The organism is Rhodopirellula islandica (assembly GCF_001027925.1).
Classification (GTDB): domain Bacteria; phylum Planctomycetota; class Planctomycetia; order Pirellulales; family Pirellulaceae; genus Rhodopirellula; species Rhodopirellula islandica.
The window spans coordinates 230,686-346,028 of sequence record NZ_LECT01000007.1 but is presented as its reverse complement, the minus strand read 5'-3'; the positions used below and the strand labels follow the sequence as shown (position 1 = coordinate 346,028).

Genomic DNA, 115,343 nt, shown 5'->3' with positions numbered 1-115,343 from the left:
GCCGCCAGGAAAGAACGCGACCAACCATTTTCAAAAGACAAGGTGCACCCCAACGAGGAAGGGCATTGGTTGATGGCGCAAACCATCGCATCGGCATTGGGGTCCCCCGACACAACCACGACGCTGGCGGAAGCGAAAGCGGATCCCGTGTTCGCATCGATCGATGCGATCCGCAACCTTCGCTGGAAAGCCTGGATGAACCACATCGGCTACACGCGAGAAAAGACCTACCCGCCCCAACCACTCGGTGAAACGGAAGCACTTGCCAAGAAACAACAAGGCATGCTTTTCCAGCTTCTCCGGCAATGAAACCTTGCGCACAAAATCGCGGAGCGACGATGGACGCCCCGAATCGCAAACACCTGTCGCCGCTCCGCGGCTTGTCCGGTTCAGTGCCGCCACATCGAACTCGGGTTGAAACCCGAGCCTATCAACTGTCACCGCTCCGCGGTTGGATGATCGACACCACCCCACAAACCAGTCGCGGAGCGACGGAAGCCGTCAGCCTTGGGTTTCAACCCAAGGTCACCAACGCTCCCAACACGCGCCCAGTCGCGGAGCGACGACATCCGGCCGCGCGCCCGCAAACGCTTGAAACCAACGTGCTACTTGGGGACGTCGACGAAAACCCCGCGTGGTCCAGCGTTCAAGATCGGCGTCGATCCCAACGTCACCTGGCGTTCCCAATCGCTGTGAATGTGACCACAAACAGCGAACCGTGGCTTCTTCGCCAGGATCGCGTCGCGAATGGCTTGGCTTCCGCGGACACGTCCCGCAGTGTCGTGATCAACGGTGTCCAGGGCTGGTGAATGCGTGATCAAGATCGCTCCCTCGGGACACCCCGCCAGCATCTCCGTGGCTTGTTCTTCATCGAAGTCGTAGCTCCAGTCACCAAACGGAGTCACGGGGATGCCCCCGCCCACGCCCCACACCGGGACGGAACCCGTCTGCAGTTCGATCTCACATCCTTCTCCGTGCAGCACCATCGCGGACTTCCAATTCACGGTTGCCTCGCGCAGCTCTTCGACCGTCTCCCCGTTGCCGGGAACCAGCACCGTGGGTTGTGTGATTGATTGCAGGAGAGCGAGCGTATCAGACAAACCTTCGTGCCGGTTGGCAAAGTCACCGGCACCCAACACCAAGTCCGCTTGATCGGCAAGTTCCACCAGTCGCTTGGCGGCATCCTGGTCACGATGCAGGTCACTGAAACAAAGCACGCGGATGGTCATCGGTTGGTCTTGTTGGGAAATACTGGAAGAAAGAGACAGGTGAACGCCACACCCCGCAGCATTGCGGGGTGTGACTTGCCTGGACACGGCCAATTGCTGTCGTAATGGGCGAGGCCACGAATCCTTTGGCAGGACTCATCGCTTCGTCCACTACGACAACCCGACGCGCATTGATCGAACGTTGCTACGTCGCGTTGGCCATGTCGGTCAACTGAACGGTGGCACGAGACTGTTCTTTTTCGAGGTAAGCACGCCCGAACTTCACGTTGACGTGATCCCAGGGGAGCTTGTCCATCATCTCGTACTTCTGATGCACCTGTTGATCGATATCAATGCCAGCGTCCTGGATCGATTGCCACCAACGATCGGCATCCAGGTGTTCGGTCCAGCCATCCATGCGAGCCCCGCGTTCCCAAGCCAGCCGAATGGCCTTTCCGGTTCGCCGGTCGCCGCGGCTGATCACGCCTTCCAACAAGCTTGTTTCGATGTCGTGACACTTGATGTTCACGCTGCGAATTTTGCGGCGTTTCCAAAGGTAGCTGTGTGCCCACTGGAAGTATTCGCGAGACTGCATCCCGTTCCATTGATACGGTGTGTGCGATTTCGGGACGAAATTTGAGACGCTGGCCGTGACTCGGGCGTACCGACCATTGACCTCTTTGCCGACCGTGGAAATCGTTTCCGCCAAGTCCACGATGCCGTCCAAATCGACCGGACGTTCCCCCGGCAAACCGCACATGAAGTACAGCTTCACGCTTTCGAAACCGTTCTGGAATGCCGCCCGGCATCCCTCGATCAAATCGCTGTTCTTGATCTTCTTGCGAATCTGCTGCCGCATGTCATCCCGAGCCACTTCGGGTGCCAACGTCAGCGATTTCCGCCGGGTGCTTCCCAGCAATTCCGGCAGCGTTCGCAGTTGGTCGTTGACTCGCAAACTCGGCACACTGATGTTCACATCCAGCGGCACAAAGACTTCATGCAGCCGCTTCACAAGCTCCGCAAAGTGCGGGTAGTCACTGCTGGAGAGCGACAGAATGCTGATCTCGTTGAAGCCTGTGCTGCGGTAGCTCTCCAGCGCGGCGTCGACGATCGTGTCGACCTCCCGAATTCGCAGCGGGCGTTTGATGACCGTGCTCTGACAGAACCGGCACAGGTGCGGGCAACCACGCATGATCTCGATCGCGATTCGGTCGTGCACGCAGTTGACATATGGAACAATGGGCTCGGTTGGCAACGGCATGCCATCCAAGTCACTGATCACGCTGGGTGCGATCGTTTCTGGCACGTCGTCTCGCGTTCGGACAATCGATCCAATTCGGTTGTTGTCCGAATACTGGGGCTCGTAGAACCGGGGCACATAGGCGTACGGCAATTGTTGGGCGACGCGGGCCAAGGCTTCTTCGCGTTGTTTCCGGCCCTCTTCGCCGGTCGCATACGTTCCATCGGGCAAGCGAACCTCTTCGCGAAGACTGATCCACAAGTCACAGATTTCAGGCAGTGCCGGTTCACCATCGCCAGTCACCATCACATCGAAGACGTCGGCCATCGGTTCGGGATTCTGACAACACGGCCCTCCCGCGACCAACAACGGATCCGCCATCGTTCGATCAACCGCGTCCAGCGGCAGGCCGCCCAGGTCGACCATCGTCAACACATTCGGCGAACTGATTTCGTACTGCAGCGACAACCCGATCACGTCAAACTCGTTCAGCGGCGTGAACGTTTCCAGCGTGTACAGCGGCAAGTGATGCTCACGCAGTTTCGCTTCCATGTCCGGCCAAGGCATGAAGACTCGCTCCGCACACCAATCGTCCCGCCGATTGATCATCGAATAGAGCACTTGCAACCCGTGGTGGCTCATCCCGATCGTGTACGCGTCAGGGAACCCAACGGCGATTTTCCCGCGAAGTTTGCGATGGTCTTTGACAACGATATTGCGTTCCCCACCGACGTACTGAGCCGGCGTTTGCACGTGCGGCAAAACGCGTGATTCGAGTTTTCGTCGGAGTTCGTGATGAATCATAAAAAACTGGCACCAAAGACGGATCGAGTGGTCAAGCGACGACCAGATGTCCATTAAAGCGAATCTGGCCGCCCGAGTCATCCTCAGCCTCATTGGGGAATCGGCTGGGGTGCGATAAAACGGGGGATCAGAACGCTGAGCGGCGAGAACGAAGTCCACACCAAACAGAGAATCAAGACATGAGCGAATACGAAAGCGTTGGGAAGGTTTCCGATTTTGAAGACAACGTCGGCAAAGCGGTCCCCGTCGACGGCCGAATGGTCGCGGTTTTCCGCAAAGGCGACGAATGGTACGCGATCGACGATCTGTGCCCCCACATGGGTGCGTCGCTGGCCGAAGGTCACGTCGAAGAAAACACCGTGACTTGCCCTTGGCACGCGTGGCGATTCTGCATCAAGGACGGCACCTGGGAAGACAACCCGCGAACCAAAGTCGATTGCTTCGACATCAAAATTGAGAACGACGAGGTTTGGGTGCGAGAAAAGCCGGACGCGGAATAGCACCGCGTTTCCGCCGCATTCGACTCTGCGTTCCCCGCTCGCCCCCCACCGCGAATCCCCAATTTGAACCGAATGACGCAAACAATCTTTCTGGGATGGAACCAACCACTGCTGATCTCGAGTCTGCAGTGGCTGAAAGAAACCAACGGGCCAAAATCCCAAACCAAAGGCGACTGGGATTTGTCGCACTTGGATTTGGTGTTCCCGTCCCGCCGCGCGATTGATCGCATGAAGGAACTTCTGCTTGCAGAGGCCAACGCGGCGGAGCAAACCCTGCACTCCCCGCGAATGCTGACGGTCGGCGACCTGCCATCTCGCCTGTACGAATCCGACACCGCAGCACTCGATTTCGAACAGACCCTGGCTTGGGCCCGGGTCCTGGCGGCCGCCAACCAAGACGACTTGAGCGTCTTGATCTCCAGCCCGCCGGCGCCCGATGCCGCCGACGCTTGGCTGGAACTGGGCGGCACGATGCGGCGGTTGCACAATTCCATCGCTGCCGAAGGATTGACCTACGCTGATGTCCTTGAGATGTGCGACTCGGCCGGTGAGCGTCGTCGTTGGCAATTCTTTGTCGACTTGATGAAAGCCTACTTGGCAGAGTTGGCAGCCGCGGGAAAGGCCGATCCCAACGAAGCTCAACTCGATGCGATTCGTCAGAACGCTTGTCGCGCGACGCGGCCGATGGTGTTGATCGGAACCACCGACATTTCCAAACTGCTGGTTTCGATGCTGCACCAAGTCGAATCGTCCAAGAAGTCCGCCGCGATCACGGCTTTGGTGGCGGCTCCCGAAAGTCTGGCGAAACGTTTCGATTCGTTTGGAAACCTGATCTCAAATCGTTGGCAATCGCACAGCTTGCCTCTGCAAGACGGTCAACTGATTCCCGCGGGAGAGATCTCGGATCAAACCGCCGCCGTGATGGAAACGCTGGCCGAGTTTGGCCAGAAGTACCGCGTCGATCAAATCACGATTGGCGTCACCGATGAATCGCAAGTCGAACCGATCGAGAACCGCTGCGATTTGCTAGGCGTTGCCACGCACCGACACTTGGGCCACCGAGTCGGACAAACCGCCGTCGGGCGTTTGATGCACTTGGTCGTGACGTACCTGCAACGACGCACCTGGCGATCGTTGGCGGCGCTCGTGCGTCACGCCGACGTGGCTCGTTACGTCAGCGAGCGGTGCCCCGACGATCCCAACTCGGAAAAGTGGTTGCGAGAGCTGGATCAGCTGCTCTCGTCCGCGTTCCCTCGGTCCGTCGATGAACCGCTGCCCGAAGAAGTCCAACAGTCCCTAACCGCCAATCAAATTCGCGATGTGCTGGATCAGTGGTTGTCGCCCTTGATCGAAGACTCGCAGCAACAACCGATTCGGCAATGGAGCGAAACGCTGCAGGCGATTTTGATCGAGCTGTATGGTGATGTCGCTCCTTCGCTCGTGCCTGTGGATGACGAAGGTTCGAAAGAGAACGACGACACCGAACCCGATGCCTCCCTTTCCCGAACACAGCAAGCCATTCACGCTGTCTTCCGGTTGCTTCACCGGTTCGGCGACCTCAGCCCGTCGCTCGACGAGCCGGTGGACGGTGCCGTCGCAGTCGAGATGCTGTCCTCGCGGATGAGCGAAGTGCGCTGGGTCGATGATCCTTCGCCCACCGAAATCGAGTTGCTGGGTTGGTTGGACCTTGCCCTCGATGATTCGCCTGCTCTCATCGTTTGCGGCTTGAACCATCCGTTTGTTCCCGAAGCTCAATCGGGTGACCCGTTCTTGCCTCAGTCACTGCGATCGACGCTGCATCAATCCGCCAACGATCGCCGCTACGCTCGGGACGTGCATGCGATGCAGCAATTGCTGACCTCTCGCGAAACGGTTCGCTTCCTGGTCGGCTCGCACTCCGCCGACGGATCCCCCACACCGCCATCACGCCTGCTCGCCGCGGCGACTCCCGAAGAAGCGGCGAAACGTGTTTGCGATCTGCTAACCATCCCGCGTCCCAAGGTCGAGATTCAACCGATCCAGCCTCCACCTGTGGTCAGCGTTGATTCCAAAGCGTATTTCGCGCCTCCGCCGCCCGAACCGGGACGGACGATCCACACACTCAGTGTCACTGCATTCTCCGCCTACCTCGCCTGCCCCTACCGGTTTTACCTGCGACATGTTTTGAGACTGCGACCGCTGGACGATTCGCCCTTGGAACTGGCCGCCAACCAGTTTGGCGACTTGGTTCACGGTGCGCTCGAAGAGTTCGGCGACAGCGACTACAAAAACGAAACGGATCCGAAACGCATCGAAGAGGCCTTGATTGAGGAACTGCACCGATACGCGGCCAAACACTTTGGCGACAACACGTCCACGACCGTGAAGCTGCAAGTTCGCCAAGCCCAGCGGCGACTGAAAACGGTCGCCCTTCGACAAGCCGAGCGAGCCGCCGCCGGATGGCAAATTCACGCGGTGGAAGACGCCGTCGATGAAAAAGAAATTCATCCGATCACCGGCAAACCGAAGAAGCCAACCGGCATCGTTCTCGATGGAGAATTCACGGGCCTTCGGGGACGCTTTGACCGCATCGACTTTCATCCTGAAACCGGACGCTGGGCGATCCTGGACTACAAAACACACGGTCACAAACCGGAAAAGAAGCACTTGAAGAAATTGCCCGATGGCTCCACCCAGTGGGTGGATCTGCAGTTGCCGCTGTATCGTCGCTTCATTCCCGATCTGGGGATCGATGCCGACCCGGTGGATGTGGAACTGGGATACTTCAACGTCGCCGAAAAGGACACCGAAACGCAAATCAATCTCGCCGAGTTCACGCCGTCCCAATTTGCCGCGGCAGACGAATTGATTCACCACTGCGTTCGCGAAATTCGTGCGTGCCACTTCGATCCGAATCCCAATGGCGTCGAATACGACGATTACGAAATGCTGATGAACGAAAGCGTGTTCATTCCCATGGACGACGAGACGGAGGCCTTCGAATGAGCCCCCCATCCGAACACCCGCTGTTTGACGACAACCCGTTCTTCGACGAAGACGTCCAACCTTCCGAAGCAGACCTGCTGCACGAGGACGAATGGCTTCCCGATGAGCTGGACTACGTTGTTGAGTCACCGGCGACGCTGCGAGAAGCCTTCGAGCCGACGCTGGTGCGTGCCTCCGCCGGCACGGGCAAGACCTACCAACTCACCGCTCGGTTGCTGAAGATTCTGCTGACCGGTGCGCCACCGGAAACGATTCTCGCAACCACATTCACTCGCAAAGCAGCGGGCGAAATCCTGGAACGGGTGCTGATCACGCTTGGCAAAGCCGCGATCGATCCGAGCGAAAAAGCGATCGCGGAATTACGGCAACAAGTCGGCATTGAAGGCTTGCCGCGTCACGTCTGCGGTCAACTCTTCCATCGCTTGCTGCGCAACATTCACCGGTTGCGCATTTGCACGCTGGACAGTCTGTTCTCGCAACTCGCCCGGGCACTGCCGTTTGAATTGGATCTGCCGCCCGGCTGGCGTTTGACGGACGAGGTCGAGGAGATCTGGTTGCGCCAAGTCGCGATTGGAAACTTGATCGAGTCCCTGCAGCCCGCCGAAACCGAAACGCTGATCTCCATGCTCAGCCGCGGCGATGTCAAACGCAATATCGCTCGCGAATTGATCGATGTGGTGGAGAACACCTATCACTTGGCTCGCCAAGCCGACGTCGAACGCTGGGACCAATTGAAAGTCCCCGAGCTGCCTGAGTCGGCCGACATCACCCGCACAGCGGGGATGCTCCGATCCGCCAAAGTGCCACAAAAGTCGCTCGTCAAAGCACTCGAATCCGCAGCCAACAGCCTCGAAATTCGCGAGTTCGGACCGCTGGTCGAAGCCACGCTGACCAAGAACATTGCGAAGGCGCGGTTGCATGGCGAAGAAGTCAAATTTGGACGCAGCAAGTTCCCGCCCGGTTTGGATCCCGAGTTCGACTTGATCTATGAAGTCGCCCGGCACGAGTCCCTATCGTTGCTGCGGGCTCAAAACCAAGCCACCGGCACCTTGGTCGATCACTACGACACGTTGATTCAATTGGTCAAGCAAGCCCAACGGGCCCTGGCGTTTGATGACATCGCCGTCCGCTTGGCCGGCGTGTTCACGCAGCTTGACAATCACACGCTGCAAGACCGACTCGATGCCTCGATCGATCACCTGCTGCTGGACGAGTTCCAAGACACCTCCCCGGTGCAGTGGCAAGTCCTTCGTTTGCTGGCTCAATCGGTCACGAGTGATTCGGCGGATTCCGCGTCCAACGTCCTCGATCCCAAACGCTCCAAGTCATTTTTCTGTGTCGGCGATACCAAGCAAGCCATCTACGGTTGGCGAGGGGGCGTGGCGGAGATCTTCGATGCCGTCGACAAACAGATTCCAGGTATCATCGCCAAGCAACAAGACGAAAGCTATCGCAGCAGCAGCGTGGTGCTCGACGCGGTCACCAACGCGTTCCAGCATTTGCCTCGTCACCCGATGGCAGAGGGCACCGACCCACCCAATCCCGCTGACAAAGCTTACTACGAAGCCAAGTCGCTGAAGCGGTTCGCCAAGCGATTCCCCAAGCACACAGCAGCGAAGGAGCTGCCCGGTTTCGTTCAATTTCGGACCGCGGAACTGAACCTGAAACTGCCAGCGGATGCGGATGAAAAAACGAAGAGCAAACCATCTGCCGCTGACATTCAGAAAGGGTTGCTGGACGACGTTGCGAAACAAATTGCCGAATTACATCACCGGTCCCCGCACCTGACGATTGGCGTGTTGACTCGCACCAACAGCACCGTCGGCGGCCTGATCAACCGTTTGGAACACCTCGATGTCGACGTCAGTGCCGAGGGCGGCAACCCGTTGGTCGATTCCGTCGCGGTGCGATGGATTTTGTCAGCGTTGATGATGTCCGAACATCCCGGTGACGGCCGCTGGCGATTGCACATCGCCAACAGCCCCCTGCAGTTTGTCTTGCCACTTTCGGACAGCGAAGACAAAGGTGAAGCCGCCGATCAACTTCGCGCTCAAATCGAAGACCTGGGGCTCGCGAAAACCATTTTGTTCCTAGCGAAAGCGTTGATGCCACACTGCGACAGTCGTGAGAACGTGCGGTTAGAACAACTGATCGAGCTGGCAACGCTGTACCAACACACCGCCGACAGTCGCCTGCGAGATTTCGTCGAACTGGTTCATGAGAAACGTGTCCAGCGCCCACGTGCCGCGGTCGTTCGTGTGATGACCGTTCACCAATCCAAAGGGCTGGAATTTGACGCGGTCTTCTTGCCTGAGATCCACAAAGCGTTGTTGGGCCAATCACCGCAATGCTTGGCCGACATCCCCGAGATTGGGCAACCAGCTCGCGGACTCAGTCGGTCCGTCGGGGAAGCCCAGTGGCACTTCCTTCCCAAGCGTTGGCAAGCTGTGTTTGGCGGTTCCGTTGCCGCTCGATTGACCGAGGCGATGTGCTTGCTGTACGTCGCCATGACACGAGCTCGCCAAGGTTTGTACTTGGTGATCCCACCGGCAGGCAAACAGGATTTCAACAACAAAACCGCCGCGTCGCTGCTGTACCACGCTTGGAAGTGCGAGGCGGACCCAACCGCCGAAGGCGAGGTGTTGTTCGAGAGCGGCGACGCGAATTGGTTTGGCGATTCGAAGATTGAACCGGTGGAACCATCAACAAATGAAAAGGAAGACGTGCCAAGCCGCCGGTTGTCATTCGCGTGATCGAAGGCAATAGCGTCATCGGAACATGAAATTCAAACGTCCCGAATGAGGGCGTTGCATCATGCAAACCAACGACGGCCCCATCCGGGGCGATGTTCATGTTGGCCATCAACGTTCTCGGGGCTTCCGCCCCGAGCTACCAACGAGGACTCCTCCGGAGTCAACCACGAATCCGCCCCGGAGGGGCCGCCGTCGTTAGCTCGGGGTGGAAGCCCCGAGGACCGAGGAACGAGAAACGTGAGCCAAACCCAACATCCAACGCCCCGGATGGGGCCGGCGAACGATGTGGGTTTTCGTTCGAAATTCGTGGCCCGATCGTGCCCCTCATCGCATCAACGTCGGCCCCATCCGGGGCGATGTTCATGGTGGCCATCAACGATTCTCGGGGCTTCTGCCCCGAGCTACCAACGCGGACTCCTCCGGAGTCAACCACGAATCCGCCCCGGATGGGGCCGTCGTCGTTAGCTCGGGGTGGAAGCCCCGAGAAACGAGGAACGAGAAACGTGAACCAAACCCAACATCCAACGCCCCGGACGGGGCCGGCGTATCGCTACACTTGAATGTTCTTTCCAACATTCATCCGAGGTGACTAACCATGGCGTACACCAATTTGCGTGTCCATCTGATCTGGAGCACCAAGGATCGAAAACCATTGATTGCCGACGAGTTCCAGGAAGACCTTTACGCTTACATCGGTGGCATTCTTCGCAAGCGAAAACATGTCCTTCTGGCGGCCGGCGGAATCGCAGATCACATTCATTTGTTGGTCGGCATGCATCCGACACAAACAATTGCCGATTGCGTGCGTGATCTGAAATCCAACTCAAGCGTTTGGGTGCACGAGCATTTCCCGAAACTGAAAATGTTCCAGTGGCAGACGAAGTACGGAGCCTTCTCCGTCAGCGAATCGTCTGTGGATTCCGTCATGGCCTACATCGCAAACCAAAAGGAGCATCACAAGAAGTTGACCTTCCAAGAGGAGTTCTTGGCGATATTGCGCAAACATGGCATCCAGTTCGATCCACGTTACGTGTTCGAATGAACCGGGCTTGGTCAACCAACGACGGCCCCATCCGGGGCGATGTTCATGGTGGCCGGCAATGTTCTCGGGGTTCACACCCCGAGCTACCAACGCGGACTCCTCCGGAGCCATGCACGAAATCGCCCCGGAGGGGCCGTCATCGTTAGCTCGGGGTGGAAGCCCCGAGAAACATGAACACAAACGCAACACACCAAACGCCCCGGATGGGGCCGGCGTGCCGTTGCGACTTCCAAACCGACACGAATCGCGGGCAACCAACGTCGGCCCCATCCGGGGCGATGTTCATGGTGGCCGGCAATGTTCTCGGGGCTTCCGCCCCGAGCTACCAACGAGGACTCCTCCGGAGCCATGCTTGATCTCGCCCCGGCGGGGCCGCCGTCGTTAGCTCGGGGTGGAAGCCCCGAGAAACATGAACACAAACGCAACACACCATGCCGCCCCGGAGGGGCCGTCGTGAATCAACCATCTCGATCGTCGCAAAATCATGCGTGGCGCGACGTCTTCGTGTACGTCCATGCGGCAGGTCGCCGCCTTGGATTCTGGACGTTGGTGATTGTCCTCAAGGCTGGGCTTGTTTACCATTCTCAGCGTGAGGAGCGAGCCAGATTTGGCGCGCAGTCAGGCATTGAGCCCGTTTTGTTTTTCTTTCGACCGTTTCGATCTTCCCTGCTACGACGCGGCGTCAGCCTGACGCTGCTGTTGGTGCTGGGGTGTGGCATGATCGGACTGCCCCTCACCGCTCCTCAGCCCGAAAAGGTTGGCCGATTCCCTTGCGAATCCTGCCCGTGCGGCTGTTCCTCCGCCGACTACTGCTGGGACAAGTGCTGCTGTCACAGCGATTTAGAAAAACTCCAATGGGCCGCCGAAAACAACGTCACCCCGCCAGCGTTCCTGGTCGCTCGCGTTGACCTGACGCTCGGCGAGATCGCTGACCGAACTTCCCCGGAAGCACCGTCGACCTGCGTTGCGGGAAGCTGCTGTGGCCCCGATTCTCCTGGGCCGCCCCCCGGATTCGCCGCGATGATGCGTCAGCGTTCCTTGACGTGCCAGACCGCGACGGGCCAATCCGCGGATACGTCCACTTGCTCGCAGGCAAAGACTGGCAAGGCTTCCTGTTGTGACGATGCCAGCGATGACAAACCCGTCCGCTGGGTTCGCCTGCAAGACGCCGCCAAATGCCATGGCATCGAGATGGTTTGGAGCCTGTTCTCCAGCGTCGTCGTTGACTTCCAAGCGTTTCAGTGGAACGTCTCTCCCCCGCCGTTGCTATTTCGCTTGAGTCTTCAAGACGATCAATCGGACGCAATGAGCCTCTGCCCCGAGCCGCCGGTTCCCTAGCCTGCGGTCTCGCTCGCTCCTGAATTCCGCAAGGAAGATTCGTGAGCGGGTGACTTCTTCACGCATTGCAATCCGGTTCATTGCTGCGCTCACGGCATCGTCGCTCATGGAGTGAAGGTGCGGACGCAGAAATCACCGCTGCCGCGTTGGTGGTTGAAGGCTCGCTCCTCACACCAGTGTGGTCTTCGTCGCTGACGCGGGAGCGTCCTCGCACTGCCGAGGATCAGTGACCCAACGTCGGATTGCACCGATTCGAATCGGCTTTTAACCGCCACTCAACTCTCGAACGAACTGAGCTCAAAACAGCTCGGTTCGCTTCCCCGGAGAAGGTGCGCGCACTCTGCGGGCTGAACCTGCATGCCGACACCGATCCAAACACCCAACAACGTTTCTCTCAACACCAAACCATTCACCTCCCATGAACATCTATCGACACAATTCTCCGCAACGCGGTTTCACCTTGGTGGAACTGCTGGTTGTGATCGCGATCATCGGCGTCCTGGTTGGACTGCTGCTTCCCGCGGTCCAAGCTGCTCGCGAGGCCGCTCGACGCATGCAGTGCAGCAACAATCTGAAGCAGATCACGCTGGCCATGCACAACTATGAAAGCACGCACCGGAAGCTCCCGTCCAACTACACGACCGGGTCCGGAACATCCGGCAACTTTTCAGTCTTCGCCCAGATGGCTCCCTTCTATGAACAGGGCAACATGCTGGACCTGATTCACTTTGACCAACCGCTGCATGTGGGTTGCTGCCCAGGCCAACTTGTCACCCCACACGACATCGCCGCGAAAACCGTGATGCCGACGCTGACCTGTCCCAGCGAAGACCATGACCGGACCTACTATGTCACCACGCTATCTGGGAGCGGTCCAACCCAGGCTTACTCCGCCACCAACTACGGCATGAATTTTGGCACGGGCGTCGGAACGCTGTACGACTCTCGCACCACCACCGATGGAATCCTTTGGATCAATTCCAAGGTCGGCTTTGAAGCGATCACGGACGGCCTGAGCAACACCGCGGCTTTCGCGGAGCACTTGCTCGGCATGTCGGAACAAGATCCGGCGGAACCCACTGAACCGCACCTGCGAAAGCGAGTGATGATGAATGTGACCTGTGCCTTCATCAGCCGTTCGATGCCACCCACCACACCAGGGTTTGCAGGATTCTTTCTTCCGGAAGATCCCAACGAAATGGAAGCCTATGTTCGTGGCAGCGGACTGCACCGCGGATGGGCTGGCCATCGTGGCGCGGGTTGGATCAACGGCCGAGAGTATTGGACCGGCTACTCGCACTATCACCCACCACAAAGCCTGATCCCCGACATGGGCAGTTGTGGCTGGGGCGTTTTTGGAACACGGAGCAACCACCCCGGAGGTGTCCACGTCGCTCGTTGCGACGGCAGCGTTGGCTTCGTCACCGAAAGTGTGGACCTGGAAACGTGGCGTGCCCTCGGCACCCGCAACGGCCGCGAAGTCTTGGAGGCATTTTGAGATGAAATTGCAACCATACACAAACTGTCCCAAGCGGTCTCTCAATCAGACGATCGCAATGGCGACATTGGCTTGGGCACTGTGCACACCGCTCTGCACTCCACTGACATCCGCCTCGGCACAAGCCGTCTGGCCCGCGTTTTTGGGTCAGGGAAGCAGCGAATCATTGGAGGCTGAGAAGCTTCCACTGAACTGGTCGCCCGGGAAAAACGTTCGTTGGAAACAATCCATCGTCGGCAAAGGTCAATCCAGCCCCGTGGTTTGGGGCGACACCGCTTATGTCACCAGCATCCAAGGTGACATGAAAGAAACGTGCGTGGTGATGGCGATTGCACTGGCCGATGGGCAAGTGAAGTGGACTCGCGAAATCGAGTCTGCCACACCAGTGCGATCCAACTACTTCCAAAGTCGGTCGGCACCCACCCCGGTCGTCGACCAGAACCACGTGGTCGCTTTCTTCGAAACAGGCAACTTGGTTGGGATCGATCGCCACTCCGGCGAGCCTCTCTGGGAACGATCCTTGGCCGACGAAACCGGCGTCTTCCAATCCGATATCGGGTTGGCAAGCTCTCTGGCACAACACGGCCCCAACGCGTTTGTTTTGATTGATCACGAGGGAGACTCGTATTTGATGGCGGTCAACAAAGCCACTGGCGAAACCGCTTGGAAGACCGAACGCTTCAGTCGCAAAAGCTACGCCTCCCCGACCATTCTCCAAATCGGTGGCAAAGCACAAATCGTTTGCAGCAGCGACGGGTCCGTTGACGGGTACTCCCCCGAAACCGGCGAACAACTCTGGACATTCGAAGACATCGGCGCGAACACTTCCAACACGCCACCCGCCATGCTCGAAAACATGGTGTTGGTCGGTGCATCCAACGGAATGCAAGACGCTCGCGCGGTCGAAGCTCGCGAATCCAATCTTTGCCTGCGGATTGATGGCGATGGTTCTCAGTTCCAACCCGAGGTCGCTTGGAAAACAACGAAGGCGACAACCACCTTCGCTTCGCCCATCGCACACCAAGGACTGGCGTACTGGATCACCACCGCTGGGGTTCTGTACTGCTTCGACTTGGAATCAGGCGATCTGGTTTATCGCAAACGAGCCGGCGAGCAATGCTGGGTGACTCCCGTTGGAATCGGCGATCGCATCTACCTGTTCGGGAAAGGCGGTGAGACGACGGTGATCGCCGCCGGACCTGAATTCAACGTCCTCGCGGAAAATGAGTTGTGGGACATCGATTCCATCCCCGCGACGAGCTCGGGACAATTCGCGGGTCCGCGATCGGGGAAAGGCGGCCGACCTGGCTCGGGGCAAGGTGGCGGCTCTCGGCCAACCGAATCCACCAGCGCTGAAGCAGCATCCACCGAGGATGCCGAAGGCGAACAGAAGTCGGAAAATTCCGAGGCCCGGAAACCGATGAGCGACGATGCGATTGAGGCCGCACGCCAGCGTGGTGAAAACCAATTCGCCGACCCGGTTCAATACGGAGTTGCGTTCACTCACGACGCGATCCTGATTCGCACCGGCAGCGAACTGCACTGCATCGCAACGGGCGAAGAATCCCCGACCAACGAGGAGGCCTCGCCATGAGCTGTTTCCGTGCGTGCATGGTTTGGGTCCTGCTTCCATTCGGCACTTCGTTGCCAGCCCAAGCGGTCAACTGGGAAGCGGCGCCGATTCAGTACAGCGATTCAAAAGCGACTCGCAATGGCGTCGCCAAACTGAAAGCCGACTTGGAATCGGGCCAACGAGAACTCTCAGGCGAGGACGAACTGTCTCGGTTGCGATCCTTGCTGGAACAACTGAACGTTCCTGTCTCATCGCAAACGCTCGTGTTTTCAAAGACCAGTCTGCAGAAACCACATATTTCGCCGGAGACACCTCGGGCGATCTATTTCAATGACGAGATCTTCGTCGGCTACGTCCAGGGCGGCGAGATTGAAATCGCGGCGGCAGACCCCGATTTAGGAACCGTGTTTTACACCATGGAACTTGCCTTCGATCAGCCACCAAGATTGCAACGGCAAGCCAATCGATGCTTGAGTTGCCACGGTGGTTCGCGAACCGGAGGCATTCCTGGTTTCCAAGTTCGCTCGGTGTACCCCAATGCGAAGGGCGTTCCGGTGATCCGCGCCGGCAGCCACCTGACCAACCAACGCAGCCCACTCGCAGAACGCTGGGGTGGATGGTACGTCACTGGCACTCATGGTGACCAACATCACCTGGGCGGATTCATCCTCGAGGGAAAACGCCGTCCCGAGATCATCGAAAATGCTGGCGGCGAAAACCAACCTTCGCTTCCGCCAAGAGTGGACCAGCAGCAGTACTTGGTCGCGACCAGTGACATCACCGCCTTGATGGTGATGGAACATCAAATCGAAGCTTACAACCTGCTGACCAAAGCCAACTTTGCCGCCCAACATGCGGAGTGGGAAGCCGGCGACGATCCGGTCAGCGAATCACATCGCGAGCGAATTGCCAAAGCCACCCGGCCGCTGGTGGCGTGTTTGTGCTTCGACAACGAATTCGAGATTCAAGCTCCCATCCGTGGAACCAGCCACTTTGCCTCTGAATTTGAAGCACGCAAGGTGGCAGATCCGAACGCCCCATCGCTTCGCAAGCTGAATCTGCAATCGAGGCTGTTCAATTCACCGCTGAGCTTCCTGGTCACGACGCAAACCTTTGCGGAGTCACCGGACGCGCTGCACGACGAACTGGCGAAGCAAATCTGGCACCGATTCGCGAACGACCAGCCCTTCACGGCAACGCTTCGCGAGATCGGTCCCGCCTGGCTCACGGAGCGATACGAATCTCCCCAGACGCTGCTCTCAACTTCCTCTTCAAGTCATTGAAACCGTCCTTTCGACAACCCAACATCCTCTTTCCCCTTGCAACCAATTCATGAACACAACTTATCGAAACCTGACCTTCGCATTGGCTCTCTTTCTTCCCGCACTGGCGTCCGCCCACGACACGTGGATCCAAACCAACTCACCGATTGTTCGAACCGGCGAGGTCGTGCATGTCGACCTGCGTCTTGGGAACCACGGCAATCAACATCGTGATTTCAAACTGGCGGGTTTACTGACACTGGACTGGACTTCGCTGGATCAAATTCGACCGGATGGGACACGTTCTGATTTGAAGCCCAACCTCATCACCTCCGCGTCGGCCGAGAAGCAAGGCTACTGGACGACGCCCGTCACACTGAAACAACCCGGCGTGCATCAGTTCGTTCAAACGCTCGATCGAGTCATGAACCATGGCAAATCGATCCGCAGCATCCGAACCGCGAAAAGCTATGTGCTTGCCAGCGATTCATTGGACGCACCCAAGGTCGGCGGTCATGCACATGAAACGGCGGTCGGACTGCCATTCGAAATGGTTCTCGACACTTGCCCGCTCAGCGAAGTTCGCGTGGGCCAAGCGATCACGGTCACCGTCTTGCATCACGGCAAACCACTCCAAGACGCCATCGTCAGTTTCATCCCCGAAGGAGAAACCCTGCAGGGTGAGATGGACCCCAGCCACGAGTTCACGACCGATGCGTCTGGCATGGCCACCTTCGTTCCCAAGAAGGCGACACGCCACTTGATCGCAGCCCACCACAACGCGATGGACGAGAAGACCGAGGAGTTCGACTTCACCAGCTACGCCACGACCATCATGCTCCATGTGCCCAACCAACCGGTGGCAGCACCGAGTCGCTGAGCTTGCTCGCTAAACTGGATGGGCGGCAGCACGGCCCACATCAAAGACTTCACTCAGCGACCGGGACAGATCTCTCGGCCGCTGAGACGCGATTCCTGATGGCAGGTGAGACGGGCACCACTGTCCGGGGCGACCGCTCTCACCGGCGAACCGGACCTGCCCAGGGTCCCGACTCGCCCCAATCCCATGCGTTGCAACGCCTGCCCAGGCAGCAACGCCAGGACTACTAGGCGAAATCATCTTGCGTTAGACTGCTGCAACGCGAAACCAGACCTCGCTGCGAGCGAGATCGAGATCACCGCCCAAATTGCTCGATGATGCAAGGGTGACTGACCTCTCTCAAGGCTGGTCGCTCTCACCAGTCAAAACCTTGTTTGCAATCGCCAATGCCCAAAGTCCTGATTCTCTATCATTCGAACACTCAAAATACGCAGCGGATGGCGGAGCTGGTCGCAGAGGGCGCTCGGCAACTGGATGAAGCCGATGTCCGGCTCAGGAACATTGACGACGCCGACCACACGGACCTGGATTGGTGCGACGGCCTTGCGCTGGGCTCACCAACGAACTACGGCTCGGTCAGCTGGCAAATGAAACGTTGGTGGGACGAGCAACCGATCGAAAACTGGGGCAAACGCGATGGAAAGATCGGCTGCGTGTTTACATCAGCCGGTGCCTGGGGAGGGGGTCAAGAATGGACCTGCATGGCACTGATGTCCATTCTGATCAACTACGGATTCCTTGTGTTCGGTTTGACTGACTACACCGGAATCAAGTTTTCTGCCCACTATGGCGCGATCTCCGCCGGCGGCCCCGACGAAGAACGAGTCCAAGAAGCTTGCCGCCGTTTGGGCAGACGATTGTCCGAATGGACCGCCAGCATGATTGACGGTCAAAAAGAAGCTCACCCACTGAACCAAACGTACGAACGTTTCAAAGATTTGGGCAAATAACGTTTTCGCCCCCAATCGAAGTCCTTTCCGACTAACTTTTTCAGTTCCCCCTTCGACGATTTTGTCGCACTTTCCCACGAGGTTTCCAATGTCAGCCCGTCAAAAACTCAATCGGCGTCACTTCCTGCAAACCACTGGCGCTGCCACCGCAGCGGGCTACTTTGCAGGCACGAGCAGCCTCGGGAACGCGCAAGAGTCGCCCAACGAACGCCCCGTGTTCGCGACCATCGGCCTTCGCAACCAAGGCTGGACGATCACCAACAAGTCGTTCAAGTACGCTGACTTCGCCGCCATGGCGGACGTGGATGCAAACGTCTTGGGTGACAACGTTGCCAAGGCCAAAGAACAACAGGGCAAGGCTCCCGAGGGCTACGCCGACTACCGCAAGGTCCTCGAACGAAAAGACATCGACGCGGTCATGATCGCCGCCCCCGATCACTGGCACACCAAGATCTCCGTCGAAGCGATGCTCGCAGGCAAAGACGTGTACTGCGAAAAACCGCTGACGCTGACCATCGACGAAGGCAAGTTGATCGAAAAGATCGTCAAGCAAACCGGACGTGTCTTCCAAGTCGGAACGATGCAGCGGACAGAAAACGGAAAACGCTTCCTTCAAGCCATTGCCATGATCCGCGACGGCCGGATCGGCGAGATCCAAAAAGTCACCTGCGGCATCGGCGGGGCAACCGGCTCACCAGAGATTCCTGCCATCGATGTCCCCAAGGGCCTCGACTGGGACATGTGGCTCGGCCCCACTCCCAAGGTCCCCTACCGCGCCCTGCCACAAATGCGAAAGGGATACGGCGGCGGCGTGCCGCTCTACACCAATTGCCACTACGCTTGGCGGAACTGGTACGAGTATTCCGGTGGCCAGATGAACGACTGGGGAGCTCACCACGTCGACATCGCCACCTGGGCGTTGGGCGCCGATCAATCCGGCCCCAACAAGATCACCCCCGTCAGCTACTCGCTGCCGGTCGAATACAAGGATGGCTACCCGACGGTCAGCGACCAGTACAATTCGCCGACCAAGTTTGAGATCCTCGCCAACATGCCTGGCGACATCCCCATGGTCGTCACCAGCGAAGGAGACAACGGGATCCTGTTCGAAGGCACCAAGGGCCGCTTCTTCGTCAACCGTGGCAAGATCGTTGGCAAGCCCGTCGAAGACCTGGAATCCAACCCGCTTCCTGAAGGCGCCATTGAACAAGTTTACGGCGGCCCCGTTGCAGCCAATCACACAGACAACTTCGTGCAAGCCATGCGAACTCGGAAACAACCGATCTCCGACGTTTGGACCCACAACCGAATGCTCGAAACCTGTCACTTGGCCAACATCTCCATCCGCCTCGGTCGTGAATTGAACTGGGACCCAACCAAGCGTGAAATCGTCGGCGACGACGAAGCCAACTCGTTCCTCTCGCGTGAAAGCCGCAAGGGATACGAAATCGACATGTGATCGATTGCCTGATGGCCCGATCAGTCGGGCGACGGAACCGATCCCAATGCCGGACCGCCCTCAAGCGGCCCGGCATTTTTTTTGCGACTAGCGACTAGCGACTAGCGACTAGCGACTAGCGACTAGCGACTAGCGACTAGCGACTAGCGACTAGCGACTAGCAACTAGCAACTAGCAACTAGCAACTAGCAACTAGCAACTAGCAACTAGCAACTAGCAACCAGCAACCAGCAACYAGCAACCAGCAACCAGCAACCAGCAACCAGCAACCAGCAACCAGCAACCAGCAACCAGCAACCAGCAACCAGCAACCAGCCATCAGCCATCAGCCATCAGCTAAGCAGGTACGCAGGTGTCATCGGGTAGGTGAGCCGCTGGCGTTAGCCACGGTTTTCACGCACAACCGGGGCGAACGCCCAAACGGCTCACATGGTTGTGCTTGATCACTCCTGCCGACCTGCTTCTCAGCTCTCAGCTCTCAGCTCTCAGCTCTCAGCTCTCAGCTCTCAGCTCTCAGCTCTCAGCTCTCAGCTCTCAGCTCTCAGCTAGAAGCTAGAAGCTAGAAGCTAGAAGCTAGAAGCTAGAAGCTAGAAGCTAGAAGCTAGAAGCTAGAAGCTAGAACGCCCTTCTGCGACCGCGCGAGCGTCGTCGCTCAAAGACACTTCGAACTCGAACTCACCGGGCTCGAAATTCATTGGAACTTGGCAGTCCTTGGCCACGATGCGATTGATTTTCCAATCCAGCCATCGCCACCACGATAGCGAGCGTTCCCAGTCTCGAAGACAGGTTCGCAACTCAATCGCACGTGGATGATCCGGTTCGCCAGACTGGTTGAGCGCATCCAACGCGCCACCCACCAACCCGTTGACAAGCAGCGCGGTCGCGAAGTTGCGTTTGCAAGCACTGGAAACTTCCGACCGCTCCAGCACGCCGTCGGAAGACAGGACGAATTGCCGAAAAACCGACAAGGCTTCTTCCTTCCGCCCTGATCGCAGAAGGCAGACGCCCAACGTGTTTCGAATCGCGGGCGTTCTTCCTGCGGAATGCAAGCGACGGACGACACCTTCATAGTCACGCTGGGACAAAAGATTGGAAACGGACCGCAGCGCTGCCGGCAATTCAGGCGTTCGATTTGGCGGGGAAGACGGTGGCGAAAAGGCAGGGATGGAAGAAGCAGAATGGGATGTGCGCACAGACATCGACAAAACTCTCAGGAAGAACATTGCAAAAGAAAATCAGATAGAAGACCAACCCGAAGGCGTCTTAGATCTGCAATCTCACATGCAAGTTCACGAGAGAATCCCCTGTCCCAACGCTTGCCCACGCTCGCGATTCCAGCGCACAGGCAAACAGCAAACGAGCTGCTTGTCCGCAACGATCCGGCACGCTTGAGTCCAAGGACCCCGACCATTCGCGGGCGTCCTTGAACGCCTGAGCAAGCGAAGCGGCGCTGCGCTCCGAGTCCACCGCAATGGGACGTTCGACCGAGACATTCTCAAGCGTCGAGACGGCGGCGGAAAGCGAATCCGACTTGGCAACGGAAACAGGAGGAAACGCCGGTGGCAGGAATTGCAACCAAGCGACCAACCAAACAGCGGTCATCAAGCACACCCGTCCAAACACGCTGGTGCGCTTCGGCAACGAGGCCGGGAACGCGAAATCGTTTGGAGGGCAAGGAAGAACCATGAGTTGGAATGTCGAGATCGCTTTCGCGACCACCATCGAAAAAAATTGCCGATCGATCGGACAGAATCACATGAGCCGTGGAGGCGTTCGCCTGGACCGCTAAGCAGGTCGGCTGGAATGATCGGGCACAACCATGTGAGCCGTTTGGGCGTCAGCCCCGGTTGCGAGTGAAAACCGTGGCTAACGCCAACGGCTCACATACCCGATGACACCTGCGTACCTGCGTACCTGCTTAACGCTTGGCTGCCTTGCGTTCCGCTTTCTCCATCGCCTTCGCTTCGCTGGCCGGATCGTGATTCGGGTTGGGCTCTGTCGGCACAGGAGCCCCCATTTGCTTTCGCCACGCCACCAGTTTGCTATGCAGTGCTTGGGTCTTGATCGGATTGGTGGTTGCCAAGTTGTTGGACTCACCTGGGTCCGCCACCAGATCGTACAACTCCAACCCACCGTCCTCGAAGTACTCATGAAGCTTCCAACGACCGTCTCGAATGATCCCGCACGGGCGGCTTCGGTACAGCAGGTCTCGTTGACCGTCGGTGACTGCGTAGCTTTGCAGGTACGCAGGGAAATGCCAAAACAGATCGCGTTCAGCGAGGCTTCCGTCTTGCTTCAACAACGGCATCAAACTCAGGCCATCGAGTGGCTGGTCCGCCGGACGTTTGGCTCCCGTCATCTCAACAAAGGTGGGGTACAAATCGGCAGCGATGATCGGAACGTCGCACTTCGTTCCTGGCTCCACGACGCCCGGCCAAGTCACGAAGAACGGTTCGCGAATTCCACCTTCGTAGTAGGTTCCCTTGTAACCACGCAGCGGTTTCATCGAGGTCGCAGGTCCGAAACCACCGTTGTCACTGGTGAAGACGATCGCAGTGCTCTCTTCCAACCCAAGTTTGCGAAGTGTCTCGACCATCCGCCCGACTCCCTCATCGACGCTCTCGATCATGGCCGCCATCACCGCGTGATCGTGCAACGTGCCGGGCTGCTTCGCCTTGTACTTGGCGACGAGATCCGGCTTGGCTTGCAAAGGCGTGTGAACGGCAAAGTGAGACAGGTACAAGAACCAAGAACGTTTCTGATTGTCTTCGATGAACCGGATGGCCTCGTCCGTGAGTCGATCCGTCAGGTACTCTTCATCGGTTGCGTCTTGCAATCCCGGCGCCTTGGGATGCGGCGGGAAGTATCCCTTGGGTGGACTGCCGCTGTGCGTGCCGGCGACATTGACGTCAAAGCCATAGGGCAGCGGGTCGTCACTCAGATGCCACTTGCCAATGATGCCGGTTCGATACTCAGCCTCATGAACTTGATGAGCCCACGTTTGAATGTCCGTTGAGAGCACGTCCGTGCCAGGAATGTGCTGCAACGTTCCGTGCTTCGGGTGGCCCCGACGCTCGGTTCCGACGTTGTAGATCTCGTGACGCGGCGAATATTGACCTGACAATAAACTGGCCCGCGCCGGGGCACAGTTCGCGGCACACGAATAAGCATTCGTGAACACCATGCCTTGCTCCGCCAACGCATCCAAGTTCGGCGTTTCGTAGAAATCGGATCCCATGAAGCTGGCGTCACGCCAACCGTAGTCGTCCAAGTAAATGAACAAGACGTTTGGATGTTGCTTGCTTGGCGTTTCCGCAAAGCCGGCGGGTGACAACACGATGGCAAACAGAAACACAGGCAGAGCCCATCGCAGGCGAGAGATCGTGTTCATGAACTTGACTCAAAAATCAGCGTGCAAAGCAAGGTAGGATGGCCACTCTTGGCCGTCAGAGTGGTGGATGTCGGCCAAGAGTGGCCAACCTACAACAAAATCACAACCCGACGCGTGAGCGAGGGACCTGAGATTGCTGCCCCCTCCCTGCTTCGAAACTCAAAGACCTTCCGTGATTTTAACCAAGCGTTCTTTTCGCGAGCCACCTTCACCGAAGCCAATTCGCAGCAGCAACGAATCCGCCAAGACCGCGGGGCTGGCGTAACAATCCGATCCGAGACGATTCTTTGAAATCAGTTGGTAGTCGTCCCCCGTGGCGGCGAAAACATAGTGGTTGCCTGACAGGTCCGACACATACACATTGCCCCCCGCCAACACCGGCGATCCACTGAAATTGCCGCCCAAGCGTTCCTTCCACTGAACACTTCCATCGTCGTTGGACCAACACATCGCGACACCATTGTCGGTGACTCCGAACAGACTGGTGCCGTTGGTCACCACCGAAGGTTCATAAAGAGCCGTGCGGTCCGACCAAATCTCTTCGCCCTCCGCAGAAAAGCACGCCGTTTGTTTGTCGGGGTAACCGCCCGATGCAAAGATCCGATCGCCCGCCGTCACGATCGTGCCGCAGGTGGCTTCGGCGATCCCGGGCGTTTCCCAGCGAGGCTCGCCGGTCGCCGGGTCGTAGCTGGCAACTCGGTCGCCTCCAGTGATCAACAACTGATCCATCCCGCCAACGTTGGCAATCATCGGACTGGAATAGCTGCTGGCGTCCCCTCGAGACCGGCGCCAAGCGATCTCGCCCGATTCCAGATCCAACGCCACCAAGTACCCGCCACCAAAGTTGTCCGCCGCAATGATCACAAAGGATTGATACAACACGGGGGAGGGAGCGTAGCCGAACTTCGATCCAAAGGCCCCCACATCGGTCTGCCAAACCACTTCGCCGTTCAGGTCGACCGCTGTGACGAAGATGCGTTCTTGATTCAGGAACGCGGTGACGATGAGTTCGCCGTCCGAGGCGGGCGTGCCGTTGGCGTTGGTGGCTTTGTTGTGAACTTCTCTCGCGGACGGGAAGTTGCCTTCATGGATCACACGTCGCCACTTTTCCTCCCCCGTTTCCAAGTCAAACGAAACCAGCATCTGTTGTTGCTTCGCGTCGTCCGCCGTCCCCAGAACAACTTGGTCGCCGATGACGATCGGGCTGCTGTGACCGCGGCCGGGAACGTTGGCTTGCCAAGCGATGTTGGTCGACTCATCCCAAGTTGTGGGCGGCGCCGCGTCATCGGCTCGCCCGTCCATCGTTGGGCCACGCCACTGCGGCCAAGGCAAATCAACCGCGGGCGTCTCGCGAATTTGCAAAGCCACTCCGCTGTCGCTGATCGAAACCTCCTCGACCGGCGTGGACTTCCTGCAAGCAGAGAAACCGAGGAACACGACCGCCAACCCGAAGGTCCAACTCAGGTGGATGGATTGGCGTGAGATCGATCGTTTCATCGGGACTTCTCCTGCGAGTTCATTTCTTGGGCTTCGGCGCGGCCGGTTGCTTCTTTTTCTTACCAGGGCCAACTGGTTCCACAAACATACCGTGCTCGAAAATCACCGGTTCGCTCATCCGCGGGTCGCCGGTCCGCTTCAGCTCGCCAATCAATCGGTCATGGAGCTGCTTCTCCGTTTCCGCATGGTCGGAGTGCCCCGCCAGGTTGTTCAAACAATCCGGATCGGACTTCAGGTCATACATTTCGATCCGCGGACGGCGTCCCACCATGAAATCAAACGCTTCGGGATACTTTTCCCGGTTCAGCGCAACGAAGGCCTTGGTCGGACTCGCGTCGAGGTCCGGATACGCGGCAAAGGTGATCTCACGCAATTCTTCCTCCGATGGGAATTCACTGGCGTCGGCATCCAACTCGGGACCGTCACCCATCGGCGTACGCTCCGGTTCGAAATTGACGATGTACAACCAATCATCCGACTGGATGGCTCGCTGCGGATAAGGCTTCGCGCCTTCGCGAGCCGTTGCGACATGGCGTTCTCGACCGGTGAAGACCGCGTCCCGCGACGGATCGATCCTGCCCGATTTGTCGCTGGTCAGAAGCGGGGTGATGGGACGAGCGATCATGCTCGCAGGAGCTTCGACGCTGGCCACTTCCAAGAACGTCGTTGCCAATTCGGGAAGCGAAACAAAATCGGTCACCACACGGTTGGAATGTCCCACCCCGTTTGGCCAACGAACCGCAAGCGGCACGTGCGTCCCAAAGTCGTACAAATTGCACTTCCCACGCGACACGCCGGGAACCCCGTGGTCACCGCTGACAACCAACAACGTGTCGTCGGCAATGCCCAGCCGCTGCAGTTCTTCGTCCAACACCACCAGTGCGGCATCAAACGCCATCGCCTCGCCCAGGTAGTCCGCAAAGTCTTCACGAATTTCGGGCACATCGGGCAGGTAGGCGGGCAGTTTGCCTTTCAAGTCATCGGGGTTGATTCCCCAGAGTTCATGTCCGCTCTTGGCCACCCATTTTCGGTGTGTGTTGGTGGGACCAAACCAGTAGCAGATCGGCGAATCGCCATCGAGCGTTCCGTCGTTGTCAGCGTCGAGGAAGTTGCGAATGTTCTGGCGAACTTCATCGAACAGTTTCGCTTTCGCTGCGTCACGATCCTCGGCCTTCATCACGAACTGCGAAAACCCGTTGAACTTCGATCCGGCTTTGTTGGACGCTGTGCGTGTTCCACCGTACGGCGCGTTGCCGGGACGCCCGGGACTCCAGACTTTGTAAGTGTGACCGATCCGGTACCCGGATTCTTCCAACAACAACGGGTAAGCGGGCAACGAAAAATCCCAGACCGCGCCAAGCAAGATCGATGCCTTGTCACATCGCCAAAACGGTTGCCCAGACATCAACGAACTTCGGCAGGGCGTGCACGACGGTGCGCTCACAAACGCGTTGGTGAACAACACCCCGTCGCGAGCGATCGAATCGAACTTGGGAGTCGAGATCACTTCGCTGGCGGTGCCTGGAAAATGCTTCGCATAGGCACTCGCGTAGCAGCCCCAGTCGTCCGCGAACGCCATCACGATGTGTGGCCGTGACTTCGTTGGTTCAGATGGCTTTGCATCAGCCAGTGCCGGTGAGGCAACGAACAGCAACAAAGCGACAGGTAGAAAACGGGAACATTGCCGATTCGACATGGCATTCTCCGACGGAAGAGATCAGGTGGGATATTGGGGTGGGGATCGAGACGGGTGGCAATCAAGGTCCCCGCGCGTCGCGAGGAATCATCCTAGCCAACATCCCGCGCGATCGTTGAACTTCCCACGAAAATGAGCCCCAATCGGCCGAAAAACCGTCCCCGTCGCCGAGCCGGCTCAGCCACTCGTAGCGAAACTCGTCAAGAGTTTCGTTCTCCCCCTGAATCGCCAAAAGTCTTGACGACTTTCGCTACGAACGGAGGGGGTAGCGAAACTCGTCAAGAGTTTCGTCCTCCAACCTGAATCAGCGAAAGTTTTGACGACGTTCGCGACGAATGGCGAGCCATCATCTGAGGGCGTCCGATCAGACCAACTCCGGTCGTGGCGTGTCCTCCAAAAACGTCAGATTGCCACCGATGGGAACCGCGGGGGTTGTGCGGTATTCTTCTGCTCTCTCGCATTCAGCAGCATCTCCAGTCTCGGGTAGCGAAACTCGTCAAGAGTTTCGTTCTCCCCCCAGACTCGCCGAAAGTCTTGACGACTTTCGCTACGAATGGCGAGTGATCCACAGCAAACGCCCTTTGGCCTCCATCGAATCCAGCCCCATGCCCGAGCCCTCCTGCCGATCCGTTGCGATCATCGGTTTGGGGTTGTTGGGTGGAAGTGTGGCGTTTGCGATTCGCAGACGCTGGCCGTCGGTTCGCCTGACTGCGTGCGCTCGTTCGCCTGAAACGCGGGAATTTGCGTTGGATCGGTCCATTGTTGACGAGGTCTTCGAGACCCCCGCCGCCGCCGCGGAAGGCTGTGATTTGGCGGTCATCGCGACGCCGGTCAACCGAATCGCATCGCTGGCCCAGGCACTGGCAGGACAATTCCCGGAGCTGACCCTGACCGACGTCGGCAGCACCAAAGGGGGACTGGTCCGCGAATTGGCGGGGACCGCGTCGGCCAAGCAGTTCGTTCCGGCTCACCCGATCGCGGGAAGCGAAAAGAGCGGCGCGGAGCACGCCCGAGCGGACCTTTTCGACGACAAACCCATCGTGATCACGCCCAGCGGCGAAGAACTGCCGCAACACATCACCGCCGCGACCGAATTTTGGCGAGCCACTGGCGGACGAATTGTCACGATGCCGGCCGAACAACACGATGCCACCTTGGCATTGACGTCTCATTTGCCACACTTGCTGTCGTCGCTGGCCGCACGTCAAATCACTCGCGAAATGCTCGCCTTGGTTGGCAATGGCTGGCTCGACACCACTCGCGTGGCGGCGGGGGATGCGGACCTTTGGACCGCCATCGTTTCCGAAAACCGCGACGCGATCCTGAGTGCGATCGAACAATCCCGGTCGGACTTGGACACCCTGCAAACCATCGTGCACCAGGGCGACGACGCTGCCCTGCGAACCTGGCTCGACACCGCCAAACAAATTCGACAGTCCGCTCAAACCTAGCCACGACCGCCCGCGGCCCAGGTTGCTTGACCTTTTCCCGACTCCATCCTCATTCCCCGATTTCGCATCATGCCGCTTTGGCAAATCGACATTCATCCTGCTCCCGGTCAGATCGATCGACTCGGCGAACAAACGGCTCGTGAAATCCATGAACTTGGATTGGGCGACGACCTGCTGATCGCGGCCGCACGGGGATACTTGATCCAAGCTGACATCGACCAAGCTTCCGCCAACGAAATTGCATCGACGTTGCTGGCCGATTCCATCACGGAATCGGTCGCCGTCGGGCACCCCGGCAAAGACGCTTCGCAGGTCGAAGCGGACCTGTCCGAAGCTCCCGAATCGTTGATGGAATTGCTGGCAGAACGCGGCATCGAATCCGAACCGCACCTGGTGCATGTGATGCCCAAGCCCGGTGTGATGGACCCGGTCGCGGCCAGCACCCAGGGCGCGCTCGCCGACAGCGGTGTCGAAGGCAGCACGGTCAAGACGTTCCGCAAATTCTGGATCGCCGGCGTCGACGAAGCTCAACTCGAAACGATCTGCCGCCGCGCCCTGTCGAACGATTCCATCGAAGCGTTTGTGATCGGGCCGTTGATGATGGACCGTTTGGATGTCGGATCCGAAGGCGAATTTGAATTGGTGCACGTGCCAATTCGAGAACTGGACGACGCCGGACTGGAAAAGCTTTCCAAGGAAGGCCAGCTCTACCTGACGCTGGTCGAGATGCAAACCATTCGCGATCACTTCGTCGAACTGGGACGCGACCCAACCGACATCGAACTCGAATCGGTCGCTCAGACTTGGTCGGAACACTGCAGCCACAAAACATTGGCCGGCCGAATCCACTACAAGGGCCCTGGTGCCGATGGCACGCCCGGCGGCGACGAACGCCAGTACAACAACATGCTCAAAGAAACGATCTTTGAAGCGACCCAAACCATTCGTCGCTCGCTGGGCGATGACGATTGGTGCGTCAGCGTGTTCAAGGACAACGCGGGCATCGTGACGTTCGACGAACAAGACCACGTGTGCTTCAAAGTCGAAACGCACAATCACCCGTCGGCACTGGAACCTTACGGCGGAGCCAACACCGGAATCGGTGGCGTCATCCGTGACCCGATGGGCACGGGCATGGGAGCCAAACCGATCTGCAACACGGACGTGTTCTGCTTCGCTCCACCGGACGTCTCGCCTGAAGAATTGCCACCTGGCGTGCTGCACCCCCGCCGCGTCATCCAAGGCGTCGTGTCCGGCGTTCGAGATTATGGCAACCGAATGGGAATCCCCACGGTCAACGGCGCGGTCTACTTTGACGAGCGTTATCTCGGCAACCCGCTGGTTTACTGCGGCAACGTCGGCATCATTCCCGTTGGCATGGAAGACAAGGAAGTCAAACCCAATGACTTGATCGTCGCGGTTGGCGGACGCACCGGACGAGACGGGATCCACGGGGCAACATTCAGCAGTGCCGAACTGACCAGCGAATCCGAATCGCTGTCCGGTGGTGCCGTGCAAATCGGCAACGCGATCACCGAAAAAATGGTCCTCGACGTGCTGATGCAGGCTCGCGATCGCGGCTTGTACAACGCGGTCACGGACTGCGGTGCAGGTGGCTTCAGCAGCGCCGTTGGCGAGATGGGCGAAGAACTCGGCGCCGAAGTCTGGCTCGACAAAGCCCCGCTCAAATACGACGGTCTGACTTACACCGAGATTTGGATTTCCGAAGCTCAAGAACGAATGGTGTTGGCCGTTCCCCAAGAACGCTGGGACGAACTGCGAGAACTGTGCGAAAGCGAAGGCGTCGAAGCCGCCGCGATCGGTCGCTTTGTTCCAACCGGCCGACTGCAATTGAACTTCCACGGCCAAACGGTCGGCGACGTCGCCATGTCGTTCCTGCACGACGGACGTCCGCCCGTGATTCGCGATGCGATCTACGAACCACCTCAAGCCAAGCCGTTGTCAATCGGCGATCGCAACGCCGCAGCCAACTCCGAGACGCTGCTCAAGATCCTGGGCAGCTACAACGTCGCCAGCAAGCACTGGGTGATCCGCCAATACGATCACGAAGTCCAAGCGGGCAGCGTCGTCAAACCCTTGGTCGGCCCGCAATGTGACGGCCCCGGCGACGCTGCCGTCGTGCGTCCCAAACTGACCAGCCGTCGTGGGTTGGTGATCAGTTGCGGCATGAACCCGCACTATGGTGATTTCGACACGTATCACATGGCCGCTTCGGCGATCGACGAAGCCATGCGGAACGCGGTCGCGGTCGGTGCCGATCCTTCCAAGATCGCGATCCTGGACAACTTCTGCTGGGGATACACCGATCGAGCCGAAACGCTGGGGTCGCTCGTCCGAGCAGCGATCGCTTGCCAAGACCTCGCGGTCACGCTGGGCACGCCCTTCGTCAGTGGCAAGGACAGCTTGAACAACGAGTTCAGCTTCTTCGATGACAAGAACGAAAAGCAAACCATCGCGATTCCGCCCAGCCTGCTGATCAGCGCGATGGGGCAAATTGACGACGTCAGCAAATCAGTCACGATGGACGCGAAGGAAGCCGGCAACGTGATCTTCCTGGTCGGCGACACGCATCGTGAACTCGGCGGCTCGCACTACGGTTTGGTCGAAAACGAACCTGGCGGTGCGGTCCCAGAAGTCGACGCGAACTTGTCCAAGAAGACTTTCGCCACGGTCCACCAAGCGATCCAGGCTCGACTGGTCCGCTCCTGCCACGACCTCTGCGAAGGTGGCCTGGCGGTCGCCGCGGTCGAAATGGCTCTGGCCGGCGGATTGGGAATGGAGCTCGATCTGGCGTCTGTCCCTCGTGAACAACCCTCCAACGACGGCGTGCAAACCGCCGCGGCATTGTCGGCCGCGGAAGTGCTGTTCAGTGAATCCAACACGCGATTCCTGATCGAATGTGCACCCGAATCAGCCGAGGCACTCGCCAAGATTTTCGCGGACTCTGGGATCAGCCTGACCCAACTAGGCGAAGTCACCGAATCCGACCAATTCACCGTCCGAGACGGGAGCACCGTGGTGCTGGAAACCGACATTGCGAGCGCAAAATCAGCCTGGCAAGCCCCCCTGGACTGGTGAACGGAAGTCGAATCCTTCGCAAACTTCGCGAGAAGCTTGCGAAATTCGCATTGAACCGCGAGCTGGTTTACTCTGTAATTGCTACAGAATGCATCCGTTCGGCGAAAAAATCGCCAACAAAGACGAACAACTTCAACCATTTGGAACCGCGTGGAACTCTGGGTCCGTCGAATCGCTTTGATCGCTTATGTGGTCGGTGGCTGGCTTTTGCCGGCCGCCCACCATCATGTGGCGACGTGCGATTCCACCCATTCCCACGTCGGCGTGCACGACGAATGCTCCCACACGCATTCGCCTGAGAATGTCACTGAATGTTGCTCGCATTCGAGCTCTGCAGACGCAGTGCAGCACGCACCGCTGCCGCCAGGTTGCTCGGAAGAATTGCTGGTTTGGGAGACGAGCCTGCCGTCCGCAGAGATCGTCTCGGATCACCAGCACGCTCATCAATGCAGTGACCTATGTGCGTTGTGCAACGCTCGCACGATGGCTGAAAGCCCGATCGCGGTCTCTGTCCACCGCGAAACAGTTCGGTGCACAGCCAATCACCGGATCGAATCAACCACCTTGGAAGACTCGGCAGATTGCTGGCGTCCGTACACACGCGGCCCCCCTTCTTTGACCTGAGAACTGCCGTTCTGGGTTGCAGCGAACACCAGTTTCACTGTAACGCAAACTCACTGTCTTCTATCGAGAGCCACTGCGTTCTCATTTTCAGGTCTCATTCCATGCCGAACTTCTCCGCCCCCGTTGCACGCGTGCACGCGAAACCAAGCCGTCGCTTGACTGCCGGACCCTCGCTCCGAAACGCATTCACACTCGTTGAATTGCTGGTTGTCATCGCCATCATTGGCGTCCTCGTTGGCCTGCTGCTTCCCGCCGTTCAAGCCGCCCGCGAAGCGGCCCGCCGGATGTCGTGCCAAAACAACTTGCACCAAATGGGCATCGCCCTGCACAACTACCACGGCATCTTCAATCAATTGCCCAGTGGCTGGTTGGCGGATGACACCGATCACCATGAACCCGGCTGGGGCTGGGCCGCCGCGATCACCCCGCAAATCGAAGCCAGCAACGTCTACGAAACCATTCGCTTTGGGATGGCGATCGAAGAAGACGAGAACCAACAAGCTCGCGAATCGTCGATCCCCAGCTACATGTGCCCGAGCGACCCGCTCGAAACTCTGTTCTTCATCGCCGAAGCGCACGGCGACGGCGATGGTCACGAGCATGCTCACTCAAGCTCGCTGGACGACGATCACGATGATGACGACCACGACGATGAACACGAGAGCGGGCACAACGTGGACGATGGGGATGAGTTTCTCTTCCAAATCGCCAAGAGCAACTACGCCGGCGTGTTCGGCACGTTTGATATCCACGAAGACATGTACCACGGCGACGGGCTGTTCTACGGCAACAGCCGCCACCGTTTTCGCGACGTCTTGGATGGGCTGAGCCAGACCGTGATGGTCGGCGAACGCAACAGTCGCCTGGGTGGCTCGATTTGGCAAGGGCTGATCCCCGAGGCCAACGCCGCCGCGTCTCGGATCGTGGGCGCTGCTGACCACACGCCCAACAGCGACGTCGGGCACTTCGAAGATTTCAGCAGCTATCACGCTGCCGGTGCCCAGTTCATCCTCAGCGACGGTTCGGTCCGGATGCTTTCGCAGTTCATTGACCTCGAGGTCTACCACGCGTTGGTGACCCGAGCCAATTACGAAGTCATCCAAGCCGACACCTTCTGATCAACCTGCCCCCGATCAGGCGGCTGATTTCCTGGCCGCTTGGGTTGGTGCCAACCAGCCCCGAATCCCACCAAGATCGGTCGACCAAGCTTCACTGGTTCGACGATCACAGAACGTGTGGAACAACCCGTCGATCGTGTCGCTGAGCGTTCGCACGGCTTCGATTCGGTCTTCCGGTCCGAAGTCGTTGTCGTCTTCGTCCAAATGAATTCGAGCGCCGCTGATCCCAAACGTTTCGGCTTGCAAAGTTAAGTCGAACTGCTGGCCTTCGCGAATCAGCGTCATGCCTGTCTTGCGAGGCAACTTTCCACTCTGGATCGCTCGCATCGCCTCGGGCAACTTCGTCGGGCACTCAGCCGAAATCGATTCTTTACCGGAGTCGCCCAGCGGGCATTCCAAGGACAGCGTTTTGGCCAACATCAACGTGACTTCGGTTCCGTCAAACGTCTCGATCGTGTCGGTTTCCGTTTCCAACATCCACCACAACCACAGCAAGAATTCGTTGCCGAGGAAGTCCGGTGACTGAGAATGTTCATTGGCCCAAGCGACGCCGCTGAACCCTTCGCCGGCAACGAAACTGGCCGGCATCACATCGTCCATCTCTGCATAGCGATCGTTGTCACGCGCCCAATCCTGAGCGACGACGCCGGCACCGATGTGACCACACTCGATCCCGAACACACGCTCGAGCAGATCGATGCAGTGACCGCTGCCGGTGCCTGCGGTTCCGCCGTAATACAGCAAATCGCGGCTGCAATCCCACAACAATGCGTGCTGCTGGAACTTGCGGTACTTGCCCGTCGCCGCTTCGTTCTCGCAGCGTTGCTCGACCGCTTCCTTGGCTTCTTTGCGTTGCGACTTAGTCGGTTTCCCGCCCGGATTTTCGCGGCTCAATGCCGCGAGCTCCATCGACAACCAAGCTTTCTTGATCACCGAAGGAACCTGGTTGGTGTCCACACGCACGCCGAAGTGAACGGCATCGTCGATGATGTTTTTCGCGAGATCGAAATCTTGATCGAAAAGGTGATCTCCGCCCAAAAAACCCAGGTGCACGTTTTCTTCGTTGGCGGTTTCCGTTCGCCCGGCGACATTCTCCGCCATCCGTTCGATGTGCTCTTGTCCGAAGGGGCCGTCTTCAAATTGGTTGACGCGAAAACGTTCAAAGGAAAGGCTACCGGAGAGAAACGGCATGGAAGAGAATCCCATTCGATGAGCGGAAGAAGCCAGCCACCCCGAGTCGGCTGTGTCGTTGGCTTATCGTCCAACCAGGTCTTGAAAATTGCCGTCCCATCCACAGACCATCGCAACACCGCAAACCGCACATCCGGAACAACCGGCCTGCGATACGGCACAGCTTCTTCCGAGGCGGGGTTCGGAACGTCACGGCCGAGCAGAACATTTGCCCTCAAACGCTTGCGTGGTTGGTTGACGCCCTGGAACTGCGTGACCGGAACGACTGGAAGTGAACTTGGTTGCGATGTGGCCCGGCGGTGGAAGGCTGCCCGACGGAACAGTTGAGGACAACTGTTCTACTCTGATGCTTGCCTCTCCCCCCTGGAACGCCGATTCAATCAACGACGACTTCACCCTCCCCCTGGGAGGGTCGAGCGAAGCGAGGGGAGGGGCGTCTCCCTCGCTGCTCACCGCGAACGAATCTCGGAGCCTCGCAGTGAGCGGCCCACTCCTTGGTAAAGCTGCTTCTCCGTGACAACCATGTCCATGTAAACGTCATGAGGCTGCACTGGGATCGTGTCGAACAACTGGCACTCGAACGCCAACGCGATCAGACGCGAATCCGACCGGACATTCCCGAGCAGTTTGTCGTAGTAGCCTTTGCCGTGCCCGATCCGGCCACCACGCCGGTCAAAGCCAACTCCAGGAACCAAGACCAAATCCAGATCCTTCACGGCAACTCGCTTCGATTCCACGCCGCGCAGTTCCTCGCGAGGCTCCAAAATCCTGTACGCTCCTTCGGAAAGTTCTTCCATCGACTCCAGATGAAACAGCTCCAACTCGCCCTCGACACAGTACGGAACGATGACCTGCTTGCCGCTTTCGATGGCCGCGGGCAAAGCGTGCCGAGTTCGAACTTCTGCTCGCACATCGATGTACCACATCACACACTTCGCCGATTGATACGCAGGCAACTGCATCACGGCGTCGGTAATCGCATGACTGCAACCGTCCTTGTCGGCCTGCTCTCGACGAGCCGCGAGGGCCGCAATTCGGATCGCTTGCTTGAGACCAGCGAGCTTTTCTTGCTCCTCGCTCATCGGATCGAAAGCGGACATCGGCTTCTCATTCGAAGAAAGTCGCGAACTTCGCAGCGGGCTCATCCCAGCGATCCGTTTGCTGAGGCTCGTAGGTTTGCGTCGGGAAACTATGACGCACCAACTGGCGAGCTTCATCGATCGAATGCAGCGAGCCACTTCCAATCATCTGCATCAAAATGTTCCCAATCGCCGTGGCCTCGACTGGACCAGCAACCACCCGGCGTCCACAAGCATCGGCGGTCATCTGGCACAGCAACGCATTGAGCGAACCGCCACCGACGATATGAATGGTCTGGATGTGCGACTGAGTCAGTGACTCCAAGTGTTGCAAACACATTCGGTATCGAAGCGCGAGCCCTTCCAAGGCACCTCGGAACAGAACCCCATTGTTCGTCGGAACCCGCTGCCCCGTCCGACCGGCCAACCCGCAAATCGCGTCGATCATGTTGTCGGGTGCGACCAGTGCAGGATCATCCGGATTGACCAACAACTCAAACGGCTCCGCACCGGCAGCGGCCTGGGTCATCTCCGCCCAAGACGGCGTGTTGCCTTGGCGATCAAGTGCCGCACGAATCTGCTGGTAGATCCAAAGCCCGCCGATGTTCTGCAGCAACCGCGTGCTTCCGCGGACACCACCTTCGTTGGTGAAGTTCAATTCCGCACACAGCGGCGACACATTCGGCTGAGGGATCTCGACTCCCATCAACGACCAAGTCCCCGAGCTGATGTAGCACCAATCCGGTGACGCCGGCGCGAAACCTTCCGCAGGAACCGCCAACACCGCCGACGCCGTGTCATGGGTGGCGGGCAGGATCACTGGTACGTCGTGCAGCCCGGTTTCCATCGCGACGCTGGACTGGACGGTGCCGATCGTCGTCCCAGCAGGGGTGGGCTCCGCAAACCAACTGCGAGGCAAACCAAAGCCGTCCAACAACTTGGTGGACCAAGTTTGCGTGGCAGGATTCAGCAACTGGGTCGTCGATGCGTTGCTGGCTTCGATCGACCGTTCCCCGGACAGCAACCAGTGAAACAAGTCCCCCATCATCAGGAACGATTCCGCGGTCTCAAACACGGAATCCCCGTTTTGCTTCGCCGCAATCAGTTGGCACAGGGAATTGATGTCCATGAACTGCATGCCGGTTTCCTGAAAGATCGTTTCCCTCGGAACGATCTCGCAGATCTTTTCAACCATCCCGCGGTGCCGGGCGTCGCGGTAGTGCCAAACTGGGCCAGCAATCTGATCGCGAGGATCCACAAACCCGAAGCTCACCCCCCATGTGTCCACCCCCACCGACGCGATGGTGGCCTGTGCCCAATCCGATTGAGCCCGCCCTGCGGCATCCCGCAAGCCATCCTGGATGTCCTGCCACAACTGCAGGTGATTCCAAAGCATCGCGTCCTGGACCTTCACAGGCCGATTGACGAACCGTCCCGTCTCGACCAACTCCAACCGCCCCTCCTCCATCCCGCCGGCGATCACACGTCCACTGGACGCCCCCAGATCAACCGCGAGATGAACGGGCCCAGCAAACTGAACTTCGCGAGAGGATGCTTCAGGGGATGACATCTTGGCTCCAAACAGAAAATCGAATGAGAGAGTGCGGAGGTTTTGACGCGGGCAAGGGACTGCTGCAACCGCGCCAGTCGGGCGGAAAAGGGCCCAATCAGGCAACCCTGCATCGCCGCCCCACCACCTGGGAGGTCGTGCGGCTTTTAAATACCTTGCTCGTAACTTCTTGCGAACCCCGCCCGTTGGCAACGGGAGGGGCCGGAAAACGAGCGTTCAGCGAGATTTCTGGGGGAGGGCATCACGCCGCTTTCCATTGTTTCGAGCCCCTCCCCTCGCGTACGCCCGAACGCCGTCGCTCGACCTCCACGAAACTCCTCGAAAACTTCGCTTTGAGGGAGGTGCACCGTGCGAAAACCGACTCAAAAATGGGATTCAAAAGCCGCACGACCTCGTGGCGGGGGGGACGCTGCTGCGGGCCCAGCCCGACAGACAATCTAGCGTGACTGGGAAAGGCGGGCGAGAAGTCGATCGACACTTCACGAAGACTTTTTTTGGCCCCCAGTAGCTTTTGCTAGCAACGCAGTCTCGGCAGCCTGGGTGACTTAACCCGAACTAGCAACGCCGGTTAGCCAAGTGTCGTCATCACGAGCACACTTCATTCTTTCCAGCATTCAGGCTGGGGAGGCGGTCAAAATTGAAGAATCAGATGTTGACCGGCCCACCAATGCACGTAGGCTTATCCAGACCTCCGCGAGTTCGCCTAGCGTGGAGCCGGACGCGGTCAGCTTGCGGCCACGGGCTGACATCGTTGATGAATTGCCCCAGAACCTTTGTTTTTCGCGACATTTTCGTGCAAATCAGGTTTTGGATCGATTGTTCACGACGGCTTCACGGGCCGGGTACAGGACGTGCCCGGCCGCGGACGCTCGCCCCTCTTTTCTGCCGCCAAGTCCGCTCTGAGCATAAACCAGACCAAAATTCGTTTGGTTGCCCTTTGCGGATGCAAGATCAATCGTTAAAGTTTCGAAAGTGATCTTCGGCCCGGTGTTGCGTGACGCGTCTGTATTCGTTCTGTCTTTCTGTTTTCGGCAATGACTTTTACCTCACGAAGTCCTTTGTGAGATAAGAGTTACGTTCCCTCCATTCTACTCGCGATTGTGATTCGCGAAGCCAATTCCCTCGAACGGATTCGTTTGTTGGCAATGGGTTTCACGATTTGAATTTCGTTCTCAGAGTGCGTTTTGGAGCGAGTGCCGCGATTGAAACTTCGATTCCATCGAATTTTTGATTGGCAAAAGAAGGCGGAACTTTCTAGCGAACGGCGTTGCACCCTCGGAGTTCTCTCGAACCAATTTCGTCATCTCATCGATGCAGTTTCGAAGAATCAAGCTCCAAACAATGTGTGGGCGGATTCCGGGCTGTGTTGGTGCTTTTGTTCTTCCCCGCGAAGGAGCTCCCACTCACGATGGCAACTACGACTCAGCGTCGCCTCGAACCCACCTCGATTCGCAAATTCGGCACCGGCTTGGGCCAGTTCGATTTGCCCGACCTGACCGCCCTGCAAACAGTGTCCTACGCGGCATTTTTGCAAGAAGATGCGGCCAGCAACGCTCGCAAAGATCACGGGCTGGAGTCCGTCTTGAGGGAAATCTTCCCGATCGCCAGTTACGACGGGAACACGACGCTGGAGTACCTGTATTACGAGCTGGGGAAACCTCGTTACACGATTCAGGAATGCCGTCAGCTGCGTTTGACCTATGGTCGACCGCTGCGAATTTGGTTGCGTCTGAACCGCGAAGAACCCATCGAAGAGGAAGTCTACCTGGGCGACCTGCCGATCATGCTGGGCGGTGGTGAGTTCATCATCAACGGTGCCGAGCGTGTCGTCGTTTCGCAGCTGCACCGCAGCCCTGGTGTCGACTTCGTGCTGGAACAAGACACGACGACCGATCGCAAATTGCCATCGTGCCGCGTGATCCCCGAACGTGGGTCTTGGATCGAAGTCAACGTCACCAAGAAAGACGCGTTGACCGTCCGCATTGACCAAAGCGGCAAGTTTGCCGCCACCATGTTGCTGCGTGCGATGGATCCCAAGTACAGCACCGATGCGGATCTGCTGTCGGCGTTCTACGAAACCGGCACCATCAAGGTGAACGGTGGCAAGGACGCGCCCAAGATCGAAAACAAGATCGCCGTCGACGATGTCGTTTACCCCAGCGGCCACGAGCGTGCTGGCGAAATCATCGTGGAAGCCGGCTACAAGATCACCACCGAATTGTCGGAAACGATCTGCAACGCGGGCGTGACCTCCGTCGAAGCGATGGACCTGCCGAAGGTTCCGTTGATCTTCAACACCCTGGCCGACGACAACACGGCCAGCCACGAAGAAGCGTTGCTGCGGATCTACCAGCGTTTGCGCCCAGGCAACCCGCCTCAATTGGAAAAAGCACGCACGCTCTTCCAAGAGAAGTTCTACGACGACAATCGTTATCGGTTGGGCAAAGTCGGTCGTTTCCGCCTCAATCGCAAACTCGATTTGGGCGTCGAAGAGACCGTCATGACCTTGCGTCCGGACGACATGATCGCCGCGATCCGCTACCTGATCGACTTGTTCGATGCGGACAGCGGTGCCGAGATCGACGACATTGACCACCTGGGCAACCGTCGTTTGCGTACGATCGACGAACTGGCCAGCGAAGAGCTCCGCAAGGGTTTCTTGAAACTGCGTCGCACGGTTCAAGAACGCATGAGTGTCAAAGACGCTCAAGACATGACACCGCGTTCGTTGATCAATCCCAAGAGCGTTTCCGCAGCGATCGATTTCTTCTTCGGTCGTGGCGAACTCTCGCAGGTCGTTGACCAGACGAACCCACTGTCGCAACTGGCACACGAACGCCGCTTGTCAGCTCTCGGCCCTGGTGGTCTGAACCGCAAACGGGCTGGCTTTGAAGTCCGTGACGTTCACATTTCTCACTACGGGCGAATCTGTCCGATTGAAACGCCCGAAGGCACGAACATCGGCCTGATCAGCTCGCTGGCCATCTACGCCGGCGTTGACGATTACGGATTCCTCTGCACGCCTTATCGCAAAGTGGTTGACGGCAAAGTCAGCGACGAAGTCGTTTGGTTGCGTGCCGACGAAGAAGGCGAGTCGTACGTCGCACCTGCCGACACCGAAGTCAAAGACGGTGCCCTGGTTCCTGGCCCCAACATGATCGCTCGCTTCCGTAGCGACTTCGAGATCGTGATGCCGGAACAGGTTTCCTTCATGGACGTGGCTCCTGCTCAGATGGTGGGTGTCTCGGCTGGCTTGATTCCTTTCCTCGAGCACGATGATGCCAACCGTGCTTTGATGGGATCCAACATGCAGCGGCAAGCCGTTCCTTTGCTGGTCACCGAACCACCGATTGTCGGGACCGGAATGGAGCGAGAAGTCGCGAAGAACAGTGCCATGGTTGTGCGTGCTCGACGCGCCGGCAAAGTGACCTACTGCGATGCGACTCGCATCGAAATCGGCAGCGATCACTACGCAATGAAGAAGTACCAAGGGCTCAACGAACGAACCTGCCAAAACCAAAAGCCACTCGTCATGGTGGGTGACAAGGTCGAAAAGGGCCAGATCATCGCTGACGGGGCCGCCACTCAAAAAGGTGAATTGGCACTCGGACGAAACGTTCTGGTCGGCTTCATGTCGTTCGACGGATTCAACTACGAGGATGCGATCATCATCAGCGAAGAGCTGGTGCGGAACGACACGTACACCTCGATCCACATCGAAGATTTCGACGTTGAAATTCGCGAAACCAAATTGGGCCGCGAAGAATTCACCCGAGACATCCCGAACGTCTCCGAAAAAGCTCTTCGGAACTTGGACGACACCGGAATCGTTCAGGTCGGTACTTACGTGAAGCCTGGCGACATCTTGGTCGGCAAGGTTTCACCAAAGAGCAAGACCGAGCTGACCCCAGAAGAAAAACTTCTGCACGCCATCTTCGGCCGTGCTGGAGAAGACGTGAAGAACGATTCGCTGGAAGTGCCATCGGGCATCGAAGGCATCGTGATCGACACGCATAAATTCAGCCGCCGAATGAGCCTGGGCGAAGACGAGCGGAAGGAGTTCGAACGCGAACTGAAACAACACGAAACGGAAGGCAACGAAGAAATTGCCAGCACGTTTGAGTCGTTGATTCGCGACCTGGAAGAAGCCGCCGAAACCAAACTGAAGGATTCGACTGGCACTCCCCTGGCCGACGGACAAGATCCGAAGTTCGTTGCCGAGCGAGCCACCAGCTTCCGCTTGGAACTCGTCCTCGAACAAATCGAAGACGAAGAAAAACGCAAGGCTGCTGAGAAGGTTCACCAAACTCAATGGCAAAACGTCGAACAAGCCATCGACGAACGCGATCGCCGATTGAACAGCATGAAGCGAGGCGATGAACTTCGCTCGGGCGTGCTGCAGATGGTCAAGATTTACATCGCGACCAAGCGAACAATCAGCGTCGGTGACAAGATGGCGGGTCGGCACGGGAACAAGGGTGTGATCGCGAAGATCCTTCCGATTGAAGACATGCCGTTCTTGCCAGATGGAACACCGATTCAAATCATGCTCAACCCGCTGGGAGTTCCCAGTCGGATGAACGTGGGTCAGATTTTGGAAACGCACTTGGGTTGGGCGGGAGCCAAGCTTGGCTTCCAAGCACTCACACCGATTTTTGACGGTGCCAGCGAATCGGAAATCAACGACTGCTTGGCCGAAGCCGGTTTGCCTGCTCACGGAAAGATTCGTTTGACCGATGGTCGAACGGGTGAGGCGATGGAGCAAGAAACCACGGTTGGCTACATCTACATGTTGAAGCTTCACCACTTGGTCGACGACAAAGTCCACGCACGCAGCACCGGACCTTACTCGTTGATCACTCAGCAACCACTCGGCGGCAAGGCTCGCTTCGGCGGCCAACGCTTCGGCGAGATGGAAGTTTGGGCGTTGGAGGCATACGGTGCCGCTTACATCCTGCAAGAACTGCTGACGGTGAAATCCGATGATGTGGAAGGTCGAACCAAGATCTACGAATCGATGGTCAAGGGAGAAAACACCCTGGAGGCAGGCACACCAGCCAGCTTCGACGTGTTGACCAACGAAATCCGCGGCTTGGCCCTGAACATGCAACTCGAGAAACGACCGATCTAAGGAAGCCATTTGCCACTGGCCTTGAGCCAGTGGCTTTGGTTGTTCGGGCCAGCATCACGCTGGCCTGAACGGGCGAACCCGAGACACGGCTGTTTCTCGAACTCGCCCGGTTTTCGAACTCAAGCGTCAGAAGAATGACTCACCCCCGTCTTCCGACCTTCTTCCCAACATCCATTGCACCAGCAAAAGAGCTAGCAGCGAACTGCTAATAGCTAGGAGCTTCTCAGAATGTCCATTGGCGAAACCAGCAACTACGATCGCATCAACGATTACGCCTCCGTCCGTATCTCGTTGGCACGACCACAAGACATCAAGGCCTGGTCGTTCGGTGAGGTTAAAAAACCCGAAACGATCAACTACCGAACCTACCGTCCCGAAAAAGACGGTCTGTTCTGCGAACGCATCTTTGGCCCTGAAAAGGACTGGGAATGTGCCTGCGGCAAATACCGTGGGATGAAGTACAAAGGAATGATCTGCGACCGTTGCGGCGTGAAGGTCACTCACAGCCGCGTGCGTCGGAAACGCATGGGGCACATCGAACTGGCCGCTCCCGTCGTTCACATTTGGTTCTTCAAAGCCATGCCGTCGCGATTGGGCAACCTGCTCGCGATGAAAACCAGCTCGCTGGAAAAGGTCATCTACTTCCAGGATTACGTGGTCACGGATCCCAAGGACACCGACCTGGAAATCCTGCAGCTCCTCACGGAAGAAGAGTACCGTGCCGCCCGTCAACAATACGGCACCGGCAGCTTCCAAGCCGACATGGGCGCCGAAGCGGTTCGCGACCTGCTGAACAAGCTGGACCTGGTCACGCTGTCCGATCAACTGCGAGTTGATTTGGCTGAAACCGGCAGCAAGCAAAAGAAGAAGGACCTGATCAACCGCCTGAAGATCGTGGAGTCGATCCGTGACAGCGACAACCGCCCCGAGTGGATGGTGCTCGACGTCATTCCTGTCATTCCTCCCGACTTGCGTCCCTTGGTGCTGCTGGACAGCGGCAACTTTGCAACGTCGGACCTCAATGACCTGTATCGTCGGATCATCAACCGCAACAACCGGTTGCGAAAACTGGTCGATCTGAACGCTCCCGAAGTCATCATTCGCAACGAAAAGCGAATGCTGCAACAATCGGTCGATGCGTTGTTTGACAACAACCGCTGCAAGCGTCCCGTCCTGGGGTCGTCCAACCGACCGCTGAAATCCTTGACCGACATGATCAAGGGGAAACAAGGTCGTTTCCGTGAAAACCTGCTGGGCAAACGAGTCGATTACTCCGCTCGTTCGGTCATCGTGGTCGGTCCTCGCTTGAAGCTGCACCAATGCGGTTTGCCCAAGAAGATCGCGCTCGAACTGTACCAACCCTTCATCATTCGTCGCCTCAAAGAGCTCGGCCACGCTGACACGATCAAGTCGGCCAAGAAGATGCTCGAACGAAAAGACGAAGAGGTTTGGGATATCCTCGAGCAAGTCATCACGAACCACCCCGTGTTGCTCAACCGAGCTCCCACGCTGCACCGGATGGGTATCCAAGCCTTCGAACCAACCCTGGTCGAAGGCAACGCCATCCACCTGCACCCGCTGGTTTGCAAAGGCTTCAACGCTGACTTCGACGGTGACCAAATGGCCGTTCACTTGCCGCTTTCGATCGAAGCGCAAGTCGAAGCCCACACGTTGATGATGAGCACCAACAACGTGTTCGCTCCTTCGAACGGGAAGCCCATCATGAGTCCTTCGCAGGACATCGTCATGGGTTGCTACTTCATGACCGTTGAAATGCCCGACCAAAAGGGCGAGGGCATGACGTTCAGCACCTACGAAGAAGTCGACTACGCGTTGGCTCAAGGCGTCGTGAAATTGCACACGCGAATCAAATTGCGTTTGCCGAAGTACCAAAAATTGAAAACCGATGACGAAACCGGCGAATACGGTGCCGTCATCGACACCACTCCCGGCCGCGTTCGCTTCAACGAAATGCTGCCGGTGGGGATGGATTTCTACAACCGTGCCATGCGTAGCGGTGACTTGGCGAAATCGATCAGTGACTGCTATCAACGTCTCGGTCGAAAAGCGACGATTCACTTGCTCGATGACATGATGCAAACCGGTTTCCGGGAATCCACCCGCAGTGGTCTGTCGTTCGCGACCGATGACTTGGTGACCCCCGACACCAAATTGCAGTTCATCAAGGAAGCTGAAAAAGAGGTCATGAAGCACAAGAAAGCTTATGACCGTGGTTTGATGACCGGCAAAGAACGTTACAACCAGGTTCTTGATGCTTGGACCCACGCTCGGGAAGCCATCACGGCAGACATGATGACGGCGATGGAAAACGACATTCGCCCAGGCGGTTGGTACATCAACCCTGTGTTCTTGATGTCGCACTCGGGTGCACGGGGCGGTATCGAGCAGATTCGTCAGCTCGCTGGTATGCGTGGTCTGATGGCCAAGCCAACCGGTGAAATCATCGAAACGCCCATCAAGGCAAACTTCCGTGAAGGCTTGTCCGTGCTCGAGTACTTCTCGTCCACGCACGGTGCCCGCAAGGGTCTGGCCGACACGGCGTTGAAAACAGCTGACTCCGGTTACCTCACGCGGAAACTCGCCGACGTGGCCCAAAACGTTGTGGTCACCATGCATGACTGCGGCACCACACAGGGCATCACCAAGGGTGTCGTTTACCGTGGTGAGAAGGTCGAAGTCTCGCTGGCAGAATCAATCAATGGTCGTGTCAGCTTGAAATCGATCGTCAACCCGGTCACCGATGAAGTGATCGTGGAAGCGGATCAAATGATCACCCCCGAAATCGCTCGCAACATCGAAGCGATGGGACTGGAAAAGATCCAGGTCCGCACACCCATGTCTTGCGACGCACCGCTGGGTGTTTGCCGCTGCTGCTACGGAATGGACATGTCGACCGGATCCATGGTCGAAGAAGGCATGGCCGTCGGCATCATCGCCGCTCAGTCCATCGGTGAGCCAGGTACACAGCTGACCATGCGGACGTTCCACATCGGTGGTTCGGTGAGCAAGCAGGTCGAAGAGTCGGACATCAAAACGAATCGTGATGGTGAAGTTCGCCTGACACGAATGAAAGCCGTGACGAACGCCGAAGGTCGCGACATCGTTCTGACGCGGAACGGCCAGATCATGCTGGTCGACGATCGCGGCCGAGAAGTCGAATCGTATGACATCCCAACCGGTGCCATGCTGATGGTCAAAGAAGGTGACAAGGTCACCGCCGGCCAAGTTCTCTGCGAATGGAACCCGTACTCGATTCCGATTTTGTCGGAAGTGACCGGTAAGATTCGCTTCGAGGATGTGGTCGAAGGCGAAACGATGCGACTGGATCGGGAAGCCAGCGGTAACACCCGGATGACGATCATCGATCACAAGGGTGATTTGCACCCTCAGTTGGTCATCGAAGATGAATCCGGTCGCCCACTTCACGCTCAGTACTTGCCTGAACGGGCAACGATCTCGGTCAAAGAAGGCGACGAAGTCATTCCCGGGAAGGTCCTGGCCGAAATGCCTCGTGAAACGGGCGGCGTCTCGGACATCACCGGTGGTCTGCCTCGTGTGACCGAGATCTTCGAAGCTCGCAAGCCAAAGGATCCGGCTGTGATCGCAGAAGTCGACGGCGAAGTCGAAATCCTCAGCGAACGCAAACGGGGCAAGCGAACGATCATCGTCCGCAGCGAATCCGGCATCGAACGTGAGCACCTGGTGCCTCACGGGAAGCACTTCTTGGTGCACACAGGCGACATCGTGAAGGCCGGTCAAGCACTGGTCGACGGGGCCTTGGTTCCTCACGACATCCTGCGTGTGACCGGGGAAGAAGCCGTTCAGCAATACCTGCTGCACGAAATCCAACAGGTCTATCGCAGCCAGCGTGTGGAAATCAACGACAAGCACGGCGAAATCATCATCGCCCGCATGCTTCGCAAGGTGAAGATCGAGAACGCCGGGGACACGAACCTGTTGCCAGGTAGCGTGATGGACCGATTCCACTTCCGCAAAGCCAACCAGGACTTGCAGAAGTGCATCAAGATCGCCAACCCAGGTGACACGGACTACACCGAAGGCACCATCGTGCCCAAGGAAGCGTTCGAGCAAACCAACGCCGAAGTCGAAGCGATGGGCGGCACGCCTGCCAAGGGCAAACGTTGCAAGAGCGCAACGGCCAGCACCCAGTTGCTCGGGATCACCAAGGCGGCTGTGCAGTCGAACTCGTTCATCTCAGCAGCGTCGTTCCAAGAAACCACCAAGGTGCTCACTGAAGCCGCCTTGGCGGGCAAGGTCGACAAGTTGGTCGGTCTGAAAGAGAACGTCATCCTGGGACACTTGATTCCCGCCGGTACCGGTTTCCGAATCTTCCAAGAGTCGGAAGTCAACTACCGCCGCGAAGCACTCGAAGAACTGTCGCAGGCACCTGTCTCGGCACTCGAAGAATCGTTCCCACTGCTGGGCGGCGACGGCGAAACCGCCTCGACCACGTCGAGCACCAACGAAGGCGAGTGATCGCAGCTTCGAATTGCTAAACACACGAACCGGGCGTCCCCCAGACGCCCGGTTTTTTCATGCGCCGACCATCCTGAGTCCTGAGTCCTGAGTCCTGAGTCCCTGAGTCCCTGAGTCCCTGTGGCCCTGTGGCCCTGATAAACTAAAACTCCCCCACCCAGCCCTCTGACCCAGCCTCTTCATGCTACCGTTGCCCCCAAACTCCATTGTCGGTCGAGTTGCAGCCGGTGTGATTCTGGCAAGCTTCTTGTCGTGGATGCAAAACCCTGCGAAGGCCTCCCCACCCAATCTGGTCGTGATCATCGCCGACGACCTGGGCTATGGTGAAACTGGAATGATGGGTGACGATGAAATCCCCACACCTGCGATCGACGCGTTGGCGCGATCGGGCGTTCGTTGCACGAGCGGGTATGTGACGTCGTCGTACTGCAGTCCTTCGCGTGCTGGTTTCCTCTCAGGACGCTATCAATCGCGTTTCGGGTACGACCTCAACCCAACCGGCGATCGCAACAGTCACCCCAACGCGGGTTTGCCACCTGAACAATCCACCTTTGTTCAGCAGCTCCAGGCGGCAGGCTATCGAACTTCGTTGATCGGCAAATGGCACCTTGGCACCCGTCCATCCCAAGTCCCAACATCAAAAGGCTTTGACCGCTTCTTCGGCTTCTTGCACGAAGGTCACTACTATGTGCCAGGGCCTCCCTTTGAAAATGTCCGGACGATGCTTCGCGACACGTCGCTTGCCGCAGGACAGTTTCAAACAAACGGCGAAACGATTCGCGGAAACTACGCTCGAATCAACGAACCCGCGTATGACGCCGGCAATCCAGTGCTCGATGGCAGCGAACCGATCGACGATTGGAAGTACCTGACCGACACAATCACCAACGAAGCCGTCGAAATCATCTCTCAATCCGCTTCGTCCCCCTTTGCAACGGTGGTCTCTTACAACGCAGTGCATTCTCCCATGCAAGCGACCCTGGAAGACCATGAGTCGATGCGACACATCCAAGATCCCCAGCGACGAATCTTTGCCGGCATGTTGATCGCACTGGATCGCGGTGTTGGCCGAATCCTGGAGACACTCGATCATCTCAACCTCCGCCAGGAAACGCTGGTGGTCTTCTTCAGCGACAACGGTGGCCCAACCGCGGAATTGACCAGCAGCAACGCACCGCTTCGAGGGGGCAAAGGCAGTCTTTACGAAGGTGGCGTGCGGATCCCAATGGTGTGGAGCATGCCTGGAACGATCCCCGCGGGAGCGGAAGAAAACGCTCCTATCCTGAGCCTCGATATCGCCGCTTCGTTCCTGCCGTTGGCTATCGGCGAATCCTCCCGGCTCGAAACGGATGGCACAAATGTTTTGCCGTGGATCGGCAGAGACACCTTCAAGAGCGATCGCACGATTTGGTGGAGAATGCCTCGCGGCGCTCGCGCACTTCGCCACGGCAAATGGAAATTTGTCCAGGCTCGCTCAAACCAACCCACCGAGCTCTTCAATCTTGAAGCGGACCTCAGCGAGTCCAACAACTTGTCCGAAACGCACCCGAGTCGTTTGCAGGATTTATTGGCAATGTGGGACACGATGCAATCTGAGATGCCACCAGCGAAAACCCTGAAGTAGGGCGAAAGACGCCGGGTAGGTCGTCGTCGGCGAAAATCGGCACCGTTGTTTGCAAATTTCTTTGTAAATCCGCGTCCTCATGGAATGACCTTGTGGAGGAACATGATATGGCGGCGAGCGACCGGCCTAGCAGCATCGACGATTCGAACGAACGTGAGCAACGCTACAACGAATTCGTTGCCTTGCTGACTCGTCATGATTTGTCGATTCGGCGGTTCGTGCGATCACTGCTTCCAAGCCGTGACGGCGTGGAAGACGTGGTGCAGGAAACAGCGCTCGAATGCTGGCGAAAGTTTGACGACTTCGCAGCCCAGAACTCTGGGCAAGCCGACGAGTTTGCTCGCTGGGCATGCGTGATCGCTCGCTACAAAACCCTCAGTTGGCAACGAGACCAGGGTCGCGACCGATTGGTGTTTCGCGACTCGGTGGTGGATGTCTTGGCAGCATCGGCCCTTCCACAATTGGATCGACTGGAAGAGGAACGACGCGCGATGGAAGGCTGCCTGGCAAAGCTCGGCGAATCTCAGCGCCAATTGGTGCTGAGCGTTCACTCACCTGGCCAATCGGTCTCCTCCATTGCGAAACAATCTGGACAGAAGGCTCGACGCCTCTATCACCAACTCAATGTCTTGCGTGCGTCGCTCCAGCAATGCGTCGAAAAACAACTGCAACAGGAACTTCGCCATGGATGATGCGATTCAAAAACTGATCTACCAAGCAATCGACCAAACGATCTCGGCGGAGGACTTCGACCAACTGCAAGACCTGCTTGAGGGGAGTGAAGAAGCGCGACAAGCGTATTTGAAGGCGGTCAATCTGAGCGAGTCCCTTCACGAGATCGCTGCGTCCCCGACTCCGAATCTCGTCGACTCAACCCGGGATGCGGATCCGCAGATCACGTTACCGCTCTACCGTTGGCCCAGTGTGTTCGCGTTTCGTTCGCTGATGATTGCCGCGACCGCTTTGATCCTGGTCGGTGGACTGGCGTACTGGTTGGGCAAGCAACACCTGTCGTCCCCTGCCATCACTGAAATTGCGAACTTCGAATCCGATGCCACCGAATCGCAGATCGCGGGGCACGCGACGCTGCGGCGTGCCGTCGATCTTCAATGGCCTTCGGATTCCCTGCCGGCAAAGGTCGGCGATGTTTTGCCCAATGGTCGCCTTCGATTTGAGAGTGGAATCGCGGAGATCGATTTCTTCTGCGGCGCCACCTTGATCGTGGAAGGCCCCGCGAATTTGGATATTGAATCGGATTGGTCGGTTCGCGTGCTTCAAGGTCGGTTGAGAGCGACGGTTCCACCCGCGGCGCGTGGGTTCCTGGTCAAGGCGGCTGAGTCCGAAGTTGTTGATCTGGGCACCGAATTCACCATGGATGTCACCGCGGACACAGCTCGCGTTGAAGTGGTCGATGGGGAAGTCATGTTGCGAGGCGGCAAGCTGGACGGCCAGCATCTTCACACGGGCGACAAAGGGACTCTCCATGGATCGCCTTCCAGCGAAGAGACCAACCACATGATCACGGCGACCGATTTGTATCAACGAGACCGTTCGGCAACCCTGCAACGCTACGAAGAATGGCGTGAGTCGATGCGTTCGATTCAAACTGACAAACGGCTGATCGCCCACTACGCCACCTCCGAACTCGATCAACGCACGATTCGAAACGGAGCCGACACCGGCGACTCCCGAGATGGATTGTTGGTCGGCCCCGTCGACCTGGTATCCGGACGGTTTGGAACCGCTTCGCGAGGCCTGAACTTCAAGCGACCTGGATCCCGCGTGCGCACTCGAATCGATGGTGACTTCCAGGCATTCACGTTCGCTTGTTGGGCGAAAATCGACAACCTCAACCAACGCTACAGCGCGTTGTTCATGGGCGACGGCTACGAGAACGGTGAACCCCACTGGCAGATTCGCGACGACGGACGGCTGATGTTTTCTGTGATGGTTGATGATTCACAGAGCGTCAGCTTCTTCAACGATCGTGATCAACGCGTTGTCAAAGACGCTGGCCTGCATCATGTGTACTTCACCGAACCATTTTGGGACATCTCCAAGAGCGGGCAGTGGTTTCATTTGGTCGCAGTGTATGACCCTGCGTCCAAGCGAGTGCAGCAATATGTCGATGGTCAACGAATCAGCGACGAACGCATTCAACCCAAGTTTCAGATGGACTCGCTGCGAATCGGTCCTGCCGAAATTGGAAACTGGGGCCAACCGTTTCGCGAAACGCCTTGGTTCGCAGTCCGCAACTTGGACGGAACGATCGATGAACTGACGATTTACGCCGCAGCCTTGGACGCATCCGAAATCCAGTCGCTGTACGAATCCGGCAAACCGCTTGGTTATTGAGCGGAAGAGAAAGCGGCACCGGCTTCCAGCCTGTGTTTGAACAATCACCGTCTGGAAGCCTATGCCAGCCGACGTGCCCCAACCTTTCTCGCCCCCCTTCGCCCCCACTGCCTCCATCCTTTCTCCCCATCGCCCCACCGAGAAGCATGTTTCGTTTGTTACTCACACTGTCTCTTGGCCTGATTCTGCAATCCACTGGGTTGGCAGCCGAGAAACCCCACGTTTTGTTCATTGCAATCGATGACTTGCGTCCCGAACTGGGGTGCTATGGATCACCGATTGCGAAGTCGCCTCACTTGGATCAATTGGCGTCGGACGGGTTGCTGTTCAACCGAGCCTACTGCCAACAGGCAATTTGCCGTCCGTCGCGAGCGAGCTTGATGACAGGAGCGCGCCCCGACACCACCGGGCTCTATCACAACTACGTCTCACTCCGCGAATTGCAACCCAACATCCTGACCTTGCCCGAGCACTTCATCGCGAATGGCTACGATGCGGCTTACTGTGGCAAGATTTTCCACCAAGGCGACACGGATGACGGTCGGTCATGGAACCGTGAATCGGTGAAACGGGTCGCCGGAATCCAAAAGCCGAGAGGGCCATACGCGCTGCCTGAAAACAACAAGATGAAGGCGGACAACATGAAAAGCATGTTGGCAAAGTATGGCGAAGCTGCACGCCGCGGATTGGCTGCGGGGCCGGCCTACGAGAAAGCCGACATTGCCGACTCCGGCTACGTCGATGGCTACAACACTGAACTGGCGATCGCGACCTTGAAAGAGATGGTCCAGGAAGACGAAAAACCATTTTTCCTGGCGATGGGTTACAAATTGCCTCACCTGAACTGGTGTGCCCCCAGCAAATACTGGGACATGTATGACGCCAATGACATTCCAATGGCCGAAGAGACCAACGCCCCCAAGAACGGTGCCGCGATGGGCCTGCACGCGTCCTTTGAGCTTCGAACGCGAGCGGGCATTCCCAAAGTCGGCCCCTTGTCTCCCGAGCTTTCTCGCACGCTCAAGCACGCGTACCTGGCTTCGGTGAGCTACGTCGACGCACAAATCGGCAAACTGATTGCCGCCTTGGACGAGGCCGGCGTTCGCGACAACACCGTGATTGTTGTCTGGGGCGACCATGGATGGCACTTGGGCGACATGGGTGTCTGGGGCAAAGCGACGAACTATGAAATTGCGACCCGCGTTCCACTGATGATCTGGGCTCCGGACATGCAAGCTCGGGGTGCCCAAACAGACGCCCTGGTGGAACTGGTCGACATCTACCCCACGCTTTGCGACCTGGCTGGAATCCCGGTGCCGGCTCACACGGAGGGCACCAGCTTTCAACCGCTGATGAACGATCCCAACCAAGCCTGGAAGAAGGCTGCATTCAGTCAGTATCCGAACCCGGCGCTTCGCGAATGGGCAGCCAACCCGCTCTCGCAAGGCATGCGAGAAACCTGGTTTGGCCCGCTGATTCAACAAGTCGAAAACCGCATCATCGAGCAACAAGGCTCCAAGTGGGACCGCGAACTCTTTGAACAGCATTTGATGGGCTACACGATGCGCACCGATCAATATCGTTTGGTCGTCTGGCAAGACCATCGTGATCCTGGGGCACCCCCGATCGCTGTCGAACTCTTCGATCATTCACGCGATCCACAAGAGACCAACAACATCGCCGACAAAGAACCGGAATTGACAAAACAACTCTTAGCCCAATGGCATGCCGGATGGGAGGCAGCAAAGTGAGAAATCCAATGCAATCAAAACGATTGGCGGCCCCACTGAGTCTCTTGATTCTGGCGGCGTGCATGGTCAACGTTGGTGTCGCCGAAAAGGTGGACTACGAAAACGACATCGCTCCGATTTTGGAGGACCGATGCATTTACTGCCACGGTGAAGACGAACAAGAATCCGGACTGCGTCTCGATTCTCGTCCGCACATGCTTCGTGGTGGCGACTCAGGCTTGCCGGCCTTGGTGCCCGGTCACCCTGAAAAAAGCTATGTGATGAATGTGATTCAGCATCTCGATGAAGACATGGCGATGCCGCCGGACGACGACCAATTGGCCGCCGAAGAAATCGAACTGATCTCGCGCTGGATCTCGGAAGGTGCCGTTTGGCCCGGACAGATGGACGCGGTTTTGAAACTGGAATCCGATCACTGGGCATTCCAACCTGTGGTGCGTCCCGAGATCCCCGTGATCCCGGAAACGAACGACCGAGCCAAAACAGAGACGCAGCAACCGGTCGATGCTTTCTTGCGATCTCGTTTGGCCGAAGAGGGTCTCGACTATTCCGATCCGGCCGAGCCACGTTGGTTGATTCGGCGACTCGCGATTGTTCTGACAGGTCTGCCACCGACGCCAGAAGAATCCGAAACCTTCGTTCGCGATTTTTCTGCGCAGGGTGACGTGGCCTACGAGCAGGCAGTGGATCGCTTGCTGCAATCGCCCCACTTCGGTGAACGCTGGGCTCAACACTGGCTCGATGTCATTCGCTGGTCCGAGACCAACGGTTCCGAAGCCAACTTGTATCGCAAGAACGCTTGGGTCTACCGAGACTATGTGGTTCGGTCATTCAACGAAGACAAACCGTACGATCAATTTGTCCAAGAACAGATTGCGGGTGATTCCATGGGTGCCGGGGAAGCGACCGGGTACCTGGTCGCTGGACCACACGTTCCGGCGGCAACCGTCGGACGTGAGCCCACAGCGATTCGGCAGGCTCGCGCGGACCGGATGGATGAAATCATGCAAACCGTTGGGGCGTCGGTCATGGGTGTCACCGTGGGATGCGCCCGCTGCCACAATCACAAATTTGATCCGGTGACGATTCAAGACTACTACTCGATGACAGCCGTCTTCCAAGACGTTGAGTTTGGAAGTCGCCACCCTGAGTTTTCCGAAGATCACCCACTTCGGAAAAGGGGCAAAGAATTGTGGCAACAAATCCAAACTCAACGCGAAAAACTTCGTGACGACGGTGGCTGGGAAGAAGACTGGGGTGCCTACCGAGAGCTTCATTTCCCAGCCACGACCACCACCGCCGTTCGAATCCGATTCAAAACGCCCAACTTGGGACTGGATGAACTGGAGGTCCTCGGGCCTCACGGTTTGAACCGCAACCTCGCCGATGCGCGCGAAGGAACGCGGGTCACGGGATTCCCAGAGGAGGGCACCGACGGCCGCAATCCAATTGAGCGAATCAACGATGGCGAATTTGGGACCATGGCATGGCGGACGAAACTCGACGCGAAGGACGAAGAACGTCCCTGGGTTCAATTTGACTTCCAAGGACCGCAAACGATCAACCGACTTCGCTTGAGCAACAACCGAGAATACTTTTACGACACGGACTACCTCAACAAAAAGCCGTTTCTCCCGAAGTATCAGTTCGACATGGACATCATGCAGGAGGATGGAACGTGGCAACCATGGACCGGCACCTGGGCGGTCGGTGAAAAACTGCTGAAGAAGAATCCAGAGCGGAAGCAAATCATTGCCGACATCCAAGGCCTGATCGATCAGCTGTCCGAGGAAGGCCCCCAGCCAAGTTTCGTGGGGCGATTTGTGGAACCCGTTGAGACCCGCGTGTTGCTGCGTGGCAGTCCAGAGAGCCCCCACGATGAAGTGATGCCTGCCGCACCAGAAATCTTCGCCGGCGACTTGGGTCTCGACTCAACCGCTCCCGGTCCCAAACGGCGCCGCGAATTCGCGAAGTGGCTGACCTCGCCGGACAACCCGCTGACGGCTCGCGTGATGGTCAACCGAGTTTGGCACCACGTCTTTGGATCAGGAATCGTTCCGACGACCAGCGACTTTGGGCGAGCGGGAGCCCCTCCGACCCATCCTGAACTGCTGGACTGGCTCGCCGACGAATTCATTTCGCCCGCCGATGGTGAAACGCCAGCGTGGTCGGTGAAACCATTGCTGCGGATGCTGGTGATGTCCAGTGCGTTCCGTCAATCGAGCCTTCCAAACGAACAGGGACTCCAACAGGACGCGGGCTCCGCCTTGCTTTGGCGATTCCCTCCTCGCCGAATGGAAGCCGAAGTCATTCGCGATTCCATCTTGATGGCGTCTGGTTCGATTGACTTGCGAATTGGCGGTCGCAGCTATCGCATCCACAACGAAAAAGCGACTTACGCTCAGTGGGAAGTCGTCAACAACCATGGGTCAGAGACATGGCGGCGGATGCTGTACCAAGAACGAATGCGGCGAGTGGACGATCAGATCTTCACTGCCTTTGATTTTCCTGACTGCGGTCAAGTTCGAGCGAAACGCCCGGTTTCGACCACGCCACTGCAGGCGTTGAACTTGATGAACAGCGACTTCGTGCTCGAGCAATCGGACCGGATCGCGGAACGAGCCTTGCTCGAATCGAATGACGATCTCGACCTCGCCATCGACCGTTGCTTCGAACTGTTGCTCGGTCGTTCGTCCACCGAATTCGAGCGATCCGCATGTCGTAACATGGCACGCGATGGCGAATTGGCATTGGTGTGCCGAGCGCTGATCAACTCCAACGAACTCGCCTTCCTTCCATAGCACGGGACCGAAACATCATGACAAACCCAGAGAACCTCTCCGCTCACGGTCGCCGCTTGTTGGATCGCCGTAGCTTCCTCGGCACTGCCGGGCTGTCGACCGCTGGGCTTGGCCTGGCAGGTTTGCTGCAATCCGATGGACTGCTTGCATCGGACGTCGGCACCGCCGGGGGCAAGACTCCCATTCGCCCATCGATCGATCCCGACAAACCCTATTTGCCGCGACCGGCCCATTTCGATGCGCCCGCCAAACAGGTGCTGGTGATTTTTTGCCCTGGTGCGGTCAGTCACGTCGACACGTTTGACTACAAACCAGCGCTCACCAAGCTGCACGGACAAAAACCACCGGGCATCCCCGCGGTCACCTTCGAAGGCCCCACAGGCAACATTGCGAAACCGTTTTGGGATTTCAAACCGCGGGGTGAAACCGGAAAGATGGTCTCGGACTTGTTGCCCCATTTGGCGGAACAAGTCGATGACTTCTGCTTCCTGCACTCGCTCAACACAGACACGAGTGCCCACCCACAGGGCGAGAACTTCTTGAACACGGGGTTCACGATGGAAGGGTTCCCGTCGTTTGGATCCTGGGTGACTTACGCCCTTGGAACGGAGAACCAAGAATTGCCCGCCTTCGTCGCCATCAACGATCCGCGCGGTTTGGCCCGGAGCGGCAAGAACAACTTTGGCAACGGATTCTTGCCGGCTGCCTTCCAGGGCACCGACTTCAACGCCAAGAACCCGCCCAACAACTTGCATCGCCCCAGCCGGCTCTCACCGGATGCGGATCATGCAACGGTTGACCTGCTGCAACGACTCAACGCGAAGCATCTCGAACTCTACCCCGGCGATGCCAACCTAGCCGGACGAATCGCGAGCTACGAATTGGCGGGAAAGATGCAGACCTCCGTTCCTGATGTGATGGATCTTTCCGGCGAAACAGCAGCCACGTTGAAGGCCTACGGTGTCGAAGGTGGCAGTCCGGTGCGAGGGGAATATGCCAAGAACTGCATTCTGGCTCGTCGCTTGATCGAGAAGGGCGTTCGAGTTGTTCAACTGTTCAATGGCAGCGATCCCGCGGGTGGCAACGGGATCACGAACTGGGACTCACACTCCGACATCGGCAAGACGCACGCGATGCAGGCCGAGATCATGGATCAACCGACCGCTGCCTTGATCGCCGATATGAAGCAACGCGGTTTGCTTGAGAACACCCTGGTCGTCTGGGCGACGGAATTCGGCCGGATGCCGTTTCTGCAATCCAACGGAACGGGACGCGATCACAATCCAGATGCTTTCACCTGCTTCCTCACCGGTGCAGGTGTCAAAAAAGGTTTCAGCTATGGCGAAAGCGATGAGTTCGGATTCAAAGCGGCCGTGAACCCAACTTCCGTCTATGACTTCAACGCCAGCCTGTTGCACTTGATGGGACTGGATCACGAACGATTGACGTTTTATCACAACGGGTTGGAACGGCGATTGACCAACGTTCACGGCAGCGTCATTCACGATGTGATGGCCTGACAGCCGCCCATCGACTCCGCCGGATGGCATTCCATTGCGAGACCCCAGCTCGGAACCGATCCCCGCGAGGTCGTCGACCACGGCGACGCCCTGCGTGCTTGGCCACCAACTTTTGCGCGCCGCGGTCCCAGTTCATGCACCACCGCCGATCTTCTCACGGTCGTGCCTGATCAGGCAAATGGCGATGATCGATGGTGATGGATTGCGTTCCTAGGCAGGTCGGCAGGAATGATCGGGCATCACCATGTGAGCCGTTTGGGCGTTAGCCCCGGTTGTACGTGGAAGCAACCATACTTGCCAAGACATTTCAAACGCCGAAAGACTCCTGCCGACCTGCTTACCTCGCCGCCGGGGCGTTGTTAGGCCGATTGACATTCTTAAGAAACCGAAAGATGTCGCTGCCCGTGGTGAGAATCAGCGTGCTGTCTTGATCCAGCATTTCTTGGTACGACTCCATCGTCATGATGAATTCATAGAAGTCAACGGATTCGTCGCTTTGGTTGTAAGCACTGGCGTAGATCTCGGTCGCCTTGGCGTCCGCAACGCCGTGAATTTGCTGGACCGTTTTGTAAGCTTCGGATTCGATGCGCAGCAGGTCACGCTCGCTCCGCCCCATGATTTTCGCTGCCTCACCAGCGCCTTCGCTGCGAAAACGTTCTGCGATCTGCTGTCGTTCACTGATCATGCGTTCAAAAATACGCCTGCGGACACTTTCGTTGTAGTTGATTCGTTTGAACCGAACGTCCAGCAACTCAATTCCAAAATCATTGAGCTTGCTCGCGGCCTTCTCAAAGATTTCGCGTTCAATCACTGCACGCCCCAGGGTGATGGGATAGAGCATGCCGATGTTGCCGGGTGCGTCGACCAACGTCGCGTCGACGTCCGGCTCGCGATCCTTGGTGGTGCGAATGACTTCGATCAGCTCGTGCTTGGCAATGGCGTTGCGAGTTTCGCTACCGAGGATGTCATCCAAGCGAGACTGGGCGCTGCGTTCGTCTCGCAACCGCAGAAAGAACTGTTTCGCGTCGCTGATTCGCCATCGCCCGAACGTGTCGACAACGATGTAAGTCTTGTCCTTGGTTGGCATCTCATTGGGGCGACCATCCCACTCCAGGATTCGCTTCTCGATGCGAGTGACTTCTTGGATGAAGGGTGTTTTGAAGTGGAGGCCTGCTTCGCTGATCGGGTCCCCCACGGGTTTGCCGAACTGAGTGATGATGATCTGTTCGGTTTCCGACACGGTGTACGCGCTGCTTAAACCGAGAAAGGCAGCCAGGAATAGCAGCAGGAAGGCGAGGGGAAGGAAGGCACGTTTCATCGTTGGCCTCGTTGTGTGTCGGTGGACAATTGCAGCAGCGGCAAAATTTGACTGGCTTCTTCGTCAAGGATGATCTTCTTGCCAAGCTTGGGCACCACCGCCCGCATCGTTTCGATATAGATACGTCGCTTGGTCACCTCGGGGGCCTTCAGGTACTCGGTCATGACCGCATTGAAACGCGACACGTCGCCCTCGGCTTCGTTGACGCGTTTGAGGGCGTATCCCTCGGCTGCTTGAATCTTCTGCTCGGCTTCCCCGCTGGCGCGAGGCACGACTTTGTTGTATTCGCCGTTGGCGACATTGATCATCTTCTCCCGTTCCTGCTGAGCCTGATTGACTTCGTTGAACGAGGGCTGAACCGTGACCGGCGGGTTGACGTTCTTCAACTGAACTTGATCGATGCTCAAACCAAGCTGGTACATGTTCACCACGTCTTGCAGTTGAACGAGTGCTTCCGCTTCAATCTCTTGCCGCCCCACCGTGATCACCTCGTCGACGGTGCGATCGCCGACCACAGTTCGCATGACCGATTCCGAAATTGCCCGGAGCGTGTCGCCTGGGTTGCGAACCTGAAACAGGTACAACTGCGGATCGCGAATTCGGTACTGAATGATCCATTCCACGGTCGCTGCATTCAGGTCACCGGTGACCATGCTCCGTTCTTCTGATTGCTCATTGGAATACTGCAGCGTGTCCAACGCACCCTCGGTGCCGAAGCCAAACTCCTGTTTCAGTTGACGTTTGACTGGCAGGATGGAAACCTGATCCACACCAAAAGGAAGCTTGTATCGCAACCCGGGATCCACCGTTTTGATGTACTTGCCGAACCGCAAGACAACACCTTGCGATTCCGCTTGAACGGTGTAAACGGAGGTGTAGGCCAACAGGGCCAATAACATCGCCGGAACGCCCCAGAAAAGGAGCGGACGGAAATCTTCCATCCTCCCCCAATCAATATTCTGCCAATCAAAGTCTCGCCGGTTGCCGCGTTCAAAGCTCATCTGGCTGTTCGATCCAGTCAAAGGATTGGTCGCTGAATCACTTCGGGAAACAGCAGGCCATCGAAAGATGACCAGGGAGAAGTCGGACCGCTCACTCTAATGCAGCCCGATTGGACTTGCTAGGGTCGCGGGCTGAAGAACCGTTGACTTTCACCGGTGACTTTTAGCAACGCGTGAACAACAGGTGACGATGTTAGCGGTGTGGCGCAAGCCGCCCGGTGAGGAACCGGAGGGCTCGCGCCCTTCCGCTACGTCACTTGTTGTTCACGTGGTGCTTAGCGTCCTTCGCGACGCATCGTCAGTTCTCGCTGCATTTCTTCGCCGAGAAAGTAGTTCGCGGGGACGTAGGTGTTGCGGTCCAGGGGCACGGTCACGCGAACGGTGATGTCTTGGGTGGCGTCCGTGATGTTGGCCGGTTCCACTTCCAGGTTGAAGACATCGATTCCGATGGTGCCCAGGATCCGCGTGGCTTCGGTTCGGACTTCCGCGTTGGTGCCACCGGGGATGATCCCCACGCGAGCCCCTTCGTAGACTGCGTTGTCAATGGTGTGCCGGACCATCGCCACTCGCATGAACTCGAATCCGGCGAAGAAGAACAAGAACAGCAACGGGACGACAACGGCAAATTCAACCGCAACGGCGCCTTGCCGAGATTTCGGTTGGGCGAGGTGTCGGCGAGAGTGAGTCGGCGAGTGCATGGGAATTTGTTGGGAAGAAGTGAGGGGAAGGAATTGGTGGCCGATCGAAATCACTCGGTCAGAACCGTTCCCAACGTGAGGGCGATCTCTCGGTAGATTTCACGCAACTGGGCGCCATCGGTGGCGTGGAAGTGCCGACCACCTCCGATGCGTGCAACGTCTTGCATGCGGCCGAAGTCGGCGCCGGCTCCGAAGGTGATGGTGTGGATGGTGACGCCATCGGCGGCGAGATCATTGGCCACGACTCTGGGTTCGATGCCTCGGTTGTGGCGACCATCGGTCATCACAATCATGGTGCGTTCGACAAACTCGGGAGGTCGACCACGCAGGGCGATTTCCCGTCCGGCTTGCATGCCACCGGAAATGCTGGTGAATCCACCCGTTCTCAACCCGTCCATGGCGGTGGTGATTTCGGCGAAGTTTTCGGTCAACTGCACGTCTTCGCTGGCTCGGTCGTTGTACGAGGCTAGCCCGATTTGTTCATCGACCGGAGTCGTGGCCAACATGTCGGTGAAGATTCGGATGGCATCCCGGAGGTCAGCGAATCGACTGCCGCCCATCGAACCACTGCGGTCGACGACCAAGGTGATGTCGCGTTCGACATAGGTTGCCGTCGCAAATGCTTCCGGTTCAAAGATCGAGGTGCCGGTGACGTTGCCAAAGAACAATGGCACGGGGCCGGACAATGATCCCGTGGTGCGTTGGCCGTTGACACGAACCCCGTTGAAGGGAGCTTCGCCGGAAGTGAACGCATACTTGCCGTTCACTTGACGCTCGGATCTGCCGAACTGGAAGTCGCTGTCCCCGAGCAGCAATGGTTGTCCGTTGACCAAGTTGGCTTGTGCGATTTGCTGACCGCGCCGAATGGCTTGGTTGCGGTCCAGCGTGTCTGCCAAAGTGGTTGCGGCGGCATTGGCGGCTGCATCGGTTGATGAACGCAACTCGGTCCGAGCCAGGTGCATCTGTGCGATGTCGATTGAGAAAGCCACGACGATCAAGAATAAAAACATCATGATCGCGATCAGCACCAGCATCGCCCCCTGCCGTTGCGGTGCACGGCGAGTTCGATGAAGGTCAAATGCGACGCAGCGATCACGAAGTTTGCGAGACAGCGTCGACTTGGTGGTGGAGGCGGGATGCATGCTGCGATTCCGGACGAGTCGGATGAAGTTGGACGGGGCGGATGTGCGTGGTGAATTCAGTGGTGCGATTGCGGTCTCACTGTTTCAACATCACCGTGTTGACGGTGAGTTGGCGATCGGTGAGGAATCGACCCAGCAGAGGACTGTTCGTTGCACTCGAAGCGGACACCGAGGTCACGACTTCGGCGGCGCGGTCCGCGTCGAGCGATTCGCCGTTGGGGAACGTGATCTGGTAGCCAATGATGCCGCGGGAATCGAGGACTGCTCGGGCGCGAGCGGCGGCGTCGGCGTTGCTGCGGCCGTCGCGAATGGCTTCTCGCGTGGACTCATACGCTGCCACGTTGAGTGACTGTTTCAGGAAGATCATGCTGGAAGCTTCGATCGAGCCGAAAACCAAGAGGATCAGGACCGGCAAGCAAACGGCAAACTCAACCGTTGCCACACCGGATCGGCTGCGACGAGTTCGTCGGCCAGGAACGTTTCGGTCCCGCGGTCGGGAGGTGGGTGCAGGCATCGGATGAATTCAGACGTTGGGGGAGGATGAGCTGGATTCGGTGTCGGTTGACTCGGCGTTCTCTTCGACGAGCAAACCGGTCCGTTGCGCCATGCTGTTGAAGGAGTCTGCGACATCACGCCAGAAGTCGTTCGTGCGGAAACACAACCGTGTGACGGGACGGCCTTCGGCCGCATTCAGAATCTCGGTGCGGAGCCGCATGATCGGTCCGGCGAAACGATTGGTTAGTTTCAACGTGTCCAGCACGAAGGCAGGAATCAACGCGAGTGAGATCAAGAAGAAGGGCAGGAAACGACGGACGCAATCTTCAAAGGAGTGCTGCCAACTCAGGTCAGGGTGCTCAAACAGACGCAACCACAACAGCAACGCGATGGAATTGCAGACGAAGAAAATGACCCAGTGGAAGGCGATCTTTTTCACGACGCCATACTGAACAGTGCGGTCGACCACCGTTGTGGATCGTTCCAGACGTGGTGGATGGGTGTTGGCTGCGATGGACATGGTGCAAACCGTGAGAACGTATTGGGTGCGGACAAAGGGATCGAGAGGTGTCGCAACCGCCTTGAAGGCAACCGTTGCATCCAACCCTAGTTCGCATGGATTGCTTGGCGCCGCCAAGCTGATGGGTGGCATCCGAGCAATTGAGAATCTTGATGGACTGCGCCAGTTTTAACGGTCACGCTGGCTTGTCCCCGCAACTTGGTTGGGTTGAATCACCTGTTGGACTCGCTGACAATGGACTCGTCCACCATCCTCCAGCACGAAATATCAGTCCCCATGAACGAAACCGGATCCCCCTCGGACGCTGCGTTTGCGATCATTCCAGATCGAGAGTCGATTGAAACGGTTCCACGCGAGATCCGTTTCTTTCCCACTGAAAACGCCTCACCTCAGTTGCTGAGCCCGGGCCAAATCGAGGCTTGGAACCGGGACGGCTATTTGGGGCCGTTGGATGTCTTGGACCCGGAGGAAACCGCTTCTCTGCGCGAATACTTCGATGCCTTGTTGGCTGAGACGATGGCCGCCGGGAAGGACAGCTATTCGATCAGCAGCGCCCACCTGAAACACGCTCGCGTGTGGGAATTGTTGCAGCATCCCAAGTTGGTCGGTTATGTCTCGGATCTGCTTGGCGAAAATGTGATCGGTTGGGGCTCGCATTTTTTCTGCAAGATGCCCGGGGACGGGAAGCGAGTCGATTGGCACCAAGACGCCAGTTATTGGCCGTTGACCCCGACGAAGGCGGTGACCGTTTGGTTGGCGATCGACGATGCTGATTTGGGCAATGGTGGGATGGAGGTCTACACCGGGTCCCACCAGCATGGTTTGATTGACTTCGACATGACCGACTCTGATTCCGGCAACGTCTTGGACCAGGTCGTGAGCGAACCAGAAAAGTACGGGCAGCACCGTTTCACACCGGTTCACGCGGGACAGGTGTCGATTCACAGCGACCTGCTGGTTCACGGGTCGGCTCCGAATCAGAGCGATCGCAGGCGATGTGGTTTGACGCTGCGTTATTGCCCCGCCGATGTCACGGCGTACTTGGGCTGGGAGAAAAAAGGAGTGATCGTGTCAGGAACCGCCTCCCCGGACAAATGGCCAGGTGCTCAGCGTCCCAATTCCCTGCTCTAAGCAGGTGCCGCCACAGCGGCTGGTTTCGGGATGCGAAGGGATTGCGGTAAAGTTGGGAGGCTCCGGTTCTCTCCGGGCGGGACGCTTGGTTCCGTCAAACGGGCGGTCGCTTATACTGGCGAGGTGCCCGGTTTTGTCTGGAACTGCCTGGCCGGTGACGTTGCCCGACTATTCTCTTGCAGCGTGCCTTTTTGCAGCACATTTCTTCTTTTGTGATTTGTTTGATGACTCTGGCTTCTGTTTATCAGTCCTCCGGTTGTGCGATTTCGTTTGAGCTGTTTCCGCCCAAGAATGCCGAGGGTGTGGATCTGCTCTGCAAAAACGTGGAACGGTTGATGCAGTTCAGCCCGAAGTATTTCACCTGCACGTATGGCGCGGGGGGATCGAGTCGTGGGACGACGTTGGAGGTCCTGCAGAAGGTCAAGCAGATCACCAACCTGCCGGTGGCCTCGCATCTGACCTGCGTTGGTTCGACGGTCGAGGAGTTGGAGGGGTATTTGGCAGATGCTCGCGAGATCGGTGTCGATTACATCGTTGCGTTGCGAGGGGATCCGCCTCAAGGCACCACCAAGTTCGAGGTGACAGAGGGTGGTTTGAAGTACGCGAACGAATTGGTGGAACTGATTCGAGGGAAATTTGACGATTTGGGGATCGCCGTGGCTGGGTATCCAGAAACGCATCAGGAAGCCGTCGATTTCCAGACGGATTTGGTGAACCTGAAGCGGAAGGTGGACGCGGGGGCTGACATCGTGATCACGCAGTTGTTCTACCACAACGACGACTTCTATCGGTTCCGCGACGCTTGCCAAGCGATTGGCATCGAAGTGCCGATCGTTCCAGGCATTCTACCGGTGACGAACTTCAAACAGGCCAAACGGATTGCTTCGATGTGCAAGGCATCGATTCCGGCAGAACTGGAATCGGCGATGTCGGAGAAGGAGGACGCTGCTCATCAATTCCGGGTGGGCGTGGATCACGCTCGCCAGCAGACGATCGATTTGCTGAAGCATGGCGTTCCGGGAATCCACTACTACGTTCTGAACAAGAGCGAAGCGGCCGCTGAGTTGCTGGACGGTCTTCAGCTCGCAGGCGTCTGACAGTTCAAGCGTTGATCTGGTTTATGGCGTCGGATGTCGCTTTGTTGGCGATCTGTGTGTCGGAATGCCTCGTTGATTGTCTTGTTGCCCGCACAATCGGACCAGGTGGACATTGGGTTGTGACGAAATGTCGCTTTTCACCATTCAGGACCGGAAGGGATCGCCGAAAGGAGGTGACAGAGAGCTAGGCTTTCGTGTCCACCGACCTTTTGAACGAGACGACACCATGTTCGCTCCCATTTCGATGCCAATCATTCACACGCTTCACGGTCTGACCTATCGGGTCGCACCGGTCTCTCAGCGAAGTGAAAACGAAGATCCGCAAACATCACGTCGCCGTGAAGAGCACGTGGTGGATCGGCCGATCAGCCAACGCCGCGGATCTGAAGAACAGATCCTGGATCAAGACGCGTAGTTTCGCGTCTTCGTCCGGAGTGACTTTTCAGCCAATTGGGCTCGCGTTGAAACGAGTTTCGCCACCGGTCCAGAGTGAACTCGGTGGCGAATGATTGGCTTCAGTCGATCGGCGAAAACCGAGGTTGGCACGGTGTCGAGGAATCGGCATGCCGCTCACGGTTTGTCATGGCGACGTCGCAGGTTGGCCTCAACAGCGACAGACGCTCAGCGAGGTTTGCCAATCGCGAACAATTTGTCCTTGGTGCTGATGAAAATGGTTTCATCCGCCGCGACGGCCGTGCTGTAAACGCTGGTTCCCATGTTGATCTCTTCGATGGGTTCGTTGTTTTCAGCGCCGAACTCAAAAACGCACACGTCGCCATCTTCATCCCCGATGTAGACCTTGTCATCGGCGATCAAGGGACTGCCCCAGCTTTGGGCAAACATGTCGTAAGTGAAGTGGACGATCGACGTGCCGTCTTCGTTGCCCTTGGCGTCCAAGCAATGGACCAACCCAGAGAAGTCAGCGATGTAGAGCACATCGTCTTTGATCGCGACGGTACCGCAACTGCGGTGCATTTCTTCCTCGAAGTCGATTTCGCCGTCTTCGTTTTGGTCGGCCAGCGAGTAGTGCCAGACAACCGCCGAGTTTGGATTGTCGACAGCAGCCTCGCCCTTCTCAGGTTCGACGGCTTGGATCCGTTTGTGGTCAATCGGTTCGCGGCTGTCACCTTCCATCTTCACTGCCAGTTGAGGCGAGACGTCGCCGCGTTTGGTTGGGTCGATGCACCACAGGTGTCCTTCGCCTTCGCCGTGTTCAGGGTCTTGGCCGACCGCGATGTAAACCCATCCGTCGTAGGCGACTGGGGTGGCGATCAGATTGTTGCGAGTGCCTTCGCCACCAAGGATCCATTTGGATTCCTTGGGGTTGCAGTCGAATTTCCAAAGCAATTCGCCGGCACCGTCTTTTCCACCGTCTGCTTTGAAGCTGTAGAGCCAACCGTCTCCACCGCAGAACAGGACTTGTGGCACACCACCGAGAACTTCGACCGATGGTGACGACCATTGACCGTGAAGAATGTTGTTACCAGGGGACTGGTCGGTCCACAGGACTTCGCCCGTGTTCTTGTTCATGCAAATGAAGCTGGGAGCTTCGGGAGCGGGCAAGTTGATGTGGGATTCGTCGAGACCATTGCTGGTGTTCACGAACAACAGGTCGCCGTAGCTGGTGACGCTGCAGGAGCACATGTTGTGCTGGCTGACACCGAGTTCATCCATCATGTTGAAGACCCAGATCACATCGGCATCTTGTTTGTCTTCGACTGACAGAGTCTTGAAGATCGAGATGCGAGGCCCGAGTTGTTTGAATGCCAGGGTGCGTTCCACGCCACCGAACTTGCCTGTGGCGGTCCAGGATTTGTTTTCGGCGAGTGTTTTGATCTCGATCTTGCCTTCGGGAGCACTTCCAGCCTCGGTCAAAACCTTGGTCAAAGCGTCCGTGAGCTGACCTTGGTTGAGTGATGAAAGTGAGTCTTCGAATTCGCTGCCTTCGCCGCCATTGGGAAGGTCACCGACACGAGCGACTTCGTTTTGGACTTGGCCGTCGTCTTCACCATCGTGGAAACCTTGGGTGTCCAGGCAACGGACTTCGCCACGGCTGGTGACGAACCAAAGGCGTTCGCCTTCGACCAATGGGGCACAGCAAATGCCTTGCAAAGGCCAATCGTGGACGCGACCGGTGATCAGCTTTTCGCTGCTGTGTTGCCACAGAAAGCTTCCGTCTTCTTGGTCGAATGCGAGCAAGCAGCCAAGGTCAACGTTGCTGGGATAGCGTTCCAGGTATCCGTTGCCGTTGTTGGTGCCGACGTAGACTTGGCCACCAGCGACCACGGGGTTGCCGTACGTTTGGCTGCCGAGGCTGGAGAACCAGCGAACGTTTTCTGCTTTGGATCCATCCCATTCGCCCGTGCGACGGTCAAATTTGCCGATGTTCCAGGATTCGGGCAAGTTCTTTGCGTTGGGAACATTGTTACGAACCCGGGTCCCGCCCCACTGGGGCCATTCTTTGCCGGATTCCATCACTTGGGCGGGAGCCATGAATTCCTTCATGTCCGGCGCGGATCCAGAGTCGGATTTCGATGAGTCCACGTCGGTCACGACCGACTCATTGGCGGCAGCTGCCGCCAATGTGACGGAGCTCAATGGGATGGGAGGCTGGCAACCACTCAAGAGAACGGTTGTCAGTGTGCCCAGCATCGCTGAGCCGATCATCAAGCACCAAGCAGAAAATTCAGAGCGAGCCATGATTGTTTTTGGGAGGGAGGGATCGTTGGGTTTTGGAAGCGGATCGCGGGGGAGTGGAGGACCGCGATCTCGCTGCAAGGTTTTCAGAGGGGGTTCATGGAGGGAACGGCGGAGGAGTCTGCCGCCCCACCTGCATCACTCGTTGGGAGTGACTTCCAAGTTGTCGATGTAAAGCTCCGCGACTTTCGCGTTGCCGTACAAACCAGGGCTGGCCGAAAGGACAGGGATTTTGTCTTCAGCAGTCACGGTCCAGTCAGCGGGCTCTTCTTCGCCGCGAGGCCAAATCTTGCCCTTCAACACGGCAATCGCATCGTCGCCGCTGCCTTCGATCTGGGCTCGGAACTTCATCCGGTACCACTTGTCTTCTTCCCAAGGGAAGTCAACGGTTTGTGCCATTCGCAATTGCGGTGACCAGGATCGGATTTGCAACTGTTGGCTGTTGCCCATCAAATCCAACACGTAACCGTGAGCGGTCAAGCCAATGTCGGGAAGTTGGTCATTGGCTCGGCTGCCACGAACATCAGCGGCGATGGTGTAGTTCTTCAGTTCACTGGATCCCATCCAAGCACGGCTGCGTGCTCCCTTGGGAATTGTGCTGATCTTGACCAAGGCGGGCGAGCCATCGACGGGACGGATCACGTGTCGATAACGAGCACCCACCCAGGAAAGCGGTGGGTCATTCAGGTCATCGAAGTTGAACGCCCAGGGCAGTTCCGGCACGATCCGAACGCGAGTGGATCCGGAAACACTTCCGACCTTGGCGACGATCGTGGCCGCCGTGTGAGCGACGTCCGCGTTGGCGGTGAAGACGTTGCCGTCGACGGAGCCAGGTCCTTCAACGCTGAACGCGACCTCTGAAAGGTCTGGATCCGCCAAACGTTGTCCCAGTCGATTGAACAGTCGAACCGACAGTTCCATGGTTTGTCCGGGATACAGCAAGCCTTCCGCGGGAGTGATCAGCAATTGGGCGGGTTCTGGGTTTTCCTCGAGGGCTGTTTCGCCGAGCAATTGCTCTGCCAACACGAGCGGTTTCTGCTTGGATTCCGGTGAGCCAACGCAGTACAGCGCCGAAGCACCTTGGAAATACAACTTTCCATTGGCCAAGATTGGCGAGGAGTGAAAGGCTTCGTTGCGAATGCGTCCCTTGTTGAGGAATTCGACGCCATCCTCGGTCATTTCCAAGATTGCCCAACGCCCGTTTTCCGTCAGGACATAGAGTTTCTCATCGGCAACCAAAAGCGACGGCCATTGTTTGCGGTCTCCGATCGCGATTCGCTCGGCGATCAAGTCACCCGTTTCGGTATCGATGATCCAGAGTTTGCAGCGGTCATCGACCACATACAAACGGTTGTCGACGACGACGGGAGCACTGCGGCCGACGACCAGACCTTCCATCTTCCAGACTTCTTTGCCGTAGGTTTCGTCACCGGTTCCGCCGACTTCGACGGAAGCGACCGCGCCCATCGAGCTGCCGGACATGTTTTCTTCGCTGTGGCTGGCATAAACCCGATTGCCATCGACCAACGGGGTTGCGAACAGACCGCGGCGGGAAAGGTCGTGGTGCCAAAGCGGTTTGCCGGTCCGAGGTTGAATGCCCCAGACGGCTCCGTCGCCGGTTCCCAGGATCAATTGCCGTTGGCCTTCGATCGTGGTCAGCGTGGGAGCGGAGTAAGTGGTGTCGTTGGGCAAGTCCTTGGTGCCGCTGAACCAGACGACTTCGCCGGTCAGTTTGTCCATCCCGATCAGGCGGTGGTTCGGTTTGGCGGCTTCGCCCCAGTTGATGATGATGCCGCTGATGATCACGAGGTCTTCGTGAATCACAGGGAAGTTGGTTCGTCCGCCGTAGGTCGACAGCATTCCAAATTGTTCGTGAAGTGGTTTGCTCCAAACGGTTTGGCCTGTTTCGCCATTGATGCAGAGGAACAAATCGCAGACGCCGAGGGCATAAACATTGCCACTTTCCGGATCCGCGACCACGCTGCTCCATCCCACCCGGGTGTCAGGCACGTCCGACATCCAAACGTTGAAGCGGTTTTCCCAAATGGTTTCGCCGGTTTCGGCGTCCAAACAGACGACTTTTTCGCCTTCAGTGTCCGTTCCCGGATTGGAACGCATCATGGAGTAGAGTCGGCCGTTCATCGCAACGGGCGTGCTGCGGGTGCCGATGTCGTCGCGTTTCCAAATCAGATTGCTGCCTTCGCCACCTTCGGAGTCCCAGTCTTCGACCAAGTTCTCCGCTTCGGCGGTCCCATTGAAATTGGGGCCACGCCAATAGGTCCAGTCAGCTGTTTGTCCGTTTTCTTGGGAGTGGGCAATGGAGGAGCCCAAGGTCAGGCCAACACAACCCATCAGGCACAGCAACATCACGACCACACGAGGCGGGCGATCAAAGTGTTGTGAGGTCCTCAGGAAGCGTGGCGAAGTGACTGAGCGGCGCAACGTCGCAAACATCAAGGATTCCGGGGGGCGGGGATGGGGCAGGGAAGGAGAGGAACGACAGGATAGTCCCAATCGTGTGGATTAAAATGATTTTAGCGTGTCGGTACCCGTCGCGTGCAATCCCCTCCGATGCTCAAAAGTGTAAAAGTCGTTTGAACGGCAATTCGCGACTGTTTTCGGCAGCCATTGAAAGGCGAAAGCCGTGGGGCCTACGGGACAGTCGAGTTTTTGGCTGACTTCACGGCAGGATCACCGAAGTGTTCGTCCGCAGAGTCGAATTCAGGGGTGCACACGATCAAGACCTCCATTTTCCCCACCGCACGGTGTTTGACCTGGGGAGGAATGAGAATGGACATCAGGGGACGGACGGGATGAAGTTCGCCATCGAGTTCGATGGCCGCATCGGCGTCGCAGTTCAAGATCACGTAGATCTCGGTGTGATCGCGGTGGAAGTGTGTTTGGGCGTCCAGACTGATTTGGGTCAGATGCAACGTGCCTGGGAAATGGGGCGAGTCCGCGAAGGCGCGTCGGGCCAGCCCACAGGGGCACTCCACCGGTTCGATTCGTGTTAAATCCACGAGTTCGGGCTGGGAGGGTCCCGGGGTGGCCCGTTGGTTTGCCGGATTCGCGTGCATTCGCTGGGGTTTCATAACGGCGCGTTCCACGGCGAAAGCCACTCGATCTGAGCCGCTGTTCCCGCCATGAGGGGGTGATTCTGTCAGTCTGAATCGATTAAACGCATCGTACCAAGGGATTGTTCAGGACGACCCATCCCAGCCGAATAATCGCGTTGAAATTCCGCAAGCCGCAAACGTTAACAAGCTGACGAAAAAGGCTCAAACCACTGCATTGAAGCCTAGGTGTCGCCGATACGTTTGTTGTCCGACCGCTTGAGTCGGGTTTGAAATGCTCCCGGCATCTCAGGCTCGATCTAGCTCAAGTGACTCGGGTGACCCAGAGATGCAGACAGCGGATGTCAGCATCTGGCAGATGTTTCTTCATCCAACGATTGAACTCATTTCACCATCGCCAGGAAGTCTGGCACGAATCGATAACGGATTTCAGAACTGAACGAAGTCAGCGGGCCAGGTGCTCGCACCTCGCTCGGTTTGTGTTCTGAAGTCTTTCCTCGGGGCTTGATCGTCGGCGACTTCGTCCGACGACCGTGTCCCCCGGACACAGATTCAATGGTGAGGTTGCAAAATCGCATGTGACGGATCACTGCCGACAACTTCCCGCAACAATCTCGAGAGGGAGAATAATCTCCGATGAAGCGGACAATTTTAACATTGACGATGGTCGTGGCGAGTTCGGTTTGTACACAAGGCTTCGGCTTTGACCTGCTGGACCGAATGCTCGGCATGAAAGGCTGCGGAAGCTCAACAGCTTGCTGTGAAGCTCCTGCTTGTGAGCCTACTTGTGGTTTGGAAGCACCTTGCGGCGGTTGCGACAGCGACTGCGGATGTGCTCCTGTTTGCGAACCTGATTGTGGTTGCGAAGCCCCTTGTGGCGGTTGTGACTCCGGTTGTGGTTTGCTGAAGGGCAAACTGTTCGGCGGCTGCAACAGCTGTGCAGAACCAACTTGCGGTTGTGAAGTCGCTGATTGTGGCTGTGCACCTGCTTGTGAAGTCGCTTGCGAACCAGCTTGTGGTTGCGAAGTCGCTTCTTGCGAACCTTCGTGCTGCGACAGCGGATGCAGCATTGGCAAGGGCGGCTTGCTGAGCAAGTTGTTCAGCGGCAAAGGCTGCAACAGCTGCTGCGAAGCTCCTTGTGAAGTCGCTTGCGAACCAGCTTGCGGTTGCGAAATCGCTTCTTGCGAACCTACCTGCTGCGACAGCGGATGTGACAGCGGTTGCTGCAGCATCGGCAAAGGCGGCCTGCTGAAGAAACTCTTCGGCAACCTCGGTTGCAAGAGCAGCAGCTGCTGTGACATGGGCTGCGACGCAGCTCCTTGTGACACCGGATGCGGATGTGGATCGACCTACGCCGCTCCTACTGCCGCACCAGTCGCTGCTCCTCACGCCGCTCCAATGCCACCTGCACCGATCGTTGATCCAAGTGCAAGCATTTCCCGTAATCGTCGCGTCATTCAGGCCAGTGCCAGCTACGTTCGCTGAGTGAACTTGTTCACTTGATGAAAGTAGACCACTGCGTCAAACAGACGTGACCTCAAAAACGCCTCGGCGAAGGGTAACCTTCTCCGGGGCGTTTTTTTATGCGCAAGCCACTGCTCTGGCACTCACCTGCTCTGGCACCCAATGACTCCCGCACCCACCGCTCAGGCACCGCGAATGACCGCGTAGATGCTGATCTGCATTCGCGAGAGTTTGTCGATGAATTCCTCGATCAGCTCAATCGGATCGATGTCTTTCATGTCGGTGGTCTCAATTGCCAAGCAATCCGGTTGGGTTTCGGTGCCAGCGACGGGGTCCAACGAGATCCATTGGTCGTCGACTTTCGCCACGACCCAGGCGTGATAGACAAAGCGGTTGCCTTCGGGAAGGCGAGCCCGTGTTTGGAATGGCAACGCCACATCACGGGTGGGGGCAACGTGGTCAGCGGATTGGTAACGGATTCCCAAGGCCATTCGGGATGGAATCCCGGCGGATCGCAACAGTGCCATCAGCAGAATGGACTGCTCGGTGCTGTCAGCTGTCGATGAGTCCGCAATTTGGCTGGCCGCACGCATCCCTTGCGAGAGCGCTTGGAACGACAGCAAGGAGTGAACGGTGCGGTTCATCTCCATCGCTCGTTCCGCCAACGTGAAGTCGGGGCTGTTGGCAGTTGCGTTGGCAATGCGGCGAACCGTGGCGGAGCGATAGTCCACCAACGAAGTCGCGGCCAAGTCAGCGGGGGTGCTCTCGCCTCCGAACTGGTCAAAGCGGTCGCGAAGCTTGGAAGGTGGAACGGGGGTCCGGGAAACGATCAGCTTTTGCTGTGCTTGGTCACCACTGCGTCGTAGGTACTGACGGGGAGCCAGAGCGATCTGATTGTCTTGGTTGTCCGCGGATGGTTCGGATTCTGGTTCGTTTGCCTCCCCAGGTGGATCCGATGCCACGGACTCGGGCGCGGGCGGTGTGGCCCAGATGATTTCGTAGCCGACCTGCTGGAGGTCACCTGCCAACAAACTCGCTTCGGTCTCAAGCGGTTTGCCCTGCACTTGCAAGGCAATCGGATAGTCTTGGTTGAGGAACTCTTGCCCCAGCAGCTTGTATTGCGAGGCATTGCAGCCGTACGAAAATCGTTGTTCGTTGGCGACGTGGTAGAGCTGCACCTGGCCTTGGTCGTCAAACCAATAAACGCTTTCGCGTTGTCGTTGGGGCCCCAGTGACAACAGGCAAGATGCTTCCTGCAGCACGACTTCTTGGAATCCCTGCGGTGTCAGGACGGAAGGCGAAGCGAGCGAGTTGTGTTGCAGTCGAAGGGTTGCCACTTCCCCCAGGATTGGAAGCAAAACATTGGCTTCGCGAATTTCACCCTCTTGCAAAGGTTTTCGGCGCAGCGTCTGGTAGACGTGCAGCGGGCCGCCCAGTGGTGAATGGATCGGCAGCGTCTTCTTCTTGGTCGCGACCAAGCGGTTGTCAACGAACTGGACTTCGTTGGCGGTGATCTCGATCGTGCGATGTGATTCGATCGGTCCACGTCGAAATGTGCAGTCCACTTTCTTCAGGTCGCCATTGGCATCGTGCCAGAACGTTTGTTGGTTCGACTCCAGGATTTGCAGCATGCCGCGATAGGTCAGCCCTTGTTCTTCCAGTTCGACCTTGATCTCGTTGTCCGCGGTGCGAGTGGACTTGGCATGAATGCCGCCCAAGATGGTCGAACGGAGGCTGTGAATTTGCCACGACTCCCACTCGTCGGCGAGTCGGTTTTCGGTTGTTCCGGCGGAGGCGTGCGAACCGGGTTTGCCCGAAACGGTTTCGGTCGTGTTGGAGGGCGTCTGGTTGGGAGTGAGGATCTCTGGCATGCCGGATTGCCGCATCGCATCGGCGGCGGACGAGGGCCGCGCTGTGTTGCGTGCCTGAGAGGCAAACGAAGGCGTTGTTTCCGCGTGCCAAGGAGCAGGCTTTTCAAACGTCTGGATGTCGTACCGATCGGGTAAGTCACAGCCGCTGGGGAGCAACGCTGCCGTCAGGCATGCCAGCGTGAGCACTTTCGCAACTCGGTTTTTCGCAGCGTTTGAATCGCTGGGAAGAATCGATGAAAACCCTGGGCAGGGCAAAGTACGAATGAAACGGGACAAAGCCCGTCGGGATGCTGTTCGATCCATCATGAACCAGCCGCTCGAAAGCGTCTTCAGAGAAGCGTTTTTGAAAAAGGCGGCGCGCGGCCCCCGCTAACGTCTCAATGTCGACTCCCAGGCGTGCGTGTCAACCTCTTTCGCAAGGATCCGGGCGAACCAGGGCCCCGCTTGGGGTGAGTTGGGAGAAACGATTGTTCGGGTTATGACGGTGGAAACGCTTGGGAGGCCGTCTCACGGGCCATTCAGCGAGTTTTGAGCGGTTCTGGGACAGTTGCGGGGTCTTGGCCGTGACGTGACCTAGCTTTGTGTGTTCACCAGTCGCAGCGGTGAACCGGCTCAGGCAATCTTTTCCACCCTGGTGTCGTCATCACACACGCGTCGAAAATTACCAATCAAATGGGCTTTCTCAAACGCATCCTTCGTCCGACGGCACAGGACGACGCGATTCCAACATCCGCACCTGGCAGCTTCGAACGTCTCTCGGACGAAGAACTGCAGGTTCACATGGGGATCAAAACCTATGGGATGTTCGAATTGACCGACGCCATCCGACCTTCCTACGACGTCCAGATTTCCCCCAGTCAGGGATTTCGGTACGACAAGTACGTGGACGAATCCAACGGATCCACCACGCCGGTCATCATGGCCGCCGCATCCAAACCTGTTTTGATGGATGTGTTCTTGGATCTGATCGATCAACTGGGAACCGTGGTCGATGTGGTGTTGGAAACCAGCCATCACAGTTCTTCGCAACACGAAGACCTGTACCGTGAGCACATCGATGTTCCCGTGCTGAAAAGCATCTTGATGGAATTCGAAGACGTGTTGCTCAACGATGGCTGCACTGGAATCGCGATCATCAACACGGCCAAGCAACAGGAAGTCCAACTGGACGAACACAAACTGTTGATCGCCTACGGAACGCCACTGGATGGATTCCGCCAGGCGTTGATCAATTCGGATGTTTATCCGGATGACTCGATCAAGTTCATCACCGAGGCTGAACACGTGCACAGCAGCAGTGAACGCTTGTACGACAAGTTCCAGCAGTTCAAAACACGCCTGGGCGTCGAAGACGAACACGAGCCCGAATGCGGTGCCTGGTGATCGTTGAGACTCGCTGATTCAGTTTCAGTGAGTTGTGGTCGATCCCATTGCAATCACCAGCGTGCCTGCCACTGATTCAGGAATCGCACGGTAGGTGGTTTCGATTCCAGTTCGTGCCAGCTTGTCACGGACGCTTTGTGTGAACGCTGGTTGATGAATCAGCACGCTGCCGGTGCCTGCCAATGAGCAGGGGTGGTCGGACATGCCAAGGCGAGCGACCAGCGTGTTCACCATCTCGGCAAGATCCGTGGACGCTTGATCAAGGATCTGTTGGGCGACCGAATCTCCGGAGCCTGCGACCTCAAAAACGAGTGGAGCAAGCGAGGCGATTTGCACTCGATTGTTCGAGTCGGTGTAGAGGATTGGAATCAATTCACTGGCCGTTGTGATCCCGTGGTGTTCCAGCAATCGCTGGTGCAGTTGGGTGGTGGGACCGCGCCCATCGTCGGCGCGAACGACAGCACGCAGAGCAGCAAGAGAAATCTGGTAGCCACTGCCTTCATCACCCAACAAGCTTCCCCAACCGCCACATCTCGCTGTCTCACCTTCGGTGTTTCGGCCCAGTGCCAGCGACCCGGTGCCCGAGATGAGCGCGATGCCAACCCCGTCTTCCGCCGCGGCGTACAGCACTGGCAATGCGTCATCGACCACGGTCAATGACTTCGTCAATTGGCATTGATCCGCCCACGATCGAATGCGTTGTTGTTCGCTGTTTCGACCGGCACCGGCCAGCGCCAAGCAAGCCCGGTCCACCATGACGCGGGGAATTTCTGCATCGGCGAAGGCATTCTCGACGGCTCGATCCAGATTGCCCAACGCGGTTTCAAAGCCGACGCTACGGACATTGGAAGAACCCGCGCGTCCGCGGCCAAACGTTTCAATCGCGTTGGGAATCGCAGTGTGATGATGGGGGAAGTCACACCGCGCGAGCCACGCGACGGTTTTGGTGCCGCCACCGTCGATTCCCAGCACCAGTCCAGTGGACGCGTTCATTCGGGGGGAGTCACGAACAAGCGACTCAGGTGCCCACCCACGTCAGCCAACTGTTGTCGCGCCGTTTGTGGGGAGACCTCACGCATGTGAACGACGATGGCTGTTTTCACTTCGCCCTCGCACTGGTGCAGCAATTGATCGGCTTGGTCGGTTGGGATCCCCACGATCTCGGAAAGCATTTGCCGCGATCTTGCGACCAGTTTTTCGTTGGTTGCGCGGACGTCGACCATGCGGTTGCCGTATGTCTTTCCGATCCGAATCATGGCCCCGGTGGTCAACATGTTCAGCACCATCTTGGTGGCGGTTCCCGCTTTCAAGCGGGTGGAACCGCTGACCACTTCAGGTCCCACGACCGGTGCGATCATGATTTGGGAGAGCGGTCGCAATTGGCAGTTTGGATTGCAACTCAGTCCGACAGTGACAGCTCCGACCGATCGGGCGTGTTGCAACCCGCCGATGACGTAGGGGGTTCGTCCGCTGGTGGCGATCCCCACCAACACATCGTTGTCGGACAGGTTGATGGCAGCCAAATCACGCTTCGCAAATTCCGGATGGTCCTCAGCCCCTTCGATTGCTCGGGTCAGCGCCTCGGGGCCGCCCGCGATCACGCCCACGACCATCTCGGGTGGGGTGCGGAAGGTCGGCGGGCATTCGCTGGCGTCGAGCACACCCAAGCGACCTGACGTGCCGGCACCCAGATAAACCAATCGCCCGTTGGAGCGGAATTTGTCCGCGATCACATCCACCGCCTCCGCGATTCTTTCGGCCTGCGTGTTCACCGCGGCCGCAATCAAAGCGTCTTGTTGATTGATCAGTTGAACGATTTGCAACGCTGACAACGAATCGATCTGGGCAGAGGCCGGGTTGCTGGCTTCCGTGGTCAATTGGTTCAGCATGGTGGATGGTTTCGCATGAGTGATTTCCCTGACCGCAACAAAACTGATCGCATCAAAATACAGTAAGGTAACCGCACTGATCAGGCGAGGCGGATTCAAAGCACAAAATCGACTACAGCACACGAGACTCGACACTTGGCTATCAGCTCCTTTGACCTTGCGGTTCTGGTCATCTACATGCTCGCGATGGTTGGCTTTGGTCTGTGGGTCGGACGGGACCAGAAGGACTTGGCCGGATACTTGCTGGGTGGACGCGACATGCCCTGGTGGTCGATCTTGGGGTCGATCGTCGCCACGGAAACCAGCACCGCGACTTTTTTGAGTGTGCCTGGGATCGCCTTTGCGGTCGACGGTGACATGCGGTTTCTGCAGTTGGGGATGGGGTTGGTGATTGGCCGCTTGATTGTGGCGGTCGTGTTGGTGCCCCTGTTTCGCCGCGGTGAAATCTATTCGGCCTATGAGATTCTGGCCACGCGGTTTGGCGACTCCAGCAAACGGTTCGCATCGTTGTTGTTTTTGGTCACCCGGAATCTGGGCGACGGTTTGCGGCTGTTCTTGGCCGGCATTGCGTTGGAGAAGGTTCTCAGCGTTGACCTTGTCAGCTGCATTGTGATCTTGGGGGGCTTCACGATCGTCTACACGTTCTTTGGTGGGATCAAAGCTGTGATCTGGAGCGACTGCATCCAGTTGGTGGTTTATATGGTGGGTGGGGTGCTGTCGTTGCAGATCCTGGTCAACTACTTCCCGGGTGGTTGGCAACAACTCGTTGAGTTCGGCCAGGAGACCGGGCGTTTCCAGGTCTTTGACTTTCGTTGGCGATCGACCGACAACTTCAGTGTCCTGACGGAGCCCTTCACGTTTTGGTCGGGAGTCATCGGAGGAGCCGTGTTGACGCTGGGGACACACGGGACCGATCAAATGATCGTTCAGCGTTATCTGGCCGCGCGGAGCACGTTGGATGCACAGCGTGCGGTGGTCGCCAGCGGCGTGGTGGTGCTGATCCAATTCGCTTTGTTCTTGTTGCTGGGGGTCGCTTTGGCAGGCTTCTATTCGCAAATTCATCCGCGAGCGTTCGAGCACAACGATGAAGTGTTCGCAGCGTTCATCGTGGACTACCTGCCTGTTGGCTTGGTCGGCATCACGTTGGCGGCGGTGTTTGCGGCAGCCATGTCCACGTTGTCCAGTTCCTTGAATTCCTCGGCGTCTGCGGCGGTCTCGGATTTCTATCAGCCTTGGTTGCTTGCTCGCCGCAACCGATCGGAGAACAAGGTCGCTGACGAGAAGAGTTCCGATGACGAAGTGTCTGGCAACCTTCTCGGCGTCAGTCGCAAGCTGACCGTTGCCTTTGGATTGATCCAGATCGCGATTGGGATCGGTGCGAGCTACCTTTCGAGCAGTGTCATCAGCGATGCTCTGGCCATTGCTGGCTTCACGGCTGGGATCTTGTTGGGCGTTTTCCTGCTTGGGATTCTGACCACTTCCGCTCACCAACGTGGTGCATTGGTCGGGATGATGACCGGCATGGCAGTGCTCACCGCGATCAAATTTGCAACGCTGGTTGCGTGGCCTTGGTTGGCGATCATCGGCTCCGTCACCACCTTTGTTTCAGGGTATGTCGCCAGTCGCTTGATTCCTGCGGGGCCGCAAACGGGCCAATGAAACATGTCCGCGACACAGCCAAGGTGATCGTTCGGTCGTGGGGCGGGTTATGATTGACATTGCTTCCCGAAAATCACGCTCACTCTCAAGCGATCATGCCTCACCAGTTCTTTGCCGTTTGTCTGCTCACAATCACGCTTTGTTTCGCTCACACAAACGCCGTCACCGCTCAAGTGCTGGCCGGGATCGATGTCTTGCAGCAAGATGATTTTGCGGCCTTGGCGGGACGCAAGGTGGGCCTGATCACGAACCACACAGGCACGAACCTCGCAGGCGTCTCGACGGTTCAGTTGCTGCACGATTCGAAGGACGTGAATCTGGTGGCCTTGTTCAGTCCTGAACATGGATTTGTGGGCCAATTGGATCAAGCCAACATCGACGACCAGCGGGATTCGTTGACCGGATTGAAAGTCCACAGTCTGTATGGCAAGACTCGTGTTCCGACGGCGGAGATGCTGGAAGGCATCGACACGCTGGTTTTTGATATTCAAGACATTGGCGTTCGCTTCTACACCTACATCTCGACGATGGGTGGTGCGATGAAAGCGGCGGCCGAAAACGATGTTCGGTTTGTTGTTTTGGATCGGCCCAATCCGATCAACGGGACGGAGGTGCAAGGCCCAGTCACCGATGCGGGCAGCGAATCCTTCATCGCTTACCATCGCATTCCCGTCCGGCATGGGATGACGATTGGTGAGCTGGCCAAGATGTTCCAAGCGGAATGGGAACTCGACCTGGATTTGCAAGTCATTCCGATGGAGGGCTGGGAAGGCCGTCCGGGGTTCGATCAAACCGGACGCGTGTGGATCAATCCATCACCGAATATGCGAAGTCTCAATGCGGCCTACCTGTATCCGGCGATTGGGTTGTGGGAGACGACCAATTTGTCCGTGGGCCGTGGTACGGACACACCTTTCGAACACTTCGGTGCTCCCTGGATCGATGCGTTGGAATTGGCTCGTGAACTGAACGCACAGGGATTGAGCGGGGTGAGCTTCGTTCCAATCGAGTTCACTCCGGACGCCAGCAAATTCGCCAATGAAAAGTGTGGCGGAGTGAACGTGATCCTGACTGAGCGGGCTGAGTTTGATCCGTTGCGAACGGCGCTGACCATTGCCGTGACATTGCAGGGACTTGCCCCCGATGACTGGAATACGAAGTCTCTCAACCGTCTGTTGGTCAGCCAGAAAACAGCGGAAGGAATCCTTGGCGGTCAATCGGTGGAGCAGTTGCAGGCGGCCTACCAAGAAGAGCTGTCGGAATTCGAAGCACGTCGGGAAAAGTATTTGATGTATCGTTGATGCTGCTGGGCAATCGGTTGTCGTGGTGGACGAGGTGACGAGTCCTCGTGCAAGGGACTCGTCGCTTCGTCCACTACCCATTTGTCGTTCGCTGCTCACCTCTCGTCTGAAACAGCCAACATGTCTTCCGAACCTCTCTCCGCAAACGCGACGTCATCGAATGAGTCAAAGTCCGCGTCCAGTTTGCTCACGCGATTGTTGACCCCGCGAAACTTGGCGGTGTTCTTCTTTGTTGTTTTGCCGCTCTGGCTGATCTTTCTGGTTGTCGCTTGGTGGTTCGCTCGCCAGAACGCGGCGGCTCAGGAATTGGCTGACCGCAAAAATGATTTGCTTGCCAGCGGTTTGCCAATTGATGTGAGTTCGTGGTGAATGAATTCTACAACGTTGTTGGGAGCTCGATCGCACGGTGGGTTTTCGCTGATTCGTAACATGCGTCGACCAAAGCCATTGTACGAAGGTTGTCGCGACCGCTTAGGTTGGGTTCGATGCCGGTTTCCAAAGCGACCAGCAGTTCTGCCATCGGTCCGGCGAACGCGTCGGGGAACCAGACTTGGTCCCAGCGTGGTTGTTCCCATCGGCCGATGTCGGTCGTGGTCCAGTCGATTGTGCTGGGGCTGCGAAGCGGGTACTTGGGCCAACCGATGGTTCCGCGAGCCATCCCCTTGGTGCCCTCGACTCGCCAAGTGATCCCCAAGTCTTCGGCCGCGCCTTCGCGAGCCGGTCCTGCCCACACGTCGTCGCAAATTTGACAACGCAAACCGTTGGCGTATTCCAGGATGTACAGTCCGATGCCGTCCACGTGCGAGAACGTCGTTCGCGGGTCGGTCCGGAAGCTGGCGAAGACACGAATAGGATCTCCAAACCAGTACCGCATGGCGTCCAAGTGGTGGATCGACATGATCCGGCAGGTCATCCACCCCTGCCGTTGTTGCCAAGGCATCCAGTGCGGGATCGCTCGCATGTCAATGGTCGCTAAAACAGGCTCGCCGAGTTGGCCTTGAGCCAGCAGCGTCTTGCACGCCCGAACCGACTGGTCGTAGCGCATGTTTTGATTGACACAAAGCGTGATACCAGCGTCGCGGCAGAGATCGACGATTTGCTTGGCTTTGGCAAGACAACCCGCGATGGGTTTTTGAACCAAGATGCCACGGATGTGCGGGTGCCGCACCGCTTCCCGAATGATCTCGAGTTGAACGTCCGGTGGGACCGCGATGTCGATGACCGGGATTGAACTGTCGGCCAAAAGTTCGCTGGGATTGTCAAAGACCTTGCTGATTCCATGCCGCTCTGCCACCGAGGCGGCTTGTTCTCTTCGCCGCGAAGCGATTGCAGCGGGCTGAAATCCCGCGGCTCGGTACGCCACCAACTGGCAATCATCCATGATGAACCCAGCACCGATGCACCCGATCGGCACCTCGCGATCTTTCGGCATAACGGGATCGATGCCCAAGTCGGCCGCGTTGCTCTCACGCTGCGTCAATTCTCAGCGTCCTTTGAATTCGCGTTCAATGCGGTTGCGCTGGCATCTCGATTGGGATCCAGCCATGCCATCGATGCACTTTGTTCATCGCCTTGGCCAGAACCATTCGTTCCAGATCCGGCGGTGCCAACGGCGTCAAATCGCTGCGCTCCAATCTCGCGTACCGCGGAGTCAGGCAACCGATTCAGTGGCGTGTAGCGTGGGTGATGCGATTCCTTGTAAGGATCATTGGACTTCGCGTTGTAGCAACAGATCATGGACCAACGAGGATTCTCGCTGTGATTTTGATCGCTGCGGTGCAACAGGTTGGAATGGAAGAAGAGCACATCACCCGGACTCATTTCAACGTGCAGGAGCTCGAACCGTTTCAAAATCTCGGTCACGCGTTCCGGGTCCGCCCCGGCTTGCTGACCGGTCAATTGATGATGAATGCGTCCACACGCATGGGAGCCGCGGATGACTTGCAAGCACCCGTTTTCTTTGGTTGCCGGATCAACGGCGATGAAACAACTGACTAGATTCGGCGTCAAAACGCCGTTGCCGTACCAGTAGCCGTAATCTTGATGCCAGGCCCACGCGCCACCGACGCGCGCGTCCTTCATGATCATCTTGGAGTGATAGTGATAGGGTTCGTCACGCAACAGTTGCCCAGCCCTTTCCACGATTCGATCGCACCTTGCAAACGCACCATAGACACCGTCACCGGGATGGTTCCAAAGAGACAATCGCACGGTGCCGCCTTCACCATCGTCGCGACCAAACGCGTGGTCGTCCAAACGCTTGTCTTCTTTGGCGGAGCGTCGCAGCAGTTCGATCTCATCGGGATCGAACAAAGACGAAGCCAACAAGAATCCTTGGCGGTCGTAGTCGGCAAGCTGGGCTTCACTGAGTGGACGGGGCATTTTCGCAGGGCGGGTTCGCGGGAACGAATGACAACACGTCATTGTATGCGATCCCAGACACCGACAAACGCCGAGTCACCCCACACTCAGACGCCAAAAAGGTGTCAGGTACCTTTTTGGTAGAACAGGTAGTTTGCCGGTTCTGCGGGCTCTGTGAAGGAAGCGATTCAAAGGCGATTCGGCAAAGAAAATGTTGCCTGAACCCTTCAGCTGACGACACCGGCATCGAGCCAAAACCCCCATTCCCCCAAAAAGGTACCTGACACCTTTTTGGCAGGTGGGCGATGGCGTACGCGCTTCAAGCCGCGGCTCGTTGTGCCGCGCTGATTGGCAGGCGGATGATGAAGGCGGTGCCGCGACCGACGGAGCTTTCGACTCGCACACGTCCTTTGTGCTCGTCGATGATTTCTTTGCAGGCGGCCAATCCCAACCCTGTGCCGCCCTTTCCTGTTTCATCAGGACCGGCTTTGGTGGAGAAGTACGGGTCAAAGATCTTTGGCAGAACGTCCTCAGGGATGCCCTTGCCAGAATCGCGAACCGTCAGTTCAACGTAGCCGTTTCCATCCGCTCCGGTGTCGCAGGAGGCGACACGAATCCAGAGCGTGCCGCATTCGCCGATGGCTTGTCGTGAATTGGTCAGCAGGTTGAGCAGCAAGCGTTGGATTTGGTTTCCGCTGGCGTGAACCGTCGCGGTTTCGGGCAAGTCCGTTTCGATGCTGATTCGATACTTTTGCATTTCACGTTGCATCAGCACCAAGGTTTCCCGAACCAATCCGCTCAAGTCGACTGGGCCCATCGCGTCGCTGCGGTTGCGGGCTTGGGCCAAGATCGTGTTGGTGATTTGAGCGGCACGCTCGGAGGCTTCCAGGATTTTCGTCAGTGCTTTGTCGCGGCTGGCTTTGTCTTCGTTCCGCAGTCCCAGTTTGGCGTAGTTGATGACGGTCATCAGCACGTTGTTGAATTCGTGCGTGGCGGTGCCGGTCAGTTCGCCGAGGGTCGCCAGATTCTGCAGTCGTTTCACCTGTTCCCGCAGCACCGTCAGCTCATTGGCTTGGGATTCGGAGGCGGCGTGAGTCGATTGGGCGGAAGAAGCTTGGTGCGACATAGCTGAGTTTGGAATCCGGGCGGGAAGGGATTGGCTGTTTGATCTATCGGAACAACCCACACGGTTGATAAATCCCTGCTATCCGGCCCGCAAACCTTACCCTCCACGGCTTGCTTGCCCCGGTGACTTGTTCGCCCTCAATCACGCAGGCGAAAAGCCCGTCTCCAGCGAGTCCAAAGGCTTCGATATGAATCGGTTTGACGAGGAAAACGTGCTGGATCGTCTGAAACGGATGACCCGCATCGCCCGCCAAAATGGATTTGAAATTCGCGGCGAACCATTGGAGGGGGCTGGCAGCACCTGGTGCGAAATTCGCGGCAAACGCGTGCTGTTTTTGGATTTGACACAAACCGCTGCTGAGCAAGCCCTGGCGATCGCGGAAATTTTGGAGATGACCCGAATGATCCGCCCCAACACCCCGGCCGAGGCTCCCGTGGCCGTGAAACAGGCTGCCTGAAGCGTCCGAAAGACTCTGGCGAATACGCTCCGCGGGCGTTCAAGCGGCCCTCACTGAAATGGGCAACCAGCCGTCGATGTCGTTTCATTGAAAATAAAACGTGGCGGTTTTGGTGTTTCGATTGCGAATTACAATCAGACGCAGTTTTCTTTTGGAAGTTGGTTTTTAGGTAGGTTTGACGTGCTATGCGTGTGATTGTGACAGGTTCCAGTGGGCTGATCGGCTCGGCCGCGGTGCGGCATTGGGACGCCCTGGGTGACGAAGTCATCGGCATCGACAACGACATGCGCGCCACCTTTTTCGGCCCGGATGGCAGCACCAAGTGGAACCAGTCGCGACTGGAACAGGAAACCTCGAACTTCCGAACCGTCTCGTTGGACATTCGCGACCGCGAAGGCGTGTTGGACCTGTTCAAGAACGAGCCACCGGATTTGGTGATTCACTGTGCGGCCCAACCATCGCACGACAAAGCCGCCGCGATTCCGTTTCTGGATTTTGAAGTCAACGCCAACGGAACATTGAACCTGCTCGAGGGAACTCGTCAGCATGCACCCGAGGCTGTGTTCTGCCACATGAGCACGAACAAGGTTTACGGCGATGCCCCCAACGAGTTGCCGCTGGACGAATTGGAAACCCGCTGGGAATATGCCCGCGAAGAAGACCACGCTGGCATCTCTGAGTCGTGCCGCATCGACCAAACGATGCACTCGCTGTTTGGCGCGTCCAAGACGGCGGCGGACGTGTTGGCTCAGGAGTACGGCAAGTACTTCGGGTTGAAGACCGGAATCTTCCGAGGCGGATGCTTGACCGGGGCCAGCCACAGCGGCGTCGAGTTGCATGGGTTCTTGAGTTACCTCGTTCACGTGGCCGTGACGGGCAAGCCCTACACGATCTTTGGATACAAAGGCAAACAAGTTCGCGACCAAATCGAATGCAGCGATGTGGTCAAAGCCTTCGAAGCGTTCTCGAAGAACCCGCGTCCAGGCGAGGTTTACAACATCGGTGGCGGACGCGACAACGCGGCCAGCGTGCTGGAATGCATTCAGAAGATCGAAGACATCTCGGGTCACAAAGTGAAGTGGACGCTGGGCGATGACAATCGCAAAGGCGATCACATTTGCTACATCAGCGACCTGAGCAAACTGCGACGTGATTACCCGGACTGGGACATCCGCGTGTCGCTGGACGAGATCCTTCGACAAATGATTGCAAGCGAAGAGTCCAAACTCGCGACCGCATGATTTGCAAACGCAATTGAGTTGGATCCATCAGAAAAGCCGCTCACCGGATGATTCCAGTGGGCGGCTTTTTTTGATTGGTTTTGGGAAACGCGAAGGGTGAGTGAGGGATTCGAGGTCGTGCCTCGCTCACGTGTCGGGGTTCCATTGCGACGGGCTTGGAAGCCCATCGTACGGGGCGGTGAGCAACTATCGTCGCTCCGCGACTGGTGGTGGATGTCGGGGTGATCCAACGACCGCGGGGCGGTGATATTCACCACGTTGACGGGCAAGAGTGCCCATTCTACAGGCGTTGATACGTCGTTAACGACTCAAGCAACTGGCTGTTGCTGCTTAGCGACTGCGACCGGCGTCGAGAAGCTGTTGAAGTTCCTGTTGCATTTGCTTCGCTCGTTGGGGTTCGCTCTGACTCAAATCGTTCTGTTCGGCTGGATCCGATTCAAGGTTGTAAAGAGCGAATTGGGGGACTGATTTTCGTGTCATCGACAGGTCGAAGTTGTAGGACTTCTTTTGGTCGTGGCGAACGAGTTTCCAATCGCCAACGCGATAGCCGTAGTTGCCAACTTTTCCGTTGTCTTGCTGGACCAGATGCTCTCGACCGGAGGCACCGGACTGATTCATCAACGCTCCCAGCACGTTGTGGCTGTCCAGGCAAGCGTCGTTCGGAAGTTCTTGTCCGACCAGGGCGGCGAGACTGGCGGCAAAGTCGATGGTGCAAACCAGTTCGTCGCTGACACCGACGGGAATGGTGCCGGGCATCCGGGTGATGAAAGGCGTTCGCGTTCCGCCTTCGTAAACCGTGTACTTGCCGCCTTGATAGGGACCATTTGGATCATGCTCGCCAAGTTTTTCGTTGGCATCGTCTTTGTAGCCATCGTCCAAAACTGGGCCGTTGTCGCTGCAGAACACGAGCAAGGTTTTTTCGGTCAGTCCGTTTTCTTCGAGCGACTTCATCAGTTCGCCCACGCACCAATCCAGTTCCGCGATGGCATCCCCTCGAGGTCCGAGTGCGGTGCTGCCCTGGAAGCGTTCATTCACGACTCGAGGCACGTGCAGATCGTGTGAGGCAAAGAATAGGAAAAACGGTTCCTCTTTGTGGTCGCTGATCCATCGTTTGGATTCTGCCACCCAGCGATCCGACAAGTCTTCGTCGCGGAACCGAGCGGCGTGGCCTCCGGTGTAGAACCCAATGCGACTGATGCCGTTGTGAATCGTGGAGTTGTGACCGTGCGACCAATCCATCTTCAATGTGTCGCGATGGGTGATTCCTGTGGGGTGGTCTTGGGAGGGTTTCTTGTTGCCAACCCACAGTGGATCGGCCGGATCCAAGTTCTCGACGTTGTGGTTGTTCACGTAGACCTGTGGCACGCGATCGTTGGTGGTGGGAAGCAAGATGCAGTGGTCGAAGCCTATCTCCAAAGGTCCTGGTTTCAGATCCCCATTCCAGTCCGGGCCTTCGTTCTTTTCGCCCAAGCCCAGGTGCCACTTGCCGATGACGGCGGTTTTGTAGCCCGCCTCTTGCAGCACGCTGGCAGTGGTCGTGGTTCCCGCGGGAATCAACGCGGGGCTGTTCGGTGGTGCGATGCCGGTACCGGGGAAACGAAACGCGTAGGAGCCGGTGAGGAACGAATAGCGGGTCGGCGTGCAGGTGGACGCCGAGCAATAGCCGCTGGTGAATTGGCAACCCTCGGATGCCATGCGATCGATGTTGGGAGTTTCCAGACCCTTGGCTCCGTAGCAACCAATGTCGCCATACCCGAGGTCATCGGCCATCACGATCACCACATTGGGGCGATCGTTTGCGATGGCTTGTGAGAACGAAAGACAAGCAAGAGTGCACGAAACAAGAAGAAACGAAGCCAACGAAAATCGCGGGGAAAGGTCGCGGAATCGACAGGATGCTCGCATGGAGTTCGACGTCATGACACTGATCGGTTGGGGGGAGGATCGGGTGGGAATCAGACGCCGCATTGTACTCGCGTCCGCCAGAGCAGGTACCAGTCGTGTGGGCGGAGTCACCACGGGAAGGCAGGAATGAGCGGTGGTCTTGCGGTGCTTTGAGCGTTCCTTGTCCCCATCGAGGCGATCGAAAACTCCGCCCTGCTCTTCCCCACCGTTCTCCGTGTTCTGTTGTACCCATCTCCCGTTTTGCCCAGGCCGGTTCTATCCAGGCCCGGTTTTATCTAGGCCCGGTTCGCAGTTGACGCATTCACCATGGTTCCAAGGGAGCTTCGGTGGTTGCGTCACAAGTCAATGGAATTGCGACATGGGGTCGGATGTGGGGGCGTTTTGAAGAAAGCGGGACAGATCGTCACGCGATCGAGGTGAAGATGGACTAAATTCATAGTCACCTGTTGTTCGTGACGTGTTGGCTTGGGGTTGAAATCGGGCCGCCGCGTGATGGTGAACGACACCTCCCATTCATCCCACCTCGATCACACACTGAATCTATGAAGACTTGGCTCTCTCTGGCTTTGCTGTCACTTGTCACTTTTCCGCTCACCAGTTTGGCGGCGGATTCCGATTCTGCGCCGCTGGTTTACGAAGGCGGGGAAGGGATCGGAAAAGGCAAGCACATCGTGTTCATCGCCAATGATCACGAATACCGGTCCGAACAAGCGTGCCCACTGCTCGCGAAAATTTTGGCCAAGCATCACGGCTTTCGATGCACCGTGTTGTTTGGAATCGACCAGGACGGCGAGATCAAAGCCGGTGATGCAGCCGTTCCCGGGATGGAAGCCCTCAAGGATGCGGACCTGCTGTTTTTCTTCACCCGTTTCATGAAGCTGCCCGACGATCAGGTTGACCTGTTGGTGGATTACTTTGAACGAGGTGGTCCGGTCGTGGGGGCGCGGACGTCGACTCACTGCTTCAACGGCCAAAAGGGCAAGTGGTCGAAGCTCAACTTCAACTACAGCGGTGACGACTACCTCGGCGGTTTGGGTGAGCAGGTCTTTGGCAACACCTGGCATGCGCAACGCGGGCAAAGTCACTATGGCGGCAATCACAGTTCAAGCAGCCGGATCACGGCGTTGGATTCTGCCAAGGAGCACCCCATCATGACCGGAGTCGGCACGATGCATGGTTACAGCGGGGCCTACAAGTCTCAGCCGCCGACGGGAGCGACGCCATTGGTGGAAGTTCAAGTCTTGAACACGTTTGAGCCGAGTGACGATGTCAACACGGACAAGCCCAAGGTGTCGGCCGGTTGGACTCGCGATCACTACGTCGCGCCATCGGGCGACAAGAAAGATGCACGCGTGGCTTACTTCTCGTTCGGCGCGTCGGAAGACTTGCTCGATGAAGACACGCGTCGTTGCTTTGCGAACGCGTGTTTGTGGGCGCTCGGGATGGAAGGCCAGATTGAACCCGAATTGGACATGAGCTTGGTCGGCTCGTTTGTTCCAACGCCGTTCACCACCGGTGCGTTTTACCGCGACAATGTGCGTCCCTCTGAGCTTGCCGATTGGGACAGCGAGATCATGCCGACCGATCACGAGCTGGGCGGCATCAACAATCCCAAGATGGTTCGGAAGATGGGCTCCGCTTTGAAGGCACGTCCGAAACTGCGACGTCAGCTCACTGAAAAGTATCCCGAGCTGTTTGCCGAACCGGTCAAGTGAGCCGATCGGCAAACAGAGTTCGGCCGACAAAGTGAGTTGGTCAATGTCTTTGCAACCGTTGCCGGTTGCAAAGACCACCGGAGCGAGCCGGATGCGACCCCGCAGGACGTTGAATCAGAATCCAAAGATGGGTTCTTTGGGTTGCTCTTTCAATGGCATCCCGCAATCAGGAGTGGGGCACAGGGCGTTGGAGGTTGTGACACCGCAATCGATCAGGCCGCCTTCGGACGTGCCGACCAGACCCAGCAGGAATTCAGGCTCGATGGGGCCTGGATCAATCCACAGTCCGTCGGACGTCAGTTCCATGGTTCCGAGATCCAAGTCGAGACCACGGCGAACGACTTCGAAGTTCACAAAGATGTTCAGCAACGAGTTTTGTGAATCGAGCAAGTCACCCAGTGCCGAGATCGTATCGCGAGCAGCGGTCGGGCCGCTGTTCAAGCCGCGGGCATCTCGGAAGGACCGAATGTCCTCGTTGAGTTCCAATTGGTTGGCTGCGATCCGGACGGATTGGCGTCCCAATTCAAAGTTGATCCGGTTGGCCTGCAGCTGGCGAATGCTGGAACGCAGACCTTGCCACACGCTGTCTTCGAAGTTGTAGTACGACCGTTTGGCTTGCTCGTATTCGATCAAGGCTTGGCGGTAGGTGTTGCGTTCTTGCAAGCGAGTGATTGGGGCGTCCCAACGAAGCCCAAGCCGGAGGCTGGTGTTGTCATTGTTGGGAAGATCGGTCACCGCGGATTGACTGACACCGCCGGAGACGACCAGGTCCAAGTCGCTTTCAAGATCGTCGGCGAAGAATTCAATTCGGCGGAACGTGTCCACCAGGGCGGCCCGAGCATTGGCCCAGTCACGACGGTTCACGCGAGCGATCTGCAGTGCTTCGGCAGGGTTGATTTCGACTTCGGGAAGCAGCAGCGATTCGACTCGCGAGCGGGCTTGAATCAACTGCAACGCCAGGACGTCTTCGCCCAGGTTGGCGAGCAAGTCTTGGCTGGCCAGAATCACTTCATTGCGAACTTGAACCGCGATTTCAACGCTGTTTTCGGATCGTGGTCCGGTTTGCAGGAAGACATCGATTTGTTCATTGAGTTGATCCACCGCCGTTTTGTAGGCGTCCAGACGACTGGCGATTTCATTGAACTGTGATTCCAGTTCTTCGCCGAGTTCGAGCACGGGTTCGAGGTCGAAGATGGATTCGTCAACGGTTTCGATTCCCAGCAGCGAACACACCGTGGCTTGTTCTTCGCGGTACAGTTCCAGCAACGAATCGGTTTGGTTGCGACGCTCCGGAATGAGCTCCGCCAACTGCTTGAGGTCCGCTTCCACGCGGGGCAAATCTTCGGCGATCAAATCACCCGTGAATTTCGACAACGGTTCAACCGAAGATCGAAGTCGTTCGATCAAGCGAATCGTGGTTTCGTCCCACTGGAGTTTGGTTTCCGGCAGTCCGGTCTCTTCGTTGATGGTGGTTTCGCTGGATTCCAGCAATCCGATGTTGATCTCGCCCACTGCCAAGCGGACATCAATCAGTTCTTCACGGCGACTTCGAAGGGTTCGGTCGATCAGTTCGAAGCGTTCCAGCATCGGGTCGTTGATTTCGACACAGATATAAGGTGGCAATCCAAGGTCACGCAGGAAGGAGTCAACCGAGTTTTGGTAGCCAACACGACGCGAAACCAAGGAGCTTTGCGAGCTCAGCAGAGCGGATCGTGCTTGCGCGATTTGCAGTCGCTGGCGAATGATGGCTTCAGGGTCATCGGGAATGGTGGTCAGCAATTCGATCAGCGTGTTGTCGAGAATGACCAGGTTCTCGCCGAGCCGAGCGATGTTCTCTTCCAAGTTGCGGATTTGCAGTTGGTCTTGAAGCAGACCGATGAACCCACCGGCCTGTGGCACGCCGGTTCCTCCACTGCCACCCAGATTGGCAAAGCCTGAATCGAACCCGGTGAAGGCACCGGTGTTGGCGGAGAACGTACCTCCAGAGCGACTGACGCTGCTGTCGTTGTTGCGTCCCGTGACGATTTCCAAGTAGAAACCGCGGCGGAATCGTTCGAAGTTGCGAACGTTGGCAAGCAGCCGACGTTCCGACAAAGTCAACAATTCCATGATGCGGTCGCGTCCCGCACCTCGGAGCAAGGGTTGCAACAAGGTGAAGTCGAGCACGGTGGACGTCGTTGCCGTGTCGGGACCATTCAGGTTCCAGACAATTTCGTTGGCAAAGTTCACCAGCAGATTGGCACCGGTCGCGAACTGTCGACTCAGGGCTGCGTCCCCGCCCACGCTGGTGACGGAATCGGAATCGCGGAAGGCTCCGAAGCGTTGATCATTCTGGCTGAACGAAGCACCGGCACCGGCGAAGTATTGGGTGTCGAATTGAAACCGCTGGCTCGAGACGTCCAGGGCAGACAGATACAACTGCTCCAACTGACGCTGGTAGTCTGGGGAGTGCAGCAGCGCGATCTTGACCGCGTTCTCTGAGTTGAGTTCGAGGATCCCGTCGTCATTGAGCGGAAGGAACTGCCACCAATCCGGACTTTCGGCGGCGTTGGTCAGTCCATTGGCTTCCCACATCGGGTAGCCGCGTCGGCCGTCGACGCACTGCATGTACCGATTCGAGGCTGGGTCATCCAGCGGCATCGGTTGGAAGTCGAGGTCGAATGGGTTGTACATTCGGCTGCGTCGGTCCAGTTCGATCCGCAAGGGCGCGTCGACCGGGCGTGACACGTGCGAGGCTTTCTCGTCCATCAACGCGTAGGCTTCGTTGTCTGCCTGTTTGCGATAGTGAGGGCGGTTGCACCCCATTGCCGCTGGCAAGAGGACGGATCCGGTTAGTATCCAAATGGACAGTGTTTTTCGCATCGTCACGATCGATCGCCTTCCGAGACCTGGATGTTCGACACACGTCGCGCGTTCGATGCGGACGTGTTCACAGGATCATTTCGGACGATCTGGCGGATCGGCTTGACCGGCAAGTCGGTGCAAACCGCTCGAACCGCTTCAATCGGCGCCCCATCGTGAGGGATGTTCCGATTGTGCCGATCGGTTGGTCACGGGCACCGACACGGACGACCGGAACGGAAAAGTTGATGAAAATTCTCCAAGCTGGCGTTGGACTGGATTAAGCTAGCCCGTCAAGGATCCCTCTTTGGTAGTTCTGCCGCTTCTCAATCAATTGCTCTGATGCAGTACGTACTTCTTCTCGTTCTGATAGTTGTCGTCATCGCCCAGGCCATCTTGGTCTGGAAAGCGGCGCCTCATTGGCGGTGGTACCAGATCACTCCCGTCGTCATCACGACGATTTTGGCCGTGATTTTCGTCTTCCCTGTCGCTGGGGCGTTGAAAAGTCGTTCTGAGTGGCACAAAGTCAAAGAGGAACTCGAGTCCAGGCTGGCCTCGGTCGAGGCGGAGCAATTGGAATTGCGGTATGGCAATCCCAATGACCCGCTGTCGGGCGAAGGCGTCCTGCCAATGGCCCAGAAATTGGCCAAGTTGGGCACCGAAGCTGGTCGGCGGTGGCGCGGACTGCGCCTCACCAATGCGGATTTCAACAATGGTGGCCAAATTGTCTTGTCTTCCCCCCAGCAGGAGGTTCCCGTTGATGGGTTGCCAGCCGAGGAAGCGGACGAAGGCGAAGTCGAATTGGCTCCCTTGCCGCTGATTCCGGATGGCTTGGTCGTCTATGGGTTCGCCGAAGGCCCACAACCCAATTTGAATGTTCCCGGTCCGATTTTCTATCTGGGCGAATACCGAGTGACGGCGACCTCGCCGACTCAGGTCACGTTGCAACCGACCGCTCCCCTGTTGCCGCAGCAGCGTCAGGCCATCGAAAGCCGCCAAGCGGTCAGTTGGTCCGTTTACGAATTGCTGCCGCTTGATGGGCACGAGCCCTTTGTGGCGGAGGGAAGCGTGGAAGACGACAACAATGTGTTCGGCCGAATCGATGATGAATTGGTCAACCGGTTGCTCAGCAACCAGATCTCAGCTCAGTCGCGAGCCGAGTACCTCCGCGACGGAACACGGTCTTTGCCCGATGACGAGCCATTGAGCAAATGGGTCAAAATCGAGTTCACCAAGAATCATGAGATCGTCGTGGACAGCCCCGATCAACGCGGTGCTTTGGATGGTGGATTCTTTGACGGCAGCGGACGTGCGGTCGACAGTCGCTTGCAGCAGGGTGATTCTGGCAAGGTCAAATTCTCCAAAGACGATCTGTTGGTCGTCAAAGAGGAAGCCGCGGATGCGTTGATCGATGAAGGAGTCGCTCGCCTGATCGACACCTACTACGTTCGGCCTTTGAACGATTATCGCTTTGTTTTGCGACGCATTCGCCTGCGTTTGGCGGAGTTGAGCACGCGAACTCAAGAGCTGACTTACGAGAACGAAGTGCTTCAACGGGCGATTGATGCGACCAAGAACATGACCACAGCCGCTCAAGCTGAGAAGCTGAAGTTGGAGCAGGATTTCGAGCAAACCGAAGTCGAGCGGATTTCGCTGGAGACCTACAACGAGAAGTTGGCCACTCAGCTCAAGGAAACGCATCAGCGATTGGTCAAGCTGTATCGTAGCAACCAGCAACTCGAGAAAGAGTTGCAGATGTTCCACGAATCCATTGTCAGCTCTGGCGAATCACTCACCTCCGCTCGCTAGAGTTTGTGAGTCGATCGATCCCGCTTTTCAGTGGGTTTCTGCCTACTGAACCTCTCCCAAATCGAAGTTGGGGGGCGAGTGACGCCGTTCAGGCGTACGCGAGGGTGAGGGCCGAGCATGGGAAGTGGCTCGCACTGCCCTGGGCTGCGAAATGTTTGCCCTTGGCGTTCCGATAGCGAATGCAATTTTTCTTCCGGCTTCTGTCTTTCTTCATCCCGGTAGGGATTTCAGATGGTAGCCGGGGGTCGCTGCGTCGCAGCGTACCCCCGGAAAACGAGGTTCCATAAAACTCTCCATCCCGCCGTGGCCAATGGCCACGGCGGGATGGAGAGTGGCGGCGTGGGGTTTGCATGTCCATCGGTGGCGCTATCGCTTACCGACGGCTACCATCTTGCATCCCTACCGGGATGAAAACTTGCGCAAGCGACAATACTCTCCAAGCCCAAACGTTCAGTAGTCTCGGGGCTTCTGCCCCGAGCTATCAACGCGGGCTCCTCCGGAGCCATCCATGTTCATTCGCCCCGGGAGGGGCCGTCATCGTTCGCTCGGGGTGGAAGCCCCGAGAACATTGATGGAGACCACAATCCCGCCCCGGATGGGGCCGTCGAATAGAAGCGGCTTGCTCACTGCTTCTTTGTTTTTTGACGCGGGACGGTGCCGACGTCGTGGCATGGCAGTGGTGGAAGTGCGCTGAGGAAAAGTCGGCCGTAAGGTTTGGATCGGATTCGAGGGTCCAAGACCACGACCATCCCCGAGTCATCGCGGGTGCGGATCAGACGCCCAAAGCCCTGCCGGAATTTGATCACGGCTTCGGGCAATTGGTAGTCAGGGAATGGATGCCCACCACGGGCACGGATCGTTTCGAGCCGTGCTTCGAGTAGCGGATGATCGGGAACAGAGAACGGCAGCTTCGTGATCACAACGTTGGTGAGAGCGTCGCCAGGAACGTCGACTCCCTGCCAGAAACTGTCAGTGCCAAGTAGCACGCCACGCGGGTCTTTTCGGAAGGAATCGAGCAATTGCGTTCGGTTCTGTTCGCCCGCTTGGCTGTACAGATGCAGGTTGCGTTCGATGCACCACGGCGTGATTGCTTCGGCGCACTTGCGAAGCAACGAGTAACTCGTGAAGAGCACGAACGCGTGACCATCGGTGTGTCCAACGAATCGCTTGATTTGTTGGGGGAGTGCCGCTTCGAATTCGTCTCGTTTCGCGGAGGGATCAGGCAGTCCACGGACGATGATCAGTTTGGCTTGTTTCTCGTAGTCGAAGGGGCTGCCGACTTGGAGGGAGCGGCCTGTCGTCAGACCCACACGACTGCGGAAGAATTTGAACTTGTCTTGTTCGCCGGTCGCCAGCGTGGCACTGGTCATGATGACCGAGCCAATTTCCTCGTTTTGAAAAACCTCTTCGCGAAGCGTTTGACCGATGTCGATTGGCGAAGCGGACAGGGAGACTCGGTCCATCCCGCGACGACTGCCGGAGGTTTCCACCCAATAAACCGATTCTTGTTTGAGCGATTGGTCGAGCCATTCACGCAGACCGCCGGCCAAGGCGAGAAGTCGATCGTGAGCGGATTGGAAGTCTTGTCGATCGGAATCGTTGTCTTGTGCGTCCGCATGAGCTCGCAGCCGTCGCGCGAGGATCTCCATCGGTTCGCTGAGCGGATTGGGCACCACTTCGGGATGATGCACGCGACCATTTCGTGAGCGTGATTCTTGCATCCAGTCCAGCACACCAGCAAACATTTCGCTGGCCGCGAATCGGCATCGGTCGACCATCCTTTGCAACGCGTCCAGGTTGTGCGCGACGAGCAAACCCTTTTGTTGGCGATCGTTGTAAAGACGATCAAACAGGTAATCGAATTGGCCGCTGGTCAATCGAATGCCAAGGTGGTCACCGGCGACGGATTCGATGGTGTGGCATTCGTCGAGGATGATCGCGTCGTAGTCGGGCAGCAGAGAAACACCCTGCCGTCGCATCGCGATGTCGGTGAACAGCATCGCGTGATTGACGATCAACAGTTGTGCGTTCTGGGCTCGGCGTCGAGCTTGGAAGTAAAAGCAGTCCTTGAAGTTCGGGCATTTGTTGCGAAGGCAATTGCCCGTGTCGCTGCGGACCTCGTCCCAGACTTGTCCGTCGGGTTTGATCGGCAACGTTGAGAGCGAACCGTCAGCGGTGTTGTCGGACCACTTGCGGATTTCGCGAAGCTGTTGCATCTGGAAATCGTTGGCCATCAACGACACGGATTTTTCAACGGCCCGTCCCATCCGGCGCAGTGACAGATAGTTGTTGCGACCTTTCACCAGCACCGCGGAAAACTCTCGCGGGATGACGCTGTTGAGAAGTGGGATGTCTTTGCCGATCAGTTGTTCTTGCAGGCTGATCGTGTGGGTTGAAATCAGGACGCGTTTGGGACGATCGGGTTTTTCTTTTTGCTCACCAGCGGGCGGGATGCGGTCGTCGACCGAGTCCGATGAAGGGTTGGGTTTTTTGGGTCCCGATTCGGTTTGGTCGGAAGTGGCGTGCAGGATCGCGGCGGCCAAGTAGGCGAAGCTCTTCCCCGTTCCCGTGCCCGCTTCGACGACCAAGTGTTCGCGGTCGGTCAATGCGGAGGAGACCGCACGAGCCATCTCGAGTTGCTGTTCGCGAGGTTCGTAGCGTGGCAATCGGCGGCTGATGCTGCCACCAGGCCCGAGAATCGAATCGATCGAAATGGGATCGCTCACGTGGAAGCCTGCTCCGGTTCGGGAGTCAACGATCGGTCGTAAATGCGGTGTGTTTTGCTGCGGGTGGCTCCGCCGCGTTCGATCGTTCCTCGCGAAAGTTGGTTGCTTTCGAGGACCCAGGAGAATTCGCCCATTTCAATTCCGAAGTCGATCGCTTCTGGCAAGATTTTATAGAGCGTGACCAAGCCCAGGCCCCACTTTTGATATTCGGGCAACACGTTGGCGCTGACCAAGCGGAGTCGTTTCAGTTTCTTGCGGCCGAGCAACAGTTTCAGCCAGCCGAACGGAAACAGCTTGCCGCCGATTTGTTTGATCAGCGGGTTGTAGTCGAGCAAGCCGAAGCCAGCTCCGACGGGTTTGCCGTCGATTTCGGCGATGCTGGTGAGTTTGGGGAGCAACAGGTTTTTCAGGCCTTTGCTTTGCTCGTCCACTTCCGATTCGCTCATTGGGACATAGCCCCAGGTTCGCTGCAGCGATTGGTTGTAGATGTCCAAGAACACGCGGACGTCAGCGTGGAAGTTCTTGGGATCGATCGTGCGACATTCGGCATTGAAACGCCGAGTCGATTCTTCGATCACAAACAGCAACTTGGGATCGAGCGTTTCCAGGATGTCGATCGAGGCTTCGTAGCTGTAGAGGTCTTGAGACTTTTCGAAGCCGGCGGCTTGGATCAGCCGTTCGTAGTACGGATGGTTGTAGGGGATCAGGAATGTCGGCGGTGTATCGAAGCCATCGACCAACAACCCAACTTCGTAATTCAGGCTGGGGTGAACCGGGCCGCGGACGCCGGTCATCCCGCGTTCTTTCAGCCAATCGCCGGCGGTGTTGAGAAGTTCGACGGCGGCTTCTTCATCGTCTTCGCATTCGAAGAATCCAAAGAACCCACGTGTTTCTTCGTGATAGCGATTGTGGGCGTGATTGACGACCGCCAGGACTCGGCCGACGACACGGTCGCCGCGGCGAACCAGGAAGGTCTGCCCTTCGGCGTCGTCGTAGAACGGATGGTGCTTGAATCCCAGCAATTTGACCCGTTCGCTCCACAGGGGCGGGACCCAGTTGGGGTCGTCCCGGTAGAGGCGTTTTTCGAGATCGAGAAATGCCTTTTGGTCTTTGCGTCCGGAAACGGGTTGGCACAACACATTTTCGGACATTCGCGAGGCCGTGAGTTGGGGGCAGAGAAGGTGTTTGGAAAACATTCAAAGATAGCAGACTCGGGTTGGTTCTCCCATTGAAGCGAATATGCAAAAGTGTGGCCCCATGGAAACCATCCGAAGTTTGCAAAATGCCGCCGTCCGCCGAATCGTTTCGCTGCGCCGTTCTCGGAAACGACGGGCTGCTGGCGTTGTCTTGGTGGACGGGCCCCGAGAATCGTTGCGGGCGATCGAGGCTGGGTTGAAGCTGGTCGCTTTTTACGAGATCGAACCGAAGCCCTCGGATTTGTCGCCGAAATCTGAAATGCCAGAGCAGGCGGTCGTTCGTCGCCAGGCGATCGATTCGGGCGTGCATCGTTGGGTGACGCCTGAGGTGTTGCGGAAAATCGCTTACACGGCGTCGACGGATCGCTGTGTGGCGGAGTTTGTGGCCCCGGATGATTCACTCGACCGGCTCACGGCTCATCCCGCTTGGAGCGAGGGATTGGTGTTGGTGCTCGATCAGGTTGAAAAACCGGGCAATTTGGGCGCCGTGTTTCGGTCAGCCGATGCGGCGGGCGTGTCCGCTGTCTTGTTGTCGGATTGCCCCTCGGATCGATTCAACCCGAATGCCATTCGCGGTTCGTTGGGGGCGGTGTTCACGGTCCCTTCCGCATCGGGCAGCGAGTCGGAGATCGCTGGGTTTTTGAAGGCTCAGGGTTATCGAGTCGCCGCCATGCGAGTGGAAGGCTCGCGACCGCTATTCGAATCGGACTTGCGTGGCAAGCTCGCGGTCGTGCTGGGCAGCGAAGCGGATGGCTTGGCAGATCGCTGGGCGGCTGAGTGCGTCGAACCCGTGGCGTTGCCGATGGCGGGCCACGTGGACAGCTTGAATGTGTCGGTCAGCGCCGCGATTGTGGCTTACGAAGCGATGCGGCAGCGAAGTTGAGGCGAGGCAACTCTCTCGCGCCACGTTCGATCGGTGTCACAGCGTGATCCGCGCAGCGTGTTTCCTCGTGAAACCATTTGCGTCGTCGAGCCACTGTGAAGCGACCGACCTGACCTGAACCACGTGGACCGAGCTGGAAATGGGGTGGTTCTTCCCCGTTCGTGTGGGGTTGGCAGGTCCAATCGGCATGGGTGTCAAGATCGATTCAACAGAACCAAGCGTTCGATCTGTCAAAATCGTTAATGCCGGAACCACCCGGCGACGATACAGAGGGTGTTCGGAGGTCCGGCGATGAATTTCGTCTGACCAACGACATGGAGAATGTGCCGGGGGGGTACAGGATCCCAAAAAGATCGTGAGCGTAAGGATCCGCCATGCTGATTGGCAAAACAATGAACCCGATGGGCTCGAACCAAATGGTTAGCCGCCGCAAACGTGAACGGCTCGCTCGTTGGTTGACCCAAGCCGTTGTATGGGGAGGTTGCATTGCCGCGAGCCAAGTCGCCGGAAGCACGGCGTTGGCGGACGAAACTGCAACTGACAAACTGCCACCGATTCGTCTGGTTTCGGGGAGCATGCACAGCAACCCATTTGTGAAGCGTTCTGCTTCCCATCAGGCCGTTGGTCCGATTCTGGCAACCAAAGTCAACGGCCATGCGGCTGCGAGCAACGTGAACTTGCTCCAGAACCATGGCAGCGTTGCACCGGAGGGGCAGACGACGCTGTACCCGATCCGTCAGACATCCGATCAAACGATGTCGGAGATCAAACTGAAGTCGATCGGCACCGCTGTTGGTTTGCTGCCAATTGGTGCTCCGGTTTCGGAAAAAACACCCTTGGTCGTGGAGCCGCCTCGTGCTCCGCAGACAAGAATCAACCCACATGCCCAGCCGGACTACGACCGAGTGGAGTCCGGCGGCATCGTCGAATGGAAGCATGCTCAGCTTTCACCTGCGGTGGAGCCGACGAAATCGCTCGAAACTCCACCTGAATTGCAGTGGACTCAGCCGAGGATCGCTCGCCAAACCATGCCGTTGGTGAAGCCGGAAATTGTGGCGGAAGAAGTCGTTGCCGAGACACCTGTCGTCGAAGCCACCGTTCCGACGCCGTCGTCTGAGCCTGTGAAGGTCACAGCCGTCGTTGCTGAGGAAGCAGACGTGGCGATCGCCGAAGAATCGGAGCCCATTGAGTTTTCGCTCAATGATGCGATGGATTCGATGAACGCCGAATCTGTTTCACTTAGCTTTTCGGATGCCAGTCTCTCTGGCTCAGAAGCATCGGAAAACAAGGGCGAAGAATCGATTGCGATGCCCGAGCCGTTGAGCATTGCAGCACCAGTTCAGGAGTCGGCTGCACCAGCGTCATTGCCGCTGTTGCCACAGCCGGTGCAAGTCCATTTGCCAAGCGAGATGGTGGTTCAACAACACCGCCACCTGCCTGTGAAAATTGACGCTCCAGCTCACTTCGAGCATGTCGCTTCGGAACGCATGCACGAGGCTCCGGTTCGGCACCGTGCCGCGGTCGCTGTTGAAGCACCACCGATGGTCGCGGTTGCACAACCGTCCCAAGACGCTCCGGCGGAAGGACGGGTGAGTGCGACACTGATTGTGCCGGCAGCCTTGGCCGGCCATCGGGGACCATCACGGCAAAATTCGTCCAACGGTTCGGGATCCACGTTGCTGGTCCAAGATGCGATCGTGTGTGACCCAGACGATGTCACTTCGTTGACGGTCGATGGCATCATCGAGGCCGTTCGTGTCGAAGACGATTCCGTGGCGCGAGTCATCAGCAGCACTTCACGTCACTTGCGATTGATTGGGGTTCGCCCTGGCAAGACCCGCGTGTTGGTGCAGCAAAAAGTGGCCGGCCAAGAAGGTTCGCTTCGTGAAATTTATGAATTGCACGTCGCTGCGTCCAGCAACGTTCGTGGTGGTGAGAGCCAGCAAGAGCGATCGTTGATGGAACTGATCGAGCAAAAGTTTCGCACCGCATCGGTGCAAGTCACGCGTCAAGGTGACCGCATTGTCGTTCAAGGTGAATGCGATGACTCCCAAGACGCAAAAGAAATCGTTCGTTTGATTCGAAAGACATTCCTGGTGCCAGTTGAAGATCAGCTGATCCTTCGCTAGCTCCTGTCCCGTTCGTCCAACCTACCACTACCCAGCCACCGTCGGTCACCGTGCCGCTTTGTTCGTCCTGAGGTTCAATTATGAACAACAACTGGTTTCCTCGATTCGCCGCACGATTGTTCGGCACCCTTGCCGCGGTTGGTTTGGCTTGGTCGGGTTTGGGCACCGCTGCCACGCATGCTCAGCAATTTGGCGGTTCGGCACCCAGCAACACGCTGATGCACGAAGGCCAAGCATTCCGTGTCGTTCAGGCCTCTGATCCGGCATCCGCTGGTTGGGACCTGAATGCGATGCAGTCAGCGGTTGACGCTTCGTCGTCATCCTTCGGCAATCAAATTGCTCAGGTCGGCCACCATCACGGGGCGATGTCACAATCGTGTGGCAGTTGCGGAACCCAGTGTGGTGGAGCTTGCGGATCGACCGGTTACGGTTCAGCTGGCTACGGCGGCGGGATGGCATGTCCTACCTGCGATCCTTATCGCTACGCCAGCGTCGAAGCGTTGTACATGCGTCGCGAAGGAGTCGACAACTTCACCGTCGCTCGTGACTTTGCTCTGGATGATGTGGACTTCGAGATTGCTCCACGGATCACCGTCGGAGTGGTTCCTGACTGCGTCAACGGCATGGAAGTGAGCTTCACCGGTGTCCTGGATTGGGACTCGGATATCTCGGTTGCGGACAACGACAATCTCTCGACCTTGTTGATCGAAGATCCTTTGCAGCCCGGTACCCTGGGCACCTTTGGTTTTGATGCCTTGGATGAAGCCGACGCTCAACGCCAGATCTACGAATCCCGTCTCTGGTCGGTTGAAATGAGCCGAACCATGATGGCTTGGGACGTGGCCAAGTTGCTGATCGGTGGACGCTACATCGACTTCGAAGAGGACTTCAACTATTCAACCGTCAACGGAGCTGACCCAGTCGCCGACACTGGTTTGCTGCGAAACAACGCTGCCAACCGGATGATTGGTTTGCAGGTCGGAGCTGACATCTACAATCCGATCGGACGTTTTTCGTCGAGCTACGTTCGGGCTCGTGCAGGCGGTTACTTGAACCTGGCTGAATCCGACATCCTGGTTCGCAACGGCGCCGACATTCTGGCAAATGGTTCGGACAGTTCCTCCGAACTCGCCGGCATGTTCGAATTCGGGACGGGGGTTCGTTATCAGGTTGGCGAGATGATGGCCGTTCGCGGTGGCTTCGAGGCTTGGTACCTGACCGGAGTGGCAACCTCGGAAGAGCAAATCAGCTCCGCCACCGTCACCCCGAACTTTGGCCGAGGGCTGATCGCCGATGACGATGTGTTCTTCATCGGTTTGACCGTCGGTGCTGAACTGAAGTACTGATCTCAGCCCCACGGTGGCACAGGACACCGCTCGATATCCAAGAGCGGTTCTGATCATCCGTGACCGACCGAGACAAAGAGACAACGAAAGCCATCGGCGAGTCCCTTCGGGGGTTCCTCGGTGGCTTTATTTTTTGTCGCGTCGGATTTTCTTTTGCAGCCAACGCTTGGCTGAGTCGCTGGGGCCGGTCGTGGGAGTGTTGGACGATCGTTTTTCTTGCCCGACGCTGTGTTCGATGATGCGAGTTTTGGTTCGTTCGAGGTCTTTGCCGCACTCAGGGCAGATCGTCGGCGGTTGTCCCACGCGAACGTTGCACTGGGGGCAGTAGTGTTCGATGCTGGGCCGGCGAGCGGCTTCGAACAGACCGCCGACCTGGGAGGCCGTGAACCAATTGGAATCGTCCTTGCGAATCCTGGTTTCCGCCACCACCGATCCGTCACGTACCAAAGCCAATAATTCGGCGGGCTTGTACGGACCGAGTTGTTCATCGCCTTTCTGAACAAACCAAACGGACATGCTTAATTTTGCTCGATATGGATGCTGCGCCGTCGTCGTTCGGCACGTCGAATGTCGTCGATCAAACCGGCCACCTCACCGACGTTGTGGATTCCGACCAACTCCAGCGTCGGATCGCTCTTGTCCGTGCTGATGATGGAGATGGAACCGACCTTGAACATTCGCTGGATCGGACCCTGTTCGTAGCTTACATCGCTGATGTCAATCACTTCAATGCGATCGGTGCGACGCGTCAAGATACCGGTTCGGTGGATGAATCGTTGGCTGGTGAGTTCGTATTGGACGCCCAGTCGTTTGGCGGCGTAGTTCAGGCCGACCAAAATCCACAGGATGACGATCACAATCAGAGCGATGCCGAACGTGAATTGCTCGATGAATCCGGCTGCGACCAGCAAAACGACACTGAGGATCGTCAATCCAATCCAGGACCCGATCATCGCCTTGGGGCTGTAGCCGCCTTCCCAGAGAGATTCTTCTGGTTCGTGGTCGTCCAGTGACTGCTTTTTGGCGATTTCCTCCATGAAGCGTTCCCGAGGGGTGCCTGCCGACGGTTGCGCTGTGCCACGGGGTTGCGTTGTGCCCCGGGGTGGGACTGAGCCGCCGGACTCAGGGGCGGGGGTGGAAGAACCAGCCGACGAAAGCGGATCGTTGACCGAATCCGTTGGCGTATCAGCTTTGGAAGGGGCGTTTTCGTCGGTAGGATTGCCGGGAGTGGTCATCGTTGAGTCGTTCCTGTTGATTCAATTCGAGGGTTGGTTCACGAGTGGTGCCACTCCAAAAAACATGCCAAAGTCAGCATGTTGGCGCAGAACCGAATGATTCTCGTTGGCCAAAAAGGTTGACCTTCTGGGCCGAAAACCTGGTGTTCTGGGGCGCTACACTGTGATGGCTCGGTCCGTGATTGCCGGACCAGACACCTCGCATCCGAAGACGTTCTGGACGATCATAGCACACCTTCGAAAGACTCGTGAATCATGCTTGCCAGGTCCAGTGGGCTGGAGCGTTTGAAATCCGGGTCTGTTTTCCATCTTGAATTTGACCGCCAATGCGTTGCCCGTTCTGTCATTCCGATAACGACAAAGTCCAAGATTCACGGACGGCCGAGGCCGGGTATGTGGTTCGGCGGAAACGGTTGTGCCAAACGTGCCAGCGGCGTTTCACCACCTTGGAACAAATCGATGCTCTGAATGTTCGCGTGGTCAAAAGTGACGAAACGCGAGAACCGTTTGATCGAGAGAAGATCAAACGCGGGATCGAGCGGGCGTGTTCCAAGCGGGCCGTGACCAGCGACGAAATCGAAAAGACCGTTCAGAAAATCGAAGAGGCGATTTACGCCGAATTTGACATGGAAATTCCCACCGCGACGATCGGCGAAGTGGTGCTGCGGAAACTCGCGACGCTAGACGAGGTGGCTTACATCCGGTTCGCTAGCGTTTACCGAGATTTTGACGACGCGAAAGATTTTCTGCAGATCGTTTCGAACCTGCAGCGTGACGCTCAGCTGGACGGTCGCTGATGAGTCGAAGCACCCCCCTGGCCTGGAAGAATTTGGTCGGCAACCCGGCACGTTTGTGCGTGGCGGCGGCAGGGGTGGGTTTTGCGGCGGTGCTGATGTTCACGCAGAATGGGTTCCGCAACGCGTTGCTGGACAGTCCGGTGCGGTTGATCGAGGTGGTGGACTGCGAATTGGTCGCGATCAGTCCGGCTCGATACATGCTGCCGGTGGATGAACGATTCCCGCGGTCTTTGCTTCGCCGTGTGAAGGCGGATCCCGCGGTCGCGGACGTGCAAGCCTTGTTGATCGAACGAACGATGGCCCGGGTGCGGGTCGAGGGCAGTCCTGCGAGACCGATCCGAGTGATCTCGGTACCGGACTCGAGTTTGTATCCTGCGGCCATGTCCGAGGACGCGTCGCGACCGTGGTTGACTCTCCCGGGCCTGGATGAACACCGTGATCAACTCCGACAGCGAGCGACCGCACTGGTCGATCGCAAGACGCGGTCAGAATACGGATTTCAATTCAAAGCGTCGGGGCAACCGGCCGACCAACGAATCGAGTTGTCCAAGCGATCGATCGAACTGGTCGGTTCCTTCACCTTGGGCACCGACTTTGCCAATGAAGGGTCGTTGTTGATCGCGGAGTCTTCGTTCGCGAACTATTTCCCTCAGCGTGGTTATGGCAAGCCGCTTGAGACCGTGGATCTGGGGCTGATCCGCTTGCATGACGGTGCTTCGCCGGAGCAAGCCGCTCAACGATTGACGAACATGGCCAGGGGCCAGTGGGAAGTCCTCACGCGGCAGCAAATTCGAGATCGCGAGCAGACATTCTGGAGCGAGCAGACACCGATTGGGATGATCTTTCTGATCGGCACGCTGATGGGATTCGCGGTTGGAGTCATCATTTGCTATCAAATTCTGTTCACCAATTTGCAAGACGCGATGTCGGAATACGCCACGCTGAAGGCGATGGGGTATCCCAACCGGTTCTTTGTGGGGTTGGTGGTCCGGCAGTCGGTTTATTTGTCGGTTCTGGGGTTCATCCCCGCGGTGCTGATCGCGTTGGCATTGTTCCAGGGGCTGGAATCACTGACGGGGCTGCCAATGGCGTTGACGCTGACTCGGGCGGGTTCTGTGCTGGCCCTGACCACCTTGATGTGTCTGATCAGCGGGTTGCTGGCACTGCGGAAATTGGTGCGTGCGGATCCGGCCAGCCTGTTTTGAAGGGATGAAAGATTTCGTCGAGTCCGGTTCGGCGGAAGATGACACTGGTTTGCGAGGAACCCGGGGCGATACAATGAGATCGCGTTTTCGTGTTCCGTGTGTGCCTCTGGTTCCGTGCGAGCAAGGTACGCTTGTTCGAATGCTTGTTTTCAATCGGTTTGTGTAGTGAATTCCCACGCCAATCTTCGTCTCGATGCCAAGGTTTCCTGGATGACTCGCTCGACAATGGCGGCGGTGATCTTCGCCGGAATGCTGTTTGCCACACCTGGGGCATCGAAAGTGGCCCTCGCTCAAGGCTTGTTCGATTCGCGGATGCAGATGGGGGATGCCGAGTTCTTGCCGCCCCCACGAAGCATGCGACAAATCATTCGCGATGCCGAAGAGGCGATCGAGCAAGAACGCTACAGCGACGCGGTCGTCCGACTGGGAGATCTTCTGCTGCGGTCAAGCGACGATCCTGCGTCGGAAATGATGCAGGACTATTACGCTCCGATCGCGTCGGATGCCGAGGAAGAAACCGACGACCAACGTGTGCAGCCAGGACAACCGCTTGGCAACCGAGAGGGAATGCTCGATCGCAATGGGCGGCCGTTGGATGACGAGGCCGCTCAAGCGGAAGAATTGGCGCGGTTGCAAAGTCAATTGCCTCGTAGCCTGCTGGACCATGTCCGTGACTTGATCGGTGGTCTCCCGAAAGAAGGCTTGGAGATTTACGAACTGCGGTACGGGCCTTTGGCTGGCAAGCTGCTGGAAGATGCCGGGCCGAAGCGAGATTGGAAAACGGTCGAACGCGTCCGACGCGAGACCTTCCACACCCAAGCCGGCTACAAAGCATCCGTCCTGTTGGCGGTTCGTGAGTGGATGCTTGGCAACCCGTTGGCCTGTTCGTTGTTGCTGGATGACCTGGTCGGTCAGCAACGCATCGTGGATCAAGTGGGCGAGTCGGTGGTGACCTTGCATGCGATTGCGTGTGCACGTGCGGATCGATCGATCCCGACGCCGACGAAGTATCCCCAGGCCTTCACTTCGTTGTTTCCAACCAGCGAAGCCGTTGATGAGATTGCCTGGAAGGAATGGGTGCTGGCACAGAGTGAATCTGAATTGGTGAGCGCGGAGTCTCTGGCGGAGAATTACCCGTTGTTGGGCGGTGAGGTGGATCGCAATGGTTCCGGTGCTGGGCAAATGCCGCTCAGCAATCCACGTTGGATGGTGGAATCGTCCGCCAGTCCGCGGCAGGAACGAATGATTCAGGAGAAGACTCAACAACTCAAAGCCACCGGGCAGTTGCCGCCTCCCTCTTGGACACCGTTGCGAGTGGGCGATCAGTTGCTGATGCGAACCACTCAGCGATTGTTGGGGGTCGATTTTCGGACGGGCAAACGAGTTTGGCAGTATCCGTGGTTCGCGCCGCCAGAAGCCACATTGACGCCGGACCTCGCCGATCCGATGGAGGAGGAAGAAGACCCCGTTGATATTCTCGTTCAACGTGTTTGGAACGATGTTCCGTTTGGGCAGATCTCGAGCGATGGCCAACGAGTCTTCATGATCGATGATCTGAGTAAAATCGAAATTGAACGGTTCAGTCCGTTTGCCAGTCGCGGCATGTCGTCACTCGCCAACACGTTGGTCGCGTTGGATCTCAAAACCCAAGGCAAGTTGCTGTGGCGACTGGGGAAGTCAGAGTCCACCCCTTCGGCCTTGGCCGAAGCGTTTTTCCTCGGCCCTCCACTTCCCTTTCGAGGTGACCTGTACGTGATCGCCGAGATCGCGGGTGAAGTGGTGCTGCTGTGCTTGGATCCCGCGGATGGATCGGTTCAATGGCAGCAGGTGTTGGTGGCCGTGGAATCAGGTGGGATTGGTGCTGATCCCGTCCGCCGAGTCGCCGGAGCGATGCCCACTTATCACAACGGAATGCTGATCTGCCCAACCGGGGCTGGCGCCACGGTCGCGGTCAATCTGGTTGACCGAACCATTCGTTGGGGCAACCAAATTCCACGAAATCAGGAATTTGTTCATAGTATCTACCGGCCAAACACCCGGGTCTCTTCGAATCAGTTGAGCCGCCGTTGGACGCACTCGCTGGCGATCGCAGAAGGCACCTCGGTGGTGGTCACTCCGATTGAGTGCGATCGATTGCAGGTTCTCGATGTGCTCACCGGACGCAATCGTTTCACGCCCCGAAATCGAATTCGTCTGGCTTACGTTGCAGGGATCCAAGACGGCCTCTTCTTTGTTGTCGGTGCCGATGAAGTGTCGGCGTGTTCGTTGCAAGACGGCACGGAGGTCTGGTCGACGCCGCCTGATTTGGTTCGACCAGGGCAACGCATTTCGGGCCGTGGTGTGTTTGGAAACGATCGCTATTACTTGCCCACCACCACCGACGAACTGATCGAAATTTCGCTGCAAAACGGTGAGGTGTTGCAGCGCCGGACGGTTCGTTTTCCGCTTGGGAACCTGATCGCAATCGATGGCGAGTTGATCTCCCAATCGGCCACGATGGTGGCGGTCGCTTACGGTGAACAATCGCTGCAGCCGCGTGTCGATGCGTTGCTCCAAAAGGATCCGGACAATTTCTTTGCCTTGGTTCGCAAAGCGGAGTTGTTGATCGAACAGGAGCAACGTCCCCGAGCACTGGGCCTGCTTCGACGAGCTCGGGAATTGGATCCTGACAACGATGAAGTGATCATGTTGTCGGTGGAAGCCATGCTGGGAAGTCTTCGCGAAAATCCGAGCGATACCAGTGTCGACTTGGATGCCCTGATGGAGTTGATTGACCAACCCGAGCAACGGGCGGAACTGTTGGTGCTGCAGATCAAGGGGGCGGTCGCGAAACCCACTTCGCAGATCGAGCATGCGAAGGCGTTGGGGCTGTTGCTGGATTTATCCGAGTTGGTGCTGCGTCATCCAACGCTCAATCGTGACATGGACGCTGTCTTTCCCAATGCGGCTCGTCAGTTCACGGTCGATGATTGGATCAGCGCTCGGGTGTCGCAGTTGGTTTCCTCTGCTACCGAAGAAGACATGGTGGCAATGACGCAAGCCGTGGAGTCATTGGTTTCGACGCGAGGGAACATGGACGGGGCCACGTTGATGCGGACGCTGCAGCATTTCTCACCGGTCGTCGAGGCGACGCGAGGTTTGCGACGAGACATGGCCGCGCGAGCATTGTTGATGGAAGACGGCTTCCTGGCCGAGCGTTTGATTTGGGCGGACACCATGACGACGGATGATGCCTTGGAGTCGTTGAGCAACGATCGTCTGTTGATGCTGTCGAAGCTGTACAGCAAAGAATCGTGGAACCTGGATCGATTGGCGGTGGGAGAACTGCTGGGCCAACGTTTGAGCGAGACGGAACCCACTGGTGCGGACACGTTCATTGAGGACGCGCTGCAAGCCAATCCCGTTCGAGGTCGCGACTACGAGATGGGCGAACAGTGGCCTCGAAACGTTAACTTGGAATGGCAATCGATGCGAATGCCTCGTTCCAGCATGATGATGAACGACCGTCGTTACGCGAAGACGACTCATCTGATGGGGCGTCAACTCCGCGGTTGGAATGCGATGAGTGACAACATGAACTCCTTGGCACTGATCAATCCTTACGGGATTCATCGGGCGATCCCGGTCGAGGGTTTCTCGGGGATGCGATCGTTTGGAAAAGAACTGACCTACAGCGGCAGCCTGATGCTGTTGCTGACTCAATCGGAACTGATCGCCATTGATTTGTTTCGAACGTTGGGTGCCAATGGCGAGGACCCCATTCGTTGGCGACGAACTCTGGGAACCGATGGCCAACCGGTTGCCAGGCGGCGGAGTGCGGCAACTCCGTTTGGAAATCAGATCTATCGCAACATGATGGTTTCGGCGACGGCGGACAACGGGGATGCTCAGTTGATCCTGGGACCGGTTTTGGGGGATCGATTGTTTCTGTTGCAGGGAACAGAACTGATTTGCTTGGACACGGTGACGGGGGAAGAGCGTTGGCGGACGACAACCGAAGCCGTTGGGACCGCGATCGTGCATGCGGAGGATCGGGTGATGGTCGTCAGTCGGTCGCAGAACCAAATCGAAAGCTATGACATCCACGATGGCGGTTTGCTGGAGACCCAGAAACGGACGCTGGGATCGGTGATCTCGTCACTGGGGTCCCATCTGTTGACGGTGACACAGGTGAACAGAGAAGCCAATGTGCCTGCCGATGTGAGCGAAGAAATGCGAGCCAGCCTGGAGGCAGCCAAGGAGATGCTCGACCCTCAGTTGGTCGAACTGATCGACATGAGAACGGGAGAAACGGTCCAGTTCCGAGTCGCAGACACTCAAAACGTGAACGAAACGGCGGCCTACGCGGAAATGTCCGACGGTCGCTACTTCACGCTGTTGGATCACACCGGCCGGGCAACGATTTGGGATTTGCTATCCGGACGCGAAATCGCGGATGTCATGGTGCCTGCTCGGCAGGGGCTGTACGGGGTTTCGGTGATGTCGATCCAAGATCAAATGTTGATTCTGCCCCGACACCGAAAACCCAATCGAGATTTGGCTGCGACGCGTTCGGTGGCGGTTTCGGGTGGTGCGGCGGTTCAACCAATCACTGCGATGCATGCGATCTCAACCGTGGATGGATCGCTGCGTTGGAGTCGTTCGTTTGACGATGCCTGGGGATGCACGGTGGAGCAACCGTGGGTCACTCCGATGCTGCTGATGGCTCGGGCGCACTTGACCGTGCCCGGCAATGGCGTGCGTCGTCGGCAAATGGATGTGATGGGGATCAGCGTCGTCGATGGCAAGACGTTGCACGAGATCGAACGCAAGGAAACGAACAGCAACACCAATGTGATTGAGAGTCGCGTGAAGCTGATTCCACATCGCAACACGATGCTGGCGGAGATTCAATTGGAACTGTTGACGTACACGTTCAGTGAGGAGGGATCCGGTGACAACGTGGTTCCTGAGCTCACCCCACAAACCGATGGTGAGGACGACGCGAGCGAGGAAGCCGACGACACGCTGGAATGATCCGTTTCAGGGGCGTCCCGAAATCTCGTTGGTAGCTGGACTCACCCGAGTTCAGGAATCGCTGCAGGAACCGAACTCTGGCGAATCCGGCGACAAGCGACAGGGGTAGGTAGCTCAGGGCGGTTGCTCTTTGTCTCGCACTGCTTCTTTGTTTCAGTCGGCGGGCCGTTCCTTGCCGTAGCCGCCACCGCCTGGCGTTTCCATGACCAACCGATCGCCAGCCTCAACTTCTCGGCTGGTCGCGAAGGGGAGTTCCGTTCGTTGGGATTGATGGATCAGGGTTTGTCGACCGGATTGGCCTGGTTGCCCGCCTTGAATCCCGTAGGCACGCGTTGTTCGTCGGGAAGTGATGAGAGACAGCGTCAGTGGACGAAGGAATTCCATTTCGCGAATCATTCCGTCACCGCCTCGGTTTTGCCCTGCTCCTCCACTGCCACGACGGATGGCAAACCGCCACAAGCGAATCGGCAATCGTGATTCCAGGATCTCAGGGTCCGTGATTCGCGTGTTGGTCATGTGAGTGTGAACGGCGTCCGCACCTGCTTGAGTCGCCGTTGCACCGGCACCACCGCCGATGGTTTCGTAATAACCAAAGGTTTCATCGCCAAGCAGCAGGTTGTTCATCGTGCCTTGGGATGCGGCGGCGACGCCCAACGCGCCGAGCAAGACATCCACCACGCGATTGCTGGTTTCAACATTGCCAGCGACCACTGCTGGACTGTTCTCGGGGGTGTCGCCAGCAGGCGGCGCGAGCAAGCCCGGAGGGATAACCAGTTCGATTCGCTTCAGCACCCCGTCGCACAACGGCAACTCGCCGGGGACAACGCACCGGAGCACATACAGCACGGCCGCGGTCACGATCGATGGTGTGGCATTGAACCCGTTGGGATGGACCGGACCCGTTCCAGTGAAATCGATTTGCAACCGTCCGGTCGATTGGTCCGGCTGCAGGGTGACTCGCAGGGGCGTGCCGTCGTCGAGTGAATCTTCGAAAACGCGAGGCTCGGTTCCCAGCGTGGCGATCCAGGTCGCGGTGGCTTCTCCCGCGACATGCAGCAACTGCTTCAGCAGATCCATCAGGCGAGACTTGGTCATCGAATCAGCCAAGGCCTGGATTCGATTCGCACCGGCCTGCCCTGCCGCTTCCGCCGCCGCGATGTCGGCCATGTTTTCCTCCACGTTTCGAGAAGGGTACGTGGCGGTGGAAAGCAGTTCGCGAATTCTTGGGTGGTGAGACTTCCCGCTGCGGACCAGGCATTCGTTGTGCAGCACCACGCCTTCTTCTGCCAGACAGGTGGCTGCGGGGGCCATGGATCCCGGGACCATGCCACCGATTTCGGCGTGATGGCATCGTGAGGCGACGAAGAAGTCGCAGGGCCAATCCTTGGGACGCGACGAACCGGACGCGTTTTCGTCGCAAAAAACGGGGGTCACCACAGTGATGTCAGGCAGGTGCGAACCACCGGCATAGGGATCGTTGCTGAGGTACGAGTCACCCGGTGACATCTCCGGGTAGTCCGCGATCAAACTGCGAACCGTGTGACTCATCGCCCCCAAGTGAACTGGCACGTGGGGTGCGTTGGCGACCAAGGATCCATCGCCCAAGAACACGGCGCAACTGTAGTCACGGCGTTCTTTGACATTCACGCTGACGCTGGTTCGACGGATGACTTCGCCCATCGATTCGGCAATCCCTTGCACGCGTCTCGCGGCGATCTCCATCGCGATGGTGTCATTTAGTTTGTCAGCGGCTGGAAGTGGGGTCTCCTCGACACGCGGGGATTTGGTTTTGTGAATCTCCAAGATCCCTTCGGCGGACAGGGTGGCGGTCCAGTCCGGTTCCACCACCAAGACAGAATAAGGGCCCGTCACCACCGCCGGTCCGATGAGGGTCTGACCGGTCTTCAACGTTTCACGGTCCCAGAGGTCGACGTTTCGATCAGCACCCTGGACCCACATCGAGATCGTTTCAGGCTTCGCGTGAGTGACAGACGCGGCGGGGGAATTCTCGGAGTTGTCCTGTGGGTCGAGGTGATTGGTCTGGTTGGCATTTCGTTCCAGCGTGGCTTCGCAGCGAACGGTGACCACTTCGAGCGGCATGGAGTCGCGACGGTAGCCAAACGTGATTTGGTGTTTGGCATCGAACCGAGCGGGGAGGGTTTCCAATGGAAACAGATCGACTGGCAATGTCGACTGAGTTCCCAGTGGACGTGCATCGCATTGATGGACAATTTGCAGTGGCGTGTCCGGCGAGATGTTTTCTTCTTCGCGGAGTTGAGCCTGGCATTGAAGCAGTGTGTCGTTCGCGGCCGATTCCAGTGGCGAGATCGCGTCCTGGCTCAGTGTTCGGTTGGCGTGTGGGGGTGCACCGTCCGGCACGGCGGATGCGATCGTGAGTTGCAAAGACTGGGACGCGATGCGTCCAATCGGTGCCGCGCCCATTCCGACTGCTGAGAGCAATCCCGAATCAGGATGGTCGATCACGTGAGACATTTCCAATGAGTCAGCGACCTGGCAAAGATGGCCGCCCGCAGCACCGCCGAATCCAACCAACGCCATCTGTCTGGCATCACTTCCTGCGGCAGTGGTGACGACTCGAACGGCTTCGGCCATTTGCGTGACCGCCAGTTGCAGAAATCCATCTGCGAGTTGTTCGGGGCTGAGTGTGCTGTCGCTTGGCAATTGTTGGTGGGTTTGCTGCAGTGCGTTTTGTGCGGCTTTCAAGTTCAGTGGAAATGGGAAACGATCGATTGGCAGTCGACCCAGCAAAACGTTGACGTCGGTGATCGTCAGAGGTCCACCGTGCCCGTAGCACGCCGGTCCGGGGAATGCTCCGGCACTGTCAGGCCCGACCGTCAAGCGGCCCTCGTGGATCGCACAGACTGACCCGCCACCGGAGGCGATCGTGTGAATGTCCATCATCGGGGTCAGCACGCGGATGCCACCGATCATGCTTTCTTGTCGTCGTCCAACCGTTCCTTCGAAGCGGCTGACATCGGTGCTGGTGCCGCCCATGTCGAGCCCGACTGCTCCGGAGACGCCACACTGCTTGGCGACTTCACCGAGTGCCACGACACCGCCGGCGGGACCCGACAGCACACTGTCTTTGCCGCGGAAACCAGCGGAGGCGACGAGATTGCCTCCGCTGGTCATCCAACGCAGATGGCAGGTTGCTTCGCCACCGAATTGCTCCCACACACGCGCCACGTACGCTTCCAAAATGGGCAACAGGTACGCGTCGAGTGTCGTGGTTTCGGCTCGCGGGACAATTCGAGGCACCGCTGCGACCTCGGTCGATCGAATCACATCTTTGAACCCGACTTCTTTCGCAATTCGCTGAACGGTCCGCTCGTGAGTTTCGTTGCGATGGGAGTGCAACAAGCAGATCGCCAGCACCAGATCCTCTGGGCTGGACGCTTTGAGATCCTGCAAACCGGAGCGGAGATGGGATTCGTCGAGCGGGATCAGTTCGCCACCCTGGGCATCCAGTCGGCCGCGAACTTCCATGGTTCGAGTCGCCAAAGGTTCGGGTTTGACGATGTCCAAGGCGAACAGATCGGGGCGGTCTTGGGTTCCGATCTGCAGCAGGTCCGCAAATCCTTCGGTGATCAACAGAGCGGTCGGGGCACCGTTGCGGGTCAGCAAGGCATTGGTGCCACGAGTTGTTCCCATGCGAATGGAGAGCGCTGGGAGTGGCTGCGGCAATGGGCAAGCCAGCAACACTCGAGTTGCCAGGATGGGCGATTCGATCCTAGCATCGAGCACCCAACTTTGATCGTGGCGAACTTGATTGGCCGGTTGGTTCAATTGCAGTCGAACGGTGTTCGCGGATTTTCGCTGGCAACCCAGTACGGTGAACAAGTCACCCTCCAACGCTGATTCACCTTGCTCGAAAAGTTTGGCGGATTCCCAGAAGCCATCGATGGCAAATCGTGGTGGGAGTTCGACATCCACGTGCGTGAAGTCGTCGCTGTGGTCCACCACTCGAACCGACACCAATCCACTGCTGAGGACTTTGATCGCGTCGCGTTGGCGATGTCCGTCTGGATGGGTTTGTCGGACCAAGCAATCCGTGAAGGTGCCGCCGACATCAACCCAGACTTCAATCGGTTCAGTGTTCATGGAGAGTCACGAAATGATGAGCGGGAAATCAGTGTCAGGTACCTTTTGCGCGAAGCACCCATGGGCAGTTCCGGCAAGGGACCTGACACTGATTTTCCGACCGTTCCTAGGGGTATGAAAAGCCGGTCTTCGTTTTGTCACTGACGGTGACCGCGGTGTCACTCCACCAAGTCGCGGTCTCTCACGCCGAGCAGGTAGAGAACGGCGTCCAGCCCCAGTGTGGAGACTTGATGCTCAGCCGATTCCCGCACAATGGGCTTGGCGTGAAAGGCGATCCCCAGGCCGGCTCGGGAGAGCATGGGCAGGTCGTTCGCACCGTCGCCGATCGCGATCATCTGTTTGCGGTCGACGCCTTCGTTGGCGGCGAGTTGTTCGAGAAGCAAGGCTTTGCGCTCGGCATTGACGATGGGACCGAGGACCCGTCCCGTCAGCTTTCCGTCGATGATTTCCAGCTCGTTGGCGTGCACATGGTCGATGCCCAACAGCTTTTGAAGGTGCTCGCCAAAATAAGTGAAGCCACCACTCAAAATCGCGGTTGTGTAGCCAAACCGACGGAGGTTGGAAAGCAATCGTTCGGCACCTTCGGTCAACTGCAATCGCTCGGCGACTTTGGGAAGGACGCTCTCAGGCAATCCTTCCAAGGATTGCACGCGTTGGCGAAGCGACTCGTCGAAGTCGATTTCACCTCGCATCGCCGCCTCGGTGATCGCACTGACTTTTTCTCCGGCACCCGCTTCCTTGGCCAGTTCGTCGATCACTTCGGCTTGCAGCAAGGTTGAGTCCATGTCGAGCGCGACGATGCGTCGGTTGCGGCGGAAGGCATCGTCTCGCTGCCATGCCAGATCCAAATTCAAGCGGTTGGACAGATCCAACAGACTGGCTTTGAGAGCGTTGGCGTCCGTTGGATCGCCTCGCAAAGAGAACTCCACGCAAGCGCGAGTCAGTTCGTCGCCAGGGTCTCGCTCGGGGCGGCCGGACAACCGCGTGATCACGTCGATGTTCAGTCCCTGGTCAGAGACCAACCGGCTGACCGCTGCAAATTGCTCGGCGGTAACCGAACGGGAAAGCAGCGTCAGAATGAATCGCGATTTGCCTTGGCGTTTGACCCAAGCGTCGTAGTCCGGGTCGCAAACGATTTTTGCTTTGCATTTCAGACCGAGTTTGCGACTCTTGCGTCGCATCTTTCGAATCAATCTTTCGGGGTCTTCGCTGCCCGGAATTTGAACCAGCATGCCCAGTAGCAGCGATCGATGGATCACCGCTTGATTGACATCGATGACTCGGCAATTGAATCGGTGCAAGCGTTCCGAGATCGACGCGGTCAAACCCGGGCAATCGTCGCCGGTGAATCGAAGCAAGACGATGGTTGGCGGGGTCATTGCGATTGCGGAAGACGCGTGCGGGGATGGCAAAGTGGATTCGTTCACAACAGCGTTGGGGTGGGACTCGAGAGCGTTGGTGGTGGCGGACACGATCAGTCGCTGTGAAAGAGTGAAAGGACTTCGTCGGCATCGGACAAATCGATCAAGGCGACGATGATGTCATTGACTTCCAGAACATCGCTGGCGGTGGGTACACGCACGAATCCGTCGCGTTGAATCGCGGCAATCAAACATCGGCCTGCCAGCGGCAGATTGGCGAGCGACGCCTGGGTGACGGGGGATCCTTCCAGGATTTCCAGTTCGTAGACCCCGATCGAGCCGTTGGGCAATTTGCTTTGGCTGATGATGGCTCCTTCGTTGAGGAACCCCAGGATTTGCCTCGCGACCACGTCGCGTTCACTGACCGCCAAGTCGATGCCCAGTTTTCCGACCACGTTGGCGTAGTCCGGTCGCCCCACCACGCACATCACGCGAGAGGCACCCAGTTCACGAGCCTCGACGCCGGCCATGATGTTGTTTTCGTCGTTTCCGGTGCAGCCAACGAAGTAGTCCACCGTGCCGCCGCCTTCGTCTTCCAAAACGCTGCGTCGGTTGGCGTTGGCATGCACCACGGTGACGTCAGGCAGCAGCTTGGCCAGTTGTTCACAACGTTTCGCGTCTTGTTCCAGCAGCACGGTGCGAAAGTCTTCACGCCCCAGCAAACCGGCCAGGTGATAACCGGTTTCACCACCACCGGCGATCATGACCTTGGACTGTTTGCGACGTCGTTTTTCGCCGCCAAAGATTTGCCGGGCAACACTGACGGCGTCCGGCATCCCGACCAAGCTGACTCGGTCACCCGCACGTGTTTCGTCGGCACCGCTGGCGATCCACATCCGGCCTTCGCGGGCCAGGGATCCCACTCGGACCCTGGGCGGAAGTTGCAGTTCCATCAGCTTCTTGCCTGCGGCGGCGGATCCGACTGCCACGTCCATTTCGTAGACCTGCAGTTGGCCACGCGCGAAGTGTTCCAGCGGGATGGCGTCGGGGTTGCGAATCGCGCGAGCCAATTCGGAAGCGGAGAGCTGTTCGAGCGAAAGCAGACTGTCGATTTGAAAGTGACGTTGATAGTCAAACGTCGACAGGTCACGAAAGGCGGGGGCGTAAACGCGAGCGATCGCGCGGCGGGCACCCAACGCCTTGGCCATGCTGGCGGCAACAATG

The 115,343-nt window shown here is 57.6% G+C and carries 74 protein-coding genes (2 of these 74 only partly in view); 40 read left to right on the top strand and 34 right to left on the bottom strand.

Going from position 1 to position 115,343, the window contains the following annotated elements; all coding sequences use genetic code 11:
• Positions 1-309, top strand: partial view of an SGNH/GDSL hydrolase family protein gene (locus RISK_RS04165; RefSeq protein WP_047812954.1) — the 3' portion only. 654 nt of this gene lie to the left of the window's left edge; 309 of the gene's 963 nt are visible here — the last part of the coding sequence; its start codon lies beyond the left edge, outside the window; the stop codon is at positions 307-309.
• 296 nt (positions 310-605) lie between these two features.
• On the opposite strand, the gene RISK_RS04160 is transcribed toward RISK_RS04165, so the two are convergent.
• Both RISK_RS04160 and RISK_RS04155 read right to left on the bottom strand, forming a co-directional pair.
• On the bottom strand, positions 606-1,229 hold the full coding sequence (locus RISK_RS04160; protein WP_047812953.1) for a metallophosphoesterase family protein: 624 nt from the start codon (positions 1,227-1,229) through the stop codon (positions 606-608).
• Positions 1,230-1,413: 184 nt separating this feature from the next.
• Positions 1,414-3,252: a TIGR03960 family B12-binding radical SAM protein gene (locus RISK_RS04155; RefSeq protein ID WP_047812952.1), complete on the bottom strand. Its 1,839-nt coding sequence runs from the start codon at positions 3,250-3,252 to the stop codon at positions 1,414-1,416.
• A gap of 179 nt (positions 3,253-3,431) precedes the next feature.
• On the opposite strand from RISK_RS04155, the gene nirD reads away from it, so the two are divergent.
• The 11 genes from nirD (at position 3,432) to RISK_RS04095 (ending at position 19,492) form a co-directional block, all read left to right on the top strand.
• Positions 3,432-3,752, top strand: a complete 321-nt coding sequence (gene nirD / locus RISK_RS04150) for a nitrite reductase small subunit NirD (RefSeq protein ID WP_047812951.1) — start codon at positions 3,432-3,434, stop codon at positions 3,750-3,752.
• A 72-nt stretch (positions 3,753-3,824) separates the two neighbouring features.
• Positions 3,825-6,737, top strand: a complete 2,913-nt coding sequence (locus RISK_RS04145) for a PD-(D/E)XK nuclease family protein (protein WP_047812950.1) — start codon at positions 3,825-3,827, stop codon at positions 6,735-6,737.
• Positions 6,734-9,490: a UvrD-helicase domain-containing protein gene (locus RISK_RS04140; RefSeq protein ID WP_047812949.1), complete on the top strand. Its 2,757-nt coding sequence runs from the start codon at positions 6,734-6,736 to the stop codon at positions 9,488-9,490. The genes RISK_RS04145 and RISK_RS04140 overlap by 4 nt, the downstream gene beginning before the upstream one ends.
• A gap of 595 nt (positions 9,491-10,085) precedes the next feature.
• A complete protein-coding gene (tnpA, locus tag RISK_RS04130; RefSeq protein ID WP_047812947.1) occupies positions 10,086-10,532 on the top strand; it encodes an IS200/IS605 family transposase in 447 nt (148 codons plus the stop codon).
• 636 nt (positions 10,533-11,168) lie between these two features.
• Positions 11,169-11,870 carry a hypothetical protein gene (locus RISK_RS04125; protein WP_047813058.1) on the top strand — a complete coding sequence of 234 codons (702 nt, stop codon included), beginning with the start codon at positions 11,169-11,171 and terminating at the stop codon, positions 11,868-11,870.
• Positions 11,871-12,288: 418 nt separating this feature from the next.
• Positions 12,289-13,368 carry a DUF1559 domain-containing protein gene (locus RISK_RS04120; protein ID WP_047812946.1) on the top strand — a complete coding sequence of 360 codons (1,080 nt, stop codon included), beginning with the start codon at positions 12,289-12,291 and terminating at the stop codon, positions 13,366-13,368.
• A 1-nt stretch (position 13,369) separates the two neighbouring features.
• Positions 13,370-14,962 (top strand): PQQ-binding-like beta-propeller repeat protein, encoded by a 1,593-nt coding sequence (locus tag RISK_RS04115; protein WP_053061051.1) that lies wholly within the window; start codon positions 13,370-13,372, stop codon positions 14,960-14,962.
• Complete coding sequence (locus RISK_RS04110; RefSeq protein ID WP_150122478.1) at positions 14,959-16,224, top strand: hypothetical protein; 1,266 nt, start codon at positions 14,959-14,961, stop codon at positions 16,222-16,224. The genes RISK_RS04115 and RISK_RS04110 overlap by 4 nt, the downstream gene beginning before the upstream one ends.
• 49 nt (positions 16,225-16,273) lie before the next feature.
• Positions 16,274-17,083, top strand: coding sequence for a DUF4198 domain-containing protein (locus RISK_RS04105; RefSeq protein ID WP_083434762.1), 810 nt, complete (start codon positions 16,274-16,276; stop codon positions 17,081-17,083).
• A 386-nt stretch (positions 17,084-17,469) separates the two neighbouring features.
• On the top strand, positions 17,470-18,033 hold the full coding sequence (locus tag RISK_RS04100) for a flavodoxin family protein (RefSeq protein ID WP_047812945.1): 564 nt from the start codon (positions 17,470-17,472) through the stop codon (positions 18,031-18,033).
• Between the two features lie 88 nt (positions 18,034-18,121).
• The gene (locus RISK_RS04095; RefSeq protein WP_047812944.1) at positions 18,122-19,492 is read left to right on the top strand and encodes a Gfo/Idh/MocA family oxidoreductase; all 1,371 of its coding nucleotides are present in this window, start codon (positions 18,122-18,124) and stop codon (positions 19,490-19,492) included.
• Between the two features lie 608 nt (positions 19,493-20,100).
• On the opposite strand, the gene RISK_RS04090 is transcribed toward RISK_RS04095, so the two are convergent.
• The 5 genes from RISK_RS04090 to RISK_RS04070 form a co-directional block, all read right to left on the bottom strand.
• Complete coding sequence (locus RISK_RS04090) at positions 20,101-20,691, bottom strand: tetratricopeptide repeat protein (protein WP_236696010.1); 591 nt, start codon at positions 20,689-20,691, stop codon at positions 20,101-20,103.
• 64 nt (positions 20,692-20,755) lie between these two features.
• Positions 20,756-21,094: a hypothetical protein gene (locus RISK_RS04085; RefSeq protein WP_236696009.1), complete on the bottom strand. Its 339-nt coding sequence runs from the start codon at positions 21,092-21,094 to the stop codon at positions 20,756-20,758.
• A 316-nt stretch (positions 21,095-21,410) separates the two neighbouring features.
• Positions 21,411-22,883, bottom strand: a complete 1,473-nt coding sequence (locus RISK_RS04080) for a sulfatase (RefSeq protein ID WP_047812942.1) — start codon at positions 22,881-22,883, stop codon at positions 21,411-21,413.
• Positions 22,884-23,042: 159 nt separating this feature from the next.
• Entirely contained in the window at positions 23,043-24,380 is a 1,338-nt protein-coding gene (locus RISK_RS04075; RefSeq protein ID WP_047812941.1) for an outer membrane protein assembly factor BamB family protein, read from the bottom strand.
• A gap of 19 nt (positions 24,381-24,399) precedes the next feature.
• Positions 24,400-26,076, bottom strand: coding sequence for a sulfatase family protein (locus tag RISK_RS04070; RefSeq protein ID WP_047812940.1), 1,677 nt, complete (start codon positions 26,074-26,076; stop codon positions 24,400-24,402).
• Positions 26,077-26,681: 605 nt separating this feature from the next.
• Between RISK_RS04070 and RISK_RS04065 the strand changes: the two genes are divergently transcribed.
• The 3 genes from RISK_RS04065 (at position 26,682) to RISK_RS04050 (ending at position 32,368) form a co-directional block, all read left to right on the top strand.
• On the top strand, positions 26,682-27,527 hold the full coding sequence (locus RISK_RS04065) for a prephenate dehydrogenase (protein ID WP_236696008.1): 846 nt from the start codon (positions 26,682-26,684) through the stop codon (positions 27,525-27,527).
• Between the two features lie 69 nt (positions 27,528-27,596).
• Positions 27,597-30,626 (top strand): phosphoribosylformylglycinamidine synthase subunit PurL, encoded by a 3,030-nt coding sequence (purL, locus tag RISK_RS04060; protein ID WP_047812939.1) that lies wholly within the window; start codon positions 27,597-27,599, stop codon positions 30,624-30,626.
• A 779-nt stretch (positions 30,627-31,405) separates the two neighbouring features.
• Positions 31,406-32,368 carry a DUF1559 family PulG-like putative transporter gene (locus tag RISK_RS04050; protein WP_449314163.1) on the top strand — a complete coding sequence of 321 codons (963 nt, stop codon included), beginning with the start codon at positions 31,406-31,408 and terminating at the stop codon, positions 32,366-32,368.
• Between the two features lie 15 nt (positions 32,369-32,383).
• On the opposite strand, the gene RISK_RS04045 is transcribed toward RISK_RS04050, so the two are convergent.
• The 3 genes from RISK_RS04045 to RISK_RS04035 form a co-directional block, all read right to left on the bottom strand.
• Positions 32,384-33,559, bottom strand: a complete 1,176-nt coding sequence (locus tag RISK_RS04045; protein ID WP_047812937.1) for a hypothetical protein — start codon at positions 33,557-33,559, stop codon at positions 32,384-32,386.
• 449 nt (positions 33,560-34,008) lie between these two features.
• Positions 34,009-34,659, bottom strand: coding sequence for a 5-formyltetrahydrofolate cyclo-ligase (locus RISK_RS04040; RefSeq protein WP_236696007.1), 651 nt, complete (start codon positions 34,657-34,659; stop codon positions 34,009-34,011).
• Between the two features lie 7 nt (positions 34,660-34,666).
• Positions 34,667-36,208: a rhamnulokinase gene (locus tag RISK_RS04035; protein ID WP_047812936.1), complete on the bottom strand. Its 1,542-nt coding sequence runs from the start codon at positions 36,206-36,208 to the stop codon at positions 34,667-34,669.
• Between the two features lie 1,408 nt (positions 36,209-37,616).
• Between RISK_RS04035 and rpoB the strand changes: the two genes are divergently transcribed.
• The 8 genes from rpoB (at position 37,617) to RISK_RS03995 (ending at position 55,908) form a co-directional block, all read left to right on the top strand.
• Positions 37,617-41,339, top strand: a complete 3,723-nt coding sequence (gene rpoB / locus RISK_RS04030; RefSeq protein ID WP_047813050.1) for a DNA-directed RNA polymerase subunit beta — start codon at positions 37,617-37,619, stop codon at positions 41,337-41,339.
• Positions 41,340-41,567: 228 nt separating this feature from the next.
• On the top strand, positions 41,568-45,857 hold the full coding sequence (rpoC, locus tag RISK_RS04025; RefSeq protein ID WP_047812935.1) for a DNA-directed RNA polymerase subunit beta': 4,290 nt from the start codon (positions 41,568-41,570) through the stop codon (positions 45,855-45,857).
• 181 nt (positions 45,858-46,038) lie between these two features.
• Complete coding sequence (locus tag RISK_RS04020; protein ID WP_047812934.1) at positions 46,039-47,481, top strand: sulfatase-like hydrolase/transferase; 1,443 nt, start codon at positions 46,039-46,041, stop codon at positions 47,479-47,481.
• Between the two features lie 107 nt (positions 47,482-47,588).
• Positions 47,589-48,173, top strand: a complete 585-nt coding sequence (locus tag RISK_RS04015) for a sigma-70 family RNA polymerase sigma factor (RefSeq protein WP_047813049.1) — start codon at positions 47,589-47,591, stop codon at positions 48,171-48,173.
• Complete coding sequence (locus RISK_RS04010) at positions 48,166-49,836, top strand: LamG-like jellyroll fold domain-containing protein (RefSeq protein ID WP_047812933.1); 1,671 nt, start codon at positions 48,166-48,168, stop codon at positions 49,834-49,836. The genes RISK_RS04015 and RISK_RS04010 overlap by 8 nt, the downstream gene beginning before the upstream one ends.
• 146 nt (positions 49,837-49,982) lie before the next feature.
• The gene (locus RISK_RS04005; RefSeq protein ID WP_047812932.1) at positions 49,983-51,587 is read left to right on the top strand and encodes a sulfatase; all 1,605 of its coding nucleotides are present in this window, start codon (positions 49,983-49,985) and stop codon (positions 51,585-51,587) included.
• Positions 51,569-54,388 (top strand): PSD1 and planctomycete cytochrome C domain-containing protein, encoded by a 2,820-nt coding sequence (locus tag RISK_RS04000; protein ID WP_047812931.1) that lies wholly within the window; start codon positions 51,569-51,571, stop codon positions 54,386-54,388. Before RISK_RS04005 ends, RISK_RS04000 begins: the two co-directional genes overlap by 19 nt.
• A gap of 17 nt (positions 54,389-54,405) precedes the next feature.
• Complete coding sequence (locus tag RISK_RS03995; protein ID WP_047812930.1) at positions 54,406-55,908, top strand: DUF1501 domain-containing protein; 1,503 nt, start codon at positions 54,406-54,408, stop codon at positions 55,906-55,908.
• 337 nt (positions 55,909-56,245) lie between these two features.
• Here the strand turns inward: RISK_RS03995 and hflC are convergent, their stop codons facing one another.
• From hflC to RISK_RS03960, 6 genes are all read right to left on the bottom strand, one after another.
• Positions 56,246-57,226: a protease modulator HflC gene (gene hflC, locus RISK_RS03985; protein WP_047812928.1), complete on the bottom strand. Its 981-nt coding sequence runs from the start codon at positions 57,224-57,226 to the stop codon at positions 56,246-56,248.
• Positions 57,223-58,227, bottom strand: a complete 1,005-nt coding sequence (gene hflK, locus RISK_RS03980) for an FtsH protease activity modulator HflK (RefSeq protein ID WP_083434761.1) — start codon at positions 58,225-58,227, stop codon at positions 57,223-57,225. Before hflK ends, hflC begins: the two co-directional genes overlap by 4 nt.
• Positions 58,228-58,502: 275 nt before the next feature.
• Complete coding sequence (locus RISK_RS03975) at positions 58,503-58,925, bottom strand: TadE/TadG family type IV pilus assembly protein (protein WP_047813047.1); 423 nt, start codon at positions 58,923-58,925, stop codon at positions 58,503-58,505.
• Positions 58,926-58,975: 50 nt separating this feature from the next.
• Entirely contained in the window at positions 58,976-60,067 is a 1,092-nt protein-coding gene (locus tag RISK_RS03970) for a vWA domain-containing protein (RefSeq protein ID WP_047812927.1), read from the bottom strand.
• Between the two features lie 76 nt (positions 60,068-60,143).
• Positions 60,144-60,581 (bottom strand): TadE family protein, encoded by a 438-nt coding sequence (locus tag RISK_RS03965; RefSeq protein ID WP_236696005.1) that lies wholly within the window; start codon positions 60,579-60,581, stop codon positions 60,144-60,146.
• Between the two features lie 9 nt (positions 60,582-60,590).
• Positions 60,591-61,214 carry a hypothetical protein gene (locus RISK_RS03960; protein ID WP_236696004.1) on the bottom strand — a complete coding sequence of 208 codons (624 nt, stop codon included), beginning with the start codon at positions 61,212-61,214 and terminating at the stop codon, positions 60,591-60,593.
• A gap of 144 nt (positions 61,215-61,358) precedes the next feature.
• On the opposite strand from RISK_RS03960, the gene RISK_RS03955 reads away from it, so the two are divergent.
• The 3 genes from RISK_RS03955 to RISK_RS03945 all read left to right on the top strand — a co-directional run bounded on the left by RISK_RS03955 (position 61,359) and on the right by RISK_RS03945 (position 63,725).
• Positions 61,359-62,213 carry a phytanoyl-CoA dioxygenase family protein gene (locus RISK_RS03955; RefSeq protein WP_047813044.1) on the top strand — a complete coding sequence of 285 codons (855 nt, stop codon included), beginning with the start codon at positions 61,359-61,361 and terminating at the stop codon, positions 62,211-62,213.
• 212 nt (positions 62,214-62,425) lie between these two features.
• Positions 62,426-63,310: a methylenetetrahydrofolate reductase [NAD(P)H] gene (metF, locus tag RISK_RS03950; RefSeq protein WP_047812926.1), complete on the top strand. Its 885-nt coding sequence runs from the start codon at positions 62,426-62,428 to the stop codon at positions 63,308-63,310.
• A gap of 226 nt (positions 63,311-63,536) precedes the next feature.
• Positions 63,537-63,725: a hypothetical protein gene (locus RISK_RS03945; RefSeq protein ID WP_236696002.1), complete on the top strand. Its 189-nt coding sequence runs from the start codon at positions 63,537-63,539 to the stop codon at positions 63,723-63,725.
• Between the two features lie 206 nt (positions 63,726-63,931).
• On the opposite strand, the gene RISK_RS03940 is transcribed toward RISK_RS03945, so the two are convergent.
• From RISK_RS03940 to RISK_RS03920, 4 genes are all read right to left on the bottom strand, one after another.
• Entirely contained in the window at positions 63,932-66,010 is a 2,079-nt protein-coding gene (locus tag RISK_RS03940) for an outer membrane protein assembly factor BamB family protein (protein ID WP_047812925.1), read from the bottom strand.
• A 135-nt stretch (positions 66,011-66,145) separates the two neighbouring features.
• Complete coding sequence (locus RISK_RS03935; protein ID WP_047813043.1) at positions 66,146-68,374, bottom strand: outer membrane protein assembly factor BamB family protein; 2,229 nt, start codon at positions 68,372-68,374, stop codon at positions 66,146-66,148.
• Between the two features lie 284 nt (positions 68,375-68,658).
• A complete protein-coding gene (locus RISK_RS03930; RefSeq protein WP_236696000.1) occupies positions 68,659-69,099 on the bottom strand; it encodes a cupin domain-containing protein in 441 nt (146 codons plus the stop codon).
• Between the two features lie 1,628 nt (positions 69,100-70,727).
• Entirely contained in the window at positions 70,728-72,722 is a 1,995-nt protein-coding gene (locus RISK_RS03920; RefSeq protein WP_047812924.1) for a transglutaminase-like domain-containing protein, read from the bottom strand.
• Between the two features lie 366 nt (positions 72,723-73,088).
• On the opposite strand from RISK_RS03920, the gene RISK_RS03915 reads away from it, so the two are divergent.
• Complete coding sequence (locus RISK_RS03915) at positions 73,089-73,799, top strand: hypothetical protein (RefSeq protein WP_047812923.1); 711 nt, start codon at positions 73,089-73,091, stop codon at positions 73,797-73,799.
• A 24-nt stretch (positions 73,800-73,823) separates the two neighbouring features.
• Here RISK_RS03915 and RISK_RS03910 read toward each other — a convergent pair whose 3' ends face one another.
• Positions 73,824-74,792, bottom strand: coding sequence for an N-acetylglucosamine kinase (locus RISK_RS03910; protein WP_047812922.1), 969 nt, complete (start codon positions 74,790-74,792; stop codon positions 73,824-73,826).
• Positions 74,789-75,688, bottom strand: coding sequence for an N-acetylmuramic acid 6-phosphate etherase (murQ, locus tag RISK_RS03905; protein WP_047813040.1), 900 nt, complete (start codon positions 75,686-75,688; stop codon positions 74,789-74,791). Before murQ ends, RISK_RS03910 begins: the two co-directional genes overlap by 4 nt.
• Positions 75,689-75,823: 135 nt before the next feature.
• On the opposite strand from murQ, the gene RISK_RS03900 reads away from it, so the two are divergent.
• The 3 genes from RISK_RS03900 (at position 75,824) to RISK_RS03890 (ending at position 79,017) form a co-directional block, all read left to right on the top strand.
• Entirely contained in the window at positions 75,824-77,347 is a 1,524-nt protein-coding gene (locus RISK_RS03900) for a sodium:solute symporter (RefSeq protein WP_047812921.1), read from the top strand.
• A 95-nt stretch (positions 77,348-77,442) separates the two neighbouring features.
• Positions 77,443-78,648, top strand: a complete 1,206-nt coding sequence (locus RISK_RS03895; RefSeq protein ID WP_047813039.1) for an exo-beta-N-acetylmuramidase NamZ family protein — start codon at positions 77,443-77,445, stop codon at positions 78,646-78,648.
• Between the two features lie 120 nt (positions 78,649-78,768).
• Positions 78,769-79,017, top strand: coding sequence for a hypothetical protein (locus tag RISK_RS03890; protein ID WP_047812920.1), 249 nt, complete (start codon positions 78,769-78,771; stop codon positions 79,015-79,017).
• Positions 79,018-79,024: 7 nt separating this feature from the next.
• Here RISK_RS03890 and RISK_RS03885 read toward each other — a convergent pair whose 3' ends face one another.
• The 3 genes from RISK_RS03885 to RISK_RS03875 all read right to left on the bottom strand — a co-directional run bounded on the left by RISK_RS03885 (position 79,025) and on the right by RISK_RS03875 (position 82,135).
• Positions 79,025-80,128: a Gfo/Idh/MocA family protein gene (locus tag RISK_RS03885; protein WP_047812919.1), complete on the bottom strand. Its 1,104-nt coding sequence runs from the start codon at positions 80,126-80,128 to the stop codon at positions 79,025-79,027.
• Entirely contained in the window at positions 80,125-81,030 is a 906-nt protein-coding gene (locus RISK_RS03880; protein WP_047812918.1) for a phytanoyl-CoA dioxygenase family protein, read from the bottom strand. Before RISK_RS03880 ends, RISK_RS03885 begins: the two co-directional genes overlap by 4 nt.
• Positions 81,031-81,328: 298 nt before the next feature.
• On the bottom strand, positions 81,329-82,135 hold the full coding sequence (locus RISK_RS03875) for a sensor histidine kinase (protein ID WP_047812917.1): 807 nt from the start codon (positions 82,133-82,135) through the stop codon (positions 81,329-81,331).
• Between the two features lie 187 nt (positions 82,136-82,322).
• Between RISK_RS03875 and RISK_RS03870 the strand changes: the two genes are divergently transcribed.
• Positions 82,323-82,592: a hypothetical protein gene (locus tag RISK_RS03870; protein ID WP_047813038.1), complete on the top strand. Its 270-nt coding sequence runs from the start codon at positions 82,323-82,325 to the stop codon at positions 82,590-82,592.
• 185 nt (positions 82,593-82,777) lie between these two features.
• A complete protein-coding gene (locus RISK_RS03865; RefSeq protein ID WP_047812916.1) occupies positions 82,778-83,833 on the top strand; it encodes an NAD-dependent epimerase/dehydratase family protein in 1,056 nt (351 codons plus the stop codon).
• Positions 83,834-84,163: 330 nt separating this feature from the next.
• Here RISK_RS03865 and RISK_RS03860 read toward each other — a convergent pair whose 3' ends face one another.
• Positions 84,164-85,603 carry a sulfatase family protein gene (locus tag RISK_RS03860; RefSeq protein WP_390173913.1) on the bottom strand — a complete coding sequence of 480 codons (1,440 nt, stop codon included), beginning with the start codon at positions 85,601-85,603 and terminating at the stop codon, positions 84,164-84,166.
• A 677-nt stretch (positions 85,604-86,280) separates the two neighbouring features.
• Between RISK_RS03860 and RISK_RS03855 the strand changes: the two genes are divergently transcribed.
• On the top strand, positions 86,281-87,453 hold the full coding sequence (locus tag RISK_RS03855) for a ThuA domain-containing protein (protein ID WP_047812915.1): 1,173 nt from the start codon (positions 86,281-86,283) through the stop codon (positions 87,451-87,453).
• Positions 87,454-87,567: 114 nt separating this feature from the next.
• On the opposite strand, the gene RISK_RS03850 is transcribed toward RISK_RS03855, so the two are convergent.
• Positions 87,568-90,315: a TolC family protein gene (locus RISK_RS03850; protein WP_047812914.1), complete on the bottom strand. Its 2,748-nt coding sequence runs from the start codon at positions 90,313-90,315 to the stop codon at positions 87,568-87,570.
• 321 nt (positions 90,316-90,636) lie between these two features.
• Between RISK_RS03850 and RISK_RS03840 the strand changes: the two genes are divergently transcribed.
• A complete protein-coding gene (locus tag RISK_RS03840) occupies positions 90,637-92,103 on the top strand; it encodes a coiled-coil domain-containing protein (RefSeq protein ID WP_047812912.1) in 1,467 nt (488 codons plus the stop codon).
• Between the two features lie 623 nt (positions 92,104-92,726).
• Here the strand turns inward: RISK_RS03840 and RISK_RS03835 are convergent.
• Together RISK_RS03835 and RISK_RS03830 are read right to left on the bottom strand one after the other, a co-directional pair.
• Positions 92,727-94,829, bottom strand: coding sequence for an ATP-dependent DNA helicase (locus RISK_RS03835; protein WP_047812911.1), 2,103 nt, complete (start codon positions 94,827-94,829; stop codon positions 92,727-92,729).
• A complete protein-coding gene (locus RISK_RS03830) occupies positions 94,826-95,980 on the bottom strand; it encodes a hypothetical protein (RefSeq protein ID WP_047812910.1) in 1,155 nt (384 codons plus the stop codon). The genes RISK_RS03835 and RISK_RS03830 overlap by 4 nt, the downstream gene beginning before the upstream one ends.
• Positions 95,981-96,086: 106 nt before the next feature.
• Between RISK_RS03830 and RISK_RS03825 the strand changes: the two genes are divergently transcribed.
• The 3 genes from RISK_RS03825 (at position 96,087) to RISK_RS03810 (ending at position 100,383) form a co-directional block, all read left to right on the top strand.
• Complete coding sequence (locus RISK_RS03825) at positions 96,087-96,908, top strand: RNA methyltransferase (RefSeq protein ID WP_047812909.1); 822 nt, start codon at positions 96,087-96,089, stop codon at positions 96,906-96,908.
• A gap of 374 nt (positions 96,909-97,282) precedes the next feature.
• On the top strand, positions 97,283-99,037 hold the full coding sequence (locus tag RISK_RS03815) for a hypothetical protein (RefSeq protein ID WP_047812907.1): 1,755 nt from the start codon (positions 97,283-97,285) through the stop codon (positions 99,035-99,037).
• 80 nt (positions 99,038-99,117) lie between these two features.
• Positions 99,118-100,383, top strand: coding sequence for a hypothetical protein (locus tag RISK_RS03810; protein ID WP_047812906.1), 1,266 nt, complete (start codon positions 99,118-99,120; stop codon positions 100,381-100,383).
• A 126-nt stretch (positions 100,384-100,509) separates the two neighbouring features.
• On the opposite strand, the gene RISK_RS03805 is transcribed toward RISK_RS03810, so the two are convergent.
• Entirely contained in the window at positions 100,510-100,899 is a 390-nt protein-coding gene (locus RISK_RS03805) for a DUF4339 domain-containing protein (RefSeq protein ID WP_047812905.1), read from the bottom strand.
• A gap of 2 nt (positions 100,900-100,901) precedes the next feature.
• Positions 100,902-101,618, bottom strand: a complete 717-nt coding sequence (locus RISK_RS03800) for a PH domain-containing protein (protein ID WP_047812904.1) — start codon at positions 101,616-101,618, stop codon at positions 100,902-100,904.
• 326 nt (positions 101,619-101,944) lie between these two features.
• Here RISK_RS03800 and nrdR point away from each other — a divergent pair, with 326 nt between their 5' ends.
• From nrdR to RISK_RS03785, 3 genes are all read left to right on the top strand, one after another.
• The gene (gene nrdR, locus RISK_RS03795; protein WP_047812903.1) at positions 101,945-102,415 is read left to right on the top strand and encodes a transcriptional regulator NrdR; all 471 of its coding nucleotides are present in this window, start codon (positions 101,945-101,947) and stop codon (positions 102,413-102,415) included.
• Positions 102,415-103,620: an FtsX-like permease family protein gene (locus RISK_RS03790; RefSeq protein WP_047812902.1), complete on the top strand. Its 1,206-nt coding sequence runs from the start codon at positions 102,415-102,417 to the stop codon at positions 103,618-103,620. The genes nrdR and RISK_RS03790 overlap by 1 nt, the downstream gene beginning before the upstream one ends.
• A gap of 210 nt (positions 103,621-103,830) precedes the next feature.
• Complete coding sequence (locus RISK_RS03785) at positions 103,831-108,636, top strand: outer membrane protein assembly factor BamB family protein (protein WP_236695997.1); 4,806 nt, start codon at positions 103,831-103,833, stop codon at positions 108,634-108,636.
• Between the two features lie 153 nt (positions 108,637-108,789).
• Here the strand turns inward: RISK_RS03785 and RISK_RS03780 are convergent, their stop codons facing one another.
• From RISK_RS03780 to trkA, 3 genes are all read right to left on the bottom strand, one after another.
• On the bottom strand, positions 108,790-112,758 hold the full coding sequence (locus RISK_RS03780; RefSeq protein WP_047812900.1) for a hydantoinase B/oxoprolinase family protein: 3,969 nt from the start codon (positions 112,756-112,758) through the stop codon (positions 108,790-108,792).
• Between the two features lie 158 nt (positions 112,759-112,916).
• Positions 112,917-114,185, bottom strand: coding sequence for a phosphoserine phosphatase SerB (gene serB / locus RISK_RS03775; RefSeq protein ID WP_047813036.1), 1,269 nt, complete (start codon positions 114,183-114,185; stop codon positions 112,917-112,919).
• Positions 114,186-114,232: 47 nt separating this feature from the next.
• On the bottom strand, positions 114,233-115,343 hold the 3' portion of the coding sequence (trkA, locus tag RISK_RS03770; protein ID WP_047812899.1) for a Trk system potassium transporter TrkA. 236 nt of this gene lie beyond the right edge of the window; only the last 1,111 of its 1,347 coding nucleotides appear in the window; its start codon lies beyond the right edge, outside the window; its stop codon occupies positions 114,233-114,235.

Bases quoted from the DNA above. Each gene is read 5' to 3' on its own strand.
- RISK_RS03855 (WP_047812915.1), top strand. From the start codon at position 86,281: ATGAAGACTTGGCTCTCTCTGGCTTTGCTGTCACTTGTCACTTTTCCG.
- RISK_RS03875 (WP_047812917.1), bottom strand. From the start codon at position 82,135: ATGTCGCACCAAGCTTCTTCCGCCCAATCGACTCACGCCGCCTCCGAA.
- RISK_RS04120 (WP_047812946.1), top strand. From the start codon at position 12,289: ATGAACATCTATCGACACAATTCTCCGCAACGCGGTTTCACCTTGGTG.
- RISK_RS04090 (WP_236696010.1), bottom strand. From the start codon at position 20,691: ATGTCTGTGCGCACATCCCATTCTGCTTCTTCCATCCCTGCCTTTTCG.
- RISK_RS04010 (WP_047812933.1), top strand. From the start codon at position 48,166: ATGGATGATGCGATTCAAAAACTGATCTACCAAGCAATCGACCAAACG.
- RISK_RS03935 (WP_047813043.1), bottom strand. From the start codon at position 68,374: ATGTTGCTGTGCCTGATGGGTTGTGTTGGCCTGACCTTGGGCTCCTCC.
- RISK_RS04040 (WP_236696007.1), bottom strand. From the start codon at position 34,659: ATGTCCGCTTTCGATCCGATGAGCGAGGAGCAAGAAAAGCTCGCTGGT.
- RISK_RS04075 (WP_047812941.1), bottom strand. From the start codon at position 24,380: ATGAAACGATCGATCTCACGCCAATCCATCCACCTGAGTTGGACCTTC.
- RISK_RS03790 (WP_047812902.1), top strand. From the start codon at position 102,415: ATGAGTCGAAGCACCCCCCTGGCCTGGAAGAATTTGGTCGGCAACCCG.
- RISK_RS04005 (WP_047812932.1), top strand. From the start codon at position 49,983: ATGTTTCGTTTGTTACTCACACTGTCTCTTGGCCTGATTCTGCAATCC.
- RISK_RS04100 (WP_047812945.1), top strand. From the start codon at position 17,470: ATGCCCAAAGTCCTGATTCTCTATCATTCGAACACTCAAAATACGCAG.
- nirD (WP_047812951.1), top strand. From the start codon at position 3,432: ATGAGCGAATACGAAAGCGTTGGGAAGGTTTCCGATTTTGAAGACAAC.
- nrdR (WP_047812903.1), top strand. From the start codon at position 101,945: ATGCGTTGCCCGTTCTGTCATTCCGATAACGACAAAGTCCAAGATTCA.
- RISK_RS04020 (WP_047812934.1), top strand. From the start codon at position 46,039: ATGCTACCGTTGCCCCCAAACTCCATTGTCGGTCGAGTTGCAGCCGGT.
- RISK_RS03825 (WP_047812909.1), top strand. From the start codon at position 96,087: ATGGAAACCATCCGAAGTTTGCAAAATGCCGCCGTCCGCCGAATCGTT.
- RISK_RS03910 (WP_047812922.1), bottom strand. From the start codon at position 74,792: ATGAACGCGTCCACTGGACTGGTGCTGGGAATCGACGGTGGCGGCACC.
- RISK_RS03945 (WP_236696002.1), top strand. From the start codon at position 63,537: ATGTTCGCTCCCATTTCGATGCCAATCATTCACACGCTTCACGGTCTG.
- RISK_RS03930 (WP_236696000.1), bottom strand. From the start codon at position 69,099: ATGAAACCCCAGCGAATGCACGCGAATCCGGCAAACCAACGGGCCACC.
- RISK_RS03915 (WP_047812923.1), top strand. From the start codon at position 73,089: ATGGGCTTTCTCAAACGCATCCTTCGTCCGACGGCACAGGACGACGCG.
- murQ (WP_047813040.1), bottom strand. From the start codon at position 75,688: ATGCTGAACCAATTGACCACGGAAGCCAGCAACCCGGCCTCTGCCCAG.
- RISK_RS03870 (WP_047813038.1), top strand. From the start codon at position 82,323: ATGAATCGGTTTGACGAGGAAAACGTGCTGGATCGTCTGAAACGGATG.
- hflK (WP_083434761.1), bottom strand. From the start codon at position 58,227: ATGAGCTTTGAACGCGGCAACCGGCGAGACTTTGATTGGCAGAATATT.
- RISK_RS04070 (WP_047812940.1), bottom strand. From the start codon at position 26,076: ATGTCGAATCGGCAATGTTCCCGTTTTCTACCTGTCGCTTTGTTGCTG.
- RISK_RS04065 (WP_236696008.1), top strand. From the start codon at position 26,682: ATGCCCGAGCCCTCCTGCCGATCCGTTGCGATCATCGGTTTGGGGTTG.
- purL (WP_047812939.1), top strand. From the start codon at position 27,597: ATGCCGCTTTGGCAAATCGACATTCATCCTGCTCCCGGTCAGATCGAT.
- RISK_RS03840 (WP_047812912.1), top strand. From the start codon at position 90,637: ATGCAGTACGTACTTCTTCTCGTTCTGATAGTTGTCGTCATCGCCCAG.
- RISK_RS03890 (WP_047812920.1), top strand. From the start codon at position 78,769: ATGTCTTCCGAACCTCTCTCCGCAAACGCGACGTCATCGAATGAGTCA.
- RISK_RS04080 (WP_047812942.1), bottom strand. From the start codon at position 22,883: ATGAACACGATCTCTCGCCTGCGATGGGCTCTGCCTGTGTTTCTGTTT.
- RISK_RS04105 (WP_083434762.1), top strand. From the start codon at position 16,274: ATGAACACAACTTATCGAAACCTGACCTTCGCATTGGCTCTCTTTCTT.
- RISK_RS03850 (WP_047812914.1), bottom strand. From the start codon at position 90,315: ATGCGAAAAACACTGTCCATTTGGATACTAACCGGATCCGTCCTCTTG.
- RISK_RS03860 (WP_390173913.1), bottom strand. From the start codon at position 85,603: ATGGCCGATGACCTCGGGTATGGCGACATTGGTTGCTACGGAGCCAAG.
- RISK_RS03805 (WP_047812905.1), bottom strand. From the start codon at position 100,899: ATGTCCGTTTGGTTTGTTCAGAAAGGCGATGAACAACTCGGTCCGTAC.
- RISK_RS03965 (WP_236696005.1), bottom strand. From the start codon at position 60,581: ATGCCTGCACCCACCTCCCGACCGCGGGACCGAAACGTTCCTGGCCGA.
- RISK_RS03975 (WP_047813047.1), bottom strand. From the start codon at position 58,925: ATGCACTCGCCGACTCACTCTCGCCGACACCTCGCCCAACCGAAATCT.
- RISK_RS03895 (WP_047813039.1), top strand. From the start codon at position 77,443: ATGCCTCACCAGTTCTTTGCCGTTTGTCTGCTCACAATCACGCTTTGT.
- RISK_RS04140 (WP_047812949.1), top strand. From the start codon at position 6,734: ATGAGCCCCCCATCCGAACACCCGCTGTTTGACGACAACCCGTTCTTC.
- RISK_RS03940 (WP_047812925.1), bottom strand. From the start codon at position 66,010: ATGGCTCGCTCTGAATTTTCTGCTTGGTGCTTGATGATCGGCTCAGCG.
- RISK_RS04110 (WP_150122478.1), top strand. From the start codon at position 14,959: ATGAGCTGTTTCCGTGCGTGCATGGTTTGGGTCCTGCTTCCATTCGGC.
- rpoB (WP_047813050.1), top strand. From the start codon at position 37,617: ATGGCAACTACGACTCAGCGTCGCCTCGAACCCACCTCGATTCGCAAA.
- RISK_RS04155 (WP_047812952.1), bottom strand. From the start codon at position 3,252: ATGATTCATCACGAACTCCGACGAAAACTCGAATCACGCGTTTTGCCG.
- rpoC (WP_047812935.1), top strand. From the start codon at position 41,568: ATGTCCATTGGCGAAACCAGCAACTACGATCGCATCAACGATTACGCC.
- RISK_RS03800 (WP_047812904.1), bottom strand. From the start codon at position 101,618: ATGACCACTCCCGGCAATCCTACCGACGAAAACGCCCCTTCCAAAGCT.
- RISK_RS03960 (WP_236696004.1), bottom strand. From the start codon at position 61,214: ATGCCACCCATCAGCTTGGCGGCGCCAAGCAATCCATGCGAACTAGGG.
- hflC (WP_047812928.1), bottom strand. From the start codon at position 57,226: ATGAAACGTGCCTTCCTTCCCCTCGCCTTCCTGCTGCTATTCCTGGCT.
- RISK_RS04145 (WP_047812950.1), top strand. From the start codon at position 3,825: ATGACGCAAACAATCTTTCTGGGATGGAACCAACCACTGCTGATCTCG.
- RISK_RS03830 (WP_047812910.1), bottom strand. From the start codon at position 95,980: ATGTCCGAAAATGTGTTGTGCCAACCCGTTTCCGGACGCAAAGACCAA.
- RISK_RS03810 (WP_047812906.1), top strand. From the start codon at position 99,118: ATGAACAACAACTGGTTTCCTCGATTCGCCGCACGATTGTTCGGCACC.
- RISK_RS04115 (WP_053061051.1), top strand. From the start codon at position 13,370: ATGAAATTGCAACCATACACAAACTGTCCCAAGCGGTCTCTCAATCAG.
- RISK_RS03995 (WP_047812930.1), top strand. From the start codon at position 54,406: ATGACAAACCCAGAGAACCTCTCCGCTCACGGTCGCCGCTTGTTGGAT.
- RISK_RS03955 (WP_047813044.1), top strand. From the start codon at position 61,359: ATGAACGAAACCGGATCCCCCTCGGACGCTGCGTTTGCGATCATTCCA.
- RISK_RS04160 (WP_047812953.1), bottom strand. From the start codon at position 1,229: ATGACCATCCGCGTGCTTTGTTTCAGTGACCTGCATCGTGACCAGGAT.
- RISK_RS03865 (WP_047812916.1), top strand. From the start codon at position 82,778: ATGCGTGTGATTGTGACAGGTTCCAGTGGGCTGATCGGCTCGGCCGCG.
- RISK_RS04085 (WP_236696009.1), bottom strand. From the start codon at position 21,094: ATGACCGCTGTTTGGTTGGTCGCTTGGTTGCAATTCCTGCCACCGGCG.
- RISK_RS04035 (WP_047812936.1), bottom strand. From the start codon at position 36,208: ATGTCATCCCCTGAAGCATCCTCTCGCGAAGTTCAGTTTGCTGGGCCC.
- RISK_RS03780 (WP_047812900.1), bottom strand. From the start codon at position 112,758: ATGAACACTGAACCGATTGAAGTCTGGGTTGATGTCGGCGGCACCTTC.
- RISK_RS04095 (WP_047812944.1), top strand. From the start codon at position 18,122: ATGTCAGCCCGTCAAAAACTCAATCGGCGTCACTTCCTGCAAACCACT.
- RISK_RS04045 (WP_047812937.1), bottom strand. From the start codon at position 33,559: ATGCCGTTTCTCTCCGGTAGCCTTTCCTTTGAACGTTTTCGCGTCAAC.
- RISK_RS04015 (WP_047813049.1), top strand. From the start codon at position 47,589: ATGGCGGCGAGCGACCGGCCTAGCAGCATCGACGATTCGAACGAACGT.
- RISK_RS04000 (WP_047812931.1), top strand. From the start codon at position 51,569: ATGGGAGGCAGCAAAGTGAGAAATCCAATGCAATCAAAACGATTGGCG.
- RISK_RS03815 (WP_047812907.1), top strand. From the start codon at position 97,283: ATGCTGATTGGCAAAACAATGAACCCGATGGGCTCGAACCAAATGGTT.
- RISK_RS03920 (WP_047812924.1), bottom strand. From the start codon at position 72,722: ATGATGGATCGAACAGCATCCCGACGGGCTTTGTCCCGTTTCATTCGT.
- tnpA (WP_047812947.1), top strand. From the start codon at position 10,086: ATGGCGTACACCAATTTGCGTGTCCATCTGATCTGGAGCACCAAGGAT.
- RISK_RS03880 (WP_047812918.1), bottom strand. From the start codon at position 81,030: ATGCCCCGTCCACTCAGTGAAGCCCAGCTTGCCGACTACGACCGCCAA.
- RISK_RS03785 (WP_236695997.1), top strand. From the start codon at position 103,831: ATGACTCGCTCGACAATGGCGGCGGTGATCTTCGCCGGAATGCTGTTT.
- RISK_RS03970 (WP_047812927.1), bottom strand. From the start codon at position 60,067: ATGCATCCCGCCTCCACCACCAAGTCGACGCTGTCTCGCAAACTTCGT.